This is a genomic window from Cellulophaga tyrosinoxydans, from assembly GCF_900176415.1.
In the GTDB taxonomy this organism is placed as follows: Bacteria; Bacteroidota; Bacteroidia; order Flavobacteriales; family Flavobacteriaceae; genus Cellulophaga; species Cellulophaga tyrosinoxydans.
The window spans coordinates 892,475-1,007,817 of sequence record NZ_FWXO01000001.1 but is presented as its reverse complement, the minus strand read 5'-3'; the positions used below and the strand labels follow the sequence as shown (position 1 = coordinate 1,007,817).

General features: G+C 33.5%; 86 protein-coding genes and 2 tRNA genes (2 of these 88 running past the window's edge). 56 read left to right on the top strand and 32 right to left on the bottom strand.

The features are described 5' to 3' along the window. The 6 genes from B8963_RS04545 to cobA all read right to left on the bottom strand — a co-directional run. Window positions 1-768, bottom strand: the 5' portion of a protein-coding gene (locus B8963_RS04545; protein ID WP_084060221.1) for an ABC transporter ATP-binding protein. The gene continues 78 nt to the left of window position 1, outside the view; 768 of the gene's 846 nt are visible here — the first part of the coding sequence; its start codon is at window positions 766-768; its stop codon lies off the left edge, out of view. 19 nt (window positions 769-787) lie between these two features. Further along, a complete protein-coding gene (locus B8963_RS04540) occupies window positions 788-1,888 on the bottom strand; it encodes an ABC transporter permease (protein ID WP_084060220.1) in 1,101 nt (366 codons plus the stop codon). A 31-nt stretch (window positions 1,889-1,919) separates the two neighbouring features. Then, a complete protein-coding gene (locus B8963_RS04535) occupies window positions 1,920-3,293 on the bottom strand; it encodes a CmpA/NrtA family ABC transporter substrate-binding protein (protein WP_084060219.1) in 1,374 nt (457 codons plus the stop codon). 244 nt (window positions 3,294-3,537) lie between these two features. Then, window positions 3,538-4,296 (bottom strand): Crp/Fnr family transcriptional regulator, encoded by a 759-nt coding sequence (locus B8963_RS04530; RefSeq protein ID WP_234989607.1) that lies wholly within the window; start codon window positions 4,294-4,296, stop codon window positions 3,538-3,540. Between the two features lie 15 nt (window positions 4,297-4,311). Continuing rightward, window positions 4,312-5,718, bottom strand: a complete 1,407-nt coding sequence (locus tag B8963_RS04525) for an MFS transporter (RefSeq protein ID WP_084060218.1) — start codon at window positions 5,716-5,718, stop codon at window positions 4,312-4,314. Between the two features lie 303 nt (window positions 5,719-6,021). Then, the gene (gene cobA / locus B8963_RS04520) at window positions 6,022-6,795 is read right to left on the bottom strand and encodes a uroporphyrinogen-III C-methyltransferase (RefSeq protein ID WP_084060217.1); all 774 of its coding nucleotides are present in this window, start codon (window positions 6,793-6,795) and stop codon (window positions 6,022-6,024) included. Between the two features lie 126 nt (window positions 6,796-6,921). On the opposite strand from cobA, the gene nirB reads away from it, so the two are divergent. From nirB to B8963_RS04495, 5 genes are read left to right on the top strand one after another with little or no spacing between them, the layout of a single operon-like run. Next, entirely contained in the window at window positions 6,922-9,435 is a 2,514-nt protein-coding gene (gene nirB, locus B8963_RS04515; RefSeq protein WP_084060216.1) for a nitrite reductase large subunit NirB, read from the top strand. Window positions 9,436-9,467: 32 nt separating this feature from the next. Then, complete coding sequence (nirD, locus tag B8963_RS04510) at window positions 9,468-9,848, top strand: nitrite reductase small subunit NirD (RefSeq protein WP_084060215.1); 381 nt, start codon at window positions 9,468-9,470, stop codon at window positions 9,846-9,848. Window positions 9,849-9,872: 24 nt separating this feature from the next. Beyond that, window positions 9,873-10,463, top strand: coding sequence for a DUF4202 domain-containing protein (locus tag B8963_RS04505; RefSeq protein WP_084060214.1), 591 nt, complete (start codon window positions 9,873-9,875; stop codon window positions 10,461-10,463). Window positions 10,464-10,498: 35 nt separating this feature from the next. After that, window positions 10,499-12,337, top strand: coding sequence for a PAS domain-containing sensor histidine kinase (locus tag B8963_RS04500; protein ID WP_084060213.1), 1,839 nt, complete (start codon window positions 10,499-10,501; stop codon window positions 12,335-12,337). A gap of 17 nt (window positions 12,338-12,354) precedes the next feature. After that, complete coding sequence (locus tag B8963_RS04495) at window positions 12,355-12,717, top strand: DUF7009 family protein (protein ID WP_084060212.1); 363 nt, start codon at window positions 12,355-12,357, stop codon at window positions 12,715-12,717. A 163-nt stretch (window positions 12,718-12,880) separates the two neighbouring features. Here B8963_RS04495 and B8963_RS04490 read toward each other — a convergent pair whose 3' ends face one another. Both B8963_RS04490 and B8963_RS04485 read right to left on the bottom strand, forming a co-directional pair. Further along, a complete protein-coding gene (locus B8963_RS04490; RefSeq protein WP_084060211.1) occupies window positions 12,881-13,582 on the bottom strand; it encodes a DUF1003 domain-containing protein in 702 nt (233 codons plus the stop codon). 76 nt (window positions 13,583-13,658) lie between these two features. Continuing rightward, complete coding sequence (locus B8963_RS04485; RefSeq protein ID WP_084060210.1) at window positions 13,659-14,582, bottom strand: LysR family transcriptional regulator; 924 nt, start codon at window positions 14,580-14,582, stop codon at window positions 13,659-13,661. Between the two features lie 116 nt (window positions 14,583-14,698). Here B8963_RS04485 and B8963_RS04480 point away from each other — a divergent pair, with 116 nt between their 5' ends. The 10 genes from B8963_RS04480 (at window position 14,699) to B8963_RS04435 (ending at window position 25,808) form a co-directional block, all read left to right on the top strand. Beyond that, entirely contained in the window at window positions 14,699-15,007 is a 309-nt protein-coding gene (locus B8963_RS04480; protein WP_084060209.1) for a hypothetical protein, read from the top strand. A 252-nt stretch (window positions 15,008-15,259) separates the two neighbouring features. Then, on the top strand, window positions 15,260-16,747 hold the full coding sequence (locus B8963_RS04475) for a proton-conducting transporter transmembrane domain-containing protein (protein ID WP_084060208.1): 1,488 nt from the start codon (window positions 15,260-15,262) through the stop codon (window positions 16,745-16,747). Beyond that, window positions 16,744-19,125, top strand: a complete 2,382-nt coding sequence (locus B8963_RS04470; protein ID WP_084060207.1) for a DUF2309 domain-containing protein — start codon at window positions 16,744-16,746, stop codon at window positions 19,123-19,125. The genes B8963_RS04475 and B8963_RS04470 overlap by 4 nt, the downstream gene beginning before the upstream one ends. A gap of 831 nt (window positions 19,126-19,956) precedes the next feature. Beyond that, entirely contained in the window at window positions 19,957-21,177 is a 1,221-nt protein-coding gene (locus B8963_RS04465; RefSeq protein WP_084060721.1) for a site-specific integrase, read from the top strand. Between the two features lie 372 nt (window positions 21,178-21,549). Continuing rightward, a complete protein-coding gene (locus tag B8963_RS04460; protein WP_084060206.1) occupies window positions 21,550-21,792 on the top strand; it encodes a helix-turn-helix domain-containing protein in 243 nt (80 codons plus the stop codon). Between the two features lie 90 nt (window positions 21,793-21,882). Continuing rightward, the gene (locus B8963_RS04455; RefSeq protein ID WP_084060205.1) at window positions 21,883-23,082 is read left to right on the top strand and encodes a primase-helicase family protein; all 1,200 of its coding nucleotides are present in this window, start codon (window positions 21,883-21,885) and stop codon (window positions 23,080-23,082) included. A gap of 255 nt (window positions 23,083-23,337) precedes the next feature. Beyond that, a complete protein-coding gene (locus B8963_RS04450) occupies window positions 23,338-24,300 on the top strand; it encodes a toprim domain-containing protein (RefSeq protein WP_084060204.1) in 963 nt (320 codons plus the stop codon). Further along, on the top strand, window positions 24,297-24,593 hold the full coding sequence (mbpA, locus tag B8963_RS04445; protein WP_084060203.1) for a mobilization protein MbpA: 297 nt from the start codon (window positions 24,297-24,299) through the stop codon (window positions 24,591-24,593). Before B8963_RS04450 ends, mbpA begins: the two co-directional genes overlap by 4 nt. 3 nt (window positions 24,594-24,596) lie before the next feature. Further along, window positions 24,597-25,469, top strand: coding sequence for a relaxase/mobilization nuclease domain-containing protein (locus B8963_RS04440; protein WP_084060202.1), 873 nt, complete (start codon window positions 24,597-24,599; stop codon window positions 25,467-25,469). A gap of 12 nt (window positions 25,470-25,481) precedes the next feature. Then, window positions 25,482-25,808 carry a DUF6730 family protein gene (locus tag B8963_RS04435; protein WP_084060201.1) on the top strand — a complete coding sequence of 109 codons (327 nt, stop codon included), beginning with the start codon at window positions 25,482-25,484 and terminating at the stop codon, window positions 25,806-25,808. Between the two features lie 167 nt (window positions 25,809-25,975). On the opposite strand, the gene B8963_RS04430 is transcribed toward B8963_RS04435, so the two are convergent. Beyond that, the gene (locus B8963_RS04430; protein ID WP_084060200.1) at window positions 25,976-27,070 is read right to left on the bottom strand and encodes a helix-turn-helix domain-containing protein; all 1,095 of its coding nucleotides are present in this window, start codon (window positions 27,068-27,070) and stop codon (window positions 25,976-25,978) included. A gap of 405 nt (window positions 27,071-27,475) precedes the next feature. Between B8963_RS04430 and B8963_RS04425 the strand changes: the two genes are divergently transcribed. The 3 genes from B8963_RS04425 to B8963_RS04415 are packed head-to-tail and all read left to right on the top strand — an operon-like array spanning window position 27,476 to window position 29,811. Then, the gene (locus B8963_RS04425) at window positions 27,476-28,237 is read left to right on the top strand and encodes a multiubiquitin domain-containing protein (RefSeq protein ID WP_084060199.1); all 762 of its coding nucleotides are present in this window, start codon (window positions 27,476-27,478) and stop codon (window positions 28,235-28,237) included. Next, window positions 28,212-29,390, top strand: a complete 1,179-nt coding sequence (locus B8963_RS04420; protein ID WP_084060198.1) for a ThiF family adenylyltransferase — start codon at window positions 28,212-28,214, stop codon at window positions 29,388-29,390. Before B8963_RS04425 ends, B8963_RS04420 begins: the two co-directional genes overlap by 26 nt. Next, window positions 29,374-29,811, top strand: coding sequence for a ubiquitination-like system serine protease family protein (locus B8963_RS04415; RefSeq protein ID WP_143312470.1), 438 nt, complete (start codon window positions 29,374-29,376; stop codon window positions 29,809-29,811). Before B8963_RS04420 ends, B8963_RS04415 begins: the two co-directional genes overlap by 17 nt. Before the next feature lie 204 nt (window positions 29,812-30,015). Here B8963_RS04415 and B8963_RS04410 read toward each other — a convergent pair whose 3' ends face one another. The 3 genes from B8963_RS04410 to mce form a co-directional block, all read right to left on the bottom strand. Beyond that, window positions 30,016-31,614 (bottom strand): anti-phage dCTP deaminase, encoded by a 1,599-nt coding sequence (locus tag B8963_RS04410; RefSeq protein ID WP_084060197.1) that lies wholly within the window; start codon window positions 31,612-31,614, stop codon window positions 30,016-30,018. A gap of 238 nt (window positions 31,615-31,852) precedes the next feature. Then, window positions 31,853-31,926, bottom strand: a tRNA-Ile gene (locus tag B8963_RS04405). A 136-nt stretch (window positions 31,927-32,062) separates the two neighbouring features. Further along, window positions 32,063-32,461: a methylmalonyl-CoA epimerase gene (mce, locus tag B8963_RS04400; RefSeq protein WP_084060196.1), complete on the bottom strand. Its 399-nt coding sequence runs from the start codon at window positions 32,459-32,461 to the stop codon at window positions 32,063-32,065. A 60-nt stretch (window positions 32,462-32,521) separates the two neighbouring features. Between mce and rbfA the strand changes: the two genes are divergently transcribed. Further along, window positions 32,522-32,914 (top strand): 30S ribosome-binding factor RbfA, encoded by a 393-nt coding sequence (gene rbfA, locus B8963_RS04395; protein ID WP_084060195.1) that lies wholly within the window; start codon window positions 32,522-32,524, stop codon window positions 32,912-32,914. 3 nt (window positions 32,915-32,917) lie between these two features. After that, the gene (locus B8963_RS04390; RefSeq protein WP_084060194.1) at window positions 32,918-34,120 is read left to right on the top strand and encodes an ABC transporter permease; all 1,203 of its coding nucleotides are present in this window, start codon (window positions 32,918-32,920) and stop codon (window positions 34,118-34,120) included. A gap of 31 nt (window positions 34,121-34,151) precedes the next feature. Here B8963_RS04390 and dusB read toward each other — a convergent pair whose 3' ends face one another. Together dusB and B8963_RS04380 are read right to left on the bottom strand one after the other, a co-directional pair. Beyond that, on the bottom strand, window positions 34,152-35,144 hold the full coding sequence (gene dusB, locus B8963_RS04385) for a tRNA dihydrouridine synthase DusB (protein ID WP_084060193.1): 993 nt from the start codon (window positions 35,142-35,144) through the stop codon (window positions 34,152-34,154). A 98-nt stretch (window positions 35,145-35,242) separates the two neighbouring features. Then, window positions 35,243-36,463: a M20/M25/M40 family metallo-hydrolase gene (locus B8963_RS04380; RefSeq protein WP_394334731.1), complete on the bottom strand. Its 1,221-nt coding sequence runs from the start codon at window positions 36,461-36,463 to the stop codon at window positions 35,243-35,245. A 36-nt stretch (window positions 36,464-36,499) separates the two neighbouring features. On the opposite strand from B8963_RS04380, the gene B8963_RS04375 reads away from it, so the two are divergent. The 5 genes from B8963_RS04375 to B8963_RS04350 all read left to right on the top strand — a co-directional run bounded on the left by B8963_RS04375 (window position 36,500) and on the right by B8963_RS04350 (window position 40,391). Further along, a complete protein-coding gene (locus B8963_RS04375) occupies window positions 36,500-37,612 on the top strand; it encodes a TolB family protein (RefSeq protein ID WP_084060191.1) in 1,113 nt (370 codons plus the stop codon). Between the two features lie 43 nt (window positions 37,613-37,655). After that, window positions 37,656-37,856 (top strand): hypothetical protein, encoded by a 201-nt coding sequence (locus B8963_RS04370; protein WP_084060190.1) that lies wholly within the window; start codon window positions 37,656-37,658, stop codon window positions 37,854-37,856. A gap of 3 nt (window positions 37,857-37,859) precedes the next feature. Further along, a complete protein-coding gene (locus tag B8963_RS04365; protein ID WP_084060189.1) occupies window positions 37,860-38,621 on the top strand; it encodes a prolipoprotein diacylglyceryl transferase in 762 nt (253 codons plus the stop codon). After that, complete coding sequence (locus tag B8963_RS04360; protein WP_084060188.1) at window positions 38,593-39,987, top strand: radical SAM protein; 1,395 nt, start codon at window positions 38,593-38,595, stop codon at window positions 39,985-39,987. Before B8963_RS04365 ends, B8963_RS04360 begins: the two co-directional genes overlap by 29 nt. 191 nt (window positions 39,988-40,178) lie before the next feature. Continuing rightward, window positions 40,179-40,391, top strand: a complete 213-nt coding sequence (locus tag B8963_RS04350; protein ID WP_084060186.1) for a hypothetical protein — start codon at window positions 40,179-40,181, stop codon at window positions 40,389-40,391. A gap of 3 nt (window positions 40,392-40,394) precedes the next feature. Here the strand turns inward: B8963_RS04350 and B8963_RS04345 are convergent, their stop codons facing one another. Further along, complete coding sequence (locus B8963_RS04345; protein WP_084060185.1) at window positions 40,395-42,815, bottom strand: TonB-dependent receptor domain-containing protein; 2,421 nt, start codon at window positions 42,813-42,815, stop codon at window positions 40,395-40,397. Between the two features lie 201 nt (window positions 42,816-43,016). Between B8963_RS04345 and lepA the strand changes: the two genes are divergently transcribed. Both lepA and B8963_RS04335 read left to right on the top strand, forming a co-directional pair. Then, on the top strand, window positions 43,017-44,813 hold the full coding sequence (lepA, locus tag B8963_RS04340) for a translation elongation factor 4 (protein WP_084060184.1): 1,797 nt from the start codon (window positions 43,017-43,019) through the stop codon (window positions 44,811-44,813). Window positions 44,814-44,934: 121 nt separating this feature from the next. Continuing rightward, a complete protein-coding gene (locus B8963_RS04335; RefSeq protein WP_084060183.1) occupies window positions 44,935-45,729 on the top strand; it encodes a hypothetical protein in 795 nt (264 codons plus the stop codon). 76 nt (window positions 45,730-45,805) lie between these two features. Here B8963_RS04335 and B8963_RS04330 read toward each other — a convergent pair whose 3' ends face one another. Further along, a complete protein-coding gene (locus tag B8963_RS04330) occupies window positions 45,806-47,629 on the bottom strand; it encodes a cation:proton antiporter (protein WP_084060182.1) in 1,824 nt (607 codons plus the stop codon). Between the two features lie 402 nt (window positions 47,630-48,031). On the opposite strand from B8963_RS04330, the gene B8963_RS04325 reads away from it, so the two are divergent. From B8963_RS04325 to B8963_RS04235, 19 genes are all read left to right on the top strand, one after another. Beyond that, the gene (locus B8963_RS04325; RefSeq protein WP_084060181.1) at window positions 48,032-51,469 is read left to right on the top strand and encodes a PAS domain S-box protein; all 3,438 of its coding nucleotides are present in this window, start codon (window positions 48,032-48,034) and stop codon (window positions 51,467-51,469) included. Window positions 51,470-51,474: 5 nt separating this feature from the next. Then, the gene (locus tag B8963_RS04320) at window positions 51,475-51,861 is read left to right on the top strand and encodes a response regulator (RefSeq protein WP_084060180.1); all 387 of its coding nucleotides are present in this window, start codon (window positions 51,475-51,477) and stop codon (window positions 51,859-51,861) included. A gap of 138 nt (window positions 51,862-51,999) precedes the next feature. Next, window positions 52,000-52,332 (top strand): ArsR/SmtB family transcription factor, encoded by a 333-nt coding sequence (locus tag B8963_RS04315; protein WP_084060179.1) that lies wholly within the window; start codon window positions 52,000-52,002, stop codon window positions 52,330-52,332. A gap of 19 nt (window positions 52,333-52,351) precedes the next feature. Then, a complete protein-coding gene (locus tag B8963_RS04310) occupies window positions 52,352-52,819 on the top strand; it encodes a DUF6428 family protein (RefSeq protein ID WP_084060720.1) in 468 nt (155 codons plus the stop codon). Beyond that, entirely contained in the window at window positions 52,820-53,308 is a 489-nt protein-coding gene (locus B8963_RS04305; protein ID WP_084060178.1) for a GNAT family N-acetyltransferase, read from the top strand. A 10-nt stretch (window positions 53,309-53,318) separates the two neighbouring features. Further along, on the top strand, window positions 53,319-53,948 hold the full coding sequence (locus B8963_RS04300; RefSeq protein WP_084060177.1) for an arsenate-mycothiol transferase ArsC: 630 nt from the start codon (window positions 53,319-53,321) through the stop codon (window positions 53,946-53,948). A gap of 2 nt (window positions 53,949-53,950) precedes the next feature. Then, window positions 53,951-55,000, top strand: coding sequence for an ACR3 family arsenite efflux transporter (gene arsB, locus B8963_RS04295; protein ID WP_084060176.1), 1,050 nt, complete (start codon window positions 53,951-53,953; stop codon window positions 54,998-55,000). 100 nt (window positions 55,001-55,100) lie between these two features. Next, window positions 55,101-55,964 carry an MBL fold metallo-hydrolase gene (locus B8963_RS04290; protein WP_084060175.1) on the top strand — a complete coding sequence of 288 codons (864 nt, stop codon included), beginning with the start codon at window positions 55,101-55,103 and terminating at the stop codon, window positions 55,962-55,964. A 71-nt stretch (window positions 55,965-56,035) separates the two neighbouring features. Further along, window positions 56,036-57,673, top strand: a complete 1,638-nt coding sequence (locus tag B8963_RS04285; protein WP_084060174.1) for a S8 family peptidase — start codon at window positions 56,036-56,038, stop codon at window positions 57,671-57,673. Window positions 57,674-57,749: 76 nt separating this feature from the next. Then, window positions 57,750-59,597: a M1 family metallopeptidase gene (locus B8963_RS04280; protein WP_084060173.1), complete on the top strand. Its 1,848-nt coding sequence runs from the start codon at window positions 57,750-57,752 to the stop codon at window positions 59,595-59,597. Window positions 59,598-60,257: 660 nt separating this feature from the next. After that, window positions 60,258-60,710, top strand: coding sequence for a ribonuclease P protein component (rnpA, locus tag B8963_RS04275; protein WP_234989606.1), 453 nt, complete (start codon window positions 60,258-60,260; stop codon window positions 60,708-60,710). Between the two features lie 38 nt (window positions 60,711-60,748). Continuing rightward, a complete protein-coding gene (locus B8963_RS04270) occupies window positions 60,749-62,377 on the top strand; it encodes a S41 family peptidase (protein ID WP_084060171.1) in 1,629 nt (542 codons plus the stop codon). 1,038 nt (window positions 62,378-63,415) lie between these two features. Further along, the gene (locus tag B8963_RS04265) at window positions 63,416-65,365 is read left to right on the top strand and encodes a S9 family peptidase (protein WP_084060170.1); all 1,950 of its coding nucleotides are present in this window, start codon (window positions 63,416-63,418) and stop codon (window positions 65,363-65,365) included. Window positions 65,366-65,435: 70 nt separating this feature from the next. After that, the gene (locus B8963_RS04260) at window positions 65,436-65,957 is read left to right on the top strand and encodes a RidA family protein (RefSeq protein ID WP_084060169.1); all 522 of its coding nucleotides are present in this window, start codon (window positions 65,436-65,438) and stop codon (window positions 65,955-65,957) included. Between the two features lie 72 nt (window positions 65,958-66,029). Continuing rightward, window positions 66,030-66,770 (top strand): DUF6090 family protein, encoded by a 741-nt coding sequence (locus B8963_RS04255; RefSeq protein ID WP_084060168.1) that lies wholly within the window; start codon window positions 66,030-66,032, stop codon window positions 66,768-66,770. A gap of 403 nt (window positions 66,771-67,173) precedes the next feature. Further along, a complete protein-coding gene (locus tag B8963_RS04250) occupies window positions 67,174-67,932 on the top strand; it encodes a hypothetical protein (protein WP_143312469.1) in 759 nt (252 codons plus the stop codon). Between the two features lie 321 nt (window positions 67,933-68,253). After that, the gene (locus B8963_RS04245) at window positions 68,254-69,603 is read left to right on the top strand and encodes a hypothetical protein (protein WP_084060166.1); all 1,350 of its coding nucleotides are present in this window, start codon (window positions 68,254-68,256) and stop codon (window positions 69,601-69,603) included. A 235-nt stretch (window positions 69,604-69,838) separates the two neighbouring features. Continuing rightward, window positions 69,839-70,030 (top strand): hypothetical protein, encoded by a 192-nt coding sequence (locus tag B8963_RS04240; protein ID WP_084060165.1) that lies wholly within the window; start codon window positions 69,839-69,841, stop codon window positions 70,028-70,030. A gap of 300 nt (window positions 70,031-70,330) precedes the next feature. Next, window positions 70,331-70,969, top strand: a complete 639-nt coding sequence (locus B8963_RS04235) for a heavy metal-binding domain-containing protein (RefSeq protein ID WP_084060164.1) — start codon at window positions 70,331-70,333, stop codon at window positions 70,967-70,969. 274 nt (window positions 70,970-71,243) lie between these two features. Here the strand turns inward: B8963_RS04235 and B8963_RS04230 are convergent, their stop codons facing one another. Next, window positions 71,244-72,107, bottom strand: coding sequence for a bestrophin family protein (locus B8963_RS04230; protein ID WP_084060163.1), 864 nt, complete (start codon window positions 72,105-72,107; stop codon window positions 71,244-71,246). Between the two features lie 378 nt (window positions 72,108-72,485). Between B8963_RS04230 and B8963_RS04225 the strand changes: the two genes are divergently transcribed. The 4 genes from B8963_RS04225 (at window position 72,486) to B8963_RS04210 (ending at window position 75,342) form a co-directional block, all read left to right on the top strand. Next, on the top strand, window positions 72,486-73,373 hold the full coding sequence (locus B8963_RS04225) for a dienelactone hydrolase family protein (RefSeq protein WP_084060162.1): 888 nt from the start codon (window positions 72,486-72,488) through the stop codon (window positions 73,371-73,373). 11 nt (window positions 73,374-73,384) lie between these two features. Next, the gene (locus B8963_RS04220; protein ID WP_084060161.1) at window positions 73,385-73,732 is read left to right on the top strand and encodes a hypothetical protein; all 348 of its coding nucleotides are present in this window, start codon (window positions 73,385-73,387) and stop codon (window positions 73,730-73,732) included. A 10-nt stretch (window positions 73,733-73,742) separates the two neighbouring features. Continuing rightward, entirely contained in the window at window positions 73,743-74,507 is a 765-nt protein-coding gene (locus tag B8963_RS04215; protein WP_084060160.1) for an SOS response-associated peptidase, read from the top strand. Window positions 74,508-74,631: 124 nt separating this feature from the next. Further along, window positions 74,632-75,342, top strand: a complete 711-nt coding sequence (locus tag B8963_RS04210; protein ID WP_084060159.1) for a hypothetical protein — start codon at window positions 74,632-74,634, stop codon at window positions 75,340-75,342. Here the strand turns inward: B8963_RS04210 and B8963_RS04205 are convergent. Continuing rightward, a complete protein-coding gene (locus B8963_RS04205) occupies window positions 75,339-76,535 on the bottom strand; it encodes a C40 family peptidase (RefSeq protein ID WP_084060158.1) in 1,197 nt (398 codons plus the stop codon). The genes B8963_RS04210 and B8963_RS04205 overlap by 4 nt on opposite strands. A 191-nt stretch (window positions 76,536-76,726) precedes the next feature. Between B8963_RS04205 and B8963_RS04200 the strand changes: the two genes are divergently transcribed. Further along, window positions 76,727-77,101, top strand: a complete 375-nt coding sequence (locus tag B8963_RS04200) for a hypothetical protein (protein WP_084060157.1) — start codon at window positions 76,727-76,729, stop codon at window positions 77,099-77,101. A gap of 40 nt (window positions 77,102-77,141) precedes the next feature. Here the strand turns inward: B8963_RS04200 and B8963_RS04195 are convergent, their stop codons facing one another. The 6 genes from B8963_RS04195 to B8963_RS04170 form a co-directional block, all read right to left on the bottom strand. After that, window positions 77,142-78,293 carry a hypothetical protein gene (locus B8963_RS04195; RefSeq protein WP_084060156.1) on the bottom strand — a complete coding sequence of 384 codons (1,152 nt, stop codon included), beginning with the start codon at window positions 78,291-78,293 and terminating at the stop codon, window positions 77,142-77,144. A gap of 21 nt (window positions 78,294-78,314) precedes the next feature. Then, window positions 78,315-78,962 (bottom strand): hypothetical protein, encoded by a 648-nt coding sequence (locus tag B8963_RS04190; RefSeq protein WP_084060155.1) that lies wholly within the window; start codon window positions 78,960-78,962, stop codon window positions 78,315-78,317. A 25-nt stretch (window positions 78,963-78,987) separates the two neighbouring features. Beyond that, window positions 78,988-79,626 (bottom strand): hypothetical protein, encoded by a 639-nt coding sequence (locus tag B8963_RS04185; protein WP_084060154.1) that lies wholly within the window; start codon window positions 79,624-79,626, stop codon window positions 78,988-78,990. 64 nt (window positions 79,627-79,690) lie between these two features. Beyond that, window positions 79,691-80,134 carry a GNAT family N-acetyltransferase gene (locus B8963_RS04180; protein WP_084060153.1) on the bottom strand — a complete coding sequence of 148 codons (444 nt, stop codon included), beginning with the start codon at window positions 80,132-80,134 and terminating at the stop codon, window positions 79,691-79,693. 18 nt (window positions 80,135-80,152) lie between these two features. Then, window positions 80,153-81,070 carry a cation diffusion facilitator family transporter gene (locus B8963_RS04175; protein WP_084060152.1) on the bottom strand — a complete coding sequence of 306 codons (918 nt, stop codon included), beginning with the start codon at window positions 81,068-81,070 and terminating at the stop codon, window positions 80,153-80,155. A 60-nt stretch (window positions 81,071-81,130) separates the two neighbouring features. Continuing rightward, complete coding sequence (locus B8963_RS04170; protein ID WP_084060151.1) at window positions 81,131-81,562, bottom strand: RpiB/LacA/LacB family sugar-phosphate isomerase; 432 nt, start codon at window positions 81,560-81,562, stop codon at window positions 81,131-81,133. 728 nt (window positions 81,563-82,290) lie between these two features. Here B8963_RS04170 and rnr point away from each other — a divergent pair. The 3 genes from rnr (at window position 82,291) to B8963_RS04155 (ending at window position 85,924) form a co-directional block, all read left to right on the top strand. Then, window positions 82,291-84,480, top strand: a complete 2,190-nt coding sequence (rnr, locus tag B8963_RS04165; protein ID WP_084060150.1) for a ribonuclease R — start codon at window positions 82,291-82,293, stop codon at window positions 84,478-84,480. A 63-nt stretch (window positions 84,481-84,543) separates the two neighbouring features. Then, window positions 84,544-85,224: a head GIN domain-containing protein gene (locus tag B8963_RS04160; protein WP_084060149.1), complete on the top strand. Its 681-nt coding sequence runs from the start codon at window positions 84,544-84,546 to the stop codon at window positions 85,222-85,224. A gap of 22 nt (window positions 85,225-85,246) precedes the next feature. Continuing rightward, the gene (locus tag B8963_RS04155; protein WP_084060148.1) at window positions 85,247-85,924 is read left to right on the top strand and encodes a LysE family translocator; all 678 of its coding nucleotides are present in this window, start codon (window positions 85,247-85,249) and stop codon (window positions 85,922-85,924) included. A 118-nt stretch (window positions 85,925-86,042) separates the two neighbouring features. On the opposite strand, the gene B8963_RS04150 is transcribed toward B8963_RS04155, so the two are convergent. The 6 genes from B8963_RS04150 to B8963_RS04125 all read right to left on the bottom strand — a co-directional run bounded on the left by B8963_RS04150 (window position 86,043) and on the right by B8963_RS04125 (window position 107,355). Beyond that, a tRNA-Cys gene (locus tag B8963_RS04150) sits at window positions 86,043-86,113 on the bottom strand. Window positions 86,114-86,430: 317 nt separating this feature from the next. Beyond that, the gene (gene folB / locus B8963_RS04145) at window positions 86,431-86,787 is read right to left on the bottom strand and encodes a dihydroneopterin aldolase (RefSeq protein WP_084060147.1); all 357 of its coding nucleotides are present in this window, start codon (window positions 86,785-86,787) and stop codon (window positions 86,431-86,433) included. A 61-nt stretch (window positions 86,788-86,848) separates the two neighbouring features. After that, window positions 86,849-87,799, bottom strand: coding sequence for a PorP/SprF family type IX secretion system membrane protein (locus B8963_RS04140; RefSeq protein WP_084060146.1), 951 nt, complete (start codon window positions 87,797-87,799; stop codon window positions 86,849-86,851). 18 nt (window positions 87,800-87,817) lie between these two features. Continuing rightward, window positions 87,818-102,397: a T9SS type B sorting domain-containing protein gene (locus B8963_RS04135; protein WP_159447274.1), complete on the bottom strand. Its 14,580-nt coding sequence runs from the start codon at window positions 102,395-102,397 to the stop codon at window positions 87,818-87,820. A gap of 501 nt (window positions 102,398-102,898) precedes the next feature. Next, window positions 102,899-105,067, bottom strand: coding sequence for a PorP/SprF family type IX secretion system membrane protein (locus tag B8963_RS04130; protein ID WP_084060144.1), 2,169 nt, complete (start codon window positions 105,065-105,067; stop codon window positions 102,899-102,901). 29 nt (window positions 105,068-105,096) lie between these two features. Beyond that, complete coding sequence (locus B8963_RS04125) at window positions 105,097-107,355, bottom strand: T9SS type B sorting domain-containing protein (RefSeq protein WP_084060143.1); 2,259 nt, start codon at window positions 107,353-107,355, stop codon at window positions 105,097-105,099. A 263-nt stretch (window positions 107,356-107,618) separates the two neighbouring features. Here B8963_RS04125 and B8963_RS04120 point away from each other — a divergent pair, with 263 nt between their 5' ends. Continuing rightward, entirely contained in the window at window positions 107,619-109,304 is a 1,686-nt protein-coding gene (locus B8963_RS04120; RefSeq protein ID WP_084060142.1) for a glutamine--tRNA ligase/YqeY domain fusion protein, read from the top strand. 270 nt (window positions 109,305-109,574) lie between these two features. Here the strand turns inward: B8963_RS04120 and B8963_RS04115 are convergent, their stop codons facing one another. Both B8963_RS04115 and gltX read right to left on the bottom strand, forming a co-directional pair. Next, a complete protein-coding gene (locus B8963_RS04115) occupies window positions 109,575-110,501 on the bottom strand; it encodes an SPFH domain-containing protein (RefSeq protein ID WP_084060141.1) in 927 nt (308 codons plus the stop codon). An 82-nt stretch (window positions 110,502-110,583) separates the two neighbouring features. After that, window positions 110,584-112,086, bottom strand: a complete 1,503-nt coding sequence (gltX, locus tag B8963_RS04110; protein WP_084060140.1) for a glutamate--tRNA ligase — start codon at window positions 112,084-112,086, stop codon at window positions 110,584-110,586. A 207-nt stretch (window positions 112,087-112,293) separates the two neighbouring features. Here gltX and B8963_RS04105 point away from each other — a divergent pair, with 207 nt between their 5' ends. Then, window positions 112,294-115,343 carry the 5' portion of a hypothetical protein gene (locus B8963_RS04105; protein WP_084060139.1) on the top strand. The gene runs 406 nt beyond the window's last position, so only the first 3,050 of its 3,456 coding nucleotides appear in the window; it begins with the start codon at window positions 112,294-112,296; the stop codon falls past the right edge of the window.

Sequence of the window (115,343 nt, the reverse complement as noted above, 5' to 3'; positions counted from 1 at the left end):
ACCAATAGCCATTAAATAAGCAATAATTTCATTTCTTGTTTTCATGAAACTAGCATTATCATTCAACTCTGTCTTATCGCGTGGGCGGTCTATGTCTATTATAAATTCTGGTCCTAATGTTGCATTTGGCCCTGGTTTTAAAGGAATAATCCGATCAGCCATATAAATACCTTCATCAACATCATTAGTGATTAAAAGAGCAGTACGTTTATCTTGATTCCAAATATTTAATATTTCATCTTGTAAATTACCTCTAGTTAAAGCATCCAGTGCCCCTAAGGGCTCGTCCATAATAATCATCTCTGGTTTCATCGCTAAGGCTCTTGCAACGGCAACCCTTTGTCGCATTCCTCCTGATAATTCTTTTGGTCTTTTATTTATCGCATGTGTTAAGCCAACCATTTCTACATAGCTCTCCACTCTATTTTTTATTTCTGATTTGTTTTCTTTTGGAAAAGCTTCTTTCACCGCCATAGCAACATTTTGAAAAACGGACAACCATGGCAGTAAAGAATAATTTTGAAAAATAACGCCTCGCTCGTGACTAGTGCCAACTACAGGTTCTCCTTTAAACAACACCTCTCCACTGGTAGGCTTAATAAGTCCGTTTATAAGGTTTACCAAGGTAGTTTTGCCACTCCCAGTGAATCCAACAATTGCTACAAATTCTCCTTCTTCAATTTTTAAATTGATGTTTGAAATCACTTCTGTACTATCTTTTCCTTGACCGTATGTTTTACTAACATTTTTTAACTCTAAATATGCCATAGACTAGGTTTTGAAAAGATTAAATTCCTTCGTTTTTATTGAATGATACCATTTGTTGAACCATAAGCATAAGCCTATCTAAAAGGAATCCTATTATTCCGATCACGAACATGGCAACAATAATTTTTGAATTAGAATCATTCGCACCATTTTGAAATTCTTCCCAAACAAATAATCCTAAACCTGGGCTCTGTGCTAATAATTCAATCGCAATTAATACCATCCATGCAACAGAAAGGGTAATCCGTAATCCTGTAAAGATTAGAGGTAATGACGATGGCAGAATAACCTTAAATACCTTTTGAAAGGTGCCAAGTTTTAGAACTTTAGCCACATTTATGTAGTCTTTATCTACTGATGAAACACCCATTGCTGTATTTACCAGTGTTGCCCACATAGCGCATAACCCTACACTAATAAAGGAGATTACAAAAGCATTATCTGAGCTTGCTCCAATGTATAACGTTTTTACGATCATAAAAACAAGCAAGTACCAAACAACAGGTGATACTGGTTTAAAAATTTGAATAAACCAGTTAAAAGCACTGCGTAATGATGGGCTTAAACCGATAATAATTCCGATTGGAACAGCGATTAAGAGGGCTAATAAAAATCCTGCAAAAACAGTTTTTATACTCGTTAAAATGGTATCTACAAATGATGCTCTACCAGTATATACAATAGCATCTTTACCTTGTGCAACTAGTTTTGCATTTGTTGCGGCCATTTTTGTAGCAAAAGCCTCTTTTTTTGCATTTATTAATTTATGGTCTGCGATAAGCGATTGAAAAGAAGCCCAAACCTGAGTTGGAGAAGGTAATGTGTTAGGCTGACAACTACTATCACCAGAAGCTATACATGCTTTTTCTGCATCGGCTGCTTCTTGCCCCTGTTCATTGAGTGCTTTTTCAATTTTATAGGCCGCTTCTTTATTGTAAAGTGCTTTAGATCCTAAGTGCCATAAACCCAAGAACAAAAGAATGGAAACTAGCGTGATTCCAGTTTTTTTCAAAGATTTTAACACTTTTGCCTTTTCAAATTTTGATTTTAAAAATGAGGCTATAGGTTTTAAAAAGGAAAGTTTATCGCTTTCTTTTTGTAATATAATTTCTTGTTCCATCTTTTGTTCTTTTGCTTGTTTACAGTATTATTTAGTCTTTATTCCCAATAGCAAAACTGTTGATGTACCCAATAGGATCTTTAGCATCAAAGGTGTTTCCATCAATAAAGTCTGCTGTTGCCGGCTTATAACCATCAGTCTCTGGCACATCAGACGCTGGGATTTTACCTTCAGCTACTAGTAAGTCTGCTGCTTTTTTCCATACGTCTGGTCTGTAAATGTCTTTGATAGTTTCTTGGTACCATGCAGCTGGTTTTGCTTCTGGTATTTGTCCCCATCTACGCATTTGAGTTAAGAACCATATTCCATCAGAATAAAAAGGATATGTTGCATTGTATTTATAAAAGACATTGAAATCTGGCATAGAACGTTTATCTCCTTTTTCAAATTCAAAAGTACCTGTCATTGAATTTGCCAATACTTCTTCTGGTGCTCCTACGTATTGAGACATAGATAATATTTTAACCGCTTCAGCTCTATTCTCTGGTTCGTCTAACCATTTTCCTGCTCTAATTAAGGCTTTAGTAACCGCTATTGCAGTATTAGGATTGTCGTTAATAAACTTCTCAGTCATCACGAATACTTTCTCTGGGTTGTTTTTCCAGATATCATAATTAGTAACCACAGGAACGCCAATACCTTTAAAAACTGCTTGCTGATTCCAAGGTTCGCCTACACAATACCCGTAAATAGTACCTGATTCTAAAGTTGCTGGCATTTGTGGCGGAGGAGTAACAGATAGTAAAACCTCAGCATCAATTTGTCCTTGAACATTTTCTGCAGTGTACATTCCTGGATTTATCCCTGCAGCTGCTAACCAGTATCTTATTTCATAATTATGTGTGGAAACCGGAAAAACCATCCCCATTTTAAAAGGTTTTCCGCTGTTCTTATATTCTGTAATTACTGGTTTTAAAGCATCCGCTTTTATAGGATGTACTGGTAGGCCATCCTTATCAACTGGCACATTTGGTTTCATTTTAGACCAAACATCATTGGACACAGTAATCGCATTTCCATTTAAATCCATTGAAAAAGTGGTTACTAATTTGGCTTGCCGTCCAAAACCTGCACCTGCAGCAATAGGTTGTCCTGCTAACATATGCGAACCGTCTAATTGTCCGTCAATAACTCTATCTAAAACATTTTTCCAATTAGATTGTGCTTCAACAGAAACAAAAAGTCCTTCATCTTCAAAAAAGCCCTTTTCCTTAGCAATCGCTAAAGGAGCCATATCTGTTAATTTTATAAATCCGAAGGTTAATTGTGGCTTTTCAATTTCTAGAGAAATTGCATTTAGTTGTTCTGAAGAAACTTCCTTAGTTTTCTTTTCTTTACCACCACAAGCTGCTAATAAAAGCAATGCCGCAAAAGAAAGTGATACTTTTTTAATTACATGTTTCATAATTGATTATTTATAGTTTTCTACGTATTTATACTTATTTAAGCAAATATATAAGTACTTCTATTTATTTTTTATGAAATAACCCATAACTAAACCTCTTTTTATAACAGTGTATTTCCTGCTAAAAATCATATTTTCATCGTAATTAATTGATTTTTAATGACATAAAAAAAATAAAGGATTACGTACGTATACGTAATCCTTTATTTGTTTTATGTCATTTCAGGATGCTATAAAATTGCTTTTATAAATCGAGATAAAAATTGTGCTCTGAAATTTCTTTTTTAAGAAGTTCTAAATTGGTAATCCCAATTTTCTTGCCCTTTGCGTGTATTAATTTTTCCTTCTTTAAGCTGGAAAATATTCGAATAACCTGTTCTTCTGTAGTACCTGCAAAATCTGCATATTCTCTTCGGCTTAAAGCCAGGTTTAAAAAACCGTTATTATCTTTAAATTTTCTATGAATGTAAAGCAATGTATCTACAACGCGCTCTCGAACCGTCATTTGAGATATGGATTTAACTTTTGCTTCGCTTCTGTTTAATTCATCTGCATAGAATAGCATTAAATCATAAGCAAAAGCAGCGTTATTTTTTAAGGCATTTTGCAGACTATCTTTTGAGAAATAACATAAAACTGTATGCTCCAAAGCCATTGCTCCAATGGAATAATATTCCTTAGTTCCAAAGCCACGATGTCCAATTATTTCTCCTTCTTTAGCAAAACGAACAATTTGTTCTTTACCATTAATACCAGTACTATACACCTTAACTTTTCCTTTCAAAATAAAGAAAAGACCAGTAACAGGTGCGCCTTCCATTATAAACTGCTGACCTTTTTTACAAGAAATAGTAGTCTTAGCTTCAGAAAATACAGCTATTTGCTGTGAGAAGGTGTTTTTGTTTATTAAACAATTTGTATTTAAACAATTTTCACACGTATTCTTCAAAGAGCTTAGTCTCCGAGTTTGTTCATATCGTTTATGTACTGTTGAAGTAGTCAAATGTTAGTTTTAATATTATTTATCCGCTAAAAGCACATTCAATTTATTTGAAGCGACAACTTCCTCTGAACCCGTAAATTTAATTGCTAATGATACTAATGCAGCTAGCAATATACAGCCTCCAATTAAAAAATATCCTGCTGAAACTGCCGAAGCTGATGCTGCGGTTTGGGCTGCCTTCATTGCTTCTTCACCCAATCCATTACTTTTAATAAGTGCCGAACTTTCTGCCACCGCGGATTTGGATTTTAGCAAAATTGCTGCTAAAAAAGCACCTACATTACCTCCTGCACCAACAATACCCGAAATAGAACCAATTGCTTTTTTATTAATAAATGGTACAACCGAAAAAGTAGCACCTTCTGCCATTTGCACCGTTAAACTAAATGCTATTAAAAAAACCATTCCTACTGCAATACTTGTTGTCATAGAGAAAAATGATAACATTAAACCCTCAGCTCCTAACATTACTGCTAAAAACAATACACGCCCTCGAACTCCTTTAGTATTTCCGAATTTATCACCAAAATATCCCCCTAGTGTTCTTGCAAAAATATTCATCAAGGCAAAAGACAAAACAAGATTCCCGGCAAAGGTTCTGTCTAGCCCAAATCTATTTTGTAGGTAATCATCCATAGTACCATAAACAGTCAATTCTATACCGAAACAAGCTGCATATACAAAAAACAAAATCCAAACGCGGTAATCTTTTAATACACTTGAAAAAGAAGCTTCATCCTTTTTTAATACAGGCATTTCTCCTTTTTCCTTTAATTCTTGAAAATTACCTTCTGGGGTATCTTGAGTAAAAAAGTAATAAACTAAACCCATTGCTAAACAAAGGATTCCTGCAATTACCATAGAATATCTCCAAGCAATTTCATCTGCAACCCCAAAACTTACCACCGCCGCTGCTATCAAAGGCATTCCTAAACGGTTAGCTCCACCACCTAAATTTCCCCAACCGGCAGAAGTAGCATTTGCGGTACCTACAATATTTGGGGCAAACATAATTGAGGTATGAAATTGTGTAATTACGAATGATGCACCAATAAACCCAATAAATAATCTACATACCATAAATTGCAAAGGGGTTTGTACAAAACCTAGTAATATAACTGGAATGGCACCGAATACTAACAAATACGTATAACACAATCTAGGACCATACTTATCGCATAATTTGCCAATGGCCAAACGTGCGAATACAGTACCAGATACTGCTAGAATAATTGAGTTCCACTTTTGTGATGGTGTTAGACCTAAATCTTTAACCACGTCGGGCATAAAAGGTACGATGCCAAACCAAGCAAAAAAGCAAAGAAAGAATGCCAAAGAAGTGATCCAGAAGGTTCGCATTTGAACACTTTTAAAATCGCGTAGGTTTAATTTCGTTGCTTTATTAGATCTATAACTTTTCATAATTATCGGATTATTAGATTATCATAGGTGCTCTTGATATATCAAAATTAAGTATTAATACGTATTTTTACGTAATTATTTGATAGATTTTTTACTATAAATACGTATTTTTAGAGTAGAAGTAATAATTCCGAAAGAATTCTAAGAATAATATAATAAAGTGATGTGTGATTTATTAAATCCATTCCTGGGCAGCTAAAACCGATGATACTAACTTAACTGAAACCGATATGAGGACTAATATCTGGATCAAGGCAGAACCATACATATTAGCCCAATCGGCGATTAAATACAATTTCTGATTTAGTAATTGGAGTGTAGTACCCGTTGTAAATCTTCCTCAAAAAACGATGAATGTTCTGCTACCACATCGCCTATTACAATAATACCTGGAAGCGTAATATCTATTTGATGAAGTATGGAAGTACAATCATTTAAAACGCCTGTAATACAAGTTTCATTTTCTAAAGTGCCATTTTGTATAACGGCAAAAGGGGTAAGCTTACTGCGATGCTTGGCAATTTCCACCGCTATTTCTTTAAATTTTCTAACTCCCATAAGTATAACTAAGGTTGCCGAAGATTTTGCTGCTAATGCTAAATCTTCAGAAAAAGAACCATCTCTTTTTGTTGCAGTCATTACCCAAAAACTACTGCTAATTCCTCTCCGCGTAACTGGTATGCCTTGACTAGCAGGAACTGCAATAGCACTGCTTACTCCCGGAACAACTTCCACCGGAATTCCAAAAGATTCTACATACTCAATTTCTTCACTGGCACGACCAAAAACAAAAGGATCTCCTCCTTTTAATCGTACAACATGACCATACCTAAAGGCATTTTCAATAATCATTCTATTTATAGCATCCTGATTGCATGAGTGCTTTCCGCATCTTTTGCCTACGTATATTTTCGGAATACGATCATCAATTTCCTCTAGCAGTTCTTTACAAATAAGGGCATCATATAAGATAACATCCGCAGCTTGTAAAGCTTTAAATCCTCTGCGGGTTATAAGGTCACTACTCCCAGGGCCAGCACCTACTAAACTTACTTTTGGCAAAACAGATGTGATCATAATTTCTAAATTTTAGCACGAACAATTATTAATATGACAACAAAACTACGTATTTATTTTTATAAAATTACATAATATATACGTAATTATACGTATTATTGCTACGTAATATCTAAATCAGTACGTATGAAAACCGTAATTGTTATTGGAAATGGAATGGTAGGTTACAAGTTTTGTGAAAAATTTGTAGCTAAGCAAGAAAGCAAAAATTACCAAATACTAGTTTTTGGAGAAGAACCAAGACCTGCCTATGATCGAGTACACCTGAGTGAATACTTTGAAAATCAAGATGCCAAAGCCCTAGAAATGGCTTCAGCTAGCTGGTATACTGAAAATGGTATTCAATTAGTAATTGGGGAGCGTGTTTCAGATATTCATAGAGAAGACAAAAAAATAATAACAGCTAAAAATCGTGAGTTCTATTACGACTATTTAGTATTAGCAACCGGATCTTCTGCTTTCGTGCCTCCAATAAAGGGTGTTGAAAAAGATGGAGTCTTTGTTTACAGAACAATTGAAGATTTAGAAGGTATGCTAGCTTATGCTGCTACATTAAAAGCAAAAAATCCGAATGCAAAAGCAGCAGTATTAGGCGGGGGTCTCCTTGGCCTTGAAGCAGGAAAAGCAGTTATGGATATGGGGCTAGAACCTCATATTGTAGAGTTTGCTCCTAAACTAATGCCTAGACAATTAGACTCTAGAAGTAGTCAAGTATTACAATTAAAATTAGAATCTATAGGCCTACATATACATTTAAGTAAAGCTACCAACCAAATTTTAGGCGATAAATCCATAACCGGATTAGAATTTGGCGAAGATGATGTTTTAGATGTTGAAATGTTGATAATATCTGCTGGTATACGCCCACGAGATGAACTCGGAAAAGCAAGTGGTTTAACCATGGGTGTGCGCGGAGGTATTGTTGTTGATAATAAAATGCTGACCTCTGACCCAAGTATTTATGCTATTGGAGAAATTGCTTTATACAATCAAATGATCTATGGCTTAGTTGCTCCTGGTTATGAAATGGCTTCTGTTGCAGTTGATCAAATTCTTGGAAAAACTGAAAGCTTAATGGCAGAAGAAATAGATATGTCGACTAAACTAAAACTAATAGGCGTTGATGTGGCAAGTTTTGGGGAACCTTTCATGCCTGCAACTAAAGGACATTCTGTAATTTTTGAAAATAAAACGCAGTATTTATATAAGCGAATTAATGTTAGCCTTGATGGCAAAAAACTACTAGGAGGAATTTTAGTAGGTGATGCGACGGACTATAATATGTTACATCAAATTTATTTAAACGGAATGGCGATACCTTCCGATCCCTCAAAATTAATATTACCTGCTAGTGAAGGCGGAGCCTCGTTTGGTAGTGCAATGGATCTACCCGATTCTGCAGTTATTTGTTCTTGCGAAGCTGTAACTAAAGGTCAAGTATGTTGCTCAGTAAAAGATGATGGAAATGAAACGGTTAAAGATGTGGCAAAAGCTACAAAAGCAACTACAGGTTGTGGTGGTTGCAAACCAATGGTAACAGATTTAGTGAATGAAACCCTAAAATCGCTTGGTAAAGTGGTGAAAGAGCGTATATGCGAACATTTTGATTATTCGCGACAAGAATTATACGATATCGTAAAAATGAAGGATATTCATGACTATGATGAATTATTAGATACGCATGGGAAAGGAAATGGTTGTGAAATTTGCAAACCTGTAGCAGCCTCCATATTTGCAAGTATCTATAATGAAACCGCCAATAAACAAGATACAATACAAGATTCTAATGACCGATTTTTAGCTAATATTCAACGCAACGGAACCTATTCGGTTGTCCCAAGAGTAGCGGGAGGTGAAATTACTCCAAATCAAATGATTGCCATGGGAAGAATAGCTCAAAAGTACGACTTGTATACCAAAATAACTGGTGGGCAACGTATTGATATGTTTGGAGCCAAACTACATGAATTACCACTAATTTGGGAAGAGTTAATTGCCGAAGGTTTTGAAACCGGACAAGCTTATGGTAAATCCTTACGTACCGTAAAAAGTTGCGTTGGTTCTACATGGTGTAGATACGGTATGGATGAGAGTGTGAGTTTTGCAATAGAAATAGAAAATAGATACAAAGGTATACGTTCTCCGCATAAATTTAAAGGTGGTGTTTCTGGATGTATTCGCGAATGCGCAGAAGCACGAGGAAAAGATTTTGGCTTTATTGCTGTTGAAGGCGGTTGGAATATCTACATCTGTGGAAATGGTGGTGCAACGCCTAAACATGCAGTTCTATTGGCCGAAAAAGTAGATAAAGCTACGGCTATAAAATATGTGGATAGGTTTTTAATGTACTACATAAGAACGGCACAGCCTTTAATGCGTACTGCCACTTGGTTGGACAAATTAGAGGGAGGAATAGATTATGTAAAAGATGTTGTCATAAATGACTGTTTGGGTATAGTAGACCAACTAGACAATGAAATGCAATACATGGTGGACACCTACAAGTGCGAATGGAAAGAAGCTGTTGAAAACCCTGAAATTAGAGCAAAATACACTCATTTTATAAATTCTGAAGAAACTGATGAAAATATTGAATTTGTTTCATTAAGAGAACAAAAAATGCCTGCTCCTTGGGCTTAGTAATAAAACTGTTGAATTAAAAACCTTTTATAATGATCCATACAATTTTAAAAGAATATACAACCACATCATTAGAAACTGTATCTGTTTGGTTTAAAGCAGCAGAAACTTCTAAATTTCCAAAAAATGGAGGTGCTTGTGTTAAATATAAAAACAAACAAATAGCTGTTTTTAATTTTACTCGCGAAGGCAAATGGTATGCCTGCCAAAATTTATGTCCACATAAAATGGAAATGGTATTGTCAAGAGGAATGATTGGTGAGGATATGGGAACACCCAAAGTTGCCTGTCCGCTGCATAAAAACACTTTTTCATTAGAAACTGGAGAAAATTTAAATGGCTCGTTAGATGCTATTGCAACTTATCCTGTAAAAATAGAAAATGGCTTTGTGTATATTGGTTTTTCTGAATAGCTTTGGAGCAAACCCAAAGTACATATGGCAACAACAGAAAAATTGCTAAAAGCTTTTGAGCTTTTTGATAAAGCTAATAATCAAGATCCTAATAGAGAAGAATTTCAAGGTAAAGAATATGCTAAGGAGGTTTTGTATGCTATTAGAATGACCAACAAGCTTAATTCTTTTGCGCCAAAAGCTTCTGAAGCTATGCAACTGACAGCACGTTGCCAACATATTTGCCGCTGGGAAATTCCAAGAGACTCATATGAGATGAACCGAGTTGGCTATTTAAAATGGAGACAGGACTTAAAAAAATTTCATGCGGCAAAGGCAAGTGAAATTCTAAAAGAGGTTGGTTATGATGATCAGACAATACATAAGGTGGCTTTTCTATTAGAGAAAAAACAATTAAAGAAAAATGAAGAGACTCAAACTCTAGAAGATGTTATTTGTTTGGTATTTTTAGAGTATTATTTTGAACCTTTTGCCTTAAAATATTCAGAAGATAAATTAATTGATATTCTTCAGAAAACATGGAAAAAAATGTCTGAAAAAGGACAAGAAGCAGCTTTAAAACTCCCTTTATCTAAAGATGCTCTAGCACTTGTTGGAAAGGCTTTGAATGGGTAAAAAAATCTTTTGTAATTTAAAGAATTACAACATACATGAGTGATGAAAAATTTGAGCAACCATTAGAAACTACTACCTTTTTGAGAATTCGGAAATGGTATTTACTTGCACTTGCAGGTATTGCTTTAACTATTATTGCCGCTCAAATTTTAGTACAGGTTCATTTAAACTCCCAATTAAACGACTCTCGAGTTATAAACGTGGCTGGTAGGCAACGTGCTTATAGTCAAAAGTTGGTGAAAGAAGTTTTCTTGTTGAAAGAATCGGCTAACCCATCTGAAAAGAATAAGATTCTAAGCGATATTCAAAACACGCTTACTATTTGGAGTACGTCGCATAAGGCGCTTCAATTTGGTAATGACTCCATGGAGATACCTAAGGAAACGCACAAGGATATTCTTGCGCTTTTTAAAAAGCTAAATCCGCATCATTCCAACATGGTTAGTGCGGCAAATAACATAATTACTTCATCCAATCCAACGGATATAGGTTTTAAAACCAATTTGAAAGTACTATTGGATAATGAACAGGTTTTTTTAAATCTGATGGATACTATCGTTAATGAATATGATATTCGCAGTAAGGCTCAACTTGAAAATTTAAAATTTAAGGAGTATTTACTAGTTGCCTTTTCCCTATTGATTTTATTACTAGAAATACTTTTAATTTTTAGACCTCTTTCTATTCAGATTCGGAATACGATTTCAAAATTAACAAAAAGTCAAAAAGAGTCTAATGCCAATACCCAGAAAATTCAGCAGCTGTACCAAGAAAAAGAAAAATCGCTCCAAGAACTACAAGAATTAAACTTTGTAATAGATAATGCTGCTTTATTTGCCAGTGCTAAGAATGATGGTGGCGTTGTGTTTATTAGTAAAAAATTTCAAGAACTTTTAGGTTGTTCAACTGCCGATTTATCTAAACCTTTATCAGAGCTATTAACTTCAAACGAGGGGCAACAGCAGTATTTAAAAGAAATTTTAAAGAGTAATATTAAAAGCATTCGTACAGAAGAAATTAAAATACAAACCAAGAGAGGTGATAATATATGGCTAGACATGTCGATAATTCCTCTGCATCAATCTAGTAAAAAACAAAGTATATTAATTCTATGTTCAGACATATCAGAACGAAAAGAAAATCAAGCTAAAGTAGAGCTATTAACCAAACAAAATTTTGAAGACAAAATGCTTCAAAAAAAGCTTCAAGCGAGTCAGGTTGTAGAAGGTCAAGAAGAAGAACGCAAGCGTATTGCAAAAGACATTCATGATGGAATTGGTCAAATGCTTACGGCGCTTAAATTTAATATTGAATCCATTAATTTAGAAAATACAGAAAAGACTGTTGAAAAAATAGCCTACCTTAAAAATCTGTGTGCAGATTTAATAAAAGGGGTGCGTACTGCAACTTTTAACTTAACTCCGCCAGAACTAAAAGATCATGGCATTGTTCCGGCATTGCATAAAATGACTACCGAATTATCTAAATTAACTGGGAAGAATATTCTTTTTGACAATAAAACAGAAGATCAAATTCGTTTTGACTCTTTAGCGGAAACAAATATTTATAGGGTTGCTCAAGAAGCAGTTAATAATGCCATAAAGTACGCCAATGCCAATTATATTCTCTTAACAATTAACTATAGCGCTGATTTACTAAGTGTGGTGATAGATGATGATGGCGACGGATTTGACTCCAGTATTTTAGAAAATAGACCCAAGAATAATAGCGAAGGTGGTATGGGGCTTTTTTATATGAAAGAACGTATAAGCTATATTAATGGCCGCTTATTTATACATTCTGAACCTGGAAAAGGAACCCGAATTACCATAAATTATAAAACAGATAACACGGAAAATACTTTAAATTTATAGGCCTTAATCATGTACTAATGAAAATACGAATTAGAGGAAACACCATACGATATAGACTTACTAAAAGTGAAGTAGAAAAATTTTGTGAAACTGGTTTTTTTGAGGAACAAACCAATTTCGCATCTGCTATTTTTAAGTATCAAATAAAAACCAAAAAAGACATTTCTGCTCTTGAGGCCGATTTTTCTAATAATACCATTACTGTATTTTTTCCAGAAAAAAATGCAGAAAACTGGGCAGTGAATAATACTGTTGGTTTCGATGCTACTTATACAACCGAAAAAGGAGTTGATTTATATATTCTTGTTGAAAAAGATTTTGTTTGTATGGATGAAACCGTAGAAGACCAATCTGATAATTATCCAAATCCGAAGGCATAATTTCTTAAACACCTTTACAGATATAAAATAGTACGCAATTAGTAATGGTCAATGCTTTATAGCTTACCCGAATAGAATATAAAGTTAAGGTGTATAACTATTAAAAGAATGCTAGATGCAACACCTTTGGCAAACAATGCTAAACCTTTTAGGGTTATTTTATTTATTTAGCATTTAATTGTTTCATAATATCTTCTAACATTTCAACTTGTACTTGCTGAATGGTCAAAAGTTCTTCTTGTTGGTGTATAATTAGATGATCTATTTTTTCATGTAAGGTTCGTATTTCTAATTCGGCCTTAAGATTTACCATATAATCTTTTTGCGCACGTTCTCTGTCTTTTTCCTCTTGCCTGTTTTGGCTCATCATAATCACTGGAGCCTGTAGTGCAGCCAAACAAGACAAGATTAAATTTAGAAGAATAAATGGATATGGATCAAATCCTTTATTAACAAGAAAAACAATATTGGAAATTATCCATATAGCAATGAATAATGCAAAAATAATTATGAATTTCCAGCTGCCTCCAAATGCTGCAACCCTATCTGCTAAACGCTGGCCAATAGTATATTCAGAATCATCATCTGTTTGCGCATCATTAGTAGAAATAATTTCGCCGTCTTGTATGGTTTTCAACACATCTTTCTCCAAACTTGTAAGCTCTCCAACCTCCTTAATTAAATAGGTAGAAAGGTATTTTTGTCTATATAAATTAAGTTCTGAAACAGCAATAAAACTTTTTCTATTAAAATTTGGATGGTCTTTTATAATTAAATCAAAAATAGATTTCCGAATTGTGTTTGCTTTAATTTGTTCATTTATGGGGAATTCTTTTTGCGAAATAGCACTTATAAATGTTTTCATCTGCTCACTTTTATGGTATTTAAATTTAGCGATTACAACGAATAAACAACTGAAATGTAATATTCTTTTCTAATATTTAAATGGTTTTAATCCATCCGAATTTTTCTTTAATTATGTCATCTTTCTCTTTTGCCAAAAAGTTCAACAAAGCTTTTGATGCAGGGGATAATTTTTTAGATTTTAACCAGATAAGATTCCAAGTTGTTATTATTGGTAAACCTTTAATTGGAAAAATTTGAACATCTTTATTTTTGAGCTCGTTTTTTATTCCAATTAGCGGCATTATGGAACCTCCTAATCCTGAAATTACAGCTTGTTTTACTGCTTCATTAGAAGTAAGTTCAATTTTTTTTCGTACAGAAAATTGATTTTTAGAAATGAAACTTTCCATAGCATTTCTTGTTGCAGACCCTTGCTCTCTATAAATTAATGGTAAATTTTCAAAAAGCATTTTTTTGGTAGGCTTTTTTGCAAATTTTATTTCATTGCTTCCAATATAATAAAGTTTGTTAGGCATCAGTTCAATTCTATTTATCTTCAACTTTTTTGGTAAAACTGAAACTAATGCAAAGTCTGCCTCATTCAATTCAATACTTTCAATAACTTTCGCTTTATTGGTAACATCCATAATTAAATCAACACCTGGATTATTTTTCATAAAGTCAGCTAAAAAATAAGGCATTACATATTTACCTGTAGATACGATAGATATTTTTAATCTTCCTGAAAGCTCACCTTGATATGCTAGGGTTTTATAATTAATAGCATAAACTTCATTAATTATTTTTTCTGCCGCTAGCGCTATTTCTTTTCCAAAATCTGTTATATAAATTTTTCTCCCTACCACTTCTGTAAGCGGTATAGGAAACTGTTCTTGAAAATTTTTAAGCTGTATAGAAACTGCTGGTTGAGTTAAATGTAACTCTTCAGAAGCCTTTGTTATGCTCTGAATTTGAGCGATCTTCAAGAATATTTGTAATTGATGTAAAGTATAATTCATAAAAATATTTTATATATATGATAACTAATATAAATAAAAATAAATGAATATTATATATAATATTTGCGCTCAAGTTTGAAAATTCAAATACTATTAATTTTTAAAAAACAAAAAAAATGGAAACTAAAGAATTAGTAAAGACAGCAAAAACAACACAAAAAATTCAATTAGTAAAAGGTGATTTTACACCATCAGAGGCGTCAGACGTAGTTACTGCATTAATCGATCAAAAGATAAATTTTCATAAAATACAACGCTTGCAACTTTGGGAAGGAAATCATAAATGTGAGACGGATCAACTGGATGGTCGAATAAAAGAGCTGGAAGAGGAAAAAAGAATGGCTAAAGAATATATAGATGCAGCAAGATCTGGAGGACAACGTCTGAAAATAAATGGAATCCTTGAAATTACTGTGTCAGAATAATTTTATAACTAACATACTTTAGAAAAATATGAAATATAATAAGTCAATAATAGCGTCTTTTATAGGTATAGGTATTCTGCTTTTTTTTATTGCATTGTCCTATTTTAATAATCAGCTTTTCTTCGAAAAATTACTTGTTTGCAGTTCTATATTGGGCATTATTTTTTTAATAAAAATAAATGGGGAGAATAGCAGGACCAATGTAAATAAGAAAAATAAATTCTCTAATTCAATTTAACTTAAAGTTTTAAAATGACTGTAGAAAATAATTTATTAGAGAATAGGGCTAAGCACACGTCTTTTGTAGATGATAATATAAAAAAATCTGTTCTCTCAAAACTAATTGTAGCCTTATTATGGTTAATATTCGCTTGTAATTTAGGATATCTTATTTCAAATTTTTTAAATATATCCGAATACAAATTAGGGGGTATTTTTAGAATGAATGGTTTTACTATTTTAATCTGGACTACGGTTACTTTTTTTAGTGCCATCGTCAGTAGTTATGCAGCGAGCTATCTCAAAGGATTTAGATATCATACACGATTCATGTTGCTCTGTTTAGGCTTCACAATTTCAGTTATGCTTTTGGTAATAGCCAATCACATTGTTTTATTTATATGGACTTGGTTGATGATGGGCGTATTCATGTCGCAACTTATTGGCATTGATAAAAATTGGGGAGAGGCAAGAGAAGCGTTAAAGTTTACCCAGAAGTACTTTTTTCTAGGGGCACTTTTTCTAGCTGTTGGCCTGTTATTATTGGCTTTTTACACTAATGAATTTACCATAACTGAACTTTCATTGAAGGTGACCGAAGTGCCAGTTTGGATACTTATGATTTCAGGATTTTGTGTTATTGGTGCGGCCATTGTACAATCGGCTATTTATCCATTTCATCGTTGGTTATTATCTGCTATGACTTCGCCAACGCCTGCATCTGCTTTAATGCACGCAGGGTTTGTAAATGGTGCAGGTATTATACTTGCATTGTTTGCCACACTTTTATTTGCCTCTAAAACACTAACAATTTTATTTATCATAGGAGGTTTTACAGCGATTATTGCTCAGTTTGCAAAATTACTTCAGGTAAATGTAAAACAGAAACTGGCATGTTCTACTATGGCACAAATGGGTTTTATGATTATGCAATGCGGATTAGGTTTTTTTAATGCCGCAGTGGTTCACTTAATCCTCCACGGATTTTATAAAGCCTATTTATTCTTATCCTCGGGAGAAGAAATTGCACAAACAAAACCAGAAAAGCCTTTACAACTAAAAATTAAGCCCTTACAAGTCATTATAGTACTACTTTTTGGGGTATTTGGCGCTTACCTATTTGCCTTATGGACAGGTAAAGCCATTGTTATGGATAGTGGAATTTTTCTAACACTTATCGTTGCCATTACAGTTGGTCAAGCAACTTATAATATTATCAAAGAGCAAAGTCTTTCGGTAGTTCAAAAAATAGTATTTCCTCCTGTTTTGTTTATTACAGGAATAGGGATCTATGCGCTATTCTATAACGGAGTTAGTATATTGATGTCAACTATGCCTATGATTAATCAGCCAATTCCGTTATCATGGACACAAATTATTTTCGGAATTATTTTCTTGCTAGGCTTTTTTATCATGAAGTTAGAAGTCTATAAAAAACTTCCTTGGCTCTATGTAAAATTAATGAACCTATCACAACCATACTCAAAATCAGTTTTAATGTACAAATCAAAATCTATATGAACCAAGAAATTCGAAAGAGTATTGACGAAGCAGCAAAAGTAATTGGAAAAACATGGCCTTTATACACCTTTGTGGCTTCTAACCCATTAGCTGGTTATGAAAACATGAAATTTTCAGATGCTTTAAAGTCAGCTGAGAAAAATTTTAATGCACAAGTATTTCCTGAAGTCAAATTGTATCGTCAAGCATTAGAAAAAGGAGCTATTGATAGTAGTATACTGGCTTCACATTTAGAAAATAATGGTATAACAGCTTCAACGGAGGAATGTTTACAGCTGATTGCATCGCAAAAACAAACGAAAGACTTGAATCCGACCCATACAGTAGACCGTATCATGGCAAAATGGTTGGCTTTATTTATGGATGAAGGACTTGCAGAATGGGAAATGCCATTTAAAAGTGAAGGTTTTTATACCGCCTGGAGATTTCTGGTTATTTACGATTCTGAAACTGGAAAAACAGCTTTAAAGGATATTCCAAAGTCAAGCGAAGAAACGCTGATGCAGCTATTAAAAGAGTATAACCAAAGTGACTATACAACTATTTTTGAGCATCATTTAGCAGCCTTACCAGGTTGGACCGGCTATATAAATCATCGTATCGTCTCCGGTTCTGATTGGCAAAAAGATTTTCCAATTAGTTTAATAGATTATCTAGCAGTGCGTCTTTGGACAACTCAAAAATTAAAACTAGCGATACTTCCAAAAGTTATAAAAGAAACAGTTTCTTCAGAAGTATCGAAATTACAGCACATTTTTTTGAAAGCATGGGAACAAAGCTGGCAAACGCAATTGGTCAAAACTTTGGAAAATCAAAATATAAAACCTGCTCAAATTAATGAAACCAATATTCCAGATGCACAAATGGTTTTCTGTATAGATACACGTTCAGAACTTATCCGACGTCACGTGGAATCAACAGGAAATTATGAAACCTATGGTTATGCTGGCTTTTTTGGTATTGCTATGGATTATAAAAGTTTAGACGACGGTATTATCCGGAAAGCATGTCCTCCAATTGTATCATCTGCCTATACAGTTAGAGAAGCTGCACAAACTACTAAAGAACTTGATTTAAAAGCTTATGAACGAAAAATACAGGTGTCAAATTTTAAAGCGTATTTTCTGAAGCGCATGAAAAATATGTTGCCATCTGCTTTTGGATATGTAGAAGGTTCAGGATTATTTTACGGTTTATCTTTAATCGGTAGAACCTTATTGCCAAGACAACTTTATAAAGCTAATAAACTAAAAGCATTAAAACAGGAGCACGTGTGCCAACCTGATATCCATATAGCTAACAATGATAACGACATTTCATTCGGCATAACACTGGAGGAAAAAGTAAGCATCGTAAAATCAGCATTTAAGCTAACAGGCTGGAAACAGTTCGCGCCATTAGTGATATTTGCAGGCCATGGAAGCCATAGTGCAAACAATCCGTTTAGTTCAAGCTTAGACTGTGGTGCGTGTGCTGCAAGTCCGGGAAGGCATAACGCACGAATGCTAGCCAAACTTGCAAACCTTCCAGAAGTTAAAAATGCATTGGCAGAATTTCATGATATACTAATATCCGAAAACACTTTTTTTATAGGAGCAGAACACAATACAACTACTGATGCCATTGTCTTGTTTGATTCCGAAGTGCCAGAATCACATAAACCATTAGTACATAACTTAAAATCGAATCTTGTCATTGCGCAGCAAAACGCAACTCAAGATAGACTTGGCTCTCAAAGGAATAGTGTAAGCCATGCACAAAAAAAAGCAAATGATTGGGGCGAAACAAGACCAGAATGGGGCCTTGCCAAAAACGCAGGTTTTATAGTTGGTCCAAGAAGTTTAACAAAAAACACTAATCTTAATAGTCGCTGTTTTCTTCATTCTTACGATTGGAAACAAGATGCTGAAGGAAAAGCACTAGAAGGTATAATGCAGGGACCTATGGTTGTAACTCAATGGATTAACAACCACTATTATTTTTCAACAGTGGATAACAACGTATTTGGTGGAGGTTCTAAAATTACCCATAATATCACCGGAAAATTTGGAGTCGTTCAAGGCAATGGTGGTGACCTTAAAATGGGTCTACCTTTACAATCGCTAAATAGTTCGGATGATACCATGTATCATCAACCTTTACGATTAACGGTTATGATCCAAGCGCCAATTACCATCGTGTCGGACATTCTTGTCAGAAATGAAAATTTAAAATTACTTTTAGACAACGAATGGATTTACTTAATGGTTATGGATCCAAATCAAAACAATGCGATGTTCAGGTATAAAAAATCAATACAATGGGAAGCCGTTTCTAAAAAAGATAGTCGAGCAACCATGCCAAAGAAAGATAAAGCCGAGTTAGCTTACAGTGAATGAACAATGTAAATGCTATGCAATAATTGTTTAACGGCCATCAACTATTTGATGGCCGTTCTGTTTTTAGTACGTCAATACATAAAAAGGAGAAAGTGTTTGCTAGGTTACCCATCCTAAACCTTAACTAATAAAAGAAAAGTGCTACTATTTTTGGTTTTGAGAAAGTCATGGAGTAGCCTCACTTAATTTTATAAATATTCTTAGTGCTTCAATTTGTGTAGGACATTAAATCCTTGAGTAAGATGCGACTTATTTTGGCTAATAAAAGATCTTTACAAATCATATCTAGATCTTTAAATAAATTGTTTTATTTACTAATAATTATAATAAACCACGTCATTCAAAATTTGAATTCAAAAAGGAAAATACTTCGGATGATGTGCTTTCTAATTTATATACTCCAAATCAATTAAATCTTTGAAAAATATTAAATGCTAATCTAGTTACCCTGTAATGCTATATAAAGTTTATTAGGTAACTTCATTTTATGATTAGTCTGTATTAAAAATGATGAGTTAAACAAACAAAAACTGTCACAAAATAATTGTCCAAATCCAAAAGCTTAGCTTTATATAAAAAAACAATAAAATTATTCCAAACATAAAAAACCTCTCGAAAACAAGTGTTTTGAGAGGTTTTTTGTGGTCCCACCTGGGCTCGAACCAGGGACCACCTGATTATGAGTAGAAGATAAAACGAAAAAATAGTGTTAATAAATATTTTAACATATTGATTTTGAGCGTTTTAATGTAATTTACTAACAATTGATATCATCTGATATCAAACAATAGTTTGCAAATCGTTTGCAAATTTTTTTACTAACTTATGGTTATGAAGACACATATAACCCTAATATTAGATCAAAGAAGAATGAAAAAAAATGGGAAATACCCACTTATTTTTCGACTTACCCATAATAGAAAAACAACTTCAATTTCGACAGGGTTTTCTATTCTAAAAGACCAATGGAATGAGAAAAAAAGTGATATTAAATCAAATTACAAAGAAGTTGAATCAGTCCATTTTCTAAATACTCTTCTCCTTAAAGAAAATGTTAGAATGAATGAAATTATCAATAAACTTTATGATAGAGGAGAATTACGGTATTTTTCAATAAACCAAGTTAAGGATCGCATTTCGAAAAAAGTAAATTATAATTCCTTTATAGAATATGGCAGCTTTTTGGTTGAAGAATTAATTTCTGCTCGACGTTTTGGTACGGCTCGTTCCTACAAATTCACATTGACAATTATGAAAAATTTTTCAAAAAAGAATGATCTTAAATTCAACGAAGTCAATTATGAATTTCTAAAGAAATTTGAGAAATTTCATTTAACAAAGAAAGATAATAACTTAAATGGTTTAGCAGCTTACATGAGAACAATAAGGTCTATATATAATAAAGGCATTAAGGATGGGTGCATTGATAAAGAAGCATATCCCTTTTCTGAATATAAAATAAGAACGACATCAACTAAGAAAAGGGCAATAGATATTACTTATATTAAAAAAATATTAGACTTAGAGCTTCGTGTAGAGCATGAATTATTTCATACTAGAAATTATTTTTTGATATCGTATATGCTTTATGGTATGCCTTTTATGGATATGGCTTTTTTAAAGGTGGGGGATATAAAAAATGGAAGGGTTTTATATCAACGAAAAAAAACTTTAAAAAGTTATGATATTAAAATTTCTAAACGTCTTGAAGAAATACTAAAATTTTATAAAAAAGGAAAAATTAAAAACGAATTTGTTTTTCCAATTATTAGGAGAGAAAAGCCAGAACATCAATATCTTGATGTAATTGGAAAAAGAAAAAAATATAATGATGAACTTAAAAAAATAGCTATTATTTGCAATATAGAACAAAGTCTAACTTCATATGTTTCTAGACATAGCTTTGCTACAAATGCCATGTTACAAGATATTCCCCTACAAGCGATTTCTGCAATGTTAGGCCATAGTAAATTAAATACAACCCAGATCTATTTAAAATCACTGCCTAATGAAGTTTTGGACACATATAACCAAAGAATAAGTATTTTTTAAGAACTTTTATCTTTTTAATTCTGGTTAATTTTTTGGCAATACGCCTTAAATCTTAGAATTTAGCTCCTTAAAATATTTCAAACTTACTATTTCTATTGTTCATAAGTCAACGAAACCTATTTAAGGGCTACAAATTATCAGGTTAGAAGTTAGTTGTTCGAATTCATACACTATCAAACTAAATTAGCAAACATTTCAATTAGTCTATTTTGTCGTAAATTGACATAACAACTTGTTAATCAATTATTTGTGAACAACTTGCTATTCTATTTTCTTCTTTTACCCCTTGCTTTTACTACTTTTATCCTATCACTCCCATAAGGGAAAGCAAAAGCGCTTTTGTTCATTTTATAACCTTAAAATCTATTTAAGATGGACACAATTTTAGTATTAGATCGTCTAGATCGTTTAGAAAAATTATTAGTTGGTCAAAAAGAAGTTTTGACCTTTGATGAAGCTTGTGATTATACAGGGATTTCAAGAAGTTTCTTGTATAAACTGACAGCTAATGGTAGAATTCCACACTCCAAACCCAATGGTAAACTGCTGTTTTTTGAGAAAACAAAGCTTGTGAATTGGTTACTTCAAAACAAGGTATCACCTCAGACACTTTAGGACATCACATTTTTTTACTGTCAGGCTTATAAAAGTCCTTTAGGCAGGAATTCATTAACTACACCTTTTCAGGTGGCAATCTTCTTTATTATGAAAAAACAAATAGTCTATATACGGGTAGGTACTAGTTATTATAAATTAGTACATGTGCCCACTATTGCAGGTCACTTCAACGAAATTATTGTGCCATGGACGTTGGAGGCGATTCGCCAGGATCATGGAAAGAGTTTTATCGGAACCATAACCAAATATGATGGGTTTACCTGTATTCCAAGCCATCTAAACTTTAAAAAAGAATGCCATGGTTTTTATAACACGTATGCTCCTTTACCCCATAAACTTGAAGAAGGTGTTTTTCCATATACCTTACAACTATTGGAGCATATTTTCGGAGAGCAGCTTAATTTAGGCCTAGACTATTTGCAGCTCTTATTTGAAAAACCAATTCAAATACTACCCATATTATGTTTGGTATCCAAAGAACGATCTACAGGTAAGACCACCTTTCTCAAATGGTTAAAAAAAGTGTTTGATAATAATCTTACCTATTTAACCAATGATAGCTTCAGTAGTCAATTTAATGCGGATTGGGCGAACAAACTTTTAATCTGTATCGACGAGGTGCTTTTTAACAAGGAGGAGCTTACTGAACGGATCAAATACTTAAGCACCACTAATTTCAATAAATTGGAAGCTAAGGGAAAGGACAAGCGTGAAGTAGAGTTCTTTGGAAAGTTTATTCTTTGTAGCAATAACGAGGATAACTTTATCAAGATAGATACTAACGAAACACGTTTCTGGGTGTTGAAAATACCTTCCTTGAAAAAAGAAGAAACCCAATTTCTAGAATCCCTTGAAGCTGAAATACCTGCATTCCTATTCTATTTAACAAATCGAAAACTAACTACTCCCAACAACACTCGCATGTGGTTCGCCGCTTCGCAGATAAAGACTAAGGCTTTAGAAAACTTAATGCAAAACAATAGAAACCGAGTTGAGAAAGAACTGGCGAGTATTATTTGGAGTGCCATTGAGAACTTAGATCTACATGAAATACACTTATGTCCTTTAGATGCACTACAACTATTAAACCGCACGAGAATTAAAACAGATCTTACCCAATTACGGCAAATTCTCAAAAAAGATTGGAAACTAGTAAATCAAGAGAATTCCATGGCGTATAGAAAATTAGTCATCTGGCAAGACGGTGGAATGGGATTGACCGATGCTAAAGGTAGGTACTATTCCATAAAGAAGGATTTTCTGGTAAAATACTTTGGAGAAGAATAACAAAACGATGAAACGATGACAAAACGATGATGGAGAAAATTCAGCAACAACAAAGGATACAGCCGATTTCACATGATTCTCCAAAAAAATATGCTGATGAAAGAAAAAAATAGATTGCAATTCTGCTTTTTTTTGATGAAACGATGACAGATAAAGATAAGACCAGTAAATATAAGGGTTTAGGACGTCATCGTTTTGTCATCATTTTGTCATCAAAAAAAAACGATGATAGAATTTGTATTCAAATGATTAGAAATGACTAGAAAAAGAACAAACAAGATATCGTGTGAAAGAGCCCGAGCTTTTTCCATTGAAAAGACGCTGGCAAAACTAGGGCACTTTCCGACCATAACAAACGAAAAAGAAGCTTGGTTTCTGAGTCCGTTCCGCTCCGAAACCCAAGCCTCTTTCAAGGTATGCAAGAAACTGAATAGTTGGTACGACCATGGTGCCGGAAAAGGGGGTAATGTGATTGATTTGATATGCTTAGTGAATAAGTTAACCGTCAAGGAAGTATTAGCATGGCTAGACAAAAATGAAATTTCTTTTTTTCTTCATCAGCAACCTATTTTAAAGAAGGAAAAACAAAAAGATTACCCAATAGTGATTCATAAAATCAAAGAACTACAGCACAATGCATTAGAACAGTATCTAGTATCAAGAAACATATCTATTCGAATAGCCAAAAAAATAATCAAAGAAGTCCATTACCAATTCAAAGACAAAAAGTATTTCGCCATTGGATTACAGAACGATTCGGGAGGTTGGGAACTACGAAACAAATACCTAAAAAATGGCAGCTCACCTAAAGATATCACACACCTTAAAAATGGTCAATCAAAGCTTATGGTCACCGAAGGAATGTTTGACTTGTTGTCTATTTTAGAAACTGATAAAAGGCTAGAAACACAATATGATTTTTTAGTAATGAACTCCATTTCTTTTCTAGAAAAGGTGAAATTAATTAGTGTTGATTATTCACTGATAGAACTCTATTTAGATAACGATACCAATGGTGGGGTAACCACTCAAAATTTAATAAAGGGGAATAATAGATTCATAGACAAATCATCACTTTATCATGGATTCAAAGATGTAAATGACTGGCTGATGCATCGTGCTCAAAAGGGATTTGATCAGAAGGCGCAAGATGTGTTTTTGTTGCCACAAAAACAAACTTGCTTTACGCCCGATGGTTGCAAAGAAAATGAAAAATGAAAAAGACGTATATCAAATTTCGATGCTCCATTTATGAAAAGAAACTGCTTAAAAAAAGAGCAGTACGAGCAGGAATTTCTTTATCTGAATACTGTCGCTATTCCGCCTTTGAAAATGCGATAATTGAACGATTGACTAGCGAACAACTGGCACAGTACCAAATGCTCGTTCAGTACAAAAACAACTTTACCAGAATTAGTAATATGTTTAAAAAAAGCAACCCAAAACTGGCGAGCGAGGTTGCAGCATTAGCCGAAGAAATACGCAATCATTTATACAACTTTAAAAAATAAACCATGATTGGCAAAGGAAAGTCTATAGCACATACCAAAGCATCCATAGCCTATGGATGGAATCAAGAAAAAGATGCCGAAGTAGTCTTTAGACAACATTTGGCAGGAGATACTACGGAGCAGATTACAGATGAATTTAAATTGATACAGGAACAGAATGTACGTTGCCAAAAGAATACCCTCAGTTTTATACTAAGTCCAATCCAAGAAGAAGGTAAGCAATTAAGTAAAGCTCAATTAGGGGAACTGACTCAGAAGTTTATCAAAGAAATGAATTTGAAAAATCGACAGGCCATTGCTTTTGTTCATAGAGACAAAGCACATACCCATGTGCATTTGTATGTGAATAGAATAGGCTTTGATGGAAAAGCTTACAATGATAGCTTTATTGGAAAACGAAGTCAATTAGCAGCTGAAAACGTGGCTAAGGAAATGGGACTGACTACAGTAAAAGAAGTGCAATTGGAAAAGAACATCAACCTGCAGCCAATTCGCCAAGAAATTAAAAATAGACATCAAAGTGTTATGGATAACCAAAGACCAAAAAACCTAGAGGATTACATCAAGGCAATGAAGGCAGAAAATGTGAAGGTCATTCCGAGTATCAATAAAGCGAGCAAATTGCAAGGATTTCGATATGAGTATCAAGGGCATAATTTAAAAGCAAGTGAAGTACATCGTTCTATGTCTGGAGGAGGTATCATGGGACAACTTGCCCAAAACAATATAGGAATTGGACAGTCTATACAACTGAAGAATACCACTCAACTACTTGGAAAAACAATTGAATTAAGCACAAACCTTGCAGCTAGTATAGCCAAGAGTATGCTAAAAAAAGTAATTAAGAGAAGCATTGACAAAGGAATAGGATTTTAAAAATAGAAAGTTATGGGCTATAAAAAACTAGATGAAGTGATGGAACTTCTCAATGATGAACTAGATGGGTTTAATAAAAGTATTACCAAGTTAGAAAAGTTAACGCAAAATGTGGACAGTGTTAATATCAAAGCGGATACTTCAGGAATTGAGCAAATGCTTCGAGAACATTTAATTGTGGAGAAAGAAAAAAGTCAAAAACTTCACGAAGCTTTTCAAAACCTTGAAAAGCAACTTTCTAGATCTAGTTTGATTCCCAAAGTTCAATTATGGGTTCATTATGGAGTTTATATGATTTCATTAATCATCATAAGTTACTTGATTTTTAAACTTGGATAGGTTTAGAGAACTAAAGCATACAATACTACAAAAAAAGATTTCGTGTCAAATCAAAAGTAGTATGCGCCCTATACGGTTTTTGCTTTACGCTTATCTTCCCAAATACTACAAAAACCGCACAGAATCCATGCGCAGATAAGTTATGGTAAGATTTGGGCAAGTTAAGATTAGTCTAATTCAATTTTATTTAATGATGTAATAGAGCTTCTTTTTCTATAGTACTCATTATATAAATAACATATTCTACCTCGAACAATACCAGGATGAATCTTATTTTTTTTAGAAAATTTAATTATGGCCTCATCGGAGTATTCATCGTTAACAACAATAAAATCGTTGAATAAGTTTAAATCAATAAGTTTTTCTGTAGCATATTTATCAGCTTCAAATTCTACTATTTCTGTATTAGATGAGCTATTTATGAAAAACTGTGCATTTCTATATTCTGGTTTATTGGGATTTGTCAAATGTTCAAATACATGTCCTATTTCATGAAATAATGTAAAAGCGAAATTATCTACTCTTTTATATTTTAGAGATAGAGCAATTGCAGGATTATCACCAGACATAAAAGATTTTCCATCTACAGGTGTTTGAGAAGGTCTATCAAGAATTATAAATTTAATCCCATATTTATTCAAAATTTTCTTTGAATTATCTATGACACTTTCATTTTTATAAAAACAATTATTAAGTTCTTTTATTAGATTAATTTCAGTCTCCCGAGAAAACTCTTTAATTGTTTCATTCTTTAAAAGATACTCCGCAAAAAGAGACCATGCGAGAACATTATTTTTATTTTCTACAAATTTTGAAGATTTTCTAAAATATATTGGGCTAAAATTTTCGATTTTATTTTTTAATCCATTAAAATCTTGAACATTATATATTTCAAAAATTTCTTTAATATCATCAGAAGAGTTTATTTTCTTACTTTGTTTTTTAAAATAGGTTAAAGGAACTATTTGTTCCATTTCATTCCAAATTTTAATAGACATCTTTTTTTTAATGACTTCTTCATCTTTTTGTGCTAACTCAAGGTTATATTCCATTTGTTTTGTTAGCCAATGATTTGCTGTTTTAAAACCAGCTGATTCCAAAGCAATAGCAATATTAACATTAATGTTCCTGCTTCCCTTTAAAATATTGTTTAATAATGAATGAGCTATATCAATTTTTGAGGCTAAATCTCTTTGACTTAAACCCCTCTCATTCAGTAATTTATCAAGTGATAAACCTGGGTGAATGACTTTTTTAGACATACGTTAATTGGTTTTGTAACTGTTTGCAAATATAGTTATTAACTTTTGTTTTAGCAACAACTTGTTAATAACTTTTGTTCATATAATTTTATTTTCTATTATTCTATTTGTATGATATTAATTTACTTATTTAAATAAATAAGTTAACAAATTTGTTATCATCTAAAAAATAGTTGTTGATTTTTTTTATTATCTTTGTAAAATGAATCTTAAAAAGATACGCCGATAAAGAGATAAAAAAAATCCAACCTATTGCGACAACAATAGAGTTGGATTATAATTTAATAGGAATAATAGTTTGGACGACTACACTTTGAGGCTTTATCACCATCAAAGGATTCCTTTGTTTTGTTATTCAAATGTAATGATTTTTATAGTCATATCAAGTGTTTTTAACAGAATATTTTGTCTGAACAGCAATTAATCCAAGCTGTTTTAAAAAAAATATGGACCAAGAACACCCAAGCCTATTTGGCGGGTATAACATTAAAAATAATTAAGATTATGTATTTTTTTAAAGTAAACAAAAAGAAATTCGAGACCAACGAATCAAAAATAACAGGTAAACAAATACTAACAATTGCAAATTTGACTCCTGTCGAAGATTATGAATTACTTTATAAAATCAACGAGAAAGGTTTTACGCCTATTCAACTTGATGAAGTAGTTGATTTAAAAACAGCTGGTATTGAAGGTCTTACAGCTAAACCTTATAAAGGAATCATTATTAAAGTTGACAATAAAGAAATTGAAGTCAATGAATGTATTATGACTCCTATTGAGATTATGTCTGTAGCTGGATTAGATACAGACAGATATTCTCTTAGCGAATTACGGGCTGGCGGGGTAGAAGTTACATATAAAGATGATGTTTATCATAAAATTGCAATTACTAAAAATTCTTGTTTTATCAGTTGTAAACTAAATTTAGTTATTGAATGCGTTATTGTAAATGCAAAAGTAAAACCATGGAATAATGATAAAATTTCATTTGACGAGGTTGTTATATTAGAATATGGTTCAATAACTTCTAACCCAAATATAATTTATACAATAAATTATGTGAAGGGAGTACCTGGTAAGCCAAATGGAACTATGGTAAAAGGTGAAGTAATTTCTGTTAAGAATAAAATGATTTTCAATGTCACACAGACTAATAAATCATAGCCCAGATATCAAAAAACTTCGTGACTTAGGTTATGAAGTTGAGGTAATTGGAAATTATCTTTTGGTACATAGCATACCATTTTTGAATGCTTGTAAGAAGGTAGTGAAAGGCACGTTGGTTACCAACGTGTCTATTGCTAATAATTGTGTTACTAAACCAAATACACACGTTATTCATTTTGTAGGTGAGTTTCCCTGTAATATTGATGGGACAATTATTACACAAATACAACATGCAAGTAATACAGTAAAACTTGCAGAAGGAATTGTGGTCAATCATTCATTTTCAAACAAACCAGTTAATGGTTATCCTAATTACTTCGAGAAAGTAACGCAATATATTAAAATCATATCTGCTCCAGCAAAGAATGTTGATCCTGATATTACGGCTCAAACATATAAGGTGATTGAGTCATCAGAGGTGGATTCTGTTTTAAACTATAGTGATACAAATTCTTCAAAGGCTGAAATAGATATTATCAATCAAAAGATTTCTGGGTTAAAAATTGGTATTGTAGGTTTAGGCGGCACAGGATCTTACATTTTAGATTTTGTTTCAAAAACTCTTGTTGGTGAAATTCATTTATTTGATGGAGATAAGTTTCTACAGCACAATGCTTTTAGAGCACCCAGCGCACCTTCTCTAGAAGAATTAAATGAGTCGACTAATAAGGTTGAGTATTATAGAAGAATTTACTCTAAAATGCATAAACATATAATACCTCACGTGTTGTATCTCAATGAAATAAATTTAGGACTTCTTAATGACTTAGATTTTGTTTTTATCTGTATAGATAAAAGTGAAGCCAAAAAGCAAATATTTGAAAAATTAGAGAGTTTAAAAATTCCCTTTATTGATACTGGTATTGGTGTAAAGCGTGTTGATGATTCTTTAATTGGTATGGTAAGAACAACTGCTAGTACTGAGGGTAAAAGGAATCATGTTTGGGAAGGCCGTGTTTCTTTTGCTGATGATAAAGATGAAGCATATTCTACGAACATTCAAATAGCTGAAATAAATGCTTTAAATGCAGTTTATTCTGTTATAAAGTGGAAGAAGCTATATGGATTTTTTAACGACCTTGAAGGTGAGCATGATAGTGTCTATTCAATTAATGTAAATCATATAGAAAATAATGATAGTTCGACATAAGTTCGTGGAGTTGATGCCAGACATAATTGAGGATGGTGTTTTATATATATCGTTAGATTATGGAACAGTAATTCATAACTGTGCCTGTGGCTGTGGCAGTGAGGTTAATACCCCACTGTCTCCGACAGGTTGGAAAATGATTTATAATGGTGAAGTAGTAACCCTTAAGCCATCGGTTGGTAATTGGAGTTATGATTGTAAATCACATTATTGGATTACTGATGGTAAAATCGAGTGGGCGGCAACTTGGAATGATGATAAAATAAAGAAAATTCGTATAGTTGAAGAGGATGAAAGAGAGATGTTTTATAAAAATAAAAATCCTATTCTAGTGGATATCGAGGTTAACAAAAAAGAAAATTCAAAAGAAAAACTTACCAAAAATAAGTGGTGGTTATGGAGAGTTTTTTGTGGAGATTAAAAATTTAAGGCTCCGAATTATCATTCGGAGCTTTAAAAAATACATAATTAAAGATTTATCTTCTAATCTCTGGATATAGAAGTTAAATCTTTAATTATATTATTTAACTCTCTTTGTCTAAGGTTGATAACATTAGGTGCATTTTTGTTGTTATTAGAAAGCTGAATAGATTCCCTATTAGAATTTAAACAAATAACTTTTGATTTAGATTGCATTTTCATTATTTTGTTTATCTGATATCCTATGAGCGGCTTGTGTTTCAAGATAAAATAACGCTTGTAAAGATATACTATTAGTTGGATACAAATCTTTTTTATTTAATTTCCCTCCTAAACTTACACCTGATTTTTTTCTAGGTCTATCTTTATTAAAGAAATTTAAATATCTTCTTGGAGATACTCCATCAAAAAAAAGCAGCTGAACTTTGTCCGAAACTTCTTCATTATCTGTTATTGAATCTTCATGTAATATAGGTGCTTTACTTTTAACATAAGGTTCAATATAATATACTTTTTTTATTCCAGAAGCAACTATATGTCTTGCACAATTATGACAAGGATAAGTTGTACAAAATAGTGTTCCTCCTTTAATCTTATCTCCATTTAAATTTCCCGCATTTATTATGGCATGCATCTCGGCATGGACTGATCTTGAAAACTCAATCAAGCTCTTAATGGATGACGTTTCTAGTATTTCTTCAAGGAAGTTAGATATTTTTTTGTTTACTTCCAAATACTCTTCTTCTTTAATTGAGTTCTTTTTAGGCAGAATTTCTTCTAAATTCAGATTTTTACTAAATTCATTAGTTATAAATTCTTTTATTTCTTTCTTATTAGAATCATTAAAACAAATCCCTTTTAAAAAGCACCTATTATCGTTTTTATCATCACTAGTGTATAAATTGCCTCCAAATTTAGGAACATCATTCCATCCCGTTGAAAGAAGTTGACCGTCATTAGATATAATAGAGGCCCCTACTTGTCTAGAAAGGCATGCCGAATTAACAGAAGCAGATTTAGCCTCATACATTGCCCTTTCTTCCATAGTCGGTGTTTCCACGCCATATTCAAAAATCAAGTTAATATATCTCTGAATATTTTTTTTAACCCTGTCAGTTGTGGATTTATCAATTCTTACAAAAAAATCAGAATCAATAAAAACATCTCTTACCTGCTGACCGTTTTCATCATCTTCAAACTGATCCTTATTTATAAGTTCATTTGCCTCCTCCTGACTTAGATTGGGTATAGAAAGATGTTTAAGTCTTTCCTCTCTTGGAGTATAAATACTTATCAAATAAAAAATATCCTTATAAACATCTCTGAAAGTTTTCAACTCCTCAGTATGTTTAATTGAATCTACTATATAGCAAATTCTTTGAGATTTTATTTTACTGAAATCCTTTTCGTCATTTACAGAGAAATGTTTTTTCTTTTGATCAGCAATTATTGATATAGCTACATTAGCTAAAAAATCACTACCATATTTTCCCCTAATTGAATTCCCCGTTTCTATTTTTTGAATATATTCAAGATACTTTTTAGTTTTTCCTGATTGCTTTTTAGGTGATTCTATATAACTGGTTATTGTTTTACTTAATTTAATCAAAACTACTTCATAACCAAACTCTTCAAGAGTTTTTGTTAGTTCATTAATTACTATATTTTTTTGAGAACCTATTTGAGAACATATACCAAAAACTAGTCCTTCTGTATAGGTTTCTTTTACCCTTTCAGATGTGCTTTTATTTGAAGACTTAAATTGTTGATTATTTTTCTCTGTGTTTAGTTTTAATGCTTCCATTCGCTAAGTTATGTAAGTAAATATAATATGACAAAAAATATTGCAATCAGTGAGTTTATAAAAGCAAATAAATAAACATTTGGAGAATTTAAAGAGCGGATATTTTTATCCACTATTAAAAAGCATCAAAAAATAGTGTATTGTGTTAAAAAAAGTTAAAACTGAATATGTTTGCAAATTGTTTGCAAATAAAAAAGCCTCAAAGAGTTAAAACTCTTTGAAGCCTTTATTTTACTAGTGGTCCCACCTGGGCTCGAACCAGGGACCACCTGATTATGAGTCAGGTGCTCTAACCAACTGAGCTATAGGACCGTTGATTATTTTGTAATGTAACAAATAAAAAATGCCACATTACCGCAATTTGCGGATGCAATATTACTACTTATTTTTAAAGGTTGCAAGCATTCTTTTTTACAAAAACAGAAGTTTTAAAAAATCGAGTGAAAATTTACGCATCTTGGCATAATTCTATTAAAACACCATTGCTCGATTTTGGGTGTACAAATGCCACTAATTTATTATCCGCCCCTTTTTTTGGAACTTCATTTAATAATATAAAACCCTCTTTTTTAAGTCTTGCCATTTCCGCAATAATGTCATCCACTGCAAAGGCAATGTGGTGAATTCCTTCTCCCTTTTTCGCTAAAAACTTGGCAATAGGGCCATCTTCCGATGTAGATGCTAATAATTCTATTTTATTTGGTCCAGTTTTAAAAAATGATGTTATAACTCCCTCAGAAGCAACTTCTTCCTCTTTATAGGCAGCCACACCAAGTAACTTTTCAAACAGGTTATTTGAGGTTTTTAAATCGTTTACGGCAATGCCAATATGTTCAATTTTATTCATTTATAGCAGTATAACTCACAATTGCACTAAAATACACAATAATCTGCGTATTTTTGTCCCATGGAAACACAGAGACAAAAAAAAATCGGAGGCGTTATACAGAAAGATATCGCAGATGTCTTACAAAGAGCCGCTACGGATGGTGGACTTAAAGGAACTTTAATTTCTGTTTCGAAAGTAATTGTAACAACAGACCTTTCTATTGCAAAGGTGTATGTGAGTATATTCCCAACGAAAGATGCAGAAGAGTTATTAAAAGGGATAAAATCTAATCAGCCATTAATAAAACACGAATTAGCACAGCGTACCAAAAATCAGTTACGTAGAATGCCTGAGCTTTTATTCTTTTTAGATGATTCGTTAGAATATATAGACGGTATTGAAAAATCGTTAAAAGGCACAGACAATCCAATTGCTAATCCAGATCTTTTAGAAAAAAGAAAAAAAGCATAATCCTTGAATTTTTCGCTGTACATCGCTAAGCGCTACATAAGATCAAAAAGCAAACAAAGCGCTGTTAACATTATTAATCTATTTACTTTTTTTGTAATTGTAATAGGTTCTGCAGCACTTTTTATAGTGCTATCCGGATTTGCTGGATTAAAAACATTTAGCCTACAGTACACCAATTCTTTTGACCCAGATTTAAAAGCCCTACCCACAATAGGTAAGTTTTTCTCTGTTACAGAAGCACAAGAAAAGCAGCTTTCAACCCTTAAGGGCATTACCACCTTTTCTAAAGAAATTGAAGATCGTGTTTACCTAACCCATAAACAAAAAGATCATATAGCCTATATAAGAGGTGTTGATGAAAACTACAATTTAGTTACCGGAATAGATAGCACCATTTACATAGGTGAATGGTTCGGTGAACAGCAGGCAGTTACAGGTATTGGTATTGCAAATATTTTAGGATTAACCATAAATAATTATCGCAGTCCCTTAGAGGTTTTAGTTCCTAGAGCAGGTACTGGATCCTTATCACAACAAGGAATTAATGCAAAATTTTTTAATACCGCTCCATTGGTGGTAAGCGGTGTTTATGCTGTGGAAGCCGAATTAGATAACAAATATGTTTTTGCTAGCCTGCCTTTTGCACAGGCTTTATTAGAGAAAGAAAGCACTCAGGTTTCTGGGATAAATTTTAAATATGCAGAAAACGCAAATACAGATGATACTAGAAATGATATTCTTAAAATTTTTGATAATAAGATAGTATTAAAAGATAGAAAAGAGCTTAATAGTACCTTATACCGCATGCTAAACACGGAGAATCTGGCTACCTATTTAATATTTACACTGGTTTTAATTATTGCTCTTTTTAATGTGGTTGGTGCTTTTATCATGATAATTTTAGACCAACAAGCAAATTCAAAAACGCTATATAGTTTAGGCACTACTATTAAAGATTTACGCAGAATCTATTTTGTACAAGGAGTTATTGTTACTTTTTTTGGCGGGCTAATTGGTGTGCTTCTGGGATCTATTTTAATTTGGTCTCAAATAATCTTCGAATGGTTAAAAATTAGTGCGGATTTAGCCTATCCTGTGGAATACCAATGGATTAATGTAGTGATTGTATTGGCAACCATTTCTGTTTTAGGGGTTATTGCATCAAAAATAGCGAGTAGCAGAATTAATAAGTCGTTGCTTACCTAAGTTGATACCGATAAATTACTGTATTGAACCACTATTCAAATACATAATCTCCAAAATTCTCTAAAATTTCATCAAAAGCTTCAAAAACATCTACAGAATGGTCACTTGTTACCATCTTCATGCGGTATTCCTTAAAATTAGGAATCCCTTTAAAATAGTTGGTATAGTGTCTACGGGTTTCAAAAACTCCTAATTGTTCCCCTTTCCAATCGATTGCCATTTGTAAATGTCTGCGAGCTGCATCTACACGTGCTTCAATAGTTGGAGGTGCAAGATGTTCTCCGGTTTTAAAATAATGTTTCACTTCATTAAAAAACCAAGGATAACCTATACTAGCTCTACCAATCATAGCGCCATCTAAACCGTATTCATCTCTCATTCGCATAGCTGCTTCTGGCGTGTCTACGTCACCATTACCAAAAACGGGAATATGCATGCGTTGGTTATTCTTAACCTCGGCAATAGGCGCCCAATTGGCATTGCCTTTATACATTTGCGCTCTTGTACGGCCGTGTATAGCGATAGCTTTGCAACCTACATCTTGCAAACGTTCTGCAACCTCAACAATTTTTATGGAATCTTCATCCCATCCTAAACGAGTCTTCACTGTAATAGGTAATTTGGTATGCTTAGCCATAGCTTCGGTTAGCGAAACCATTAAATCTATATCTTTTAAAATTCCAGCTCCCGCTCCTTTGCTCACCACCTTCTTTACCGGACAACCAAAATTAATATCAATAATATCAGGATTTGATTTTTCTACAATCTCTACGGATTGTAACATAGATTCTAAATTTGCTCCAAAAATTTGTATACCGACTGGTCTTTCTTTTTCGTAAATATCAAGTTTCATAACGCTTTTAGCCGCATCACGAATTAAACCTTCTGATGATATAAACTCGGTATATACTACATCGGCACCTTGTTCTTTACAAAGTGCACGGAAAGGCGGATCGCTCACATCTTCCATTGGTGCAAGTAATAACGGGAAATCAGGTAATTGAATGTCTCCTATTTTTGGCAAAACAATTTTTTTTAAATACTAACTTATTTTCACCTCTCTTTTGGAGAGGTCAAAATTACATTTTTGTAATTCTGAGTGAGGACAAAATTACATCTTTTCTAGAAAGAAATAGTAGCTTCAATTTTCTTCCCATTTCTGTCGACTATTACTTTGGTAGCATTGCCTTCTTCAAAACTAGAAAGGGCTCTCATATAACTCATCATATCCACTACAATACTATCGCCTAATTGCACTACAATATCGCCTTTTTGTAAACCTGCTTTTTGTGCTGGCTTATCTTCACTAACGCCATCTATTCGCATTCCTTTACCATCAAACAAATAATCTGGAACTACTCCTAGAGCCACTTTAAATCGTGGTACTTCTTCACTTTCATTCTTAGTTTTTCTAAATGCTAATTTTTCACTTTTATCCAAATCAGAAATTACAGTAAAAATAAAATCAGTAATCTTTTTCATTCCATCATAATTCAGCTTTTCTGTATCATCCGATGGTTTGTGATAATCTTCATGCTGACCCGTAAAAAAATGCAACACCGGAATATCTTGTAAATAAAACGATGTATGATCAGATGGACCCACTCCAGATTCTTGTAAAACCAATTTAAAATCTTTATTCGCGGTATTCAATACTTGATTCCAAACAGGAGCAGTTCCAGTTCCACTAATTGACAAGGTATTGTCTGGTCTAAGTCTACCGACCATGTCCATGTTCACCATATAATTTACCTTAGATAAATCTATTGTGGGGTTTTTTACAAAATAATTACTTCCTAAAAGGCCCATTTCTTCACCCGAAAAAGCAATAAACAAATAATTGTTATTGGTGTTTATATTTTTTAGAGTATCGGCAAGTTTCAAAAGCATAGCCACACCACTTGCGTTGTCATCAGCCCCATTATGGATTGCCTTACCTTCACGATACAGTGAGCCTTCCCCACCCATGCCTAAATGGTCGTAATGGGCACCAATGATAATAGTTTTATCTGCTTTATTATCTAAAAATCCAATTACGTTGGTTCCTGTTATGGTACTATCCCCTGTACTATATTGTACCTCGCCGTGTGGATCTTTTTTTGGTTTAAAAGTAAATTTTTGATAAAAAGTATCAGCATCACCTTTAGGGTTTAAATCAAGAGATTTCATTCTATTCATTAGATATTCTGCTGCTTTTTTTTCGTTTTCAGTACCTGTTTCACGACCTTCTAATGAATCGCTTGCCAAGAAAGCAACATCATCATGAAAAGTAATGGCTTTTTTTGGTTCGGTTTTACAAGCAATAAAAAGCACGAAAAATAGTGGTAATATTATCTTATTAATCATTTTGAATGTAGTTTTGTGTAAAATTAAGCATCCATGAAGAATTTTCTAGTATTCCTTTCAATTATCTCATTAGCAAGTTGTAAGAACGATCCCAAAAAGACAGAAATTCTAAATACCCCTGAATCTCAGACCGAATTAATACCAGGTAATGATACCTTAATTTATCCTGAAGAAAAATATTTTAAATCTATCCGTCAGGTAACCTTTGGTGGTGACAATGCAGAAGCGTATTGGAGTTTTGATGATAGTAAGCTTATTTTTCAATCTAATAATAAAGATTGGGGATTAAACTGCGATCAAATGTTTGTAATGAATGCCTCAGATAGTTTTAAAGATTCCATTCCCCCAATGGTTAGTACAGGTATGGGAAGGACTACTTGTGCCTATTTTTTACCCGACAATAAACATTTTGTGTACGGCTCAACACATTTAGCTGATAAAGAATGCCCTGAAGTACCGCTTCGTAAAAATGGAAATTATGTTTGGCCAGTTTATGATTCGTTCGACATTTTTGTGGCCGATTTAGAAGGAAATATTACTGCGCAATTAACCCATGAACCCGGTTATGATGCAGAAGCTACAGTATCTCCAAAAGGTGATAAAATTGTATTTACTTCAACAAGAAGTGGCGATTTAGAGTTATATACCATGAATTTAGATGGTACCGATGTTAAACAAATTACTAACGAGTTAGGTTATGATGGTGGTGCCTTTTTCTCACCAGACGGAACCAAATTAATATTTAGAGCATCTCGCCCAAAAACGCCTGAAGCTATAAAAAAGTATAAAGATTTATTAGCACAAGGCCTTGTAGAACCTACCGATATGGAATTGTTTATTTGTAATGCTGATGGAAGTAATTTAAAGCAACTAACTTTCCTCGGAAATGCCAATTGGAGTCCATTTTTTCATCCATCTGGTAAGAAGGTGTTATTCTCAAGTAATTTTGAGGCAGAACGTGGTTTCCCTTTCAACCTTTATTTTATTGATATTGATGGGAAAAATTTAGAACGTGTTACACATGGCGAAACTTTTGACGCCTTTCCGGTGTTTTCTAATGATGGTAAATATTTAGCGTTTTCAAGCAATCGTAACAATGGTGGTGGGAGAGACACCAATTTATTTATTGCGGAGTGGCAAGAATAAATCACTATCTAACTTGGTTGACTTAATTTTATACAAAACAGCAATGTCTGACATAAATATTTTTGATGGCAATGCCGTATTTACAATAGGCTTGGTCCTATTTTCACCTTTAGGAGTTCTTTTATTGCTTGGCTTTTTCTTTAAATCAATAGAAAAACCACGAACCGCAAAAATTTTCTATAGTTTAGCCGTAATTTACGGCATATTTATTTTTGCTGCATTACTTTATTTGAACCTAACTTAAGCAATGGAAATACCCTTTGAGCCAATTATTTTTGGGGTAAAACTTAATATTCATCTTGTATTAGAATATCTCGCATTTTTCATCGCTTTTAGATATTACGTTTACCTGAGAAAAATTAGTTCTGACACCATTTCTTCTAACAACCGGTTATCTATTATTATTGGTGCCATTTTTGGCGCCTTGCTGTTTTCTAGAATAGTTGCTTTCTTAGAAAACCCATCTACTAATTATGACCAAGGTTGGTTTTACATTCTTAATAATAAAACCATAATGGGCGCACTTTTTGGTGGTCTTCTAGGGGTGGAATTAGCCAAAAAAATAATAGGCGAAAAAAAATCTTCGGGAGATTTGTTTACTTTACCCATTATTCTCGGAATTATTATTGGAAGAATTGGTTGTTTGCTATCGGGAATAAAAGAGTTTACCTATGGAAGTGAAACCAATACTATTTTTGGAATGGATTTAGGAGATGGAATCCTTAGACACCCCATTGCTTTATACGAAATTGTATTCTTGACTATACTATTTATACTTATTTATAGGCTACAACAAAAACAGGTGAACTTTACTTCTGGAAACTACTTTAAAGTATTTATGATCCTCTATTTTCTCTTTCGTTTTGGAGTAGAATTCTTAAAGCCAAATACTTTTCTATTTCTTGGATTAAGCAGCATTCAATATTTATGCTTAATTTGTTTCTTGTATTACGCTAAAACAATACAAAACGCTGCCATTTATGTCTACAAAAAATTACACCTATTATGATTTTACATTAAGTCTATGTCCTGAATGTTTACGTCGTGTAGATGCTAAAATTGTCTTTGAAAATGAGAATGTCTACATGCTTAAAAATTGCAAAGAACATGGTAGATCAAAGGTGTTAATTGCTGATGATATTGACTATTATAAAAACATACGTAATTATAATAAAGCATCGGAATATCCAAAAACCTTCAATACCAAAACGCATTATGGCTGTCCTTATGATTGTGGATTATGCCCAGATCACGAACAACATTCATGCTTAACTGTTGTAGAGCTTACTGATCGGTGCAACTTAACATGCCCCACTTGCTACGCTTCGTCTTCGCCAAATTATGGCCGACACAGAACTTTGGAAGAAGTGAAAAAAATGCTCGATGTTATTGTAAAAAACGAAGGGGAACCAGATGTGGTGCAACTTAGTGGCGGAGAACCTACTATTCATCCTCAATTTTTTGAAATATTAGATTACGCCAAAACATTGCCAATTCGGCACTTGATGGTGAATACCAATGGTATTAAAATTGCTAAAGACTATGCATTCGCAGAAAAACTAGCTAGTTACGCTCCTGATTTTGAAATTTATTTACAATTTGATTCTTTAGACAACCATGTTTTACAAACCTTACGTGGGGCAGATTTAGCAGATACTCGACTAAAAGCTTTAGAGCATTTAAACAAATTGAATTTGTCTACGACTTTAGTGGTTACACTTCAAAAAGGATTAAATGATCATGAAATGGGGCAAACTATAGATTTTGCTTTAAAACAAAAATGTGTTCGTGGGGTCACTTTTCAACCAACTCAAATTGCTGGTCGTTTAGATAATTTTCAGGTAGATGAAAATAGAATCACCTTAACGGAAGTGCGAAGAAAAATATTAGAACAATCGCCAATTTTTGAACCAGATGATTTAATTCCGGTGCCTTGTAACCCAGATGCCTTAGTTATGGCATATGCCCTAAAAATTGGCGATGAAGTTAGCCCATTAACACGATTTATAAATCCGGATGATTTACTAAACGAGGGTAAAAACACCATTATTTATGAACAAGATGAAGCTTTACATGGTAAAATGATTGAGCTTTTTAGTACTGGAAACTCGGTAGAAAAAGCTTCGGAGAACTTGAAATCTATTATGTGCTGCTTGCCAGAGATAGATGCGCCAAATTTGGGTTATGATAACCTATTTCGCATTATAATCATGCAATTTATTGATGCGCATAATTTTGATGTTCGAGCGATAAAAAAATCGTGTGTGCATATTGTAAATAAAGATTATAAAATTATACCTTTTGAAACCATGAACTTGTTTTACAGAGATGAAAAAATAGCTCGTTTAGAAGAACTAAAAGCAGAATATAATTAATGGGAATAGTACTCTTATTTTTAATGCCAGCCATTATTTTAATCATAATAGGGATTATCTTAATGAATAGCAATAATAAAAAGATTGCTAAAATTTTATTTATTATAGCTGGAATTTACCTTGTAGTAGGTTTAGGAACTTGTGGTTATCTATTTTTTAATTTTTCTTTAGAACACTAATTTAAATATACTATGGCAACACTCCCTTTAGAAGTTGGAAATTTAGATGGTCTTATTTATTTTTTTGCCTTAATAATGATAGGTCCAGCCATTGTACTGGCTATAATTGGCGGAATACTTTCAGCAAACAAGAAAAAGAAAGCAGCAAAGGTGTTTTATATTCTAGCTGGCGTTTATTTACTTATCAGTTTTGGTGCTTGCGGACTAATGGCTGGAGGATTTTAAATACTAATCTTTCTTTAATCGATCACGCTCTACTTTTTCAATATCTCGTTTATTATCGCTTAATTTAAAATTACCAAAATTATAGGTAAAACCTACTCTAACAAATTGCGATTCTGGTTGCGCATAATAAGAATAATCCTGATTAAAATATTTAGAGGTAAAAGTTGCATTTGCTAGTCCTAATACATCCTCAGCTGCTAATGTTACCACTCCTTTTTTATTCCACAAGGTTTTGCGCAAACCCATGGTTAAGTTAGTAGATTCAGACATTTTATAATTACCCCTTAAAAATCCAGATAAATAGGTTACGCCCATATCACCACTAAAAGTACCATCTTTAGAAAGTGTAATATAATTCCCCAAATAAACATAAATACCCTTTACATCATTAGTGTATATTTGGTTATTGCTTTGTTCCACCAAAAAGGTTTCTTCTTCAGAGAAGATTGAAATATAGGATGCCAAGAACCAATTTTTGGTAATCGAATTTCCATAATTAAAATCAAAACCGTAAGAAATAGCCTTTAAAAGGTTTGTGCTTATTTGCTGGGTAGTTTGAGCTTGATTGTCTTGAAAAGTTAACAAACCAATTTCCTTGCCTCGATCTTTGTAATAAAAATCAAAAAAATATGTGTCTTTTAAAGTGTAGTTAATGTTAAAGTTATGACTAAACGAAGGTCTTAAATTGGGGTTACCAGTACTAAAGCTATTTTCATTTAAAAAATAACTAAACGGATTTAAATCATCATATCTTGGTCGCTCTAATTTACGGCTATAATCAAAAGAAAAACTATGATTTTCAGTTGGGGAATGAAGAGCAAAAACAGAAGGGAAAAGCTCAAAATAGTTTTGTGTATTATTGGAATTCAAAGAAATAGAAGTGCCTACAGCATCTGTATATTCACCTCTTAATCCTATTTTTAAAGACCATTTATCCCAATCTCTTGAGGCGCTTGCATACCCAGCCAAAATAGTTTCATCATATTCATAATTATCAGACAAACTAGTATTTAAGGTTTGGTTGGCTCCAACAATAGTAAAATAATTAATTCCACTAGTAGAATTTATTAAAGAAGCTTTTGCACCAGTTTCATACCTAACCTTATCTAAAGGCATCACTAAATCTACTTGACCAGTATAAATTTGGATATCTTGTTTTGCATCTGTCGAAAAATTAAATGATCTAATTAAATTACCATTTGGAAAAAAATAATTAGAATAAACACCTTGATATTGATCCTCATTAAAATTGGTGTAATGGCCATTAAAAGAGATAAACGATCCATCTCTATCAAATTTATGTTTATAGGAGAGATCCACAGCAAGATTTGTATTATTATTCTCTAAATTACTATTGGTATTTAAAGTTGAATCTAATTGTTGTTGTGAATTCTGAATTAAGCTTTCTAGAGTATTTGAGTAAGTTTTATTCGGAGAGTAAGACAAATTGGAAGTTAGATTCAATGAGTTTTTAACATCAAAATCATAATCTAGTATTAGCGTGGCATTTTGTGCTTGAGATCTTGTTATCCTTTGAAATTTAGTATCCCAAATAGAATAAATTGCATTTGTATTGTCTACATATTTGGCATTACTATCGTCTTTTTTAATCTCTTTTCTAGGATTAATCGTATAATTTGCAAATAAGTTTAATTTATCTGTTTTATAGTAATGGCTTGTTCCAAAAGCATATTTTGGATAAAAAGCTTGGGTATAATTGCCATTGATACTGCCTTTGTAGCCAGGAACTATATTTTTTGAGGTAATAATATTTAAAACCGGACCGCCTTCTGCTTCAAATTCTGCTGGAGGATTTGCTATAACCTCTATAGATTTTATATTGCCGCCAGAGAGACCTTCTAATAAATTTTTAACTTCATCAGCGGATAATTGAACTTTTCGGTTATTAATATAAATAGTAGCTTCTTGATTTTTTATTTGAAGTTCGTCTTGAGCAACGATAACACCTGGGGTTCTTTTTAAAATGTCCCATGAATTACCTTGAGAAATAGAAGTGTTTTCAACATTAAAAACTAATCTATCTGGTTTGCGTTCTATTGTAGGCTTTTTAGAAACTACTACTACTTCATCGAGCTGATCAACCTCTTCTTCTATAATTATAGATCCAATATTTACATCTTTCGAAACTGCTATGGAGGTATAGCTAGATAATTTTCCTACATAACTTGCCTGTAAATAATAGGTTTCCGCCTTTATGTTTTTTAGAGTAAATGTACCATCTTCATTTGCCGAAGAACCTTTAATAAGTGTAGAATCTGTACTATTTAATAAAAAAACATTGGCGAAAGGAATAATCTCATTTGTGCTACTTTTCACAGTACCAGAAACTTCATATTCCTGCGCACTTCCTATTTGAATGGCAACGAAAATTAAAAAAAAGAATGTTAGCGCGGTTTTAAGCAAGCAAGTTTGGGTTTTAATTTTATCAAAATTAACATTTTTTTAAGCTTTTGACTACAAAATTTGTAATCTTTTGAAAGTATTCATTTCAATTACCCTATTTCTCCTATATTTCTATGATTGTAATAATCTTTGCACTACAAATGAATTATATTTGCAATTGCTTTATTGCGCTTTAACATTAGCGATACGAAAAGAAATTGAATGAAAAATATTAGAAACTTCTGCATTATTGCCCATATTGACCATGGTAAAAGTACTTTGGCTGACCGATTATTAGATTTTACGGGATCTGTTACGGAACGTGAAAAAAAAGAACAATTACTGGATAGTATGGATTTAGAGCGTGAACGTGGAATCACCATCAAGAGTCATGCGATTCAAATGGATTACACGTATAAAGGAGAAAAATACGTTTTAAACCTAATTGATACTCCGGGTCACGTAGATTTTTCATACGAAGTTTCTAGATCTATTGCAGCTTGCGAAGGGGCTTTACTAGTTGTAGATGCTGCACAAAGTATTCAAGCACAAACGATTAGTAATTTATATTTAGCCTTAGAAAACGATCTAGAAATTATTCCAGTATTAAATAAAGTAGATTTACCAAGTGCAAATCCTGAAGAAGTTACTGACGATATTGTAGATTTATTAGGCTGTAAAGCCGAAGAGGTAATTCCTGCAAGTGCCAAAACAGGTATTGGAATTGAGGAAATTTTAGCTGCCATAATTGAGCGTATTCCACCTCCAAAAGGTAATCCAGATGAATCATTACAAGCGCTTGTATTCGACTCAGTTTACAACCCTTTTAGAGGTGTAGAAACCTATTTTAGAGTGATAAATGGTGAAATAAAAAAAGGGCAAAAGATAAAATTCGTAGCTACCGATAAAGATTATTTTGCAGATGAAGTTGGTACACTAAAATTAATTCAGCACCCTAAACAAAGCATAAAAGCTGGTGATGTTGGGTATTTAATTACTGGTATTAAAGATGCACGTGAAGTAAAAGTAGGTGATACAATTACTGATGCTGCCAACCCAACTAAAAATGCCATAGGAGGATTTGAAGACGTAAAACCGATGGTTTTCGCAGGAATTTACCCTGTAGATACCGAAGATTTTGAAGAGTTACGCTCTTCCATGGAGAAATTACAGTTAAATGATGCTTCTCTTGTTTTTGCACCAGAAAGTAGTGCCGCTTTAGGTTTTGGTTTCCGTTGCGGATTTTTAGGAATGTTACACATGGAAATCATTCAAGAACGTTTAGAGCGTGAGTTTGATATGACAGTAATTACCACGGTACCTAACGTTAGTTACCATGCATTTACAAGAAAAGATATAGATGTTCCTTTAATCGTTAATAACCCGTCTGATTTACCAGACCCATCTACGATTGATAGAGTTGAAGAACCGTATATAAAGGCTACGATAATTACAAAATCTGATTTTGTGGGCAATGTAATGTCATTATGTATTGAAAAACGAGGCCTTATTACCAATCAAACGTATTTAACTACAGATAGGGTTGAATTAAGTTTTGATATGCCTTTGGCAGAAATTGTATTCGATTTTTACGATCGCCTAAAAACAGTTTCAAAAGGTTATGCTTCTTTTGATTATACGCCAATTGGTATGCGAACTTCTAAATTAGTCCGTGTAGACATCCTATTAAATGCACAGCCAGTAGATGCCTTATCAGCCTTAATACATTTTGATAATGCTACTACAATTGGTAAAAAAATGTGTGAAAAACTAAAAGAATTAATTCCAAGACAGCAGTTTGATATTCCAATACAAGCTGCTATTGGAGCAAAAATAATTTCAAGAGAAACAATTAAAGCACTGCGTAAGGATGTTACTGCAAAATGTTATGGTGGTGATATTTCTCGTAAGCGTAAGCTTTTAGAAAAACAGAAAAAAGGTAAAAAACGTATGCGACAAGTGGGGAATGTAGAAATTCCGCAAGAAGCATTTATGGCGGTTTTAAAGCTAAATGATTAAAAATTAGCGGGGTTTTAACTCCGCTTTTTTTATAGCAAATTTTTTGTTAAAAAATGTTTTAAACTGGCATACTATTTGAGCCCTTCTTTACGTTATACCAATAACCTAAATGACACGTAGTATGAAAAATGTATCTAATTTAAAATTAAGTGTTTACACACTTATTTGTGGTCTATCACTTTTAGTTACAAGTTGTTCATCTGACAACAACAATGCAGAAGAATTAGAAATTTCACAATTTGAAGTACAAAAAGTACTAGCTATAGATGACTATTCTGCGATAGCAGATAATGCCATTACACAAGCATTTATGGGTCGAGAAGGTTCGGGAAAAAGACTCTTAACCAACAAGGAGAGCGATTGTTACAGCACTACGTACTCCGACACTGGCTTTTCAATGAACTTTAATAATTGTGCCTTAAATGGTTCTGAAAATGTAAATGGATTATTGAATATAACCTATTCTGTTAGTGAAAACAGTAGTAGTTTCACCTCAACTTTTACCGATTTTTATGTTGGTGAAACTAAATTAAATGGGACTAGAGTATTTACCATAAGTGCTACGGATAATGAAAATGAAATTGCATTTACGGTAGTTTCCAATATGACAATAACGCTCGCGGGTGGAGAAATAATAACTGAAGAGGGCTCCAGAACTACAACACTTATTTTTTCTGAAGATACAATAGCTATTACGCTTTCTGGCACTTGGACTTTAGTTGAAAATGGTGATACTTATATTGTAACGGTTACCGAAGATTTGAGTACTTTACTTGGTTGCGAGTATATATCTAAAGGAAAATTTACACTATCTAAAAATGGATTAGAAGTTCTGGTTGATTTTGGTGATGGCACATGTGATAATAAAGCTGAAATAACTTATCCAAACGGCAAAGTAGAAGAGATTACCTTATAAAACTATAATCTTAATAACATTTAAAAGCCTTGTAAGTATTTAATTTACAAGGCTTTTTCTGTTAGTTCTATTCTGTTTATTCTTCTATACGCTTTCCTAAATACACCAATTTGTACTTCTCGGTAATATTTTCCAATTCATCGTTAGAAGAAGATATTATTTTTAAATCGCCATCAGGTAATTTTAAAAATATAGGTATTATAAATGGGTCTTCCTTAGATAATTCAATAAGGTTGTTAAAATGGTCTATAGATGTTAGCTGTATTTCATGAATGGTTGGGTACTGTCTAACGGCTTCTGTAAGCTTTATGAAATCATCCGTAGGGGAAAAAAGAATTTCTTTAGGATTATTTTCTGGATTGTTTATTTCATCATCAGTTATTAATCTAAAAGCACCGTTTTCACCAAAAAGTTTAGCAAATTTATGTATTGCAAACTTGTTGATTTCCGAATTTCCGGTCAATGCCATTAAATATCCAACATCGTTAAGCTCTATATTATCTGAAAGTGTATCGGAATAAATATTGGCTGCAATTGCTTCTAAACCAAGGTTTTTAGCTTTATCTACATTGTTCTGATTATTATCAATAAGCACTACATGGCGATTGTTTTTTTGTAAATAACTCCCAATAATTCTTGAAAATTTTGAGGCTCCAACAATTAATATTCCATCAGATTTATTAAGAAATACTCCTATTAGTTTAGCAAATAAACGGGCAGTTGTAGCATTCAATATTACCGTTCCTAAAACAATCATAAATACCAAAGGAGTAATATATTCCGCCCCAGGTTCTCCTTTTGCCAATAATTTAGATCCAAATAATGATGCTATACCTGCGGCTACAATTCCTCTAGGGCCAACCCAACTAATAAATACGCGTTCATTAAACTTTAAGGTAGATTTTCGTGTGCTTAAAAACACTCCTATTGGTCTGATTAAAAAAACAATAACTGCAAATAACGCAACTGTATTCCAGTTATAAATAAGGGCTAAATCGCTTAAATTAATATTTGCCGCTAATAGAATAAATAAAATTGAAATTAATAGAACACTTAATGATTCTTTAAAATATAAAAGTTCTTTTAAGTTGGGTAAATTAATATTTCCTAAAACCATACCCATTACTACCACGGCTAATAACCCTGATTCATGCGCAAAAATATCCGACATTACAAAAACAAGAAGCACTGCAGATAAAGAAACAACATTTAATAAATAATGCGGAATAAAACTCTTTTTAATAGAAATGGCTAGTGCATGAGCGAATGTAAAACCGATTGTAGTGCCGAAGAGTACTATTTTACCAAACTCCAGTAATGCGGTTTGTGTATACCCTTGACCCTCGCCAACACTTATAAATTCAAAGACCAATACCGCAGCAAGGGCTCCAATGGGATCAATTAAAATTCCTTCCCATTTTAATACTGTAGAAACATCTTTTTTTAATGGTATATTCCTGAGTATTGGTGTAATTACTGTAGGGCCTGTAACTATTATTAAAGCAGAAAATAAAAATGATATTTGCCAGTTAAGTCCAAATATGTAATAAGCAGCAATGGCTGCACCAAAAAAAGTAACTAAACTTCCAACGGTGATTAATTTGGTAATAACAGGACCAACATTCTTAATTTCGCTAAGTTTTAAGGTTAATCCTCCTTCAAATAAAATTATACTTATTGCCAAGGATACAAAGTAGTACAAGCCTTCTCCAGGAAAAAGTCCTTTTTCACCATTCCAAATTGGCTCAATAAGTTTTAAACCATCTTCGGAGTATAAAGTGGCTATTGGTCCTACCAATAATCCTATTAATATTAACGGAAGAATTGCAGGTAGTTTTAGTCTCCATGCTACCCATTGTGCAATAATACCCAGTACAATTATTCCAGCAAGTTCAACCATATTTTATTTTTGAGGGAAGATAATTATTTCAAATTAATAAAACCAAATCTAAACTAGAATCAACTAATTTTTTAAATCTTTTTTACAGAATATGACCCGGATTTATTATTTAAAAATTATCATAGCCCAGATATTATAAAAGTATTATTTCCGATATTCGCCAAGTGGTAGTACTCCATAATTAGTGGAATCTTTATACTAAAAGATAAAATCTATTTCATAAGAAAATTCAGGTTTTTTTAACGTTTAGCATATGAAAGTTTATTTGAATTAGAAATTAAAAACAGCATCTATTACATTTTTTATAAAGAAATTTACTACCTTATAGTACTTCATAAAATTAAACAACACTAATGCATACGCTGCTAGATGCCTGAATAACAGAAAAACCAATAACCAAAAATGAGCCGTAAATTAAAATTTCGATTTTTCGAATACCCCATTCTATATGGTATTGTCGTTTTTTTTCTACTCTTAATTTTAACTCAATTTCTGGCCTATGAGCGCTATCAAATGCTTAAAAAAACAGATGAGAAAGAAACAGTATTACGAGCTAATTGGATAGAAAATGAGTTTCAAAAAATATTGAATCAAAGTTTTTCTACTACACAAACATTAGCATTTATTGTAAAAAATTATGGTGTGCCAAAAAATTTTGATTCTATTGCACATTTACTTTTAGAAACGAATAAAAATATAGATGCTTTAGAATTAGTAGATAGTTTAGGTGTAATCACTAATGTATACCCTATTGAAGGAAATAATATAAAGGGCTTTAATATATTAAATGATACTATTGGTAGAAAAGGTGCCCTTATTACAATGCAACGTAAAGAATATTTTGTTACAGGGCCTATAAAACTAAAACAAGGTGGTGATGGTTTAGTGAGTAGAATACCTATTTTTAAAGATGATAAATTTCAAGGATTCTCAGCCGCCGTTATAAAACTTCCAAATTTATTACAAGCCATCCAAATTTCTAAAAACTCGGAGGGTAAATATGCCTATCAACTAGCAAAAGTAAATGCCGATAAGACCGAAGAAATTTTCTTTTCTACAAATTCATTTTCTGAAAAAAATGCCTATAGCAAAACTATAAGTATGACAAAAGGCGAATGGAAACTATCTGTTTTCTCAAAGAAAAAAGAGTTGTTTACAACCGTATTGAGTTTCTCTATATTAGGCCTACTATTAGCCATTATTGGCGGAGTTTTTGTTTGGTATTTATTAAGACAACCCAACCGACTTGATAAATTAGTAAAGGAAAAATCAGCCTTATTAATTGATAGTGAAGAAAAATATAGACTACTTATTGAAAATGCTACAGATGGTATTTTTTTACTGGACCAAAATGCTAATTTTTTAGATGTAAACATTCAATTAATATCGATGTTTAAAGCATCAAAGGAGTATTTTATTGGTAAAAATGTGCTCGATTTTATTGAGCCAGAATGTTTACATAAAATACCTTTAAAATTCGACGATCTTAAGAAAGGACAAACTGTTAGTTCTGTTAGAAAGCTTATTCGCAAAGACAAAACCAAATTTTTAGCGGAGACTAGAGTTAAAATGCTACCCAATAATCTTTTTCAAGGCATATTACAAGACATAACAGAAAAAGAAAAAGCTACTGCACAAATAAAAGAAAGCGAGCAAAAATATAGAGAACTTACCGAACGTATTACAGATGCCTTTGTTGCCTTTGATTTGAACTGGAATTTTACTTACATAAGCGCAAAAGCAAAAGAGTTTATACCGCCCAATTATCCCGAACTAATCGGGAAGAATATTTGGGAAGTTTTTCCAAACTTCATAGGTACAGCACTTCATGAAAACTTTTATGTAGCTATGGAAACGCAGACTATAAAACAAGCGGTTAGGTATAGTGAGCCATTGGCTAAATGGATAGAGTATCGTATTTATCCTTCTCTCACAGGGGTTTCTGCATATTTTAGTGATGTTACGGCCGTTAAAAAAGCAGAAGAAGAAGTATTGTATACCAAAGCCAAAATGGAATCGGCAATCCGCATAGGTAAAATAGGGTATTGGAGTTGGGATCTTCGGGATAATAGTTTAGAATGGTCTCAACGAATGTACACCATCTTTGATATGGATAAAAATACCCCGTTAAATTTTGAATCTGCCGCAGCCTGTATACATCCGGATGATAGACAAATGCATGAGGATCTTATTGCAAATAGAATAGAGCACAAAGACAATACCCCTTTTAGTTTTCGAGTACTACACAAAGACAATTCTATACATCACGTTTTAGTGGAGTTAGAAATATTATATAATGACGATGAAGAAATAAATAAACTGCATGGTACGGCCGTTGATATAACAGATAGAATTCTTGAACAACTTAATTTAAAAGAGAGTCAGGAAAAATTTTACAAGTCGTTTCATTCAAATTTGGCAGGAAAAGTTATTGTTGATGAAGAGCGAACTATATTAGAAGCCAACGAAACTGTAGCCACATTACTTGAAACTACAAGAGAAAATTTGATTGGTAAAAAACTAATTGATGCTGATGTTCTTGATTTTAATAAACACGAACAGTCCGAGAACAGAAAAGTTGTATGGAATAAACTTTTAAAACAAGGTTTTTTAAGAGACGAGGAAATTACCTACACCCTAAAAAGTGGAAAACAAATACCTGCGCTTATATCAATTGAACCGCTAGAGCTTGAAAATAAAACTCATTATTTAGTTAGCGCAATAGATAATACTAAGCGAAAAGAAGCCGAAGAAGAATTAGTAAAAAGTGAGGCACGGTTTCGGAAATTAGCTTCCACTACTCCTGTTGGAATTTTTCAATCAGATGCTTCAGGAGCCTGTACTTATGTAAATGCAGAGTGGCTTAAGTATTCAGGAATAGAATTTGATGAAGCAATGGGCAACGGATGGATAAATTCAACTTACTCTCCAGACAGAAAAAGAGTATCCAAAGAATGGGAACAGACCATTGCGGTAAGAAAAATATTTAAATCAAAATTTAGACTTCAACATAAAAATGGAAAAATCATTACGCTTTCCGTAAAAGCAATACCTCTCTATGGTATTGATGATGAATTTGTTGGCTTTATAGGAATGGCATCTGACATAAGCAATTTAATACTTGCAGAGAAAAGGTTAGAAGCTCAGAACATAGAACTCTCCAAAACCAATGCAGAATTAGACAGGTTTGTATACAGTGCATCACATGAACTTAGAGCGCCTTTAGCCTCAGTTTTAGGTTTAATAAATATTATATTAAGTGAAGAAAAAGAACCAGACTTGGTCTTTAAACTCCAAATGATGGAGCAATCTGTAAAAAGGTTGGATAGTTTTATTAAAGATATTGTGCAGTATTCTCAAAACAGACATTTAGAAGTTGCTTCAGAAAAAATTGATTTTCATTCTCTTGTTCAAGATTCGTTGGAAAGTTTTTGGTACTTAGAAAATAGGAGTCAGATAAATATTCATGTAAATATTACTGATACATTAGCGTTTTATTCTGATAAAAAAAGGATTTCCATTATCTTAAATAATCTAATTTCAAATGCTATTAAATATCATAATGTAGCTGGGTCTAATCCAATAATTAATATTAATATTACCACAACAAAAGATCAAGGGATAATTGCCATTAAAGATAATGGCTTAGGTATACCCCAAGAGCATTTAAAAAGCATTTTTAAAATGTTTTACAGAGTGTCTTCTAAAATTATGGGCACAGGTATTGGATTGTTTGTAGTAAAAGAAATTGTTGAAAAAATTGATGGTAAAATAACTGTTGAATCAGAAGAAAATAAAGGGACTACTTTTACCGTTATTTTACCCAACCAAATGAAGTGATTTTTATGAAAATAAAAAATATCTTATTAATAGATGATTCAGAAATTGATAATTTTATTAATAAATCGGTCTTAGAAAAAGCCAACATGGTAGAAAATATTATAGCAAAAACTTCTGCCAAAGAGGCCTTAGAATACTTGTCCAATACAGAAAATGAATTCCCAAATATTATCTTCTTAGATATTAGAATGCCAGAAATGGATGGTTTTGAATTTTTAAATGAATGCGAAAATTTTCCTGATGAACTAAAAAATAAGTGCGTAATATTTATGTTGAGTTCATCTATTGACCCCAACGATGCCCTACGTGCGGAACAACATAAAGTAGTTAAAAAATACTTAACTAAACCACTTACACAAAGTGCTTTAGAAAACGTAGTTACCTATATTTAATAGTAAAAAACACTACTTTAAAACTTAAGGACGCCTCCTTAAATCGTAATTTCTATAAATTTTTAAAAATAAATTAAATATTTTGTTTAATGTATTCTTATTAATCGTAATATTGCAATGAACAAATGAAAGAAATTTATGGGTTTAGCCAAATCTGAAATATTTACGGATCAACAAAACGAATTAGCCTTGTTTGCTAAAGCCTTTAGTCACCCTGCTAGAGTAGCTATTTTACAACATTTATTTAAAATTAATGCGTGTATTTGCGGCGATTTGGTCAGTGAAATAGGGCTTGCGCAACCCACAATTTCGCAGCATTTAAAAGAACTAAAACAATTAGGCCTTATAAAAGGCACCGTAGAAGGCACTAGCGTTTGTTATTGTATACACCCAGAAAACTGGGCTGCTATGAAAGCCAAACTACAAGATTTTCTTAATCTAGACACCCTTATAAACAATGGGTGTTGTTAATTATTTAAAAAAAAATAGTATGAAGTTATCAGAAGTTAAAGCAAAATTAAATTCGTTAGATACTATAGCCTTTCAATTGCCAAATGGCGATTTAGTACCCAACCATTTTCATGTAACAGAAGTAGGTAAAATAAGCAAGCACTTTATTGATTGTGGTGGTACAGTGCGTAAAGAGGAAGTGGCAAACTTTCAACTATGGAATGCCAATGATTATGACCATAGATTGCACCCTGAAAAACTAGTTCATATTATAGAATTGTCTGAAAAAGTGCTAGAACTAGAAGACCTTGAAATAGAAGTAGAATACCAAGGGGATACTATCGGAAAGTTTGGTTTAGATTTTAACGGAACGAACTTTTTGCTAACTACCAAACAAACAGATTGTTTAGCAAAAGATAATTGCGGAATTCCTGCAGAAAAGCAAAAAGTAAAATTAGGCGATTTGCAAAAAGCAGTAAGTTGTAATCCTAATTCTGGTTGTTGCTAAATGAACTTTGCGCTTATTACCAGTGTCAATTATCCACAAGTTGCCGCCATTTATGCCGAAGGTATAAAAACAGGCGTGGCAACTTTTGAAACCCAAGTTCCTACATGGGAACAATGGGACACATCACATTTGCCGTTTGGAAGAATTGTAATCATTGAAAATACTACCATTATGGGCTGGGGCTCATTAGCTCCGGTTTCTAGCAGATGTGTTTACGGTGGTGTAGCCGAAGTGAGTGTCTACGTGGCAGAACATGCACGAGGCAAAGGTTATGGCAAAAAACTTTTGCTAGAACTTATAAAAATTAGCGAAGAAAATGGACTTTGGACACTGCAATCAGGCATCATGAAAGCCAATGAAGCCAGCATACAAATGCACATTAAATGCGGATTTAGAGTTATTGGCTATCGCGAAAAAATAGGGAAACTTAATGGCATTTGGCTTGACAATGTCCTCTTAGAACGAAGAAGTAAATTAATAGGGATTTAAAAAAATAAAAGTGACACAAACGAGCTCATTATTTTCGACTATCAAAAAAGTTGTAACTTCTTTAGATGCGAATGCCATTACTGAAGAAAGAAAACAAACACTGCAACCACTAATAGATTTTATTCAAGAAAAAAGTTCGACAAATAATACCATACGACTTAATTTTATTTGTACGCACAACTCTAGAAGAAGTCATTTATCGCAAGTATGGGCTCAAGTAATGGCAAATTATTTTGAGATTAAAAATGTCTTTTCCTATTCTGGTGGAACCGAAGCTACAGCACTATTCCCAATGGTGGCAGAAACTTTAAAAAAGTCAGGTTTTCAAATTTTCACGCTTTCTAAAGGAGAAAATCCTGTTTATAGCATTAAATATGCCGCTAATGAAGCCCCAGTTATTGGGTTTTCAAAAAAATATGATGACGATTTTAACCCTAATTCACAATTTGCAGCTATAATGACCTGTTCACAAGCAGATGGTGGTTGTCCGTTTATTGCGGGTGCAGAAAAACGCATTCCTATTACCTTCGAAGATCCAAAAGCATTTGACAATACCCCACAACAAGCAGAAAAATATCTAGAACGTAGCAATCAAATTGCAACAGAAATGATGTATGTGTTTTCAAAAATAAAAGCCTAAATATGCCAAAAAGTAAAAAATTAAGCTTTCTTGATAATTACCTAACGCTTTGGATTTTTCTAGCCATGATAATTGGCGTGGGGATTGGTAATTTATTTCCTTCATTTCCTAAATTAATCAATAGCGCAAGTACTGGCACTACGAATATCCCTATTGCAATCGGACTTATTTTAATGATGTACCCTCCGCTAGCCAAAGTTAATTATAGCTTACTTCCCAAGGTTTTTAAAAATGTTAAGATCTTGTCTATTTCACTGTTTTTAAATTGGGTTCTCGGTCCTATTTTAATGTTTATTCTAGCGGTAGTTTTTCTACAAGACTATCCGGAATATATGGTGGGCTTAATATTAATTGGTCTAGCGCGCTGTATTGCCATGGTATTGGTCTGGAATGATCTTGCCGAGGGTAGCAGCGAGTATGGAGCAGGTCTCGTAGCGTTGAACAGTATATTTCAGGTTTTTGCCTATAGTTTTTATGCTTGGCTTTTTATTACGGTCTTACCGCCGTATTTTGGTTTTGATGGTGCTATTGTAGAAATTTCAATTGCCACTATTGCCGAGAGTGTCGCTATTTATTTAGGTGTACCCTTTTTACTTGGAATTCTCAGCAGATATTTATTAGTAAAACTTAAAGGTGAAGATTGGTATTCCCAAAAATTTATTCCAGCAATTTCACCGTTAACTCTGATTGCGCTTTTATTTACCATTATAATTATGTTCTCATTAAAAGGAGAATTAATTGTTACCATACCCGGAGACGTTGTGTTAATAGCAGTGCCTTTATTAATCTACTTTACACTTATGTTTATCATAGGCTTTTTCTTTACAAAAGCAATGGGTGCTAAATATGACGAAACAGCCGCAGTTGCCTTTACTGCAGCAGGTAATAATTTTGAATTAGCTATTGCTGTGGCCATTGCCGTATTTGGTTTAAATTCAGGTCAAGCCTTTACAGGAGTTATTGGACCCTTGGTAGAAGTGCCAGCACTAATCTTATTAGTACGGGTTTCTTTTTGGCTACGTAAAAAATATTTTAGTTCTGCGGTATACTAATCATAATTAAGCAATCATTTATCATCTTAAGGAGTTAAAAATTCTTAATTCTTCAAAATTGTTTTTTGATTTTCTTAAATTTCGAGATTATTAAAATTAAATGAAGTTATACCCCATAGAAACTGGCAATTTTAAGCTAGATGGTGGCGCCATGTTTGGCGTGGTTCCAAAAACGCTTTGGAATAAAACCAATCCCGCAGATAATGACAATAGAATAGATCTAGCTGCTCGTAGTTTATTGATTGAACATAACAATCAACTTATTCTGATTGATACTGGAATGGGAAACAAACAATCCGATAAGTTTTTTGGCTATTACAGCATGTGGGGCGATCATACTTTAGATAAATCTTTACAAAAACATGGATTTCATAAAGATGATATTACCGATGTTTTTATGACCCACCTTCATTTTGATCATTGTGGAGGCAGTATCCAATGGAATAAAGACCGTACAGGTTATGAGCCTGCCTTTAAAAATGCCAAATTTTGGACTAATGCAGCGCATTGGGAATGGGCAACAAAACCCAACAATCGTGAAAAAGCTTCCTTCTTAAAAGAAAACTTACTCCCTATGGAAGAAAGTGGACAATTAAATTTTATCCAAAGAAATTCTGATTCGAGTTTTCTTGAAAATTGTGAATTAGGTTTTGATATTTTGTTTGTTGATGGCCACACCGACAAGCAAATGATTCCACATATAAAATACCAAGGGAAAACTTTAGTTTTTATGGCTGATCTTTTGCCCACTGTGGGGCACATTCCATTGCCTTATGTTATGGGTTATGATACGCGTCCGCTTTTAACACTGGCTGAAAAGGAATTATTTTTAAATAACGCTGCCAAAAATGAATACCTGCTTTTTTTAGAGCACGATGCGCACAACGAACTCTGTACTTTGGAAGAAACCGAAAAAGGAATCAGACTAAAAAACATACATACTTTTGAATCTATCTTTGGATAAAGAGCTACGTCTTTATTCATTTCATATTAATTTTTAAAACCATAAAAAACACTAATAAATTAACTCAAATTATGACATTCAATTTTTCAAAACCCCTCATTGGGCTAGCGGTTAGCTCTTTATTATTAGCTGGTTGTGGAGCTACTGCGCCAGTATTAGTAAGTACCCCTGTAGAAAATATAGACACTTTACCCCTTAAGGTATCTCAACTTTCAGAAACGGAAAAACAAACATGGGGACATAAAGATTTATTTCTTGATACTATTCCGGGTATGGCCGTTGAAAAAGCGTATACCGAATTAATTAAAAATAAAAAAGGAGATAAAGTTATCGTGGCAGTTTTAGATTCTGGAATGGATTTAAAACATGAAGATTTAGTAAATGTTTTATGGACAAACACGAAAGAAATTCCAGGTAATAATAAAGATGACGACAATAATGGATATGTAGATGATATCCATGGATACAATTTTCTTGGTGAATCTTACAACGAACAATTAGAGGCTGCACGTGTTTTAAAATTAAAACTTGGCGATGCTGCCATGCAAGCAAAAGCGAAAGCAAAAATTGATGCTGACACCCAAAAATACATGGGATACAAATCACAACTAGATCAAATGTATCCTGTAGTACAAAGTGCACATGAAGCTATTTCTAAACATTTAGGAAAATCTGATTACACGAAAAAAGAAGTTGCGGCAATTAAAACAGAAGACCAAACGTTGCTGCAAAGTCAATCTATTATTGGTCAAATGTTTCAATATGGAGATTCTATTACGGAAGTTTTAGAAAGCCTTAAAGATGATATTACTCAGATTACCGAAATGTTGAATTACAATTTAAATATTGATTTTGATGGAAGAAAGCCAGTAGGCGATAATCCATACGACATTACAGATACCAAATATGGTAACGGTAATCCGCAAAATCGTGTAGATACAGAAAGTCATGGAACACATGTAGCTGGTATTATTGGAGCGCAACGTGGAAATGGCAAGGGTGTTGATGGTGTTGCTAATAACGTAGCCTTAATGAGTATTAGAGCCGTACCAAACGGAGATGAATATGATAAAGATATTGCTTTAGGTATTCGCTATGCCGTAGATAATGGTGCTAAAATTATTAATGCTAGTTTTGGAAAAGCATTCTCTCCAAATGCGCAATGGGTGTATGACGCGCTTAAGTATGCAGCTTCTAAAGATGTATTATTTGTGCATGCTGCGGGTAACGATAGTGAAAATTTAGACGATCCAAACAATCCAAACTTCCCTAACGATCAGGTAAATAATGGAGCTGAATTTACAGATAATGTATTAACTGTAGGTTCTTTAACTAGCAAGTATGGTTCTCAAATGGTTTCCTCTTTTTCGAACTATGGTACAATAAATGTAGACGTATTTGCACCAGGTAGTGAAATTTATTCTACAGTGCCTAACAGTAAATACGAATATATGGGTGGTACTTCAATGGCTGCTCCTGGAGTTGCTGGTATAGCGGCCTTAATCCGTTCGCAGTACCCTAAATTAACTGCTGTAGAGGTGAAGAAAATTATTATGCAATCTGGAATTACTACTAAAGCAAAAGTTGTTGTAGGAGAAGATTCTAAATCTACCGATTTTAATAAACTTTCAACATCAGGTAAAATGGCCAATGCCTATAATGCACTAATCCTAGCGGATCAAGTTGCTACAGGTAAGGCTAAATTATAAAAAAGAGTACTAGAATAGAAAGCGACCTGTGTCGCTTTCTGTTTTTATATTAATCATACTAAATCAAATTTTTGCAATGAGAAAAATTATCCTTTCCCTTTTCGTGTTAGTGACCAGTAGCACTGTATTTGCTCAAAACCAAAGCTATTGGCAGCAGCATGTAGACTATACTATGGATGTTACTATGGATGTTAAAACACATCAATATACAGGAACACAACAATTAGTATACACTAACAATTCTCCTGATGCGTTAACTCGAGTTTATTATCATTTATTTTTTAATGCTTTTCAACCAGGCAGCGAAATGGATGCGAGATTGCAAAGTATTGCAGATCCAGATGGAAGAATGATGGAGGATAAAAAAAGTAGAATTTCTACGCTTAGTCCTGAAGAAATGGGGTATTTACACGTTACTTCATTAAAACAGAATGGTAAGTCTGTTGATTTTAAAGAAGTAGGAACTGTTTTAGTTGTAGAGCTAGCAACGCCTATAAAAGCGGGTGAAAAAGCTACATTTGATATGGTTTTTAACGGTCAAATTCCTATTCAGATTCGTCGTTCTGGGCGTGATAGTAAAGAAGGAGTGGCGCTTTCTATGAGTCAGTGGTATCCAAAGTTAGCAGAATATGATTTTGAAGGCTGGCATGCTGACCCTTATATTGCTCGTGAGTTTCATGGTGTTTGGGGTAATTTTGATGTAAAACTAACTATCGATAAAACCTATACCGTTGGCGGAACAGGATATTTACAAAATCCACAAGAAATTGGACATGGGTATGAAGCTCCAGGAACTAAAATTGCGAAGCAAAAAGGCAAAACATTAACCTGGCATTTTAAAGCACCTATGGTTCATGATTTTATGTGGGCGGCAGATCCTGAGTATGTTCACGACACCTTAAAAGTTGAAGACGGACCTACCTTGCATTTCTTATATAAAAATAAAAAGGAGATTGCAGAAAATTGGAAAAATCTACAGCCTAAAGCTGCAGAAATGATGACATTTTTCAGTAAAAATATTGGAAAATACCCTTATGAACAGTATTCTATCATTCAAGGTGGAGACGGTGGAATGGAATATGCGATGTCTACATTAATTACTGGCGAACGTAAATTTGGTAGCCTTGTTGGCGTAACAGCACATGAAATGGCACACTCTTGGTTTCAACATATATTAGCATCAAACGAGTCTAAACACGAATGGATGGATGAAGGTTTCACTTCATTTATTTCGTCATTATATATGAACGAATATATGGGTGAGAAAAAAGACAACCCTTTTGAAGGCGCTTACAAAGGGTATTACTATTTGGTAAAATCTGGCAAAGAACAACCACAAACTACCCATGCAGACCGTTATGCTGAAAATATGCCGTATAGTATTGCAGCGTATAGCAAAGGTGAAATTTTCTTGTCTCAATTAGGCTATGTTATTGGTCAAGATAAGTTAATGGAAACTATTAAAAAGTACTACCAAGATTTTGCATTTAAACACCCAACGCCAAATGATATTAAAAGATCCGCTGAAAAAGTTTCTGGGATAGAATTGGATTGGTATTTAACCGACTGGACACAAACAACAAACACCATAGATTACGGTATAAAAACTGTTGCTGCAGAAGGTGAAAAAACCAAAGTGACTTTAGAGCGTATTGGTCAAATGCCAATGCCTATAGATGTTTTAGTGGTTTATGAAGATGGTACTCAAGAAACATACTATGCACCATTGCGTATGATGTATGGCGAAAAAGAAAACCCTTACAGCAACCTACAACGCACTGTATTACCTGATTGGGCATGGGCGTATCCTAACTACGATTTCACAATTAATAAACCTTTAGCACAAGTTAAAGCAATTGTTATAGACCCGTCGCAATTAATGGCTGATGTAAATGGCGAAAATAACGTTTGGCAAAAGCAGTAAGATGTTAGATGTTAGATGTTAGATGTTAGATGTTAGATGTTAGATGTTAGATGTTAGATGTTAACAAAAATAAAAATCCCAAAACTAATTCAGTTTTTGGGATTTTTTTATTCCCTTTTGTCAGTTCGAGTGATTTTGACGAAGTGAAAAGTGCACTTCGACTCCGCTCAGTAGAACTATCGAGAACCTTCGCGTATACCTAACACTTCTCAAAACGCAATGTCAGTTCGAGTGATTTTTACGAAGTGAAACGAAGTGAAAATAGTATCGAGAACCCATAGTGTACCTAACACTTCTCGATACAAATTATTCCTCCACTATCGCTCTAAAATAATTCACTCGAAGTGACAAATCGAACATGCTTAAGCTAAACCCAAATATCAGTTCGAATGATTTTTACGCAGTGAAACGAAGTGAAAAGTGCACTTCGACTCCGCTCAGTAGAACTATCGAGAACCCACAGTGTACCAAATACTTCTCAAACCGCAATGTCAGTTCGAGTGATTTTTACGTAGTGAAACGAAGTGAAAATAGTATCGAGAACCCATAGTGTACCAAATACTTCTCGATACAAATTATTCCTCCACTATCGCTCTAAAATAATTCACTCGAAGTGACATTAATTATTGACCACATACTATATAAATCGAAAATGTATCTTTGCAGCAGACATTTAAACTAAGCGTGGAAACCAAACCTAATTTCACATACGGGAGAGCTGAAAAACTAAAGAGTAAAAAGCTCTTCGAGAAACTGTTCGATGAAGGGAAAAGTGTTTCAAATTATCCGCTTCGACTTATTTATACCAAAGCAGACTTTAAAGAGAATGTTCCCTTTAAAACTGGTGTAACGGTATCTAAGCGCAATTTTAAAAGTGCGGTAAAACGCAATCGCATTAAAAGACTATTGCGTGAAGCCTATCGCCTCAACAAATCCATCGTTTTTAACAATAGTAAGGGAAACTATGCGTTGTTAATTTTATATCTTGGAAAAGAAATGCCCGATAGTAAAGAAGTTCATCTAAAAATGACGAACCTTCTCGAAAAATTTAAGAAAAAAGTAACTGAAGAATTCAACGATGACCAGCATTCAAAGGTTGATCTTAATGAGTAGATTATAGTTGGAACAATAGCATTTATAAAAAGTATAGCATGAAAAATTTGATTAAAAAACGACTAATAATTCCAGTTTTTGCGCTGGTTTTTATAGTTATTGGGAGTAGTTTTAAAAGCGATTTTTTTGAAATTGCAAAGCAAATAGAAATCTTCACTACGCTCTTTAAAGAGTTGAATATGAACTATGTAGATGAAACCAATCCGGCTGAATTAATGGATACTGCCATTAAAAACATGCTAGAAGATTTGGATCCTTACACACGCTTTTTAAACGAACAAGATGTTGAAGCTTATAAAATTAGCAATGCAGGTGAATATTCTGGTATTGGTGCTATTGTACGTGCTTACGATGAAAAATTGGTGATTGTAGAGCCTTATAAGAATTACCCAGCAGATAAAGCGGGTTTAAAAGCAGGTGATGAAATTATCAAGATTGGCGATATTTTAGTGAAAGAATTTGCGTCAAATGCTACCGAACTTTTAAAAGGCGCTAACAATACCAGTGTTGAGGTTACCTACAAAAGACAAGGAGAAACCAAGACCACTAAAATCACCAGAGAAGCTATTGAGGTAGATGCCGTGCCTTTCTACAAGATAGTAGATAGCAAAACAGGGTATATTGTTCTAGCAAAATTCAACCAAAAAGCATCAGAACAAACCAAAGCAGCTTTGATAGATTTAAAAGGGAAAGGTGCTGAAAAAATTATTCTTGATTTAAGAGGAAATCCTGGTGGACTCTTAACGGAGGCTATTAATGTGACCAACTTGTTTGTTCCAAAAGGAGAATTAATTGTAACCACTAAGTCTAAGGTCAAAAAATTTAATAGTGAATATAAAACTAAAAATCAGCCTATAGATACCGACATTCCTTTGGTGGTTTTAGTAAATGGCAGTAGTGCATCGGCTAGCGAAATTGTTTCTGGTAGTTTACAAGACTTAGATCGCGCGGTAATTATAGGTGTTCGTAGTTTTGGAAAAGGACTGGTTCAGCGCCCGCTTAAACTTACCTATGGCACACAACTTAAAGTAACCATTTCGCGCTATTATACGCCTTCTGGTAGATGTATACAATCGCTTGACTACTGGAACAGAGACGAAGCGGGTAATGCCGTAAAAACAGCCGATATTCACGATTTTAAAACACGTAATGGCCGTAAAGTACAAGATGGTGGTGGTGTATTACCAGATATTGAAATAAAAGAGCTAAAAACCAACACGCTAACCTCAGCTTTACTGCGCGAAAATGCCATTTTTAATTACGCAACTGTATTCTACTACAAGAATAACTTTAGTGACATTGCTTCGTTTAAGTTTACCGATGCTCATTTTGAAGATTTTAAAAATCACATTAAATCATCAGGATTTACTTTTGAAACCAATACAGAAAAAGCGCTGAATAAAGCAATGACTTTAGACGATAGCGATTTGCTTGATACGCAAGTTCAAGAAAAATATCGCAATTTATTGGCCGAAATAAATGCTAAAAAAATTACTGGTTTAGATACATCTAAAAAGGAAATTATTAAGCAACTAGAAGACGAATTAGTCACTCGTTATTTTTATAGCAACGGTTTATACGAGTATTACCTAACTCATGACGAGGCTATTTTAACAGCAACAGAATTGTTAAAAGACAACGGAAAATACAAGAGTATTTTAAAATAATACCATAACAGTTTTATACCGCTAAAAAGGGTGCTTAGGTCAAATAAGCACCCTTTTTGTATGTAAAACACCCCAAATCTTCATGTCAGTTCGAGTAATTTTTACGGAGAAAAACGAAGTGAAAATAGTATCGAGAACCCTCAAGTGTACCAAATACTTCTCAAACCGCAATGTCAGTTCGAGTGATTTTTACGTAGTGAAAAGAAGTGAAAATAGTATCGAGAACCATCACGTGTACCAAATACTTCTCTATAAAAATTATTCCTCCGCTATCGCTCTAAAATAATTCACTCGAAGTGACAAACTGAACTCGCTTAAACTTAACCACAATGTCAGTTCGAGTGATTTTTACGCAGTGAAACGAAGTGGAAATAGTATCGAGAACCATCACGTGTACCAAATACTTCTCTATAAAAATTATTCCTCCGCTATCGCTCTAAAATAATTCACTCGAAGTGACAAACTGAACTTGCTTAAACTTAACCACAATGTCAGTTCGAGTGCTGCTTGTGAAATGAAATGAAACAAACAGTGTATCGAGAACCCTCACGTGTACCTAACACTTCTCGATACAAATTATTACTCCACTATCGCTCCAAAATAATTCACTCGATGTGACAAACCTAACATGCTTCAACAAAACCCAAATGTCAGTTCGAGTGCTGGTTGTGAAATGAAATGAAACAAACAGTGTATCGAGAACCCTTTCATGTACCTAACACTTCTCGATACAAATTATTATTCCACTATCGCTCCAAAATAATTCACTCGAAGTGACAAACTACGCTAACTTCAACAAACAACAGCATCATCAATTAAAAAATAGAAAACAACACTAAACACCTCATTTTAAAGTAAATCCACTTCGCTAACATTTTTTTTAGTAATTTAGGTAACACAAAAATCTTTCCCCCACTTGGTTTAAAATAGAGAATAGCAAACCATCTAGCTAACGATAACTGATGCGCTGTATTGCTATCTATATAAGTTGAATTATAGCGCCACATTTAAAATAGAGAAACAACTAAAAGGGTATATATGAAAATTAAACTATTAGGATTGGCAATAGCAACACTCTTATTTTCTTGTAAAGAAAAACCTGCTGTTGCTCAACGTGAAGTAAAACAATATACGATTGAACAATTTATGGACAATGAAGCCATTGTTGGTGGAAGTTTTTCATCGGACAATAGTAATTTGTTAATCTCCAGCAATAAATCGGGTATTTACAATGTCTACACCATTCCTGCTACAGGTGGTGAGATGACACCCATAACGCAATCAGATAGCACCTCTATTTTTGCGGAATCGTATTTTCCAAATGACAATAGAATGCTCTTAAGCGCTGATGGTAATGGCGATGAAATAGACCATTTATTTGTACGGGAATTAGACGGAACCATAAAAGATATTACGCCCGAAAAAGGAGCAAAAGCAAGCTTCTACGGCTGGTCTAAAGACGATAAATTTCTATACTTTGGGTCCAACAAAAGAGACCCACGCTTTTTTGATGTGTATAAACTCTCCATCGATGATTATTCCTCTAAACTCTTGTATCAAAATAACGATGGTTTAGATTTTAGCGGCATGTCTAACGACGAGAACTTTTTTGCGCTATCTAAAAGTCTAAATACAAACGATTCTGATCTGTTTCTGTTTGATGTGACAACCAAAGAAATGATCAAAATAAACGAAAATTTAAGTGCAAATTCCGCTCAAGATTTCTCCAACGACAATGCTACCTTTTACTATACCACTGATGATGGTGGTGAATTTTCTTATTTAATGGCTTATGATTTAGCCACTAAAACCAAGAAAAAAGTGATAGAAAAATCATGGGATGTAATGGGCAGTGGGTTTACGTCAGAAGGAAAATATATGGTGGTATACGTAAATGAAGACGGTAAAAATGCCATAGAAGTGCTCGATGCTACCACTATGAAACCCATTTCACTGCCAGATTTTGGCGAAAATAGCATCACTAGCGTAGGTTTTAGTGATGACGAAAAATGGATGCGTATGTACGTTGGTGGTTCCAATTCGCCTTCGGATTTATACACCTATAATTTAGAAACCAAAGAAGAGCATAAACTTACCAATGTATTAAATAAAGACATTGCACTCGAAGATTTAGTAACAGCAACAGTGGTTCGGTACAAATCGTTTGATGGTACCGAAATACCTGCTATTTACTATTTACCACACCAAGCCTCGGCGGAAAATAAAGTGCCAGCTATGGTTTGGGTTCACGGTGGGCCAGGCGGACAAACACGACAAAATTTTAGTTCTTTAATTCAGTATATGGTAAACCAAGGGTATGCCGTTTTAGCGGTCAATAATCGTGGGAGTAGTGGTTATGGTAAAACTTTTTTTAAGATGGATGATAAAAACCATGGTGAGAAAGATTTACAAGACTGCGTAGAAGGTAAAAATTGGCTGGCAAAACAACCCGAGATCGATGGTGAAAAAATAGGAATTATAGGCGGTAGTTATGGCGGTTATATGACTATGGCGGCATTAACCTACACGCCTGAAGAATTTGATGTGGGTGTAAACCTATTTGGTGTTACCAATTGGATGCGTACCCTAAAAAGTATTCCTCCGTATTGGGAATCGTTCCGAGAATCGTTGTATTTGGAGTTAGGCGACCCGTTTACGGCAGATTCTGTGCGTTTAAAACGTATTTCTCCCCTATTCCATACCGATAAAGTTACCAAGCCTTTAATTGTACTACAAGGTTCCGAAGACCCGCGTGTACTCCAAGTAGAGTCTGACGAAATTGTGGCTGGTGTGCGTAAAAATAATGTGCCCGTAGAATATGTGCTATTTGCTGATGAAGGACATGGATTTGTAAAGAAAGAAAACCAGATTGAAGCCTATAGCAGAATCTTAAAGTTTTTAGACAAATACCTAAAACAAGCCCCAGCCAGCACTTTAGATGCTCAGAAAAAAGAAGTAGAAGATGGTACCAAAACACTCATAAAATAAATAACACAGCCAAAGCTAAACACTAACCATTGGCTTTTGTAAAAGAACCAACACCTAAACAAGCACTAGTATGAAAAACCAAACATTTTTAAAACAAAGGGTATTCTCCTTACTCTTTTGTGCTGCATTAGCGCTACAAAGTTGCCAAGAAAAAGTAAAAGAAGAATTTAAAGAGGTTGAGAAAGAAGTGATGGTAGAAGCCGAAAAACCAGAATACTTTTTACTCCGGCCCGATGTTGAAAAAGCCTATGGCTACTCGCATGCCGTAAAAATTGGCAATAGCATTAAAGTTTCTGGCGCAGTGAGTATGGATGAAAAAGGGAACCCAACAGCAGTTGGCGATTTGGCACAACAAATGAAAAATTGCTATGCCGATTTAGACCTAGTTTTAAAACACTTTGGCTGCACTTTTGATGATGTAGTGGTAGAAAATATTTTCACCACCAATATGCCTTTGTTTCTTGAAAATGCGGAATACCGTACCACAATTTATAAAAACCATTTTCCCACAGGCTCGTGGTTAGGTGTAAAAGAATTGGCTTTGCCAGAGTTTCTCATAGAGATAGAACTAGAAGTGCATAAAACGGAATAGAAAAGACAACAACTAAACGCTTTTAATGTTGTTCCACATTCCTGATGTTTTAGGTTTAATTTGACTCAACCAATGATTAAAATATTTAGAAAAATTCGCCAAAAATTACTGTCGGAAAATAAGTTTAGTAAGTACCTGCTTTATGCTATTGGTGAAATTATTTTAGTGGTCATCGGCATATTAATTGCCCTTTCTATAGACAATTGGAATGATACAGCGAAGAGTAAAAGTAAAGTGAGCAAGTACTTAAGCAATATAGAAGCTGAAATAATTTCCGATTCTTTATTTTTAGAAAATAGTTGGTTTAGAAATAGAAATAAAAAAATTGAATGTTTAGAGGTAGCCAAACAATTTGTTATGGGTACGTATATTCCAAAAGACACATTGCTTTTTATTAACAATGTAGGTTTTGGGGGAATAAATAGTAGAGCCTCCTTTACAGGTTCTTCAAGAACGTATAATGAATTGGTAAGTACGGGAAACCTTAGTTTAATTTCCAATGATACCATCCGGGATCAGATTGTAAAATATTACAGTAACAAAGTTTTTACTGATGAATATGTGAGCAATATGAGAAGTGATTATGCCTCTTATGTAAATTCACTGAAAGTGTATAATCCACAATACCGTGATAGTATTAACCCACTGGAAATTCCAAGGATATTAAAAAAAATGAAAACGGACGAGTTTCATGGCCTAATCAACCAAGAGTTAACTTATGCCTATTCTCTAGAAAGGTCATTACGAGCAAGTAAAAAAAATGCACATGAGCTTCAAAAGGTCATCCGCCGTTTTCTAAAAAATGTATACTAAAGTGGTAACAACCTATTTTTTAAAAACCAAACCTATTTTAAACTACAACCCTTAGCGTAGGCTAAGGTTTTTTTTGCGTTTTTTACAAAGTGCAATTCATCGATGAAGCCTTGCTATAACCGGTTGTACAAAACTTAAAAGTACCGTTTGCCGATTAAATAAGTCATTTGTAGAAAACACTCACCCTATGCGGGAAACCGCAATTATCGTGTAGCTTTTTTCTTTATTTTCGCTTCGCCCAATTTACCATCGGGAGCGTTTTTTAGATATTACTAACAATTTTGACCAGATTTTTAAAATGAAAATTCTTCTGGCTTTTATTTAAGGTTTATTCTATTATCAAGCGCAAGGAATAAAAATTAACGAGTAATTAAATTTCTAATTGAAAAAAAATTAAATGTTTATGAATAAAATTTTTCGACTTCTTACATTGTTCACGTTATTATCCTTTTTATCGTGCAATAAATCTGATGATGATTCTTCGAACGGTGAAGGTAATAATCCCCCAAAATTAAGTAAGATTATTTCCACTTCTGCTAGTTCAGTATTCACTTTAGAATTTAACTATGCTCAAAACAAGCTATCGGAGGTTAAAATTCCTTCCCAAGGAAAAACTAGTAAAATTGTGTACGAAAATGATAAGGCTAAAGAAATACAAATTTATATTGACGGTAAGCTAGAAGCCACCACCACGTTAATCTATGAAAATGATAAATTAATAAAAACAGATAATGGGGTAAACAGTAATTTTTTTGTTCAATTCTCTTATAATGGCGACCAATTGAGTAAGACTGAACAATTTACAATATTAGAAAATGGCGAATTACGTTCAGATTTTACCATGGACTATAGTTATGATTTGTCAAATAATGTAACGAAACGTACTTTAAGCAACGCAACAAGTGTTAGTGAATACTTTTACACCTATGACAATAAAAAGCACCATTACAGTGATTTTTCAGATCCCGTAAGAATCTACTTTTTCTGGCCAGAGGGACTAAGCGCCAATAATGCCTTAACGTCTGCTTTTTACATTAATCAAATGGTAAACTCAGAATACAGCTATGAATTAACCTATAATGAGTTAAACTTTCCACTTACATCGAAAGTAAAAAACAAAGATGGAGAAACTACAACCTCTATTGAGTATGTATACAAGTAAAATTAGATAGAACATTAATTTCAAAAATTAAAAGCTGCCTTCTTAAAACGGGCAGCTTTTTTTGATTTTAGATGTTTTTACAAAGTGCAGTTCATCGATGAAGCCTTGCTATTACCAGTTCTACAAAACTTAAAAATACCATTTGCCGATTAAATAAGCCATTCGTAGAATACTCACATACTATGCGGGAAACCGCAATTTTCGTGTAGCTTTTTTCTTTATTTTAGTTTTTTCAAAGCTCCCCCGTAATTTTATCATTAAAAAAATATACAGCAATAGCGTTAAAAACGTGTTGTAGTGCATAACCAAAAAGCAAAAAAAATGTTTGACGGAAAAAATTCAAAGAAAATAGAATACCTTGAGGACGAAAGAAGAAAACTCTGGGAAAGACTTTCTGAACTAGAAAAACAAGTTGCAGAAAAACCGTCAGATATAGAAAAAGAAGCTAGACAAGCATCAAAAAAAGCAGCTGAATACAGAAACAAAGCTGAAGAAAGGTTTAATCAAGCAAGCGCTATTCATGCAAAATTAGTTAATATCGAAACTGAAATTGACGAAAAATTAAGTTATATTAAATCTAACCACACAAAATCAATTGAAATCAGCAATGATTTGGTAGAAAACAGTACTAATTTATCCAATCTCATAACTAGAATAAGTGAAGTTCTAGAACAACATCCAGAAATTGAGGAAGAAATTGAAAAATTAGATGAACTAATATTGAAGATTGAGGAAAATTCCAGTAAAGCTAATACAACATATAAAGGAATTTTATCAAAAAAAACGGAAATAGATGAACTTCACAGAGAAATTCTTGGTTATGAAGATGAAGACGAAGATGGAGAAATAATTACTGTAGAAGGACTAAAAAAAGAACTAGAAACATCTTATAATCAACTAACAGAAATATCTGAAAATTTAGAGGAAAATCTTGAAAGTCTTAAAGTGACAAGTAAGGAACAATATGACGACTTCATTAAGACAAATCAAGATAGTTTAGATAGCATTAAATCAAATTCAAAAAAAGAATATGATAAAATTAATAAACAAATAGAATCATTACTTCCCAATGCTTTAACTGCTGGATTAAGTTCTGCTTTTATCACCAAAAAAGGAGAAGAAGAATTATTATATAATGAATACAAAAAAAGCTTTAACAATGGAATTTTATACATTTCATTATCTGCGTTATTACCAATTGGAATAAGCATTTTTTACCTTTTATCAGGAGCAACTTTAACTGAAACAATTGAAAAAGCTCCTAAAATAATGTTAGCTTTTCTTCCGCTTTACATTCCTTTAATTTGGACAACTATTTCTGCAAATAAAAAAGTGAACTTATCAAAAAGATTAATAGAAGAATACTCTCATAAACAAGTGTTAAGTATGACAATTGAGGGACTTTCTAAACAAATAGAAAACATTGAAGATGCTGAAATGTCAGAGGAATTAAGAATAAAACTTCTAAATACATTCTTAAATGTTACAAGTGAAAACCCTGGTAAATTAATTTTAAACTATCAAAAATCTGATAATCCAATATTAAACTTTTTTGATCGAGATAAGAAAAAGGACAAAACAATAGTTGAGACATTAAAAGACAGTACAAAAGATATAATTGAAAAAGCAGCAGACGAAATTGAAGAAGGGATTGTGAATAATGGAAAATAATTATATATAAAAAATTACGCACTACAAGAAAAGCTATAAGTAATTGCTTGTTCTTGCCTACTTCTGAAAATCCTCGCGGATTTTCAGTTTGTTGTGTACTTGCAAAGTTTAGTGCTAAACCACCTACTTTTCATATAATAAACACATGCCATTACCAATACAATATAAAGTAAGTACAGTTTTGAAACACTAACAAACACTAACAACGTAACTAGGATAATAATAAATAAAAAATATGGAAGGAATTAGCATTATAGTATTCGTAATTATTTTAATAGCAATTATATTGATTTTTAGAGCGGTTGGCGCATGGATGTTAAGAATAGATGAAGTTATCAAAAATCAGAAAATAATGATACAGGAATTAAAGAAATCAAACGGAGAAAAAGAACAAAATGGGGAAATAAAATATATGGATGAAATGTAGATAAATTATGATACAAGACATAGTAAAACAATCCCCCGCTTGCGCAATCGTCATGATTGAGCAATGCCCTACTCTACACAGTGGGCTTTAATTTTAATACTTAAAAAATTTATTGAAATAAGGGATTAGGTTTTAAACAAAGTGTTTTATAAATCGACGAAATCTTTTGGATTTGACTTTAAATTGAAAAAGATAAAACAACAGCTTAGGCAACCAATATAAATGTAAATACTCGCTTACTAACACCCTATTTATCTTAGAATAAAGAGTTAAGCAACAATTTAATCAAAACAAAAATCAATGTCTACATATACAAACTGTCCTAATTGCAAAACAGAATTAAAAACTGGAATATTATCGAGTACCAAATTGCTTACAGAAATCCAAATTGGAATAATAAACGAATACAACGAAACAAGAGCTGAAGGTTATTGCACAAAATGCGGAAGTGAACTTTTTGACCAACATAACCAAACATTTCAAAATGAAAAATCCAATCTTACAAATTACATGAAAAGTAAAATTGGAAATGTCCCTGTAATTTCTACTCACTCACCCTTGAATTGGGAATACAGAATTATAGGAATGGTAACAGGGCAATCAACCACTGGAACTGGTGTTATCTCAGAATTTACATCATCTTTTACCGATTTTTTTGGAGCACAATCTGGTCGATATAACCAAAAACTTAAAGCAGGAGAAAACATGTGTTTTAGTCAACTAAGATTGCAAACTTTAGACTTAGGTGGAAATGCCGTAATTGCAACTGACATAGATTACTCTGAAGTAGGCGGAGATAAAGGAATGTTAATGGTTTGCATGGCAGGAACTGCCATTCGACTTACAAACATTAACATACTGGCCAAAGAACAGGCTGAAATAATAGAAAATCTCTCTTATGCCAATAAACGACTTAGAGAATTAAAAAAGTACGAATAGCATATATGAATTTGCTAAATACGTTTTAGATTAATTCTTTAGTGAATAAAAATTATTGGCTTAAGCAACCACTCCAAAAAAACCTCCTAACTAAGCATCAAACTCAAAGCAAAACAATGAGGGAAATCACCCCGCTAGCGCAAGCGTCACGCTTGTGCGCTGCCCTACTCCCCCGCATTACGCATACACAAAACCGTAAAACAAACCCTTTAAAGTCTCGTTAAAAACTATATTAAAAAACATCCAATTAAAAACCTAAGGTTGTTATTTTCTATCAAAACACCTCCTCCACATGCTTTTTAATATTTGCTGCTATTTTGTGAATAGGCAAATCGTTGGCATCAAAACCAAAAGGGTCTTCAATTTCTTCGGCAATTAATTCTAAACTTGCCAATACATAAAAAACAAAAACCACCACGGGTACGGCATAATAGCCTAAGCTAAATACGTAGCCAAAAGGCAGGGTCATGATGTAAAAAAAGATGAATTTTTTAATAAACGCACTATACGAATACGGAATGGGTGTGTTTTTAATGCGCTCGCAAGCCCCACAAATATCGGTAAACGATTGTATTTCGGCATTTAAAATAATAAGCTGGTCGCCCGTAATTTTTTTCTGTTCGTACAAATCGTTCACCTTTTGGAAAATCATTTTTGCTACTTGGTTTGGATGATGCTTGTGTTTGTCTATCTGTAAATGCACATCATCAAAAAGCTGCAAACTTGTTTGTTTATTGGTTAAATGTTTCGCCAAAATAGAGGCATAACTTGGTATTAACTTTTCAAAATAAGACCTATCGTGTTCATCTTTTAAAATAACATGCAGTTTTATGGCTAAATTTCGGCTGTTGTTTACTAAAGCGCCCCATAGTTTTCTGCCTTCCCACCAACGATCGTATGCGGTATTGGTTCTAAAAACCAACAATAATGAAATAACAAACCCCAACATACCATGCATTACGGTAATGTTTGATAAATGGTTTTTTTCTGAAAGTTTCCAATACTCAAGTTCTAAATAGCCAACGCTGTAGGTATAAAGCCCAATAAAAATCATCATTGGAAACAATTTCCTAAATGTATCCGACTTATGGAATCTAAAAATAAAGGTAATCCAATCTTTGGGGTTGTATTGTACCATAGGTAAATGCGCTTGTTATAATTTGACGGCAAAATTAGAAAATGTTAGGACTAATGTATTATTAAGATAACTAAAACTACTTGATTAAATTTTAGATGTAATTGTAGTGAATTGTGGTTTGGACTTCCAATAATTTGTGAAGCATAAACACTCGCTAGCGCTAGCGTAGCGCTTGTGCGCTATTTTACTTCAGAATGTAGCATGCCGTAGCAGAAAAAAGGAAAACCCGATAGTATTTTTAGTAGCTACCAAAACCGTTTAAAAGAATTGGCGCAGATAAAAAAGTAACTGCTTATTTTTTAACATCTATCCCTTTACTTTACCATTAAGGCTTATCTCAAAATTTCTTAACTTACAGCATCTGTAAATGGCTGTGTTATGAAAGACTTAAAAAAAGAAGACATTAAACAAGAGGTTTTTGACCTGTATGACGATTATGCCCATAACAAATTAGATCGTAGGCAATTTGCTGAAAAGCTATCCTTATATGCGGTTGGTGGACTTACTGTGGCATCGTTGTTAAGTTTTATGTCGCCCAATTACAAAGATACCTTACAGGTACAACCCGATGATCCTACATTAGATTCGGACTACATTACTTATGAATCTCCGAAAGGTGGCGGAACCATAAAAGGCTTGCTTTCCAAACCCAAAGACCTGAAAACAAAACTCCCTGGTGTTATTGTGGTGCACGAAAATCGTGGGCTCAACCCCTATATCGAAGATGTAGGACGCCGCGTAGCGGCCGAAAATTTTATAAGTCTGGCGCCCGATGCCCTTACGCCTCTTGGTGGTTATCCTGGCAATGATGATGATGGCAGAACCATGCAGCGCGAACGCAATCAACAAGAAATGTTAGAAGATTTTATTGCCGCTTACGAATATTTAAAAGCACATAAAGACTGTACCGGAAAAGTAGGTGTGGTAGGTTTTTGTTTTGGCGGATGGATCTCGAATATGATGGCAGCACGCATTCCTCAACTTGGTGCTGCAGTACCCTATTATGGCAGACAGCCCGAAGCAGAAGATGCTGCAAAAATTAAAGCCCCTTTGTTACTACAATATGGCGAATTAGACACCCGAGTAAATGAAGGATTGCCCGCTTTCGAGGAAGTTTTAAAAGCAAATAATAGTACTTACGAAGTGTTTATTTATCCGAAAGTAAATCATGGCTTTCATAACAATACCACGCCAAGATTTGATAAAGAAGCAGCCGATTTATCGTGGAGTAGAACCATTGCTTTTTTCAACAAGTATTTAAGATAAGAATCTAAAAAATGCAGCTACTAAAAACCGCAAAACAGGTGCTACTATGGATTCCGTCTATAGTAGTGGCTTATTTTTTTCTAGATAACGGACTTACTAAAATATTCTTTTCAAGCGGAATGGATAAAATTGGCGCAAGTACTAATTTGTTGATAAGTACGGGGATACTTTTAGTACTTGCTGTAGCCCTGTTTTTGTCTAAAAAAACATTAATGTATGGTACGGCTTTTTTAGTGCTGTACATGATTGCAATTGTGTTTATTCATATTAGTAAAGGAAAACCATTTTTGCTCACGGCTTCTATCGTGCTATTAACACTATTTGCGGCGTATCTAAGAAAAACGCAGTTGCCCTCTTAACATTCCTCTTATGTGTTACGACATTAAAGCAAGTTTAGAAAGTCAGTTAAAGCGAGCCCGGCTCCGAAACGATTTGCAAGCGATTCGTGAAATTACAGAACGCCTTGCTCCGCTTACCGATTTACCTATTTTTCATGCCTCAGGTTTTAGTCACCCAGAATTGCTTATTTACACAGACCGTTCACCAGATTTTCCTGAAGTGGCCACATGGGGCTTGGTTCCTGATTGGGTACACGACAATGAACAGCGAAAAAAACAATGGAACAATACCCTAAATGCCCGTGGGGAAACTATTTTTGAGAAAGCATCGTTTCGCGATGCGGCCAAAAACCAACATTGCCTTATTTATATTGATGGGTTTTATGAACACCATCATTTTAAAAATAATACCTATCCCTTTTTTATTCAACGTTCCGACGGAAATCCTATGGCTTTAGCCGGTCTTTGGAATGAATGGCTTGATCCAGACACAGGAGGCAAGCTCAACACTTTTTCGATTGTTACTACCGTAGGAAATACATTAATGGGTCGTATTCATAACAATCCTAAATTAGAAGAACCTAGAATGCCGGTAATCTTACCAGAAGCTTTGGAAGACGAATGGCTAAAACCGTATACAGATGAGTTGGATAAAACAAAACTACAAGAACTCTTAAAAGCCTATCCAGAAGACCAATTAAAGGCATATACCGTAGGAAAACTACGCGGCAAGGATTATGTTGGGAATGTAGAAGAAATTGCCCAAGAGGTAATTTATGACGATTTGGTTTTTTAACTTGATCATCGCGTTTTAATTACTAAAAAATCCTATTCCCTCACTCAAACCAGCCGATTACTCATTTTATATTTTAACGTAAACAGGCTTGGTCTAAATTTGAGTATATCTTAATTAAAAAACCATGAAAAAATATGTCTTTTTGCTGCTTCTCGTACTGCTAATTACAGCTTGTACTACTGAACAAAAACCAAGAATTGTTTATGATGAAAATGGAAAACCAGAAGCATTAGCTAAAGATACTTCGGCAATTCTTATGGCAGACTTACCCATTTTAATTGACAGTACAGACATGTTAGTACACCCCATTGGAGCATTACAATTTTACGAATCACGAGGTAAAATTTTAGGAAGTTATTCTGGCAAAGGCAGCCCTAATTTTTCTATTTCTAACTATGGAAATTATACGTTTAGCGGTCATCTTAAAAATTTAAAATTTGAGCAATTGGGGAGTAATCAACTTGTGGCGCTTACCGATAAAAATATCAGAATAAATACAGCCCGCTTTTTGTATGATTTGTATAAGAAAACAGGAGCCAAATTATTTATCTATCAAATAATTGACACCGATTCCAACAAAGATGGACGTTTGGACAACAACGATATTGAAGCTATTTATTTAAGTAAAATTGATGGGTCTAATTTTATAAAACTTACGGCCACTAATCATGAATTAATAGATTGGAATATTATTGATACATTAAATCGTTTGTATTACAGAACTATCGAAGACACCAATAAAGATGGTCTTTTTGATAAAAATGATCAAGTGCATTATTACTACGTAAATTTAATAGACCCTACCTTAACTCCCATTTCCTATTCGCCTATTTAATCATTAAAAACAGGCGTTTTTGTAAGGTTTATAAGTCCGTCTTTTTTATCGGTAACCAAGCGTTTAGAGCGTAAATAGCGGTTATGGTTATAAGCATCAAAATTAGGTGCCTTAGCATCCATACTATTAATCTTTACGCGTCCTGCGGAATGAATAAATTCGTTATTACCAATCCACATGCCCACATGTATTACCCTTTCGGCCGTAGAGTCTGTAGCTTGTCTTCCAAAAAAGAGTAAATCGCCAGGGAGTAATTTGCTAAAATCTTTTACTTCATCAATCTGTTCGCCAGTGTGTACTTGTTGCGAAGCATCACGAGGAATAACCATGCCGTTTAAAAAATAAATGGTTTTGGTAAAACCACTGCAGTCTACCCCTTTTGAAGAAGTGCCGCCCCATAAATAAGGCAATCCCATTAATTGTTTAGAAGTAGCAACTAAGTTTTCTTGAGAAGGATTTACTTTCGCTAACCAATCTTGATAAAGACTTGCCTCCGATTTGGCCACAAATGCCATGCGCCCGTCGGGATATTTTACCTTATAAAAATTGTTTTCTTCTTTTACAAGTTCAAAAATAGCACCCGCAACCAAATCGGAAACCACCTGTGAATTAGTGTCTGTTTCTGTATAGCTATTTCCTGTAATTTTGGTATAAATAAGTTTTGGAACCGCTTTCCAAGCGTTCATTTCTGAGGTGGTTAATGAAACAATTCCACCATCGTCTACCCACGCCAAATAACCATCTGGAGTTTGTATTAAATACCAAGAATCTTCTTCTTTAAATATATGTACAGGCGTGCCCAATGTAGCTTGTGTCGCTAATTCTGCAGAATGCTTTGGATTGCTTCTAAGATTGGCGACAGAAATGGTGATTAGTCCTTCTGTTTTGCCTTCTAAATTAGCTGCAGGTAATACGGCAATACTGTCTATATAGGCGATGTCTTTAGCGGTTAAATTTGCCTTTAGAGCGGCAATCGCTTCTGGCAAATTACTTTCCCCTTTAAGTACATAGTTTTCTCCATTCGCAATCGCATCAACCGCAAATAGCGCTACCCTTTTATCTGGGGCAAATTGGGTTTGTACGGCAGCGATTTCTTCAAGTGCCTTGTTTTCTGTGATAGTATCCTGTTTACAGGCCCAAAATGTTGCGAAGGCTACTACGGTTAGTACAGACTTATGGAATTTTATCTTCATTGCGATATTTTTAAGCTACGAAAAGTATAAATTTTTAGGTATTTATAAGCATTTTTTAGATTGATAATACAAAACAGACAGGTCTGTTTGTTTTTAAAATTAGCGTTACAAACATCATGTTTGCTGCTAAAATGCTAATAATCTGTCTTCTCTATTTTGATATGAGCAAAAAAAATGGTATCTTATCGATTATGACAGACGCAGACAAACAAGAGAGTGATAAATTAATTCAGAAATCGGTGAACCATTTAGAGGCTACTGGTTTTGAACATATTAAAGCCGATATTGAGGGTTATGAAACGCCAAAATCGTATTTAAGAAAAGGTACAGATTCTAAAATAACGCCAGATATTGTGGCGATTAAAAACGGAAGAAAGTACTTTTTTGACATTAGTTTAAAATCGAAAAAGCCAAAATTATTAAAATCAAAATGGCTCTTTTTAGATACCATAAGCCGCATGCGTTCAGAACGATTTAGAATAATTACCACAAAAGGGCATTATAAATTTACCGATAACATGTTAGAAGATATTAACCTTACCAATAAAGAACCGATAAAACTTTAAAGGAAGAAGCAATAGTTAAGGCGCCAATAGGCGCCTTTTTTTATTTTACTAATTCTCCTTTTATATATTTTTCGGTTATTAATATTTCACCATTCTCACTATAATAAGTAGTTAATCCCTCTAGAAAATTATTTACATAGTTCCCTTTAATTTTTAAGGCACCACTTTCGTAATACCCAAGCATTTCACCGTGCATTTTTCCGTTTTCATAAGTGTTTACTTCCTTTATTTTACCACTTGGGTAAAAGAAAGTTACTACTCCTTCTACAGTACTACTATCTTTTTTAAACAAATGATTTTCGGTTGCGAAAAGCGTTCCTGTTACGGTATCATAATATTTCCAGGCATCAATTTTATGGCCTTTTTTAAACTTTCCTTCTGCAATTAAAGTGCCTTTATCTGAATATTCTTTATAGTCACCATCGTATAGATCTTTTTTCCATTCGGCATCTACTTTTTTAGTACCATTATGGAAAAAGGTAATACAGTTTCCGTTAAGAGTACCTTTTTCTTCATAACATTTAATACCACTAGTTTTAGCACCCACCACATCTAAATCTACAAATGGAACCATAGCGGCAGGTTTTAAATTTGCTTTTATAGTTTCTCCTTCTTTATCTATTTCAACCACTTTAAATAAGCGTTTTGCAGTGGCGTATTTATAGGAATAAATACCGTAGGTAGGGACACTTCCACCGGTCATATTCCCATAGCGATCCATGTTATAAAAACTGTAAGTTCCTGTTTGTTGTGATGCAAGCGCAGTAGCATTGTAATCAACTATAGTTTCTATGTAATATTTGCCTGGTTTTAAATTAGAGAATGTATAATTTCCGTAGCTATCTGTTGTTGTTTCTCTTCGGTATTCAAAAACTTCAGGTAGCAAATACACCGAATGAATATTATTTTTATTCTTATTGGTAAGATTTAACCATTCATCAAGATAATCGGTATAAGGAAATAAAAGCACCTGTGTTCCTTCTCTTGCTATTACGCGTTCTCCAGCTACTGCATCAACTGCAAAGGCCATACCTTTAATAGAAGCGGTACCTTTTTGTAACGCATTTTCAGCTTGCGCACTATTAAAAAATACTTGTGGGTAATACGTTCTAGGATAATTACCAAGGTTTATTTGTGCTACTAGATTTGTAGCACAAAACAATACTATTGTATAAAAAAATCTGAATTTCATCGTGACCAAATTAGTATATCTCTAATCTATTTTAATAAGCTTTACGTAGCCTGACAAAAAGTTTTCTACCTGAATTGGTTCCGTAAAACGTTTGTTTTTGTCATCAATATCAATCTGAATAAAATACCTATTAGCATGGTAAGCCAAGTAACCAACTTCGTCAGATTCACCGCGCATAGCGCCAAATCGTGGAGAAATTATTAGTTCTTTATCAAACTTATCTATACTTGTTGCAAGATGTGCTCCCATTAGTGCAGAAGAGGCTGTTGGGTCAAAAGCCATAAGATGTACATCTTTTAAAACTTTTCCAGAATTTGTTTGAAAATAAGGGTCATTAAAATCGTGAATAGTAACAGTAATTTCTTGACAGGTATCTGGCATACAATAAATAAATTGTAATCTTCCTTGATACAAATCTAAATCTTGAGAATTGCAATATGCTACTTCTTTAAATACATAGCCTGCATAAATAGTAATTCTAGGAAACATCGCATATAAATGAGCTTTATTGTCTTTACACCCAAGTTCTGATAATGGCGTGATTTTTATTTCGCCACGGTCTTTAAGACTACCGCATTCAAATTGTCCACCATCAGCGCACTCCGTGGATTGTGATAAAACTACTTGTGTAAATAAAACAAAAGCGAAAAGGGTTAGTGTTTTTTTCATCGGAAATAAGGAGGTTTATGTGTTCCTATTTTATGTTCAGCATTTCAACATATTCTTTTATAAATAATTCAAATTGTTCAGGACTAGTGAAGAGATTTTCTTCATCATCTACATGTATTTCAACATAATATCGCTTTTGATAATAGCCAAAAAAAGATACCGTATCTCCAAAACCATCATAAGGTGAAAATCGCGGAGAAAATACGCGCATTTCGTTTTTTATATCCTTATTTTCTATTTTAGTAACCTCTCTTGAACCTATATGCATTGCACTCGGATGAAAATTCAATAGATACATATCCATAATTGCCTCACCTTTTGATGTTTGATAAAAAGGCATACTAAAATCTGTTATGCTGATGGTCATAAATTTTCTATGTTTAGGTTTACAATAGGAAAATTGAAGTGTTCCAACATACCCATCTACTTCAGGTTTATGGCAGTTTTGTATCTGATTAAAAACATAATCTTTATAACTTAAAACCTGAGGAAACATGGCATATAAACCACCATCATCTGTACAACTTAATCTACTAAAAGGTGGTATTGGATTCCCTTCCTCTCGACAGCAGGATATTTGAGTTACATCGCTACAATCAGTGTCTTGAGAAAAAATAGCTTGTGAAAGTAGTACTAAAGCACAAAAAAAAAGAGTTTTTTTCATTGGAATTAAAATTGGTTATGTGTTTGTTAATAAACTATTTATTGAATCAAAATGTATGCCGATTTTAACTTTTTAGCATAGCCACATGTGGAATTCCGTCTTCTAAATATTCCTCTCCTTCTTGTACAAAACCTAATGAGCTGTAAAACTTTAAAAGGTACTTCTGTGCAGATATACGTATTCTAGTTTCATTATAGTTTTCTTTAACCGCATTTATAGAAGCTTTCATTATTTCTACTCCATATCCATCTTTTCGAGTAGCCGGACTCACCACTACTCTACCTATACTAGATTCTTTAAAATAATCACCAGGTTTAAAAATACGTGTATAAGCAACAATTTTATCGTTTTTATACCCAATAACATGCAATGCTTTTTGATCTTTACCATCTAGATCTTGATAAACGCAATCTTGTTCTACAACAAAAACTTCGCTTCGTAACTGCAGTATATGATATAATTCTGAAGTGCTTAGGGCATCAAAAGATTTTACTTTTATTGTTAGCATAACTAAAATTTAAATGTGTTAATCTTGAACAATTAATTGCTTGCTATCGCATTTTCCATATTCTGGCTGAATATTAACATGGTTAATGCCATATTTATGAAAAACTTCTTCTTCAATTTGATCTAAAATAGCATCAAACTCAGATAGCTTAATATCTTCATCAAAATCTATATGTGCTTCTAAATGCACTTCATCTTCATTTAATTGCCAAATATGAACGTGATGTACATTCTTAATTTTATCAATCTTACTTATGGTTTGTACAATTTTGGTTACCTCAATAGTATTTGGTGTAAAAAGCATTAAAACTCGAGTAGAATCTTTTAAAAGATCATAGCCCATATAAATTAAATAGAGGGCAATACCTAGCGTCAAGAAAGCATCAACCCAATACACTTGATAAAATTTCATTAACAAACCACCAATTAAAACAGCAACAGACGCCAGCATATCTGTAAATAAGTGTAAATAAGCAGATTTCATATTCATATTAGATGCAGCATCTTTCCGGAGTAATAAAACACTAAATCCGTTAGCTAGAATACCTAATAATGAGAGCCATATAACAAGATCTGATGCTATAAATTTAGGGTCTAAAAAACGCTCAATAGCTTCTTTTATTAAAATAATAGCAACAATAATTAAGGCCGATGCATTTACAAAAGCTGCAATAATTTCAGCACGTTTATAACCAAAAGTTTTATTGGTAGAAGCTTCTTTTTTAGCATAAATAGTGGCTATATAACTAACTATAAGCGAAAGTACATCGCTAAAATTATGTAAAGCATCTGATAGTAAAGCTAAACTACCAGATAACAAACCACCAATAACTTGCGCAACGGTAATTACTATATTTAGTAAGATAGATATAATAAGGTTTCGTCCTTTTAAATCAGGATGACTATGATTGTGGCTGTGTGCGTGGTTATGTGCCATTGGACTAAAATCTAATAAATAGCATTAATTAATGACTTGAAAGTATAGGTACAAACCTACTTATGAACAAGGCATTTTTTCTATTCTACGCTCATGTCTACCACCTTCGAACTTTGTATTTAAAAAAACCTGTACCATTTCTAAGGCTTGTGGTAATGATATATATCGCGCAGGTAAACTTAGTATATTAGCATCATTATGTTCTCTAGCTAATGCTACAATTTCTTTGGTCCAACAAAGTGCACAACGTATTTTTTGATGTTTGTTAGCGGTCATTGATGCACCATTACCACTTCCGCAGATAATAATACCAAAATCTACCTTATTGTTTTCAACATCTTTAGCAACTGGATGAACAAAATCTGGATAATCAACACTATCCGTTCCATCGGTACCATAATTAGTAACCTCAATATTCATTGATTTTAAAAGACCAATAATGGCTAATTTGTACTCTGTACCAGCATGATCATTTCCTATGGCTATTTTCATTTGTTTAATTTTTATTGTTTTTTAAAAGTCAAATGTAATTCGCTATGGAACATTTATCTTGGCATCAAGAATTGTTCTAGCTCATTTCATAATAAACTCTATTTAATGTATTGTAAAGGTACAAATACCTATGGTTTCACCACATATTTTGGGTTATTAACAACATTAATTTAAATAAATTCTATTTATACTGTTTCTTAGCCTATTACGAATATTACCAAATTGTTAATAACATACTTAAAAAAAGTAACTAGTAAATTTTTATTATTTAGAGAAAAACTGCTTTACAAAAGTTGTGCTTAGTAATCTTAAAAACTTCTAATAGAATACGAAAAAGATATTAATACCACTTGAAAGAGAAGTTAACAATAAATTTACATTTACTTATTAAAAAAAATATGTTCAAATCAGTTATTAAGAATAGTTAATAACCTTCTTAAAGAACTGATTCTTATATTTTAAACAATTGTATAAATTGTCAATAAAGTCTTTATTTAATCTATAACAAGTTTAAGTTATAAATTTTATTGCCACTATTAACACACTATAATAATCACCATTTTATTTATTTAATTAAAAAAAAGAAAAGATATATATAGTATACTTGTTTATAACTAAAAACTTTCTTTCCATTTTTAAGAAAAAAAATAGAATAAATAGTTTGTTTACTCTTGGTTAATATGAGCAATGGATTATAATTCGTAATTTTCCAAAAATTTAAAAGATTAATGTCTAAGAAAAAAAAGAGGTCTTCTAGTCAGAAAAAAAATGAAATTACCAAAGGTATTTTCACTGTTCTAGAAAAAGAACCTAAACAGAGCTTCAATTATAAAGAAATTGCTGCTAAATTACATATAGAAGATGCTAACGATCGTAATGATCTAATTAAGAGACTAGTACAACTTAAAGAAAAGAAGCGAATACTAGAAGAATCTAGAGGAAAATATAAAGCTATTCCTGCTACAAAATCATACCATACCGGAACTGTAGATATTACAGGTAGAGGTAATGCGTATATAATTATTGATGGTTTAGATGATGATGTATTTATTCCGTTTAATAAAATAAATAAAGCTTTTCATAAAGACACCGTTGAAGTTTACATATATCCAAGACGAAAAGGAAAGAAATTAGAAGGCGAAATTACCAAAGTAGTAAGTCGTAATAAAACGAGTTTTGTTGGTATTGTAGATATGCAGAAAACTTTTGCATTTGTACGAATTTCTGATTTTAGAATGTATACCGATTTTTTTATACCGAAAGATAAAATTGGTGATGCTGCTGATGGCGATAAAGTTATAGTAGAATTTAACGAATGGCCAGATAAAACAGATTCTCCTTTTGGAACTATTACTAATGTTTTAGGAAAACCAGGAGAGCATAATACAGAAATACATTCCATTTTAGCAGAATATGGTTTACCGTATGAATTTCCTGTTGAAGTAGAACAGTTTGCTAATCAGTTAGATACGGCTATTAAACCAGAAGAAATAGCTAAGCGTAGAGATATGCGTAATACGCTAACCTTTACTATAGATCCAAAAGATGCTAAAGATTTTGATGATGCTTTGTCTTTTGAAATTCTAGAAAATGGCAATTATGAAATAGGGGTGCATATTGCCGATGTATCGCATTATTTAACTCCAGATACTGTAATGGATGATGAAGCGTATGAAAGAGCAACATCGGTTTATTTAGTAGATAGAGTGGTACCAATGTTACCGGAAATATTATCAAATAATGCTTGTTCTTTACGTCCTCATGAAGAAAAATATACCTTCTCTGCTATTTTTGAAATAGATAAAAAAGCACATTTAATAAACCAATGGTTTGGTAGAACAGTTATAGATTCTAACGAGCGTTTTGCTTATGAAGAGGCGCAGTATATTATTGAAAATAAGGTAAATAGCGTTCCAGAAGATGTTTCTATACGTGGAGCTGCATATACCGTATCAAATGAAGTAGTAGAAGCTACTTTAAAACTAGATGAATTAGCAAAAATAATGCGAACTCGTAGAATGAATGCGGGTGCAATTTCTTTTGATAAAGTAGAAGTACGTTTTAATTTAACTGCAGAAGGAGAACCAGAAAGTGTTTATTTTAAAGAAGCAAAAGATGCTAATAAGCTTATTGAGGAATTTATGCTTTTAGCTAATAAAAAAGTAGCTGAGTTTATAGGAAAGCAAAAACCTAAAAAAACTTTTGTTTATCGTATTCATGACGAACCTAATGAAGAAAAATTAATGGCATTAAACGGAATAGTTTCTCGTTTTGGTCATAAGTTAGATTTTAAAGATAAAAAATCAATAAGTGCTTCATTAAATCAACTTTTAGAAGATGTAAAAGGTAAAGGGGAGCAAAATATGGTAGATACTTTAGCTATACGTAGTATGAGTAAAGCAATTTACACCACAGATAATATTGGCCATTACGGTTTAGCTTTTGACTATTATACTCATTTTACATCGCCTATACGTAGGTATCCAGATGTAATGGTACATAGATTATTACAACATTATTTAGATGGTGGATCATCGGTTAAAGAAGAAGTTTACGAAGAAAAATGTAAACATTCTTCAGATATGGAATCGTTAGCTGCAAATGCGGAACGTGATTCCATAAAGTACATGCAGATTAAGTTTATGCAAGATCATCAAGATAGAGAATTTGTTGGTGTTATTTCTGGTGTAACAGAATGGGGAATCTATGTAGAAATTATAGAGAACAAATGCGAAGGTATGGTTCGTATTAGCGATATAAAAGGCGATTATTATAATTTTGATGAAAAACAATATGCTATAATTGGTGAACGAACTAAAAAGGTTTATCAGTTAGGGGATGAAGTTGTAGTAATGGTAAAAAATACAGATTTGGTAAAAAGACATCTAGATTTTACTCTAATTGGCAAGGTAGAATAGATAAGTTTTGTATTTTGGAATGGAATTTGTTTACTAATGGTTGATTAACCTAAAAACAACAAAATGAAACAATTTTTCATAGTAGTTTTCTTATTGTTTTCTCTTGCTAATTTGCAAGGGCAAAGTGATAAGATTACACAAAATCTTGAAAAATTTACTACTGTAAAAGCATTCGATGGATTATCAATTAATTTGATTAAATCCACTGTTAATAAGGCTGTAATTACTGGTGCTAACACCAATAAAGTGGCTATTGTTAATAATGAAGGCGTTTTAAAACTCCGAATGGAGCTAGGTAAAATTTTCAGCGGTTATAGAACATTTGTTGATCTTTACTATACCGAAGAATTAGTAACTATTGATGTTAATGAAGATGCTCGTATTTCTAATAAAGAAGTTATAAAACAAGATTTATTAGAACTAAAAGCACAAGAAGGTGGCGAGTTAATTATTAATACTCAGGTAGAGCAATTATTAATAAAAACAGTTACTGGAGGCATTATAACAACTACAGGATTTTCTGATAATCAAGATGTTATGATAAATACTGGTGGTATTTATCAGGGTAAAAGTTTTAAAACAAATTTTACAACTGTAAATGTGAATGCAGGTTCCAAAGCAGAAATATATGCTATAAATTATGTTAAGGCTAGTGTAAAAGCTGGTGGCGAAGTACTGGTATATGGTAATCCAAAGAAAATGGATGAAAAAACTGTTTTTGGCGGAACTATAAAAAGAATGTAATTTTAAAGAACGTATAGTAACTATGCTAGAAGATATACAGGCGGCAATTCCATTAGGCTTTTTTTTAAGTTTTATGATTGGGCCTGTTTTTTTTGTGCTTCTAGAAACTAGTGCTACCAAAGGTTTTAGGGCAGCATTATTCTTTGATCTTGGTGTTATAATTGCTGATATTGTATTTATTACAGCTGCTTATTTTAGTAGTTTTCAATTGCTAGAAAACTTAAGTAATCAACCAGGTTTGTATGTTTTTGGAGGGGTAATTTTGTTGGTTTACGGTCTAATAACCTTTAGAACCAAACAAGTAAAATTACGAGATGATGATGTAAAAGTTACTGGAGGCCATTATTTGAGTCTGTTTATAAAAGGTTTTTTATTGAATTTTATAAATATTGGTGTTCTAGTTTTTTGGTTAGGGGTAATTATAATTGTTGGACCAAGTTTAGATAATGATAGTAATCGTATACTAACTTTTTTTGGAGCAATGATTGGTGCTTATTTTGTTACCGATATTTTTAAAATATTACTAGCCAAACAATTACGAAGAAAATTAACTCCAAAACGAATTTTCTTAGTAAAAAAAGCATTAGGTATTATTCTTATAATTTGCGGTCTTGTATTGATTACAAAAGGGTTTTTACCAAAGGATAAACTAAATATCCAAGAAGGAATAGAACTTATCAGAGAAACAGAACAGAAATAATTTTTTAAGACTTTGTGAGTCGTTGTATAATGCGAATATGATGTAAAACTGCAAAAACTTTTTAATTTGTTGCTAAAAATAAAAAATCCCCTTCTTTTTAGAAGAGGATTTTTAGAAGAGGCATCGAGCGGATTCGAACCGCTGTACAAGCTTTTGCAGAGCTCTGCCTAGCCACTCGGCCACAATGCCAATTTAGGATTGCAAATTTACATAAATTAATTAAAACTGAAATTATTAATTACATTGTTTATACTAAAAAGTTAAAAAAAAATCCTAAACTTTTAGTAATAAAAAATTTAGGACTTTGTTGAGGCATCGAGTGGACTCGAACCACTATAAAAGTTCTTGCGGAACCATGTCTATCCAATTCGACCACAATGCCAAATAATATTATTTTAAAAAAAGGGGGAGTTTAATAAAACACTAAAGTGATTAAACCTAGTGGGTTGTTTTGTACTACAAAGATGGTATTATTTTTAATATATATAAAATCAATACTATGTTATTCATCGAGTTAACTGTAAGTTAATCGAAACTTTCTCCACATCTCCATTTATTGGTGGATTTAATTTAGATACTGTTACCTCACCATAATCTACAGTAGGGCATTCGATAAAAATACGATCTAAAATACGTTTTGCAACATGTTCTAAAAGTTTAGATTTAATGGCCATTTCCTGCTTTACAATATGATTTATTAGCACGTAATCTACCGTATCACTTAAATTATCAGTTACTGAAGCGGTTGTTAAATCTGCTTTCACCTCAACATCTACACTATAATCGCTACCATTAATACTTTCTTCTTTTAAGCATCCGTGATAGGCATAAACCCTAATATTACTTACTGTTATTTTTCCCACTGTCTATACAATTTATGGCAAATTTAATAGAAGTATATTGGTTATAATAGATTTAATAAAATTAATAGGTACATCTACAATTACTTAAACCTTGAAATAAATCTACACCTAAGGTAACAACATGTGTTCCAGTACTATATCCTAGAATTTCATTCATAATAATTTGATAAGAATATCCGAAGTATAAATTATTTTTCTTAAGGCCTGCTATAGGCGCAATATATAGGGGTCTTCCAATTTGATCATTTAGAAAACGATAAGTAACACCAACATAATAATAATCTTCGTAATCATAGAACCGAAATTTAACATTCATATCGGTTTCGGATCTTCCATCACTTTCAAATAATTTAAAAAGTACAGAAGGTTCTATTTCCATATCACTTGATTTGTTTTTTCTATATCTGTAACCAGTATATAAATAGTAGTTTCGAAGTGTATTTGGTTCAAAATTCACATTAAAACTTTTTAAATCTTTGTCCAAGAGGTTAGAAGCATTTAAACTTAAATAAAACTTATCTTTTCTATACAGTAACCCAACATCAAAGTTATGGTTTGTTGTAGAACGGTCATCAGTTACACCAGGATCACCACCAGCATCAATAAATTCTTGAATATCTATTCTAAATTGGTTAAAATTGTAAGAAATACCGAATGATAAAAATTCATCATCATAACGGTCAAGGGTTAAGTGATGCGCGAAAGATAATCTAGCACCTTGTTGTTTTGTATATCCATTTCTATCATTATACAGAAACATACCTAAACCAGACCGGTTTCCAATTCTTAAATCTCCGGCAAATGATTGTGTGTCTGGAGCATCTTTTATACCTACCCATTGTGTTAGTCCGTTTACACGAATTTTAACATGATCTCCAATACCAGCATATGTTGGTGATAACACAAAAGGGTTATCGGCCAAATACTGAGAAAGTTGTGGGGAGTTCAACTCTTGACTTTTTGCAACTAATGAGAACAAAAAGACCGAAAAAATTAATACTATATTTTTCATTGTTTAGTAGGTTATTTTTTATCTATATAATGTAAAGTGTCCAACAAATTCGCGTTCATCATTTTCGCCACGAAGCTTTATTACATACCAGTAATCACCTGTTGGTAGTTCTGTGTTGTGGTAAATTCCATCCCATCCTGGATCGTCAGCACCCATACGATACACTTCTCTACCATAACGGTCAAATATGATCATTAGTATGTTAGGGAATCCTTCTAAATTTCTAGGTTTCCATACATCATTTTCTGAATCATTATTAGGTGTAAAGAAATTAGGAATTTCAATATCAATAAATTCCATTTCAATACTTGCAATTGCCTCACAACCATTACCATCTACAACTCTAACGGTATAAGTTGCACTACGATTTATGTAAACGGTATTATCATCACCATTGTTTGTATCGTCAAAATAGAACGTATAATTACCATCACCTCCAATTGCTACGGCTGTAATTTCATTGATATTGTTATTTTCTAATGTTAATACAAGTGGATCAAAGTTTTCAATAGTGAATGGTATAGTTTCAACGCATCCATTTAATGATATAATTAACGTATGATCACCTGGTACTATGTTGGTAAAACTTGGAGTTAATCTAACATCTGTTGAGTTCTCATCGTCTAATTGATAAAGAGCAACACCTTCTACTGAAGTATCTTCATGGGTCACTACTATATAATTATTAGGAGTATCACCTGTACATTCATATACAGGAGCAACAGTGGCTTTTAAGTTTACACCTTCTGCTACTTGAACCTCAACACTAGTTTCACAACCTAAATCATCAATTACGTATACCGTATGGCTACCAGAAGGCAAATCGTTGTATGATAATAATCCAGCTACATAACTTGTATTTTCTAATCTTGTGCTATAAGGAGCGGTACCACCAGAGATTACTAATGCTATACTACCATCATTGCTACCTAAACAAGTTTCACCAGTAGGTGTTGCATCAATAACTATTGGTGTTGCAGCAGCTATAGTATAATCGGTTTGTACAAAACATCCATTTTGGTCTTGGGCAATAACCGTATAGGTACCTGGTGCTAAATTTGTAAAGCTATTTATAACATCAAACTGAGCTAAGTTTGGTGAAATAGCATAAAGATAATTACCAGATCCACCCGATAAGGCAACATTAATATATCCATCTGTATCTCCTGCACATATTATTGGTGAATAATCATCTGTGTATACTAAAGGAGCAGGCTCAGTAATAGTAATAACACCAGTAGTTTCCACACAATCTTCACTAGTTACTCTAATATAGTAATCACCAGCAGTTAAGTTTCTAAATACGCCATTAGTATTTGGCCCTTGAAGTGGCGTAATACTTGTAGGAGTATCTAATAACTCATAGAAATAGTTTCCTAATCCACCACTTGCTCTGGCTAGTAATATAGCACTACTATCTCCATTACAATTTACAGTTGCAGCAGCTTGGTCTACATCAATAACTATTGGAGCAACAGCATTAGCTTTTACTTCATTAGATAATATTGAGGTACAATTAAATGAATCTTGTACATAATATCTATAGGTTCCAGCACCTGCATTACCTGAAGGTAAAGAGTTAAATATATGCTCATTTCCGTTGTTAAATGGCAAGAAAGTAACCCCATCAGTACTGTAGCTATAGGGAGCGGTTCCACCATTTGCGGTTAATAATAATTCTAGATCATTAGCGCAGGTAATAGATTGGGTCATGGTTAATGATCCGAAAACATCTGTTGGATCTGATATCGTTGCAATAGGAGTTTCTCCATAACATCTTACATCATCAGAAACTGTAATACTATACAATCCTGAGAATAATCCATTAAAGGTATTTGAGTTTTGCGCAACAGACGTTGTCACAATTACAGTACCTGTAGGATCGTAAGTATTTAATCTGTACTTAAGAGTTCCCACGCCACCTGAAACTACAGTAGCAGTTACAAACCCAGTGTCATCACCATAACAAGCAAGCACGATATCTGCTGAAATATCAGCCACAATTGGTGCTGGTTGTACTAAAGTTTGTGAATAGGTATTGTTAACACATCCTAGAGCATCTGTAATAGTAATTGCATATGTTCCAGCCGAAAGACCTGTGAAAATATAGGCTTGTACTCCTGTCTGGGTAAATGATTGTGTTCCAGAGTCTATGGTAATCGTATAAGGACCTTGTCCTCCTGAAGGATCAACCAAAATACTTCCTCTGTTATTATCACAAGTTACATTAGATTGCTCATTTACAATTGCTGTAATTGGGAATTCTGGTGCGATAATAGTTACCGCATTAGAATTATCGGAGCAGAAGGTACTCGTAGCATCTGTCTCTGTAATTCTTACATAATAACTTCCACCTGGTAAATTTGAGATCACCAAAGGCGTACTTGTATTACCATTAAGAACAGCGGAGTAAGGGGTACCATCTGCTAAGAATACTTGGTAATCATATCCACCAGTATAGTTTGCGATAGAAACATTAAAACTACCACCATTTACGCCATCATTTAAACATGTTTCATCGGTTACTTTTACTGCAGTAACATCAATTACTTTTGGATCTCTGATAGTATGTGTTGTAGTTACAAAACATCCAGTATCATTGTTGGTAATTGTGATCGTATAATTACCAATACCCAAACCACTAAACAATTGTGAATTATTAGTAGATGTAACAGTTTGACTATATCCATTGCTACCAGAAATAGCGTAGGTTAAATTCGGAGCTGCTGTTGCTGGAGTAATCGTAATACCCACTAAAATATCTTCATCATTACCATTACAAGTTACATTGTCCATTATCGTTACTGTTGGAGTACTAATTCCAACAAAAGGATTGATAGTCGCTGTAGTTACATCAGAACAACCCATATCGTCATAAACGGTAATGGCATAGTTACCACCAGCTAAGTTAGTTTCAGTATATTCTGAATTACTACCATCTTGTACCGTGGTACCTGTATCGGTATTAACAAACACATATCTCACATAATTACCAGAACCACCGGTTACTAAACCAGTAAGATCAATAGTTGCATAGTTCGTTGTATTTCCTGTCGTACAATCAAATGGTGATATTGAAGGAGCAGCAACTGCTAATGCAGCCGTTGGTTGCGATATAGTTTGAATTATTGTGGTTGCACAACTATTTGTTCCAGTAACTGTAATAGTATATCCAACACCAACAGTGTTAGCCAATCCAGTAAATTCAGCACTTGTATTTGTTGAACTTGTTGGATTAATACTAGTAGTTGTACCATCCATATCTGTAATTTGGAAGGTATACGGATCAAAACCATTGGTAAGTATACTAACCGAAATAGTACCATCTGCCGCATTAAAACATGTTACATCAGTAAATGCATCAATTGTAGGCGTTGGAGGTATTACAGCAGGTTCTAGCGTTTGATTGATGGTTACAGAACATGTACCATCAGTTATGGTAAATGTATAAACTCCGTCTTGCGTTAATCCTGTGAATATGCCATCAGTATTTGGAGTTAAAGCAGCGCCTAATGGATCTGTTCCAGTATAATTAAATGGCCCATTACCACCAGTTTGCGATATTGTAATTTGACCTCCTGGATCTACTGTACAATCAATAGCTTTTACAATAGTTGCCAAAGGTACCATTTCATCATATAAGGTAATACTGTTTGCTGTTGGTGCAGCACATCCCCATTGATCAGAAACGATAACTTGATATTGACCAGCACCTAAATTACTGAAGGTATCTGTAGTTTGTATAGCTCTGAAATTTACATAAGCAGTACCATTCCATTGTTGTAATTGGTAGCTATAGTTAGTTCCTTGTCCACCAGAGACAGGGTTAGTTGCAGGAATACCTACGACTTGAATTTCCCCTTCAAAGTTGTTACAATTTGCATTGTTTAATTGTAAATCAGCTATGATTGGTGTTGGTGTATTTAAAGTGATGTCTGCCAATGGAATTGAACAACCTCTACTATCAATAACCCATATATCATAAGTACCAGCAACCAAGTTTTCAAATCTTGGATTGGCTATATAATTGGACACATCATTTGGATCTGGATTTGGAGTTTGACTCACATAGTAAGCATAACCACCCCAACCACCAGTAACATTGGTAATTTCGATTACACCGTCTGATCCTGGCACACAAGTTATTGGTGTAACATCAGGTATACCAGCAGCCAATACATCTGTTGGTTCGGCAATATTGAAAGGTGCTCTATTTTCACAAGTAGGAATACCATCTTGAGTAAAAGTTACATAATAATCACCTGCAACTAAACCTGTTGCTGTTAAACCAGCAGAAGTTCCTGTAATTCCAGTTGGAGTAGTATCACTATTAAATATTTCCCACGAATAGGTTCCTGTATATGTAGCATCGGTCACGGTAAATGTTGCCGTACCCGTTGCAGAGCCTACACAGATAACATCTGTAGTAACAGGTGTTTCTACAGTAAATGTATTTGGATCCACTATTTGATGTGAAATAGTTACAACACATTGCGTGTTTACATTTCTTACTTCAAAAGTATGGTTACCAATTGCTAAATCTGTAAATATATTTGAAGGTCCAAAGGCACCAGGTAGCAATCTAAACTCATAGTTTGCAAGTCCCGCTGGTGTACTTGAATCTGTTAAAGAACCGAAAGCATTTATGGTTACATCTTCACCCGCATTGGTACATGAAATAGCTTCATCTACTGTAATTGTAGGCGTAAGTAATTCATCAAAGGCATTTATAGTTGCAGTAGCAGTACCTAGACATCCATTTTCATCATAAACAGAAATTAGATAATTACCACCAGCTCTATTGGTTTCTACATAGGTTGTATTGCTACCATCTTGAACTACCGTTGCTGTAGTTGTATTTTCGAAAACATATCTTACATAAGTACTAGAACCTCCGGATACAGTGTTTACAGTAATACTCGCATTATTATCCGTATTTGTACCAGTAGTACAAGCAAATTGTACAATATCTACTATTGGATTAATTGTAACAGAAACCGCTGTTGGTTCTGCAATCAATATTGCTGAACTCGTAGTTGTACAGTTATTAGTAGCAACATCACCTCTTACAGTAACCACATAGCCATTTATAGTAGTTGTAGGCGCAAGTCCTGTAAATATGGCAGATGTATTTGTTGTGCTTGTAGGAGCAATCGATACCCCAGCACCATCTAATGATGTAATTTCAAAAGAATAAGGTCCTGTTCCATTATCTATAGCTGTAATTGTTATAGTACCATCATCATCACCAATACAAGTAATTGGAGTTGTAGAAATAGTGTTGATTACTGGCTCAACTCTCGCCGGAACATTAACCACAAACGTTCTATTACATGCAGCGCTATTTGGCGTGGCAGCATCATATATAGTTATGGTGTAATCACCTGCAATTGATGTGCTATATACAAATGGACTTGTTAGAGTTGTTTGAGCGACCGTTGCAGCGCCTGAAATAGAATATTCGTAGTTACCAGATCCTGTCAAGGCCTCAATAGTAATGGTTGCATTAACAGATCCAGTACAATCTAATAGTTTAGTTAATTCAGCATTTGCCGATAGAATAGGATTAATTATATATGCAGTTTGTACTGCAGTACAACCATTACCGTCAATAATGTAAACATCATACGAACCAGGAGTAACGCCATTAAAGAAACCACCATTATTTAAAAAAGTAGTAGGCGCAGGGTTACCGTTGGGAACTATTGCATAGCGGATATTTCCAGCTGCAGAATTTCCAACAACTTGAAGACTTATTGGAGCGCTACAATTATTTTGTGTGATACTAGTAATTGTTGGATTAGGTGTTAATGTTAAGGCCACAGGCGCTAAAGTTACAGGGCAACCGTATTGGTCGTTTATAGTAACGGTATAATTTCCTGCTGGAGAATTCACAGGTATTTGCACTGGATTATTAGTTAATCCTGTTAAAGTTGTGAAACCTGCAGGTCCACTTACATCAAATGTATAAGGAGCACCTCCACCACCTGTAATTCCAGTTATTGAAATTAAACCAGGTAAATTACATGAAATATTTCTTGTAACAGTTGGTGTAGCGGTAATTTCATTAAGCTCTTCAATTAACGCATTTTCACTACCTCCCCTACAAGAATCTGTAGTACCATCAGATTGCTGAACTTCAATATAATATTCACCATCTGCTAAACCATTAAATGTAATTGTATTGTTATAGATAACATTTACTGCTGGAGCAGGAGCAATAGCACCACTGACAGCAATAGGAATTGGGTTTCCTAATTCATAGAACTCCCAACGCATGTGTGTATTTGCAGAACTTGGGTTTAAAGTATAAGTTATTTCACCAGTTGAAGCTCCAAAACAAGTAGGAGAAGAATCAATGGTTATATCTATTGGTAATGGAGCCACTAAGTCATTTACATTTTCAAGACTTTGACGTACACATCCTGTTGCATCTCTAACATAAAAAACATAAGTTCTACCAGGTGTTAGACCTAACCAAGTGTAGTTACCATGTCCGGCTGGTACTACCGCTGGCACATTATTCATTGTTCCACCAGGAATCCATGTTGCGGTACTAGGATTAAATGTTGAAGGGTCTTCTGAATATGCATATTCATATGGAGCCAATCCTGCAGTTCCTTGTACAGTAACACGTAAATCATTACAGTCTACTACAATTGCACTAATACTTATATCCAAATTATCTAAAGGATAAGGGATAATATATCTTGGGAAATCTTTTTGACAAATAGTACCACTTGCTAAGGTTACTCGGATAGATGGATAAACAGTTGTCCCAGAAGCGATGCCTCTTTGTTCATCACCATCAGTATTCCAAGTAGTACCATTATCGTAGCTATACTCGATTAAAGTTATTGGTGTAGGAGTAATAAGGTTATCAAATTCAAAACCATAATCAGTTGGCAGTGCACCTACACAATCACTAGGAAGGATAGGTATAATATCTGCTGTTATTTCCACAGCATTATTAATTGTTATTACTGATGAAGTGATAGAACAACCCGCTGCATCTGTTAGCGTTATTTCATAATTTCCTACCCCAATTCCATCAAATAAATTGTTTGTTGATGTTATATTAGAATAGCTAACACTATAATCTATGCCATCAGCTGGTGATAAATCAGTTAAGGTATACGTATATGGAGTAGCTCCACCACCTGCAATTGCATTAATTGAACCAAGTCCATCATAACATTCTGGATCAGTTGGTGTACCAGAAATAGTTAAAGCAGTTGCTGGGTTTATGATTACATCTTCTAATGTATACGAACAAAGGAAACCAACACCATTATTATCACGAACATAAATGTCATAACCAGATGGGTTTGAAGATGCCATTGCATTAGTTACAGTTAAACTATTAGTGGTTGTAAACAATCCTGTAGGATCACTATTTGCTGGTACAATTGCGTAAACAAGTGTTCCATTTCCTCCTGTTGCATTTACAGTAATATTACCATCAGCACAAGAACTTACGTGAGTAGTATCTACAGTAACCACTAATTGCGGACTCAAAACAACAGTTTGTTGTGTAGCAACACAACCAAAACCATCTCTTACATCAATAGTATAAGATCCATTAGCTAAACCTGTAAACGTATAGTTTGTTGCTGTAGCAGGCGATGGCGTAATCCAAGCACCACTATTTATTCTAAATTGGAAGTTGCCATTACCAGGTAATGAAGTAACATCTACCAAAATAGAACCATCGTTATTACCTGAATAACATGCTGTTGGTGTTGCATCGAATGTTGGTGCTTGAGGTGTATTTATGGTTACAGATGGTAATACGGTATTGGTACAGTTTCTACCGTCGCGCACACGCACTACATAGTTTTCTGTAGCAGCATTCGCAGGTACATTTGTAAACGATGCATTTGTTTGGTAAGGTCTAACAATACTACCAGAATTAGTTTCCAATTGATACGTATACGTTGGTGTACCTCCACTGGCAACCGCAGTAATTGTTGCACCAGTATTTGTACATGTAATAGGTGTTGTTATACTTGCAGAGGCTGTAACAGCATTAGGCTGCGTAAGTGTTTGCGTTAATGGAATAGTACATGTTGTAGGACTATTAACATCTCTCACTTCAATAGAATAGGCTTGTGCGGTTAATCCAGTAACAGTTTGTGAAGTTGTAAAAGGGCCTGAGAAAGGGCCTGTTCCACCAATTCTATATTCGAATCCACCAGCACCATAATTGCTAGCATTAATGGTAAATGCACCGTTGCTATCTCCAAAACAAGTAATGTTTATAGGAGAACTTATAGATGCTGTAAAAGCTCTACCAGTTTGTACATTAACCGCTATAGTTGTGGTACAACTACTTCCGTAATCTACGGTAATGGTATGATTACCTGCAGCAATGTTTGTAAATACGTTTGCTCCTGCTCCAGTTTGTACGGCTGCCCCTAAGGTATAAGTATAAGCAGCATTGAAAGGAGAAATAGTAATATTTCCTGTACCATCACAATTATAGGCCACAGCACTTGTTAAAGTAGGCGCGGTTGGTAATGGTGCGATTACTACATTAGGCAATGTAATAAAACAAGTTGTAGCCAAAGCATCTCTAACACGAATAGAGTAAGTTCCATCTGTTAAATTGGTAAATACGGTACCACCAGTTGTAGAAGCTGTCCAAGGGGCTCCGTTAATACTATATTGGTAATTTCCAGAACCACCAGCAGTAGCCGTTACACTACCAACCGTAATTTCTGCTTCTCCACCAGGAAGACACGTATAATCTTTTGTTTGAGCTGCTTCTGCTGTAATCGCATTAGGTTCTGTAACTACAACACTTAGAGGTTGTGTACACAAATCAGCATCTTGAACCAGTACTGGGTATGTTCCAGCAACTAGATTCGGGAAATTTGCCAAAGTTTGATAAGTTGCTCCGTTATTAATACTATAACGATATGGCGCATTACCCCCTGTAATTGCTAAAGAAATAGCGCCATTATTTCCTCCAAAACATGAAACATTAGTTATTGTTGGAGTTATTGTGATAGGTGCGTTTTTAGTAATGGTGATGTCAAACATATCTGAGCAGAAACCAGTTGCACCTGCATGATCACGAACATAAACATCATAATTACCTGCCGCTGCTATAGCAATAGGATTTGTTGTTGTGAAGTCTCCAGCGGTAGGAGTTGCTCCATCAGCAACAATGGCATATACGTAGTTTGTATCTCCACCAGTAGCAGTAATAGTAACATCTGTACTTGTACCACAGGTAGTAATAGCACTTGCGTTTGCACTAACACTTAATTCTGGATTAATTGTAATATTTTGAGGTGTTGTTGAACATCCTAATTGATCTCTTACATTGATAACATAGGTTCCTGAAGCTAAATTGGTAAAAGTATAAGTTGATGCAGTAGTAGGACTAGGAGCAACAAAAGGACCGTTATTAATACTAAATAATAAACCACCATTTCCTCCAGCAACATTTACTGTGATAGTGCCATCATTGGCACCAGAATAACAAACCGTTGGCACAGCAGTAAAGCTTAAAGCCGATGGAGCAACAATAGTAATTGGTGAATTTATAATGTCTTCACAGCCTCTAGCATCTCTTGCTCTAACAATATAACTTCCTGCAGTTACATTAGTAAATATTCTGTTCGCACCATTGGTTGCAAAATCATAAGTTCCAATAACAGTTCCAGAAGTATTTTCAAGTTGATAAACATACGTTGGAGTTCCTCCTGTAGCATTCGCTGTAATCGTAGCGCCTGTAGTAGAACATGTATAAGGCGATGAAATAGAAGCCGTTGCGTTAACAGCTGTTGGTTGCGTTATGGTTCTTGTGATTTGTTGAACACAAGTAGGATCATCAACTCTTCTAATATCAATGGTTCTTAATCCAGCACCTAATACAGCAGGAGTTGTAACTGTTGAAACAAGTGAAGTAGTATAGGCTCCACCGTCTATTGCATATTCAAAACCAGTTGAAGCATCAAAATTTAATACTTCAAAAGTGATGGTTCCATCTGTACCACCAAAACAATTTACATTCGTAGATGAAATATAATTGGCTCTAAAGGCTCTATTATCTTCAATAATAACGGTATTTTCTACTGAAAGTTCACAAACTTCAGGTATTTGATAAATTTCAATATCATCAAGAGCAAAATCATTTCCATTGTTTCCATTTTTTTCAGAACGTATAACAAATTCTAATGACGTATTATTACCCGGATTAAGATCAACACTAAAATTTTCCCATTGTTCTGTTTTTGGAATATCACCTGTTCTAATAGACTGTACAACAGTTCCAGATGTAGTTCTAATTTCAATGGTTAAATCTGGATCCAATATTGAGCTAGAACTATTAACTAAATTGAATATGTACAATGAAATTCTTAAGTCTTGAAAAGGAATTACATCATTAATTGGTTTTGTATAAATTATTTGTCCTGGACTTGGTGTTCCAACGTTAATAACTAAATAACGTCCATTAGGGTTGGCACCATTTGTAGTATGATCACCAGGATTTAACCAGGAACCAAAAGGAGCTACAATACGGTTAGTAACGGAATATTCAAAGTCATTTATATTACTATTGGAGTCACCAGGAGCATTACCTGTTTGATCTTCGTAAGTATATCCAATAACATTTGTACTCGAAACAGAACCGTTGCCATAACCAAAATCTTCAACCAAAAGCAAACTAGGCGTTGGAGGCGTTTGAGAAACATAATTTGTAGTAACAGTATATGTTCCTGGAGAAACTGCGTTAAAAACGTTATTAGAAGGATCTGGAGCATTTAATACTCCGTCTAATTCATAGGTATAATTGTAGGTATTAATGTCTGTGTTTACAGTTATATTACCAGAACCGTCGCAATTGTAATCTACAACTGGTGTAACTACTGGTGCTACCGGAAAATCTTCCACATAAACATTCATTGGAAATTCACATCCTAAGGCATCTTTAACCACCACGGTATTATAATTACCAGGAGGAAGTATAGCAATACTAGACGTTCCAAAAGTAGAACCACCATCAAAACTATAGGTGTAAGGAGCTTGCCCACCAACCACGTTAGTAATTCGCACTTGAGCCCCAATAGGATCACAAGTTACATCTCTAGAAACACCAGCAGAAGCAGATAGCGTTGCTGTTTGGTTAATTGTATGTGTAGTGGTAACAGAACATCCTGAAGAATCAGTAACTAAAATATTGTAAGTGCCAGCAGCAAGCCCAACAAAAGATGGAGTGTCTTGTGTTGTAGTTCCACCATCAATACTATATTCAAATGGCGCGATACCATTTGTTGTATTTATAGTAATGCTTGCGTCATTATTTCCACTACACGTTACTGGAGAATCATCATTTATAGAAATAGTCATATTTCCAAGATCTTCAATCGTAACTATGTTAGAAGTGATAAAACAGTTATTACCATCTACAACTATAAATTCGTATGTTCCTTCTTCTCCTGGAAAGTATTCATCAATACCATCAAAATCAGTATCTCTATATCCAAATCTGAAAATAGGATCTGTAGAATAAGCGGTACCAGGAATATCACTTAAAGAGGTGTAATAATCTGTTCCGTCTTTACTCCAAATAGCATAGTTGTATTCAGGGTCTGGAAAACCACCTTCAGGCGTTAAGGTTATAATACCAGCAGTACAGCCAATATCTGCTGTTACTACTGCCGTTAAACGTAAATCATCTACTTCTGTTACTGTAATGTTTTGTGTACTGGTACAGCCATCTTGTGTAGTTACAATAACAGTGTAATCTCCTGGATTTAAGTTGTTAAATGTATAGTTATTTGTTGTTTCTGCGGAAACTAAACTTACTCGTGTACCCGTACCATAGGGATGGGTGGTTCCGTCATTAAATCGTAAATCGTAATTATACGTTGCTCTAACATTTAATGTTTGAACAGTAATGCTTCCTAATGCATTGCAATTGGCAGCAACCGTAGATAGGTTTACTCTAAAATCTCGGTCTCTTATTCCTATTTCTGCACTTTCAAACTGACAAGAATTTGGTATTGGATTTCCAGAACTATCTAATTGACGTACATCTATTCTATAATTTCCTGCAGCAGCAATATCAAAACTAGGTCCATTGTTTGCGCTAAAAGGAACTTGTGCGGTATTTGTATCTAAATTAAATAATTGAAAACCGTAACCTGCTCCTAAATTAGTTACCGTAATATTACCATTAGTATTACAGAAAATATCTGTTGTAACCGTATTAACTGCTAGGTTATTTTTAAATGCACTAAAGTAAAAACGACTAGAACATCCATTTTGATAGTTTATTACTAATCTATATTTTCCTGAGTCAGTTACATTAAAAGCATTACCTGTTGCTACGGTACTGTAACAACTATTTCCTTTATTCGGACATGCTGGATCTGTGGCTGTACAGGTGGCTTCATCTAATTGTTGCCATTCTAAACTTTGCGCATCAGGAATATTTACTTGAATAAGTTCTGTATCATTAGTACCACACAAGAAAATATTAGTAATAAATTCTCCATCAATAGAGCATCTTAAAATTTCTCCTTGAATATCATTTGAAAGATCGGCATCACTATTTCGAGCATTAAAGAAATCTGTAACGGGATTGGTTTGTGTACTACCAAATAAAACTACACGAATAATTTCTTGAAAACCTTTACATGGATCAGCAACAATTTTATCAACAATATAAGTTCCAGTTTGACTAACATTTAAAGTACTTAAATCTCCATCAGGATTGCCATCATTTAAAACAATATCGGTTCCTAAATCTATTAATCCATTATCATTAACATCTCTATACCATATGTAATCATCAAAATTATCTCCAGCATCTAGTAATACATTTGTACCACAAAGTTGTACTGTACGAGAAAAATCACAATCCGATAAATCATCTAATAAAAAGTTGGTTGCGCCTGGTGTTACGAAACCACAGGCATCAAAATCGGTAACACTTGGATCATCAGTAATAACGTTATCATTATCAACGCCACGATAGGTAGCATAAGCTAAGTTTTGAATTTGATTAGAACAAGCATTAACAAAGTCGAAGCAATTTTCTGCAACTTTTACTTGCATACGAATACTTTCAACAGGAGCCCCTTCAACAACCAAATTAGGCGGTATTGAAAAAGTAATGGTTCTTGTAGCTGCATCAAAAACATAAGATACTCCAGGAGGCAAGTTACCCGGAGCATTTAATGCAGCTTCATCTAAAGTTACATTTATAGGTAAAACATCTCGTATGGTAAAATTAGTAGCATCATCATTGCCAGTATTTTGAAAAGAAAGTATATATTTTAAATTTTGGCCTAAATTAACCCCAAGTCCTGTTAAATCTACCGTTTCTGCAAGATTGAAAACTTTCTTTTCCAGTACGATATTCGGTTCAATTATTTCTACATTAAACGAGTTGAAAAAGGGATAATACTGATCTCCGTTTGAGGTAAATCGGAAAGTAGCCTGTGTGGCATTGTTTCGGATTACAGAGTTACCTCCATTGGGTAATCTAAAAATATCTGTATCGTAACCTAGTGTATTCGCACTATTGGGATTTCTGTTATTTTGTACTACGCCATCAAATGAAATATTACTATTAAAAAAGTTATCGCTCGGATTTGCTCCATTACTAATGGTAGTAAAAGGGTCTGTATTACGTTCTCTAATTCTAAGTTGGTCCCCAGTTATTCTAAAATCTCCTTCTAAAACTGCTGCACCCAAATTAGCACGTACTGGTCCTGAAGGAATGGTTCTAAAACCAGAATAGTCTATATTCACTGTTGGGTTTGCGCTATTCACACGTGCAAAACCATCAAAAGTGGTAATTAATTTACCACTTAAAGTCGGATTCTCATAAACAATTACTAAGGTCCACCCACCAGAAGCACCACCAGAAAGTTGGCCTTGAACAGCTCGTATATTAGCAACCGTATATTCTCCAGTTGGGTCTGCTAATGGTGTTATAAGACTTGTAATATCTGCGTAACAAGCATAGGGACTATTTGCTCTATTTTGATTATCTGCTGCTGTAAAACCATCATATAAAATTTCGTCTGCGGTGATGTCCACATAATTACCATTGGGAACTTTAAGCTTCACTTGGTTAAAATCATTTTGCCTATTAGTTCCAAGAGCTTGTCCACCTTGCTCGCTTGGGTAGGTTGCAGACCAATATAATGCTGCATATCTAATTAAATTACAATTTGGATCTGGGAAATTTAAGGTTGCAGAACTGGAACTAAATGTAGAGGCATCATTATCTACATCTATATACCGCATATCTTTATAATCGTTGTAATTCCAGTACCCGCCTGTTTCTGTATTTCTGTTAGCCGTTGTGTTGCTACCAGAATTATTCAAGTTATTGTAGGGATCTTCGGGTTCCGTAGTATTCGTACCTCCATCTCTGTTGATAATATTATTGGCAATAAAGATTAAATCACCCTTTATGTTATTTTGATATCTGTAGGTAGGCCCAGTAGGAGTACCATCATAAGATCTAGTGAATGATGTGTATTCCTGGCTAAAACCAAAATTGACGACGCCAATTAAGGTTATTACTAAGGCAAAGAAGTATGATTTTTTTAAATACAAAGTTTTCATTTGCAATTTAGTTTGGTATGGTGTATGAACTAATTTCAACATTAGCAACGGTTATTATATTTTCAGATCTTTTATAAAATCCAAACGGACTTCAAGATTTATTAACAAATATGATTTTTATAATTTGCGTGAGAAATTTAATGTTGTAGTATGGTATTTTTATGTTGTGAATGGCATTTTACATGGAGTGTCTAATTTTTAGACTTACATTCTTACAACACGATAAATAGCTAATTTTATGGGTTAAAATTGCTATTTGGAAGATTTGAAATGGGATTTTTGTAGGATAAAAAAGCTGCTTTTTTTGGAGATTTTAGAAATTTAAAAGCATTAAATTTTGAAATATTTTAATCAAAAACGATTATGTTATGAACAAAAAAAGCAACTATTTTCAAATTGTTTTATGCGCAGTTTTAATATAAATTTTGATGAGTTTTAAAACAAAAAAAAAGGCTTGCGAAATTTTTTCGCAAGCCTTTTTTCTTTTTCTTGGTTACTATATTATACCAATTGATTAGGAGTTACTTTCATAATCCACATTTTTTGGTCGTAAGCATTGTTTATTTTAGAGTAATAAGAAATTAAAGCATTATTCCATGAACCGTGTTTTTTCAGATAAACATATCTTAAATTGTTTTCTGGGTTTATAAAGTAACTTGCATTTAATCCTTGTGAATTTAAAAGTTTCACAAAATTGTTAGCATTCTTTGCACTAGCAAAAACATTAGCAATAATATAGTATCCGCCGTCTACACCATTTAATTTATAATTTTTGATTTCTGGATTTTTAGTAGCAGCAACGTTATCTTTTGGAATTACATTTTTCTGTAAAACATCTATATTATATTTAGATGATTTTTCTTTAATTTTCTGAGAATTTGCAGCGTAAGCAGTATCTGTATAACTAGAATTATCAACATTCATTATCCATAAATCACCGGAATAATTTGTAGCTTTTTCATTTTTATATGAGCTTAAGGCAGAATCCCATGAATCATCATGTTTTAAATACACATATTTTAAACCATTGTTTTTATTTTCAAAATAATCTGCTTCGATACCTTTTGCCTTTAATTCATCTATGAATTTATTCATATAGTATTCGCTCTTGTACACATTAGCTACAACATAGTAACCCTCACCTACTCCATCTAAATTTCTGAATTTTCTACTTTTTATATTGTTGGTTTTAGCAATTTGGGTAAATGCGTCTTTTGGCTGTTCAATAGTTTTTTTAGCGGTGACATCCTCTGTAACCTTATGTGTAGTATTTTGTGCTATAGCGTCGTTGCTAATTTCTTTAATACCAACTGGTTTTTTTATTTCGTTTATAGTTTCGGTTGTGGTATTGGCACCATTTTCTGAAACGTTATTTTCTAATGGTAGTATATCGTTCGAAGCTAAATCATTTACATTATTATCTTTTACATTATTTAAAAGATATAATTGTTTGGCTTTTTCTTCTAGTTCCGGATTCTGGCCGTTAGTTTCCCTACGAACCATACGCATTACGAGATCAAAACGTCGTTCTAAATCAGAATTTCTGCTGGCTTCGATAGAATCTTGTCGAAACATTAATTCAGCAAGAATTTCATTATTTTCAGCAAGTGCTTGTTTAAGTTTATTAATCTCTTCATCTTTTGAGGTAATAACTTCTGGATCTTTTAATGGATCTTCTAATGCTGCCAATTCTTCTGTATCCTCTAATAAAACCCTATCTTCAGTTAAATTAGGAGTAATAGAAAATGCAAATGATATTTCATGAGTTACACCAAAATTGTCAAAATTATTAGACAAACCTTTTTCCATGGTATACCCAATAGATAGTCTTTTGTTTAGGTTAAACCCTAATCCGGCTGATGCTCCATAGTAACTATCGTATCCTGCCTGAGCCCAACCAATTTTTGGTAAATCAAGAATTAAACTACCGCCTAGTATATAATCATTACCAGATACTTTATACTTTTCTCCACCTTTTTTAACTCTTAATAAAGGCATTAATCTACCACCCTCCATAACACCTAATCCGTTTTCAAACTGATGGGTATATTGTAAATGCCCAGAGAATGTTTTGTCTCCGAAAGCAGTAATAGAATTATTAGTTCTTAAGTTGTAATCAAATAAGTTTTCTGCAAATAAACCAAAATCAAACTTACCATAAGAAAGGTTAAAGCCAGGTTGAAATGATAGTAGGTTACTATCTTGAAGTCCATTTAATAAAGGATCATTTGGATCCACTGTTGTTCCTCTACTGCTATCATATCCACTTCTATAGTACGATACGTTAGCTCCAAAGGTAAAGTTACTCTTATCACTTAACTTAACACCATAGGCGTAATTAGCCAATACTCCGTAATTGGTTATAGTACCAAATTGTTGAGAGAATAAACTAAGACCTAAACCAGTTCTATCGTTCATACGACCGCTGTAACTTAAGAAGTACGTTTGATTGTTATCATCAAATGTTGCTGATTGGTTACGGTGTAGTAAGTTAAAATACGACTTATCCTCGCGCACAGTTGAAAATGTTGGGTTTAACAAAAATCTATTAAACTTTAGCAAGTTCTGTGATGGAACATCATAAGTAACAAAAGGATTGTCATCTTGTGCACTCACTCTAGTAAGTGCACCGATGATCAAAAACAGGTATATTAAATTTCTTTTAAGCATGTTGTGGTTAAATGGTTTGGTAATAACGCTTATTTAATAACCGTTATTGTACCTTGTTTTATAATATCGGCTCCCTTTTTAATTTTATAATAGAAAACCATATTCTGAGTTGGGAATGACGTAGATGATTCTGGCCAATTGTTTTGGTAGTCAAACACATTGTACACTTCCTCACCTTTATCGTTGAATATAATTACATTAATATCAGCCTTTTTAGAATAAGAATTTGGTAATAACCATAGGTCATTAATACCATCTCCATTAACAGTTATAACGTTCGGTATTTTAAAGGTGTCTTTGTAGGTTACATTAACTTGTTTTATAATAACACAAGCATCCATATAAGCTGTTAAGGTATACGTTCCTTCGGTTGTTAAACTAACAGTTGAAGATGTACTTAGAATATTATTAGCGCTATCTGCCCATTCATAAGACGTTCCTCCACTTGCCGTAATGGTTTTAGAGCTTCCTTCAGGAAAAACAACATTTAAAGGACTATCAAGGGTTATAAGCGACTCATCAAGTGGCGCAATAGTTATTTCGTTTGATGGAACTGGACAACCATTACGGTTAACCATTAATTGGTAGGTTCCTGCATCAGTAGTATTAAAAGTTGGCGTAGTGGAATTTACTATTGTTCCGTTTTTGTACCAACCATAGGTTGCTCCAGATAAGTCAGTAGTAGTACTAATAGTTATTTGATCCGTAGCATTACAAGCTACTAAACTGGTCGCATCTATAATAATGGTTTCGTTACTTCTTAGCGTTACATTTAGTGTATTAGAGTTTACATTAAAAGTTTCAAGAGTTCCAGCTACACGGTAAACACCATTTTCAGAAGTATCTGTAAGACTTATACTTGATGATGTAGCCGCAGAAACAGATACGCCATCCTTTTGCCATTGGTATGTAAATGAACCAATTAAATCTGCTGTAACGTTTGTTTTGGTGCCGCTAGAGGTAACGGCATTAATTGTTTTTACTTCTAATTGGGTGGTACTATTTTGACAATCGCTATAGGTTGAACTATAATCCGCTATAAATTCAAATGATGTTGGTGCAACTACAACTATTTTATTAGAGTTAACTGTTGCAGCACAAGAACCTCCTTGTGTAGTGCTTACATAGTACTCACCCGCTTGGGTTATATTAAGACTACTATTTGTTGCGCCACTTATGGCAATATTGTTGCGATACCATTGAAACGTTGGCGTAGCTGCTGTAGTTGATATACTAAGTGTTTTTGTTTGTCCAGGAAGATTAACTAAATCTGTTGGCGTTCCTAAAGTAACTGTAAATTCACCAGTTTTAGATATGGTAACTGCAGGGGTTGTTTCTGTACAAATACCATCGCCCTCTACTTTAACAGTATAAGCTCCAGAGAAACTTGGGTTGTTGGTATCAAAGGTATAGGAATAACTACCTTTTGTTTTCGCTTTTACTTCAATACCATCTTTATACCATGTATAGAAAAGATCTGCATCTGCAATAGTAGCTTCTAAAGCTGGTGCAGTTTCTCCTGCGCAGTAACTTGTTTTTGTTGGTGTATTGATGGTTACACCTAAAGCAGAACCAGATTCAACTGTTATAAGATTGGATAATGTTCCAGCAGAACCTGAACAAACTGGACCATAATCTATTTCTACTGAGTACATCCCAGCTTCAGATACAGTAATAGAAGGACCTGTTTCCGCAAGAGTAGTCGAACTTTTTCTCCAAATATACTGATAGGTATTTGCATTTGGTACATTATCAACAGCAATTACTGCAGTGTTCCCGCCGCAAATAGAAATAGTCCCATCACCTATACTTCCGTTTCCATTTTCAGTTATTTGTATTGGGTTTTTATAATCAATATAATACATATTGTACCCAATGGTAGCAGGACTGTATAATACAGGACTTGTACTTTTTACCCTTAGTTTGTAACCAGTACCTCTTGTAGTAGTTGGTAAGGAAAATTTAATATTAAAATCGGTAGTACTATTCTTATCAGTAATTGTTGTTAATGCTGTAGGTGATGTAAAATCTCCTGATGCATTAGATAATTCTAGTACAAACGTATTATCACTATTTACGGTTGGAGAGGCACTCCACTTAAAGTTTACGTAGTAATCATTAAAACTTGCCGAAGCACATGCTGCAGTCCAAGGACTACCACCTGAGCCAAAAGTTGGATTGGCGATAGGCGTAGGTTTGTTTAAAGTTTGAGCCATTAAACTAAAGCTGCACATAAGAAATGTGAAGAATAGAATTGTTTTTGTTGAGTGTGTAGTAGGTCTTTTCATTTTGAGGTAACTTTAGGGTTACTATTGGGTTGGTAGTGTGTTCAAGAGTGAATTGCAGTTCATCGGATATTTTAAACTTTCTATCCCTATCTTTCACAGCTACAGTAATTAACATCAAATATGACACTTAATTATCCATTGAGATATTATTTGTTGTAGTGTTGATTAAAATTGTTGTGAAACACATTTAATGTATGGTGAATATTTTTTTATAGATAGGAATACAGGCAATTTTCGTAAATTTGCAGCTCAAAAATGTTGTAATGAGTGATGTTACCAAGTCTCTAAACTTTATAGAGCATATCATTGAAGATGATTTGGCTTCTGGTTTTCCAAAAGACAAACTAAAGTTTCGTTTTCCTCCAGAACCTAATGGGTATTTGCATATTGGTCACGCAAGTTCTATTTGTTTAAATTTTGGGTTAGGTTTGCGTTATAATGCACCTGTAAACTTAAGGTTTGACGATACCAACCCCGCAAAAGAAGAGCAGGAATATGTAGATGCCATAAAGAGAGATGTGGAATGGCTTGGTTACCAATGGGCAGAAGAGGTGTATGCCTCGGATTACTTCCAACAGTTGTATGATTGGGCTGTGGAGTTTATTAAAGCAGGTAAAGCCTATGTAGATAGTCAATCGGCGGCATTAATTGCTGAACAAAAAGGTACGCCTACCGAATCAGGTTCTAATAGTCCATTCAGGGAGCGTTCTGTAGCCGAAAATTTAGCATTGTTTGCCGATATGAAAGCTGGTAAATTCAGTGAAGGAGAGCATGTTTTAAGAGCTAAAATAGATATGGCTTCTAGTAACATGTTAATGCGTGATCCTATCATGTATCGAATACTTCATAAGGCACATCATCGAACAAATACCGATTGGTGTATTTATCCAATGTATGACTGGACACACGGTGAGAGTGATTACTTAGAGCAAGTTTCCCATTCCTTTTGTACCCTTGAATTTGCAATGCATAGGGAGTTGTATGATTGGTTTTTAGATCAGGTTTATGATACAAATAAAGTTCGACCAAAGCAACGCGAATTTGCTAGAAGAAATTTTAGCCATACCGTTGTAAGTAAGCGAAAATTATTACAATTGGTGGAGGAAGGTGTTGTTACTGGATGGGATGATCCTAGAATGCCTACCATATCAGGGCTTAGAAGAAAAGGCTATACCCCAGAATCTATCCGTAATTTTGCAAATACTATTGGTATAGCAAAAAGAGAAAATGTAGTAGATGTATCACTTTTAGAGTTTTCTATACGAGAACATTTAAACCGGGTTGCTCCTAGGGTAATGGCTGTTTTAGATCCTGTAAAGCTAGTTATTACAAATTATCCTGAAGGACAAGAAGAATGGTTAGAAGCAGAGAATAATCCGGAAGACGAATCAGCTGGATACCGAACGGTACCTTTTTCAAGAGAATTATATATTGAAAAAGAGGATTTTAAAGAAGAGGCCAATAAGAAATTTTTTAGACTTAAACTTGGAGGTGAAGTGCGATTAAAGAATGGCTATATTATTAAGGCTGAATCGTGTACAAAAGATACCGATGGGAATATTACTGAAATTCAATGTACTTACGACCCAAAAAGTAAAAGTGGAAGTGGTACAGAAGAAAGTTTACGTAAAGTAAAAGGTACATTACATTGGGTATCTATTAAGCATGCAATACCTGCAGAAGTACGTTTGTATGATCGTTTATTTACAGATGAAACTCCAGATCAACATAAGGATAAAGATTTTATGGATTTTATAAATCCAGATTCGTTACAAATTATTACAGGTTATGTTGAACCAAGTTTGTTAGATGCAAATGTGGAAGATATTTTTCAGTTTCAAAGATTGGGTTATTTTAATATCGATAAAGATTCAACTAAAGAAAATTTAGTTTTTAACAAAACTGTTGGTTTAAGAGACACTTGGGCAAAAATTCAAGAAAAAAACTAACATAAGTATTTGTTATTAAAACACAAATAACAATTGGTATATTCTATTAAAAAAGAATCGTTTTAATGCGATTTGCTGAAGATAAAAAAACCGTCAATGCTATTCGATGCACTGACGGTTTTTCTTTTTTAAATAAGCTTATTTTAAGTTTTTATTCCGAATGGTCTAAATTTTTAAATTACAATAGGTATTAGCTATCAGTTTAAATAAACGTATTGGTATTTTAAATAATTGAAAAATAGTGCTTTTTTGAACACTAAATTCAATTCGTTACTTTTCTAATCTTTTAGGTGCATTTTTTTTCATCGTCTCACCAATCATATTACTTGCCGTAAAAGATGCCACCATATTATTTAACATATCGCTTCCGGCTTGCGGAGAATTTGGCAATAATATTAAGTTGGTATTTGTAGCTTCTCCAATAGATTGCAAGGTATCGTAATGTTGAGTTACAACAATTAGGGCTGAAGCTTCTTGTGAATTTATCCCTACTTTATTTAATACTTCTACAGATTCTTCTAAACCTCTAGCAATTTCACGACGCTGATCTGCAATACCTTGCCCTTGTAATCTTTTAGATTCTGCTTCTGCTTTCGCTTTTTCTACAATGAGAATACGAGCAGCATCACCTTCAAACTGAGCGGCGATTTTTTCACGTTCCGATGCATTAATACGGTTCATTGCTTCTTTTACTTGTCCGTCTGGGTCAATATCAGTTACCAATGTTTTGATAATGTCATATCCGTAATCCAGCATGGCATCTTGTAATTCTGCTTTTACCGCGATAGCAATGTCATCTTTCTTAACAAAAACATCATCAAGTTTCATTTTTGGCACTTCAGCTCTAACAACATCAAAAACATAGGAGGTTATTTGATCGTGAGGATATTCTAATTGATAAAAAGCTTCATATACTTTACTTTTAATAACAACATACTGGACAGATACTTTTAGTTTAACAAAAACATCATCTAATGTTTTGGTTTCAATAATAACATCCAATTGTTGAATTTTAAGACCAACTCTTGCTACAATTCTATCGATTATAGGTAGTTTCATTTGTAAACCTGAGGTTCTTACGCTATGAAATTTTCCAAAACGTTCTATAATTGCTGCGGTTTGTTGTTTTACTGTAAAAAAGGACGAGAATAAAATTACAAGTCCAAAAAAGAGAATGGGTACTAATAGATAGTTCATAATTTATGTTTTTAGTTAATGTTTGAATGTACAAACTGTTTGTAATATAAGTAGTACAAATGTATGTTTTGTTACAAAAGCCCTATTGTAAAATGGAAATTCCACTTTTTAATCTTGCTATAGTTTCATCTTTCCCAATTAATTCTAAAATATCGAATATATGAGGCCCTTTCATGTCACCAACTATGAGTAATCTTAATGGAGGCATAACTTTTCCAAACGATAATTCACTGCTCGTAATCCATTCTTTTACAATAGTTTCTGTACTAGCAGATGAAAAATCTGTTAGTGGCTCTAAAAGCGTAATCACTTCTTGCATAAGTGCAGGAGTGTCTTCTTTCCATTGTTTTTTAACGGCTTTTTCATCAAAAGAAGTTGGAGCTACAAAGAAGTAATCAGATAAATTCCAAAAGTCAGAAACAAAGGTGGCACGTTCTTTAATAAGACAAATTACTTTTTCTATTTTTATAGTTGTAGTGTTTAGAATGCCTTTTTCTTGCAAAATAGTAGTAAAGGCAGGCACCAAGTCTTGGTTATTTTTCTCTTGTAAATAATGTTGATTATACCATTTGGTTTTATCAGGATCAAAACGTGCTCCTGATTTATTAACACGTTCTAAACTAAATAATTGCGTTAATTCCGCTAAGCTAAATAATTCTTGTTCTGTACCAGGATTCCAACCTAAAAGGGCTAAGAAGTTAACAACCGCTTCAGGAAAATAGCCACTTTCTTTGTACCCTATGGATTCGTTCCAATTTAAAGGAAATACAGGGAAACCTAATTTTTCACCATCACGTTTGCTCAATTTACCTTTACCTACAGGTTTCATGATTAACGGTAAATGTGCAAATTGAGGAGCTTCCCAACCAAAAGCGTCATACAATTGTTTGTGTAGTGCTAATGAAGGCAACCATTCTTCACCACGAATAACGTGCGTAATTTCCATTAAATGATCATCAACAATATTGGCTAAATGATAGGTTGGCATACCATCACTTTTATACAATACTTTGTCATCTAGTACATTAGTATCGATGGTTATAGTGCCTCGAATTATATCATTCAGCACTAGTTTTTCATCTGCGGGTGTTAAAAAGCGAATAACATATTCTTCACCGGCAGCAATTCTTTTAGCTACTTCATCTGGTTGTAAAGTTAAAGAGTTATCTAATTTTAACCTGTTGTGCCAGTTATAAATAAAGGTTTTTCCTTTTTCTTCGTGATCTTTTCTATGCTGTTCTAGCTTTTCTGAGGTATCGAATGCATAATAGGCTTTGCCAGTTTCAATTAATATATCAGCATATTTTTTATAGATAGTCTTTCTTTCGCTTTGTCTATAGGGACCAAATCCCCCATCTTTTCCTGGGCCTTCGTCATATGGGATATTACACCAGTTAAGTGCATCAATAATATATTGTTCTGCACCTTCTACATATCTATTTTGGTCAGTATCTTCTATTCGTAATATAAAATCTCCTTGATTTTTTTTAGCAAATAAGTAGTTGAATAGTGCTGTTCTAACACCACCAATGTGTAAAGGGCCAGTAGGGCTAGGAGCGAACCTAACGCGAACTTTTTTAGTCATAGAAAAATATTTAGTGCAAAGATAACAAAAGGCAAAAGGAAAGAACTATTGTCGTCGATTTTTCATGATTTAGCCTACTTCTGAGTAGCTAATAATTAACATTTCGCCAATACCTTATGTTTATTGTTTTCTTTAATTTTGATTTAATTTCCTATGAACCAGTTAATAATGTATGTTTTTCTGTTATCTTAGGATAAAAACCTTCAATTGACAGCATTTGAACAAATAAAATCCAATTTAAATTCCTTTATTAAAAAGTACTATAAAGCACAATTAATAAAAGGAATACTCTTGTTTTTAGCGCTAGGTTTACTGTTTTTTATGGTATTGCTAGGTGTAGAGTATTTTCTGTGGTTAAATAGCAGTTTTAGGTTGGTTCTTTTAATCGTGTTATTTGTAGTAGAGGTACTTCTACTATATCAATTTATAATTCTTCCTTTATTATTTCTTTATCAAATTAAAAATGGATTGGATAATAAAAAAGCATCATACATTATTGGAAAGCATTTTCCGGAAATTGATGATAAACTATATAATTTGGTCGAATTAGAATCGAATACTGATAAATCAGAACTATTATTAGCAAGTATAAATCAGCGCTCTAGTTCTTTATTAAATTTTAAATTTTCTAATGCCGTAAATTACAAAAAGGCGTATTCCTATACTAAATGGCTGGGTATTCCACTTGTGCTTATGGCTTTGATATATGTTACAGGTGATTTAAGTTCTTTTTTTCAGAGTTATAAAAGAGTAGTGAATTATGATTTAGCTTTTGAAAAACCTGCACCGTTTACTTTTCAGTTAATAAGCACTGATTTATCAGTATTGCAAAACCAACCTTTGGTAATTGCAGTTAGTACAGTTGGTGAAATAAAGCCAGAGAATGTTTTTGTAAACATTAATGGCGAGGATTTTTTAATGCATGAAAGTAATGGAGTATATCAATATAAAATAAATAGCCCTAAAGAATCTTTTATTTTTTATTTTAAAGCAAATGAATATACTTCACATGATTATAAGGCCACAGTAAAGGCAATACCCGCTATTTTAGACTTTCAGTTAGCGTTGGAGTATCCAAAACATACCAATAAGCCACAAGAAGTGATTAAGAATGGTGGAAACGCTGTTTTGTTGGAAGGGACAAAAGTGAATTGGTTGGTTAAAACGGAAAGCACAAGTGTTGTCGCATATAAAGATTATGATACAGTTTTAAAGTTTATAAACGACAAAAATAATTTTAGGTTAACAAAAAGAATCTACAATAGTTTGGAGTATTCCATTTCAACGTCAAATGAACATGTTCACGATTTTGAGAAAGTAGATTATAGTTTTAAAGTAATTAAAGATCAGTTTCCTCAGATAATCATGGAGCAAAAATCAGATTCATTAATTGCGAGTCAACTTTTTTTTAGTGGAAAGCTCACAGATGATTACGGTATTTCTTATGTAAAAATGGTGTACTATGATACAACAAACCCTGATGAAAAAAATTCTTTGACTTTATTGCAGCCAAACACGACTGTTGCTAGCTTTTATTACACCTTTCCTTCAGGTATTAAAACTGTTGCTGGAGTGAATTATAGTTTTTATTTTGAAGTAGCTGATAATGACGGAGTTAATGGTAGTAAAAAGTCTCGTTCCGCAGTTTATAATTCTTATGTTTTGGATGATAATCAATTGAAAAACAAAGAATTAGAAAGTCAAAATGCTATTATTTCTAATATTGATAAATCGGTAAACAATCAAAAAGAACAGATTAAGACCTTAGAGGAATTGTCTAATGATCAAAAGGAAAAAAACGCCTTAAATTATAATGATAAATCTAAGTTAAATGCCATTTTAGACAAACAAAAGGTTCAAGAAAATCAGATGCAGAAGTTTTCAAATCAGTTAAAAGAGAATTTGAAGAACATGGAGAAAGATGACGAATTGAACAAACTACTTCAAGAAAGATTGGAACGTCAAGAGCTACAAGCTAAAAAGAACAATCAGTTATTAGAAGAACTTAAAAAGGTTGCTGATAAATTAGAAAAGGAGGAACTAACAAAACGGTTAGAAGATTTGGCAAAAAGCCAAAAGAATGGACAACGTAATTTGGAGCAATTGTTAGAATTAACCAAGCGATATTATGTTACCGAAATGGCCTCGCAATTAGCTAAGGAATTGGAAGGTTTATCAAAAAAACAGGATGAGCTAGCAAAAAACACAACCGCTGGTGAAAGTCAAAAAGAGGATCAAAAAAAGTTAAATACTGAATTTAATAAGCTGGCTGAAAAATTAGAGGAATTATTAAAGGATAATGGTGCTTTAAAAAAGCCAATTTCCATTGATGTTAAAAATACAGATACTAATGGTGTAAAAGAAGACCAAAAGGCGGCTAGTGCATCCTTAGAAAAGTCGGACATTAAAGAGGCAGATAAAAAACAAAAATCGGCAGCCGATAAAATGAAAGAATTAGCAAATAAATTAGAGCAATCATCTTCAGGTGCAGGTGGATCTAATGCTACTGAAGATGCTGAAGTACTCCGCCAAATTTTAGATAATTTAGTCACATTTACTTTTAAGCAAGAAGCGCTGATTGATCAATTAAATCAAGAACAAAATGTGTTTAAGAATCAATCTAGAATTATAGTAAAACAACAAGAATTAAAATCGCTCTTTGAGCACGTAGATGATAGTTTATTTGCTTTATCATTAAGAATACCTGAAATCAGCGAAAGCATCAACAAAGAGGTTACAGATATTTATTATAATCTGGATAATGCAATAGAAAACATAACAGAGTCTAATAATTATCAAGGGATAAGTTACCAAAAATATGTTTTGAATTCTGGAAATACGCTTTCGGATATGTTGGCTAGTATTCTAGAGAATATGCAACAAAACATGATGTCTGGTAAAGGCAAAGGCTCTGGTGAGGATTTTCAATTACCAGATATTATTAAGGGGCAAGGCGAATTGAATAAAAAACTTGGCGACGCAGGAAAAGAAGGTGAAGGCAAATCCGGCGAAAAAGGTTCAGACGGAAATGAAGGGAAGGAAGGTCAAAAGGGGTCTGATGGCACTTCGGGTAAAGATGGTACTAATGGTGAAGGTGGTAAGTCAGGAGAGAAAGGAAAGGGAACAGGTTCTCAAGGCAATGAAGGGCAAAAGGGAAAGGATGGAAAAGGTTCAAAAGGAAGTAAAGGTAATGGAGAGAATGGACAAGGCGCAAACGGAAACGGTAATTATGGCTTATCTGAAGAAGGCTTAAAAGA

Excerpts from the sequence above, each read along its gene's own strand:
- B8963_RS04420 (WP_084060198.1), top strand. The coding sequence starts at position 28,212 with ATGTCACACAGACTAATAAATCATAGCCCAGATATCAAAAAACTTCGT.
- B8963_RS04410 (WP_084060197.1), bottom strand. The coding sequence starts at position 31,614 with ATGGAAGCATTAAAACTAAACACAGAGAAAAATAATCAACAATTTAAG.
- B8963_RS04505 (WP_084060214.1), top strand. The coding sequence starts at position 9,873 with ATGGCAACAACAGAAAAATTGCTAAAAGCTTTTGAGCTTTTTGATAAA.
- B8963_RS04485 (WP_084060210.1), bottom strand. The coding sequence starts at position 14,582 with ATGAATTATACTTTACATCAATTACAAATATTCTTGAAGATCGCTCAA.
- B8963_RS04230 (WP_084060163.1), bottom strand. The coding sequence starts at position 72,107 with ATGGTACAATACAACCCCAAAGATTGGATTACCTTTATTTTTAGATTC.
- B8963_RS04365 (WP_084060189.1), top strand. The coding sequence starts at position 37,860 with ATGGAAATACCCTTTGAGCCAATTATTTTTGGGGTAAAACTTAATATT.
- B8963_RS04130 (WP_084060144.1), bottom strand. The coding sequence starts at position 105,067 with ATGCTTAAAAGAAATTTAATATACCTGTTTTTGATCATCGGTGCACTT.
- B8963_RS04465 (WP_084060721.1), top strand. The coding sequence starts at position 19,957 with ATGAAGACACATATAACCCTAATATTAGATCAAAGAAGAATGAAAAAA.
- nirB (WP_084060216.1), top strand. The coding sequence starts at position 6,922 with ATGAAAACCGTAATTGTTATTGGAAATGGAATGGTAGGTTACAAGTTT.
- B8963_RS04195 (WP_084060156.1), bottom strand. The coding sequence starts at position 78,293 with ATGAAATTCAGATTTTTTTATACAATAGTATTGTTTTGTGCTACAAAT.
- rbfA (WP_084060195.1), top strand. The coding sequence starts at position 32,522 with ATGGAAACACAGAGACAAAAAAAAATCGGAGGCGTTATACAGAAAGAT.
- B8963_RS04155 (WP_084060148.1), top strand. The coding sequence starts at position 85,247 with ATGCTAGAAGATATACAGGCGGCAATTCCATTAGGCTTTTTTTTAAGT.
- B8963_RS04260 (WP_084060169.1), top strand. The coding sequence starts at position 65,436 with ATGAAAAACCAAACATTTTTAAAACAAAGGGTATTCTCCTTACTCTTT.
- B8963_RS04240 (WP_084060165.1), top strand. The coding sequence starts at position 69,839 with ATGGAAGGAATTAGCATTATAGTATTCGTAATTATTTTAATAGCAATT.
- arsB (WP_084060176.1), top strand. The coding sequence starts at position 53,951 with ATGCCAAAAAGTAAAAAATTAAGCTTTCTTGATAATTACCTAACGCTT.
- B8963_RS04200 (WP_084060157.1), top strand. The coding sequence starts at position 76,727 with ATGACAGACGCAGACAAACAAGAGAGTGATAAATTAATTCAGAAATCG.
- B8963_RS04235 (WP_084060164.1), top strand. The coding sequence starts at position 70,331 with ATGTCTACATATACAAACTGTCCTAATTGCAAAACAGAATTAAAAACT.
- B8963_RS04500 (WP_084060213.1), top strand. The coding sequence starts at position 10,499 with ATGAGTGATGAAAAATTTGAGCAACCATTAGAAACTACTACCTTTTTG.
- B8963_RS04190 (WP_084060155.1), bottom strand. The coding sequence starts at position 78,962 with ATGAAAAAAACACTAACCCTTTTCGCTTTTGTTTTATTTACACAAGTA.
- B8963_RS04450 (WP_084060204.1), top strand. The coding sequence starts at position 23,338 with ATGACTAGAAAAAGAACAAACAAGATATCGTGTGAAAGAGCCCGAGCT.
- B8963_RS04205 (WP_084060158.1), bottom strand. The coding sequence starts at position 76,535 with ATGAAGATAAAATTCCATAAGTCTGTACTAACCGTAGTAGCCTTCGCA.
- B8963_RS04115 (WP_084060141.1), bottom strand. The coding sequence starts at position 110,501 with ATGAACTATCTATTAGTACCCATTCTCTTTTTTGGACTTGTAATTTTA.
- B8963_RS04435 (WP_084060201.1), top strand. The coding sequence starts at position 25,482 with ATGGGCTATAAAAAACTAGATGAAGTGATGGAACTTCTCAATGATGAA.
- B8963_RS04310 (WP_084060720.1), top strand. The coding sequence starts at position 52,352 with ATGAAGTTATCAGAAGTTAAAGCAAAATTAAATTCGTTAGATACTATA.
- B8963_RS04170 (WP_084060151.1), bottom strand. The coding sequence starts at position 81,562 with ATGAAAATAGCCATAGGAAATGATCATGCTGGTACAGAGTACAAATTA.
- B8963_RS04285 (WP_084060174.1), top strand. The coding sequence starts at position 56,036 with ATGACATTCAATTTTTCAAAACCCCTCATTGGGCTAGCGGTTAGCTCT.
- B8963_RS04175 (WP_084060152.1), bottom strand. The coding sequence starts at position 81,070 with ATGGCACATAACCACGCACACAGCCACAATCATAGTCATCCTGATTTA.
- B8963_RS04215 (WP_084060160.1), top strand. The coding sequence starts at position 73,743 with ATGTGTTACGACATTAAAGCAAGTTTAGAAAGTCAGTTAAAGCGAGCC.
- B8963_RS04540 (WP_084060220.1), bottom strand. The coding sequence starts at position 1,888 with ATGGAACAAGAAATTATATTACAAAAAGAAAGCGATAAACTTTCCTTT.
- B8963_RS04455 (WP_084060205.1), top strand. The coding sequence starts at position 21,883 with ATGAAAAAACAAATAGTCTATATACGGGTAGGTACTAGTTATTATAAA.
- B8963_RS04370 (WP_084060190.1), top strand. The coding sequence starts at position 37,656 with ATGTCTGACATAAATATTTTTGATGGCAATGCCGTATTTACAATAGGC.
- B8963_RS04440 (WP_084060202.1), top strand. The coding sequence starts at position 24,597 with ATGATTGGCAAAGGAAAGTCTATAGCACATACCAAAGCATCCATAGCC.
- B8963_RS04245 (WP_084060166.1), top strand. The coding sequence starts at position 68,254 with ATGTTTGACGGAAAAAATTCAAAGAAAATAGAATACCTTGAGGACGAA.
- B8963_RS04120 (WP_084060142.1), top strand. The coding sequence starts at position 107,619 with ATGAGTGATGTTACCAAGTCTCTAAACTTTATAGAGCATATCATTGAA.
- B8963_RS04160 (WP_084060149.1), top strand. The coding sequence starts at position 84,544 with ATGAAACAATTTTTCATAGTAGTTTTCTTATTGTTTTCTCTTGCTAAT.
- B8963_RS04375 (WP_084060191.1), top strand. The coding sequence starts at position 36,500 with ATGAAGAATTTTCTAGTATTCCTTTCAATTATCTCATTAGCAAGTTGT.
- B8963_RS04360 (WP_084060188.1), top strand. The coding sequence starts at position 38,593 with ATGTCTACAAAAAATTACACCTATTATGATTTTACATTAAGTCTATGT.
- B8963_RS04305 (WP_084060178.1), top strand. The coding sequence starts at position 52,820 with ATGAACTTTGCGCTTATTACCAGTGTCAATTATCCACAAGTTGCCGCC.
- B8963_RS04430 (WP_084060200.1), bottom strand. The coding sequence starts at position 27,070 with ATGTCTAAAAAAGTCATTCACCCAGGTTTATCACTTGATAAATTACTG.
- B8963_RS04280 (WP_084060173.1), top strand. The coding sequence starts at position 57,750 with ATGAGAAAAATTATCCTTTCCCTTTTCGTGTTAGTGACCAGTAGCACT.
- B8963_RS04210 (WP_084060159.1), top strand. The coding sequence starts at position 74,632 with ATGAAAAAATATGTCTTTTTGCTGCTTCTCGTACTGCTAATTACAGCT.
- B8963_RS04325 (WP_084060181.1), top strand. The coding sequence starts at position 48,032 with ATGAGCCGTAAATTAAAATTTCGATTTTTCGAATACCCCATTCTATAT.
- B8963_RS04460 (WP_084060206.1), top strand. The coding sequence starts at position 21,550 with ATGGACACAATTTTAGTATTAGATCGTCTAGATCGTTTAGAAAAATTA.
- nirD (WP_084060215.1), top strand. The coding sequence starts at position 9,468 with ATGATCCATACAATTTTAAAAGAATATACAACCACATCATTAGAAACT.
- mce (WP_084060196.1), bottom strand. The coding sequence starts at position 32,461 with ATGAATAAAATTGAACATATTGGCATTGCCGTAAACGATTTAAAAACC.
- mbpA (WP_084060203.1), top strand. The coding sequence starts at position 24,297 with ATGAAAAAGACGTATATCAAATTTCGATGCTCCATTTATGAAAAGAAA.
- B8963_RS04265 (WP_084060170.1), top strand. The coding sequence starts at position 63,416 with ATGAAAATTAAACTATTAGGATTGGCAATAGCAACACTCTTATTTTCT.
- B8963_RS04180 (WP_084060153.1), bottom strand. The coding sequence starts at position 80,134 with ATGCTAACAATAAAAGTAAAATCTTTTGATGCCCTAAGCACTTCAGAA.
- B8963_RS04320 (WP_084060180.1), top strand. The coding sequence starts at position 51,475 with ATGAAAATAAAAAATATCTTATTAATAGATGATTCAGAAATTGATAAT.
- B8963_RS04315 (WP_084060179.1), top strand. The coding sequence starts at position 52,000 with ATGGGTTTAGCCAAATCTGAAATATTTACGGATCAACAAAACGAATTA.
- B8963_RS04140 (WP_084060146.1), bottom strand. The coding sequence starts at position 87,799 with ATGAAAAATATAGTATTAATTTTTTCGGTCTTTTTGTTCTCATTAGTT.
- B8963_RS04525 (WP_084060218.1), bottom strand. The coding sequence starts at position 5,718 with ATGAAAAGTTATAGATCTAATAAAGCAACGAAATTAAACCTACGCGAT.
- B8963_RS04125 (WP_084060143.1), bottom strand. The coding sequence starts at position 107,355 with ATGAAAAGACCTACTACACACTCAACAAAAACAATTCTATTCTTCACA.
- B8963_RS04535 (WP_084060219.1), bottom strand. The coding sequence starts at position 3,293 with ATGAAACATGTAATTAAAAAAGTATCACTTTCTTTTGCGGCATTGCTT.
- B8963_RS04250 (WP_143312469.1), top strand. The coding sequence starts at position 67,174 with ATGAATAAAATTTTTCGACTTCTTACATTGTTCACGTTATTATCCTTT.
- B8963_RS04330 (WP_084060182.1), bottom strand. The coding sequence starts at position 47,629 with ATGGTTGAACTTGCTGGAATAATTGTACTGGGTATTATTGCACAATGG.
- B8963_RS04470 (WP_084060207.1), top strand. The coding sequence starts at position 16,744 with ATGAACCAAGAAATTCGAAAGAGTATTGACGAAGCAGCAAAAGTAATT.
- B8963_RS04270 (WP_084060171.1), top strand. The coding sequence starts at position 60,749 with ATGAAAAATTTGATTAAAAAACGACTAATAATTCCAGTTTTTGCGCTG.
- B8963_RS04185 (WP_084060154.1), bottom strand. The coding sequence starts at position 79,626 with ATGAAAAAAACTCTTTTTTTTTGTGCTTTAGTACTACTTTCACAAGCT.
- cobA (WP_084060217.1), bottom strand. The coding sequence starts at position 6,795 with ATGATCACATCTGTTTTGCCAAAAGTAAGTTTAGTAGGTGCTGGCCCT.
- B8963_RS04225 (WP_084060162.1), top strand. The coding sequence starts at position 72,486 with ATGAAAGACTTAAAAAAAGAAGACATTAAACAAGAGGTTTTTGACCTG.
- B8963_RS04335 (WP_084060183.1), top strand. The coding sequence starts at position 44,935 with ATGAAAAATGTATCTAATTTAAAATTAAGTGTTTACACACTTATTTGT.
- B8963_RS04490 (WP_084060211.1), bottom strand. The coding sequence starts at position 13,582 with ATGAAAACATTTATAAGTGCTATTTCGCAAAAAGAATTCCCCATAAAT.
- rnr (WP_084060150.1), top strand. The coding sequence starts at position 82,291 with ATGTCTAAGAAAAAAAAGAGGTCTTCTAGTCAGAAAAAAAATGAAATT.
- B8963_RS04135 (WP_159447274.1), bottom strand. The coding sequence starts at position 102,397 with ATGAAAACTTTGTATTTAAAAAAATCATACTTCTTTGCCTTAGTAATA.
- B8963_RS04415 (WP_143312470.1), top strand. The coding sequence starts at position 29,374 with ATGATAGTTCGACATAAGTTCGTGGAGTTGATGCCAGACATAATTGAG.
- B8963_RS04290 (WP_084060175.1), top strand. The coding sequence starts at position 55,101 with ATGAAGTTATACCCCATAGAAACTGGCAATTTTAAGCTAGATGGTGGC.
- B8963_RS04480 (WP_084060209.1), top strand. The coding sequence starts at position 14,699 with ATGGAAACTAAAGAATTAGTAAAGACAGCAAAAACAACACAAAAAATT.
- lepA (WP_084060184.1), top strand. The coding sequence starts at position 43,017 with ATGAAAAATATTAGAAACTTCTGCATTATTGCCCATATTGACCATGGT.
- gltX (WP_084060140.1), bottom strand. The coding sequence starts at position 112,086 with ATGACTAAAAAAGTTCGCGTTAGGTTCGCTCCTAGCCCTACTGGCCCT.
- B8963_RS04350 (WP_084060186.1), top strand. The coding sequence starts at position 40,179 with ATGGCAACACTCCCTTTAGAAGTTGGAAATTTAGATGGTCTTATTTAT.
- B8963_RS04220 (WP_084060161.1), top strand. The coding sequence starts at position 73,385 with ATGCAGCTACTAAAAACCGCAAAACAGGTGCTACTATGGATTCCGTCT.
- B8963_RS04495 (WP_084060212.1), top strand. The coding sequence starts at position 12,355 with ATGAAAATACGAATTAGAGGAAACACCATACGATATAGACTTACTAAA.
- B8963_RS04475 (WP_084060208.1), top strand. The coding sequence starts at position 15,260 with ATGACTGTAGAAAATAATTTATTAGAGAATAGGGCTAAGCACACGTCT.
- B8963_RS04255 (WP_084060168.1), top strand. The coding sequence starts at position 66,030 with ATGATTAAAATATTTAGAAAAATTCGCCAAAAATTACTGTCGGAAAAT.